We start from the raw sequence: 115,343 nt of genomic DNA on the forward strand, positions 1-115,343 counted from the left end.
GTCGGCCGGAACGGTGTCGGTCACGGTCACCACCGCCGGTGGAACGAGTAACGGTGTCTCCTACACCTACGTCGCGGTGCCCACGCTGACCACGGTGGTGCCCAATGCCGGTCCGGTAGCAGGCGGGACCACGGTTACCATCACCGGGACGAACCTGACCGGTGCGACCGCGGTGAGTTTCGGTGCCACCCCGGCGACGTCGTTCACGATCGACTCCGCCACCCAGATCACGGCCATCGCCCCCGCAGGGTCGGCCGGGACGATACTGGTCACCGTTACCACAGCCGGTGGCACCAGTAACGGTGTCTCCTACACCTACGTCGCGGTGCCCACGCTGACCACCATCGCCCCGAACGCCGGACCGGTGGCCGGCGGGACGACGGTTGTGTTGACCGGGACGAATCTGGCCGGTGCGACTGCGGTGAGTTTCGGTGCTACGCCGGCGACTTCGTTCGTCGTGAACTCGTCGACGCAGATCACGGCGGTCGCTCCCGCCGGTGCGGCCGGGACGATACTGGTCACCGTCACCACTGTGGGCGGCACCAGCAACGGGATCGCCTACACCTACGCGGCGGTGCCGACGCTGACCACGGTGGTGCCCAACGCCGGTCCGGTGACCGGCGGCACCACCGTCGTGCTGACCGGAACGAACCTGACCGGTGCGACCGCGGTGAGTTTCGGTGCCACCCCGGCGACCTCGTTCAGTGTCGACTCCGCTAGCCAGATCACGGCCATCGTGCCGGCCGGGTCGGCCGGGACGGTACTGGTCACCGTCACCACTTCGGGAGGAACCAGTAACGGGGTCTCCTTCACCTACGTGGTGGTGCCCACGCTGACCGCCATCGCCCCGAACGCCGGTCCGGTGGCAGGTGGGACGACGGTCGTGCTGACCGGAACAGGTCTGACCGGTGCGACCGCGGTGAATTTCGGTGCCACCCCGGCGACCTCGTTCGTCGTGGACTCCGACACCCAGATCACGGCGGTCACCCCGGCCGGGGCGGCCGGGACGGTACTGGTTACCGTCACCACCGCGGGAGGAACCGTCGACGGCGTCTCCTTCACCTACGCGGCGGCGCCCACCCTGAGCGCGGTCAGTCCGACTTCGGGTACGGCGGCCGGTGGGACCACGGTAACCATCACCGGGACGAATCTGACGGGTGCCACCACAGTGAGTTTCGGTGCCACACCGGCAACCTCGTTCGTCGTGGACTCCGACACCCAGATCACGGCGGTCACCCCGGCCGGGGCGGTCGGGACGGTACTGGTCACCGTCACCACCCCGGGAGGAACCAGCAACGGGGTCTCCTACAGCTACCTCTGACGGCTGATGTGGCTGGGCCGTCGGTGGGCAATTGCCTGCCGACGGCCCAACCGCGCGTCCTGGGCGGCGACGGAGCTTCCGCGGATCCCGTAGAATCCACACTGGGAATTGGGAAAGGTATTGTACCGGAACGGCTCTCCGCCCGGGGCTGGTCCGTTCGAACCCGTCGCGCGGGAAGTCGACCCACGACATCACCGGGTCACTAGACGGTTTCTGACATGTTCACAACTACAAATGTGAGGGAAAGAAAGATCACCCGATGCCTGATACCGGAGCATGGAACGACTGGAGCGATTCGGCTGGACTAGGAGGCTTCGCCGAGATCCCAATCGACGCGGCGGCTCAGGGCCGATGGCGGCAGACCGAAGGTGCGGCGGCAGGTGCGGGTGAGGTGGGAGCTATCGGCGAAACCGGCGGCGTGGGCGGCGGCGGTGAGATCGTCGCCGGAGCGGACGCGGGTGATCGCCACATGTAGTCGGAGCCAGAGAATGTAGGGCCGCAATGGAATTCCAACCTGTTCGGTGAACAGCTGGGTGAGTCGGGTCGCGGATATCCCGACCCGGCGCGCGATATCGGCGCCGCGGATCGGTCCGTCTCCGACGATGGACGGCAGCAGTTGCAGCACCTCGGTCACCGCTTCGTGGCGCTTGTCTTCGATGCTGTGCGAATTGTCGCGTTCGAGATCGTCGACGACCTCGGCGACCAGTTCGGCGAGTGGTTCCCGCGCCGGATCGATGGGCAGGGAATGTTCACAATCGGCCCATCCGTAGGTTTGGGCTCTGCGGTCGGCGGCCGCGCCCGCCACGGACTCCGGATCGAGATAGATCGCGGTGCCGCGCTCGGCCCCGGTGGCAATGCGATGCGGTGCGTCGGCGGGCACGATGACATGCGTACCGCGATGCCGAACGCCGCTCGCGTCCACCACGACCACCGGCGTACACGCGGTGACCACTCGAACGGCGTGATGAGCGTGCAATGCGGTGGGGCCGAGGCTGCCGCCGAAGGCGAGCACGCCGGCGCGCAGCAAAGCCGTACCCTCCCAAAGCAGTTCACCGGGAGACCCGGAGAGATAGTGCACGGATCGGGGCGAGGTGGATGCCCCGTCGGTAACCAGAGCCTTCATCATCGGATGCTCCCGGGTGACTGCGAGTCCCGAATCGGATCCCTCACGGAGACTATCCCGGCCGCCCGGCCGCTGTCAGGGTAACGGGGACGCGATCGAGGAACTCGGTGATCAAGGGACGGGCTGTCCGCGTAGTCGGCGAGGTGCGCGGCCTGCCGGCAGGTGTGGCCGAACACGGGCGCGCGGCACGCCCGGTTCGCGCATCCGGGTTTCCGGTTGACAGCGGTTCACGGGGCGAAGGCGGCGGATTCGAGGCGGCGAGCCAAGCGCGCCGCCGATAGCGTCGTGGCATCGGCGGGACGATGCGGGTCGAGGGTGCCGCACAGGCGGAATACCCGCCACGGTGTATTCGAACTCGCGTCCGTGCTTGCGCCGCTCGACACCCAGCCGAGACCGGTGATGGCGGCCGTACCGTCGTCGCCGGGTTCGACGAGCTCCCTGATGTCTTCCTCGACGGGTTCGGTGCCGAAGCGCAGATATTCGAAGAACAGGTCGACATTGAGTTTCGTGCCGCGCGCGAAATCGGCTTCGACCGGTGGCTGCGGTGTCCGCGCGGATACGGCGGCAGGCTCACGTGGAACCTGTCGACCAGTGATGCGGCTCTGCGGTGCAGGTCTTCGACGACCCGGTCCGCGTCGGCATCATTGAACCTCTCCGTCCCGGACTGCGAGTGCAAGCCCTCGATCGTATCGGTGTGGCGGGTGGCGATCGGGGTGCGTGGCGGCGATACCGCGATGAATTCCATCTGATCTTGATCAGGCGCGGGCTGGTGGATTCGAGTCCGTCATTGATGTCGAAGTCGTATCGTGAGATTCGGCGAGCAGGACCTGCCGTGATCCCATGGATGGGTCCGGGGCATCAGAGGATGGTCGCCTCGCCATCCACGGATAAACCTGCGCCGCGAAAGCGAGGAGCAAGCCGTGCTGGACGAGCGAGCAGCCTTGACTGCCACCACCGACGGAATTCTGGAATATATCCGCGCCGAGGAAGTCGAATACGTCGATATTCGATTCTGTGACGTACCCGGTGTGCAGCAACACTTTTCGATACCGGGCGCCGCATTCGGCGCGGACTTGGTCGATAACGGGATCGCCTTCGACGGCTCGTCGGTGCGTGGATTCCAGTCGATCCACGAATCGGATATGTTGCTGCTCCCGGATCTGCGCACCGCGCAATTGGACCCCTTCCGGGCCGCGAAGACGCTGAATTTGAACTGCTTCGTGCACGATCCGCATACGCACGAGGCCTATAGCCGCGATCCGCGCAATGTCGCGCGCAAGGCCGAGGATTATCTGAGGAGCACCGGTATCGCCGATGCCGCCTACTTCGGACCGGAGGCGGAGTTCTACATCTTCGACGCCGTGCGCTACGACACCACGATGAACGGCGCCTTCTACGAGGTGGACTCATCCTCGGCCGACTGGAACACCGGTGCCAAATACAATCCGGACGGCACGATCAACCGTGGGTACAAGGTGCGCGCGAAGGGCGGCTATTTCCCGGTCGCGCCCTACGACGCCGACGTCGATGTGCGCGATCGAATGTGTACGAATCTGCAGAACGCCGGCTTCGAATTGGAGAAGGGCCACCATGAGGTCGGTACGGCGGGGCAGGCCGAGATCAACTACAAATTCAATACGCTGCTGGCCGCCGCCGATGACCTGCAGTTGTACAAGTACATCGTCAAGAACACCGCCTGGGTCGAGGGCAAAACCGTCACCTTCATGCCCAAGCCACTCTTCGGTGATAACGGCTCCGGTATGCACGTGCATCAATCCCTATGGTTGGACGGCACGCCGCTGTTCTACGACGAGGCCGGATATGCGGGCCTGTCCGATCTGGCCAGGCATTACATCGGCGGACTGCTGCGGCACGCGTCATCGTTGCTGGCATTCACCAATCCGACGGTGAACTCGTACAAGCGCCTGGTGCCCGGCTTCGAGGCCCCGGTCAATCTGGTCTACAGTCAGCGCAATCGCTCAGCGGCCGTGCGCATTCCGGTCACCGGCGCGAATCCGAAGGCCAAACGTCTCGAATTCCGCTGCCCCGACTCCTCGGGCAATCCGTACCTGTCCTTCGCCGCCATGATGATGGCCGGTTTGGACGGCATCCGCCGCAAGATCGAACCCCCGGTCCCGATCGACAAGGACCTCTACGAACTCACCCCGGAAGAGTCCGCCGAGGTCACCCAAACCCCGCCCGATCTCGAAAGCGTGATCGACCGGCTGGAGGCCGATAACGAGTACCTGACCGAAGGCAATGTCTTCACCGAAGATCTGATCGAAACCTGGATCCGGCTCAAGCGCGATACCGAGATCTCCGAAATCAATGTCCGCCCGCACCCCTACGAATTCGAGCTCTATTTCGACGTATAGGTCAGTCGATATGGAGTTCGCCATTGATGGCGAGGAATGCGGATCTCCGCAGCGTCGGGGACCCGGACCCGGAACGCGCCGTCGAGTCCGACTCCCACGCTGGCAATCGCGGTGGAGTGCGCGCCGAGAGCCATTCCGGGCCCGATGTAGATCGCGTGACGTCCGCGGAGACGCGCGCGGCGAGGCCGAAACCCCACTATCGCGGTGCGGCGCAATATGTCCAGGGCAACCAACCGCGCGGGACGCCTCGGCTGGTCGACGGTGCTCGATTCATCCGCCGTGGGCTCATCCGACTTGCGGTGGCGTCCGGTGACTTCGGCGATCGAATCGGTCATGTGCCGAATATTCCGCCCGCTTCGGCCTGCCGGTATCCACCGGAAGTACCACCTTCGGTATGACATCGAGGTCACTCGATGCCGCCGGTCGCGACCGACGGCAGCCACGCGTCGCCTAGGCTCGACGGTATGCAGCGCATCATCGGTATCGAGGTCGAATACGGCATCTCCACACCCACCGAGCCGTCGGCCAACCCGATTCTCACCTCCACCCAAGCGGTTCTCGCCTACGCCGCCGCGGAGGGGGTACCGCGCGCGAAGCGCACGCGCTGGGACTACGAGGTGGAATCGCCGCTGCGCGACGCCCGCGGATTCGACCTGAGCCGGATGAACGGTCCGGCCCCCGTCATCGACGCCGATGAGGTCGGCGCGGCCAATATGATCCTCACCAACGGCGCCCGGCTCTACGTCGACCACGCCCATCCGGAGTACTCCGCACCCGAGGTCACCGATCCGCTGGACGCGGTCATCTGGGACAAAGCCGGTGAACGGGTCATGGAGGCCGCCGCGCGGCACGCGTCGAGTGTGCCCGGTGCGCCGCGGCTGCAGCTGTACAAGAACAATGTTGACGGTAAGGGCGCCTCTTACGGCACCCACGAGAACTACCTGATGAGCCGCGACACCCCGTTCAACCAGATCATTGTCGGGCTCACCCCGTTCTTCGTCTCGCGCCAGGTCATCTGCGGCTCCGGCCGGGTCGGCATCGGCCAGTCCGGTGATCACGCCGGATTCCAGCTGTCCCAGCGTGCCGACTACATCGAGGTCGAGGTCGGCCTGGAGACCACGCTCAAGCGCGGCATCATCAACACCCGCGACGAACCGCACGCCGATGCGGACAAATACCGCCGCCTGCATGTCATCATCGGCGATGCCAACCTCGCCGAAATGTCGACCTACCTCAAGGTCGGCACCACCGCGCTGGTGCTGGACCTGATCGAGGCGGGCGAAGATCTGTCGGATCTGCAGTTGGCCCGTCCGGTCACCGCGGTCCACCAGATCAGCCATGACCCGACCCTGCGCGCCACGGTCGCGCTCACCGACGGCCGCGAACTCACCGGTCTGGCGCTGCAGCGCATCTACCTGGACCGGGTGGAGAAGTTCGTGGCCCGCAGCGGCAACGACGACGAGCGCGTCAAGGACATCCTGGAGAACTGGGCCAACGTGCTGGATCTGCTGGAGCGCGATCCGATGGAATGCGCCGACCTGCTGGACTGGCCCGCCAAGCTGCGCCTGCTCGAGGGGATGCGTAAGCGCGAGGGCCTGAGCTGGGCCGCACCCAAACTGCATCTGATGGATCTGCAGTACTCCGACGTCCGCCTGGACAAGGGTCTGTACAACCGCCTGGTCGCGCGCGGTTCGATGAAACGCCTTGTCAATGAGCAGCAGGTGCTCGACGCGATGACCAAGCCGCCGACCGACACCCGCGCCTATTTCCGCGGCGAATGTCTGCGCCGTTTCGGCGCTGATATCGCGGCCGCCAGCTGGGATTCGGTGATCTTCGACCTGGGCGGCGATTCGCTTGTGCGGATTCCGACCCTGGAACCCCGCCGCGGCACCAGGGCCCATGTCGGCAAGCTGCTCGACGGCGTGAATACTGCTGCTGAACTGGTCGAACAGCTTACGACCTAGTTCTCCGGCAAGGGAATTCGGAGCTGCCGGACCGATCGCGTAGATGTCGACTCGGCACCATATCGGCGCCGAATACGACATGTTGTCAGGGTGGCTGGGTAGTGTTGATGTACGGGCACGGACATTGCTCATGGTCGGGGTCGTGCTCACAATGGAGCCCTGGTCATGATGAGGACAGAGGAGGTCGGCTGCCATGGCACAAGAGCAGACCAAGCGCGCCGGGGGCGGCGACGAGGACGAGGGCCCGGAGGGCGTTGACGCCGCCGGTCAGGAGCGCCGCGAAAAACTGGCGGAGGATACCGACGACCTGCTCGACGAGATCGATGACGTGCTCGAGGAGAACGCGGAAGACTTCGTTCGTGCGTATGTGCAGAAGGGCGGCCAGTGACAGCAGGTGACCCCTTGCGTCTCCACCCGGGGCACGCCCTCTCGTCATTCACCGAGCACCTGCGCATGCATGCACCGGAACTGTTGCCGGGCAACCGATTCGGCGCGATCGATGGTGCCACCGGAAATTCCGGTGGCACCGCCGCGAAGGAGCTGGCTCCACACGGAACCACCATCGTGGCGGTTTCGTTTCGCGGTGGTGTGCTGATCGCCGGTGACCGGCGGGCCACCCAGGGAAACCTGTTGGCGAGCAGGGATATCGAGAAGGTGTACATCACCGACACCTACTCGGCGGCCGGTATCGCGGGCACCGCGGGCATGGCCATCGAGATGGTGCGATTGTTCGCCGTCGAGCTGGAGTATTACGAGAAGATCGAGGGGGTCTCGCTGACCTTCGACGGCAAGGCCAACAAGCTGTCGAAGATGGTGCGCGACAACCTCCCTGCCGCACTGCAGGGGCTGGCGGTGGTTCCGGTGCTGGTCGGCTACGACCAGCACGCCACCGATCCGGACAAGGCCGGTCGGATCGTGTCCTACGACGTGGTCGGCGGACGCAGTGAGGAGCGGTTCGGTTACACCGCGGTCGGCTCGGGTTCGATGTTCGCGAAGTCGTCGTTGAAAAAGTTGTACGCCAAGGGAATCGATGAGGACCGCGCCTTGCGGATCGCCGTCGAATCACTCTTCGACGCGGCCGATGACGACACCGCCACCGGCGGACCGGATCTGGTGCGCGGGATCTACCCGACCGCGATCGTTATCAACGACGAGGGCGCCGATGAAGTGACCGAATCACGGTTGGAGGAGATCACGCGGGCGATCGTCGCCGATCGCGAGGCCGCGGAAGAGGGGAGTTCCTCATCATGACGCTGCCGTATTACGCTTCGGCCGAACAGATCATGCGCGACAAGACCGATCTCGCGCGCAAGGGCATCGCTCGCGGTCGCAGCGTGATCGTGCTGACCTACGACAAGGGTGTGCTGTTCGTCGCGGAGAATCCGTCCGCGACACTGCACAAGGTGAGCGAGCTCTACGACCGCGTCGGGTTCGCCGCGGTCGGCAAGTACAACGAGTTCGAGGCACTGCGCCGCGGCGGCATCCTGCAGGCCGATCTGAAGGGATACCAGTACGACCGGCGCGATGTCACCGGCCGCGGTCTGGCCAATGCCTACGCGCAGACCCTCGGCACGATCTTCACCGATCAGCTCAAGCCCTATGAGGTGGAGATCTGCGTGGCCGAGGTCGGCTACCCGGAACAGTCACCCGAATCGGTGCTGTACCGCATCACCTTCGACGGCTCGATAGTGGACGAGCGCGAATACGTTGTGATGGGCGGCACGACTGAGCCGATCATGACGGCATTGAAGAGCTCGTACCAGCCTGGACTTGATCTGGCCGGTGCGGTCGCGGTGGCGGTGAAGGCCCTGCAGGCCGGGGTGCCCGAGGGCGCCGCGGATAAGGACAAGCGGGTGCTCGGGGTCGGGTCGCTCGAGGTCGCCACCCTGGAACAGGCACGGCCGCGGCGGGCGTTTCGCCGGGTCGCGGTCCCGACCCTGGACCAGTTGCTGACCGGTGGCAAGCCGGGGAGCAAGGCAAAGGAGGCGGCCGCCGAGGCGGAGCCCAAGGATGCGCCGGATTCGGAATAGTCCACCACGATCTCCTCGGCGGCGAAGGCCCTCCCGATTTATCGGGAGGGCCTTCGTTTCGGCCGGTATTTTTACGCCGAACATCTCGTTCACGTGCGAAATCGTTGTGAAGACGTATGCACTTGGGTTGTCCGCAGCCCCACGCGAGCGCATGACATGGCTGTAATGTCGATAGTGTGCAGCGACGAATCATGGGGATCGAGACCGAATTCGGTGTGACGTGCACCTTCCACGGACACCGTCGGCTCAGCCCCGACGAGGTGGCCCGGTATCTATTCCGCCGGGTAGTTTCTTGGGGCCGTAGCTCTAACGTGTTCCTCCGCAACGGTGCTCGGCTCTACCTCGATGTCGGGTCGCATCCGGAGTACGCCACCGCAGAGTGCGACAACTTGGCGCAGCTGGTCACCCACGACCGGGCCGGTGAGCGCGTGCTGGAGGAGTTGCTGATCGACGCCGAACAGCGCCTCGCGGAGGAAGGCATCGGCGGCGACATCTACCTGTTCAAGAACAACACCGACTCCGCGGGCAACTCCTACGGTTGCCACGAGAACTTCCTCGTGGTGCGGGCCGGTGAGTTCTCCCGGATCTCGGACGTGCTGCTGCCATTCCTGGTCACCCGTCAGCTGATCTGCGGTGCGGGTAAGGTGCTGCAGACGCCGAAGGCGGCCACGTTCTGTCTGTCCCAGCGTGCCGAGCACATCTGGGAGGGCGTCTCCTCGGCGACCACCCGTTCGCGCCCGATCATCAACACACGCGACGAGCCGCACGCCGACGCGGAGAAATACCGCCGCCTGCACGTGATCGTCGGAGACTCGAATATGTCCGAGACCACCACCATGCTGAAAGTCGGCACGGCGGCGCTGGTGTTGGAGATGATCGAGGCGGGCGTATCGTTCCGCGATTTCGCCCTGGACAACCCGATCCGCGCCATCCGCGAGGTCAGCCATGACCTGACCGGCCGCCGTCCGGTCCGGCTCGCCGGCGGCCGCCAGGCCAGCGCACTCGATATCCAGCGCGAGTACCACGCCCGCGCGGTCGAGCACCTGCGCAATCGCGACCGCGACCCTAGTATCGACCAGGTCGTGGACCTGTGGGGCCGCACCCTGGACGCGGTCGAGGCGCAGGACTTCGCCAAGGTCGATACCGAGGTCGACTGGGTGATCAAGCGCAAGCTCTTCCAGCGCTACCAGGATCGCTACGGCATGGAGTTGTCCGATCCCAAGATCGCCCAACTCGATCTGGCCTACCACGACATCAAGCGCGGCCGCGGCGTCTTCGACCTGCTGCAGCGCAAGGGTCTGGCCAAGCGCGTCACCGAGGATGAGGCCGTCGACGCCGCGGTGGACACCCCGCCGCAGACCACCCGCGCCAAACTCCGCGGCGATTTCATCACCGCCGCGCAGGAAGCCGGGCGCGACTTCACCGTCGACTGGGTGCACCTCAAGCTCAACGACCAAGCCCAGCGCACGGTCTTGTGCAAGGACCCGTTCCGCTCCGTCGACGAGCGCGTGGATCGGCTGATCGCCTCGATGTAGGGGCGCTACTGCTCGGCGAGGTAGCGCTCGACGGTTTCGACTTTCGAGGTCATGGCATCGGTGACACCTGGCCGGATATCGGCCTCGAGCACGAGGCTGCAGCGCGGTGCGGTGGCGAGGATGGCGTCGGTCGCGGCCTTGACCACGGCCATGACCTCGTCCCATTCGCCTTCGATCGTGGTGAACATGGCGTCGGTGCGATTGGGGAGACCGCTGGCTCGCACGATGCGGACGGCTTCGGCGACGGCTCGGCCGACATCGACGCCCGGGCCGAGCGGGGTAACGGAGAACGCGATGATCATGGGTCCATGATGGCGGTGCGGGAACCGGATCGGGGTGAATCGCGCGCCGACGCGCGGTCATGGTGGGCGGCCGATTACCCTGTGTCGAGTGGCGATATCCAAGGTCGAGCGGCTGATGAATCTGGTCATCGCGCTGCTGTCGACCAGGCAATTCCTGACCGCGGAGCGGATTCGGGACAGCGTCGCGGGGTACGAGGATTCGGCCAGCGACGAGGCCTTCAGTCGAATGTTCGAGCGCGATAAGAGCGAGCTGCGTGACCTGGGGATTCCCTTGGAGGTCGGGCAGGTGAGCCGGTTTTCGACGGTGGAGGGCTACCGGATCAACCGCGACGCCTACGAGCTGCCCGAGATCGACCTGACCAGTGAGGAGGCGGCGGCGGTCGCTGTCGCGGTGCAGATGTGGGAGTCGCCGGAGCTGGCGGCCGCGGCCGAGGGCGCGCTACTGAAGCTGCGTGCGGCCGGAATCCATGTCGAGACCGATGCCGCGGTCGCGTCGGTGCCCGCGGTTCCGGCGCGCACCCGTGGCTCGGATGCGGTGCTCGGCAAGCTGCTTGCCGCGATCGATGCGGGTCAGGCGGTGCGGTTCGAACATCGGGGCGCTATCAACGAGCCGTATGTCATGCGCGATGTGGAGCCCTGGGGTGTGGTCACCCACAACGGCCGCTGGTATCTGGTCGGGCACGACCGGAGTCGGGAGGCGATCCGCAGCTTCCGGCTGTCGCGCATCGGCGAGGATGTGACCGCCTACGGCCCGCCCAATGCGGTCGGCAAGCCTGAGGGTATGGATCTGCGCGAGATCGTCGGCACCGTCACCGGCAGCGCCCCGGTATCCGGGACCGCGACGGTGTGGGTGGCCGAAGGCCACGGCCGCGAGATCCGCCGACTCGGATCCGTGGTGGAAGAGCGCACGATCGGTGAACGCCACGGCGTGGTCGTCGAATTGCCCATCCGATCCCGAGATTGGTTGGCGCGCTTGATCACCGGACTCGGCCCCGACGCCGTGATACTCGCACCGGAGGAACTGCGCGCGGATGTGGTGGCGCGATTGCGTTCGGTCTTCGACCACACCGAGGTCACCGCATGAGCGAGCGAACGATATATACAGCCGAGCATCGCTCGGTCATGACGGAGCCGAGCGCCAGCGAGGTGCAGTCGTGAGCGAGCGAACGATAGGCACGTCTGAGCGCAGTCGACTTTCGGTTCGGCTCTCGCGGCTGCTCAATATGATTCCCTACTTCATCGCGAATCCGGGTATCAGTGCCGCCGAGGCCGCCGCCGATCTCGGCGTGACGGCCAAACAACTGATGAGCGATCTGAACCAGCTGTGGATGTGTGGCCTACCCGGTTACGGGCCGGGTGATCTGATCGATCTGTCGTTCTCCGAGGAAAGCATCGAGGTCACCTTCTCGGCGGGTATCGACCGGCCGCTGCGGCTGACCTCCACCGAAGCGACCGCATTGCTGGTGGCGCTGCGCTCGATCGTGGATATGCCGGGCATGGTCGATCCGACCGCGGCACATGCGGCGATCGCCAAACTGGAATCGGCCATCGTCGGCGGCGAGACCGTCGACGAGGCGCGTGCACAGCTGCCGACCGAGGCACCGGCGGTCTCGACGGTACGGTCCGCGCTGGCCCGCCAGCGCGCGCTGCGACTGGTCTACTACTCGGCCAGTCGCGATGTCGTCTCCGAACGCGTCGTCGATCCCATTCGTATTGTCCTGGTGGACAACAATAGTTACCTGCAGGCCTGGTGCCGCGAGGCCGAAGGGGTGCGACTGTTCCGCTTCGATCGGATCGAGGCGGCGAACGAACTCGACGCGTCCGCCCGGCCGCCGAGCCATGCGACCGAGGTAGCCGCGGCGCTCGACCTTTTCCAGGACGATCCCGCGGTTCCATTGGCGCGCTTGCGCATTCGCGGCGATTACGGTTGGGTGCTCGATCAATACCCGATGCATCGGATGGCGGTGCACCCGGACGGCAGCATCGAGGCGACCATGCGTTTCGCCACCATGGACTGGATGGCGCGGCTGCTGCTCGGCTTCGGTTCCGCCGTCACGGTGCTCGGCCCACCCGAATTGATCACCGCGGTGCGCGAACGCTCGAAAGCCGCACTGGCCGCCTACGAAGCGGCCGGTTTTCTGGAAGCCAGATGACCGCACGGAGGCTGGGGCGGCGTGGATAAGGTGGTGGCACCCCCGCGGGTGCTGGTCCTGGGCGCCGGGAGCATCGGTTCCTTTGTCGGTGGGAAGCTGGCCGCGGCCGGCGCCGCTGTCACGTTCGTCGGGCGGCAGCGGGTACTGGACGAGATCAGCGCGTCGGGGCTGCGGCTTACCGATCTCGACGGTGGTGACGTCGCGGTGGCGGCGGATGCGGTGCGGGTCTCGACCACGCCGGAGGATGTCGGATCCGCCGATCTGGTGCTGGTCACGGTGAAGTCGGGGGCGACCGCCGCGGCCGTGCGTGATCTCGACGGTAAGATCCGCCCCGGCACCGTGGTGCTGAGCCTGCAGAACGGGATCGGCAACGATAAGGTGATCCGCGAGATCCTGCCGACCTGCGTGGTGCTGGCGGGGATGGTGATGTTCAATGTCGTCCATTGCCCCGACGGCCGATTCCATCGCGGCACCGAGGGCGGACTCGCGGTGCACGACGATCCGGCGCTCGCACCGTTCACCGAGGTATTCGCCCGAGCGGGTCTGGCACTGCGGCGGTATCCGGATCTGCTGCCGGTGCAATGGGCGAAGCTGCTACTGAACCTCAACAATCCGATCAATGCGCTGTCCGGTCGGCCGTTGCGCGAGGAATTGTCCGACCGCGACTTCCGGCGCTGTCTGGCCCTCACCCAGCGTGAGGCGCTCGCCGCGATGCACAGAGCGCGAATTCGCCCCGCACGGCTGACGCCGCTGCCGCCGGTATGGATGGCCCGGCTGCTGACCGTTCCGGACGGGACCTTCCGCCGAGTCGCCACAACGGTACTGGCCATCGATCCGGAGGCGCGCTCGTCCATGGCCGATGACCTCGAACTCGGTCGCAAGACCGAAATCTCCTGGTTGTGCGGGGAGATCGTGAGCCTGGGCACGATGGTGGGACTGCCGACGCCGGTCAATCAGCGGCTCATCGAACTGATTGTGGCCGCTGAACAGGGTGGCCGCCGCGACTGGACCGGGCCGGAACTGCTGGAGCAGTTGCGGTCGGCGGCCGGACGATCATGAACGCCGCGGACCGTGTACTTCGTGTCGTATAAGTGCGGTTGAACGCTCGGTGAGCGCACACCGATGCGGGCGTTCTCGCATGTCATAGTCCGGTAGCATCGGAGCTACCACATTCTTTGGAGGTTAATTATGGGCAGTCTGAGCATCTGGCACTGGCTGATCATCGCCGCGGTCTTCGTGATGTTCTTCGGCGCGAAGCGTATGCCCGATGCCGCCCGTAGCCTGGGCCGCTCGCTGCGGATCTTCAAGAGCGAAGTCAGCCAGATGCAGAACGAGAGCAGCGCACAGGCAAGTGCAGCACCGGCCCAGCAGCCGGCCGCCGAACTGCCGCCGGCCTCGGCCGTCCAGCCGAGAGTCGCACAGCCGCAGGCCGAGCCGCAGGCACAGCCGAAGTCGCTCTGAGTCCAGCCTTGCCGCCGGGGTGAGTAGCGAACTCGCTCCGGGGGTAGTGCTGCTGCCCGCCGACCGTTGTGGGCACCTTCGACCCCAAGGGCCAACACACCACCATGCGAATCCCGTTCGATCCCCGGCGCAGTAAGCGCAGGACGAATCCCGACGGCACGATGTCGTTGGTCGAGCATCTGCAGGAGCTGCGCCGTCGGCTGCTGGTCTCGATCGCCGCGGTCGTCCTCACCACGTTGTTCGGCTTCTTCTGGTACGCGCACACGATCTTCGGCATCGAAAGCCTGGGTTCGCTACTGACCGGACCCTATTGTTCGCTGCCCGCCTCGTCGCGGGCCGTGCTCACCGCCGACGGCGCCTGTCGGCTGTTGGCGACCGCGCCTTTCGAACAGTTCATGCTGCGGTTGAAGGTCGGTATGACGGCGGGTGTGGTGCTGGCCGCCCCGGTATGGCTACATCAGATCTGGGCCTTCATCACACCCGGGCTGTACGCGAAGGAACGCAAATACGCGGTCGGATTCGTCACCTGCGGTAGCGCGCTGTTCGTGACCGGCGCCGTACTCGCGTACTGGGTGGTCGCGCATGCGCTGAGCTTCCTACTGAATATCGGCAACAACGCGCAGATCACCGCGCTGAGCGGTTCGCAATACTTCAGCTTCATCATCCAACTGCTCGTCATCTTCGGTGTCAGCTTCGAAATCCCGCTGCTGGTAGTCGGATTGAATCTGGTCGGGGTGCTGCACTACGACAAGCTCGCCAAGTGGCGGCGCGGAATCATCTTCGGGCTCTTCGTCTTCGCCGCGATCGTGACTCCGCAGGATCCGTTCTCCATGCTCGCCTTGGCGTTCGCCCTGACGGTGCTTTTCGAGGTCGCCATCCAGTTCTCCCGGATCAACGACAAGCGGCGCGCACGTCGGGAGGCCGACGCATTGGCGGCACTCGCGGATGAGGAAGCCTCTACGATCTCCGGCCCCGAGCCGATCAACTCCGCCGATTCGATCATGGAACCGTCGGAGAAATCGGCGCGACCTGTGTCGGACTACTCCGATACCCTCTGACGGTGACATATCACCTGTCGCAGGCGGGCGAGCTGGCAAAGTTCTCCGCCGAGCTGACTTTCGGGTTGGACCGCTTCCAACGCAATGCCTGCGAAGCCCTCGAGGGTGGGCACAGTGTGCTGGTTTGTGCCCCGACCGGCGCGGGTAAGACCGTCGTCGGCGAATTCGCGGTGCACCTCGCGCTGGCGGCGGGCGGAAAGTGTTTCTACACCACACCGATCAAGGCATTGTCGAATCAGAAGTTCGCCGATTTGACCGAGCGGCACGGGCGCGACCGGGTCGGTCTGCTCACCGGTGACCAGTCGATCAATCCGGACGCGCCGGTGGTCGTGATGACCACCGAGGTACTGCGCAATATGCTCTACGCCTCCTCGGACGCGCTGCGCGGACTGTCCTATGTGGTGATGGACGAGGTGCACTACCTCGCCGACCGTTTCCGCGGCGCGGTCTGGGAGGAGGTCATCCTGCATCTGCCGCCGGATGTGCGGCTGGTCAGCCTGTCCGCGACGGTCAGCAATGCCGAGGAATTCGGCGCGTGGATGGAGACCGTGCGCGGCGATACCGCAGTGGTCGTCGACGAGACCCGCCCGGTGCCGCTGTGGCAGCACGTCATGGTCGGGCGGCGGATGTTCGATCTGTTCGATACCAACTCCAGCGAGCAGAAGGTGCTCGTCGACGAGGATCTGGTCCGCTATATCCGTCACCGCGAGGCGGCGGACCGGATGAACAGCTGGGGTGGACCACGCGGCCGCGGTGGGAACCGCAGCTTCCGGCCGCTGCCTCGGCCGGAGGTGCTGGCAAAGCTCGATGAGGAAGGGCTGCTGCCCGCGATCACCTTCATCTTCAGCCGGGCTGGATGTGACGGGGCGCTTGCGCAATGCCTGCGTTCGCGGCTCGATCTGAGTCGTGACGACGAGGCCGAACAGATCGACGCGATCATCGACAAGCACACCGGGGATCTACCCAAGGGCGATCTCGAGGTGCTCGGCTACTGGGAGTGGCGCGAGGCGCTGCACCGCGGTCTGGCCGCGCATCACGCCGGTATGCTGCCCGCCTTCCGGCACACCGTCGAGGAATTGTTCGTGCGCGGTCTGGTGCGGGCCGTATTCGCCACGGAGACACTGGCATTGGGTATCAATATGCCCGCGCGGACCGTGGTGCTCGAGCGGCTGGTCAAATACAACGGTGAGTCGCACGCCGAGCTGACGCCGGGGGAGTACACGCAGCTCACGGGTCGGGCCGGACGGCGCGGAATCGATGTCGAGGGCCATGCGGTGGTGCTCTGGCAGCCTGAGGTCGATACCAGTGCGGTCGCGGGCCTGGCATCCACCCGGACCTATCCGCTGCGCAGTTCTTTCCGGCCGGGCTACAACATGTCGATCAACCTGATCGATCGGATGGGCGCGGACGAGTCCCGGGCACTGCTGGAGCGATCCTTCGCGCAGTTCCAGGCCGACCGATCGGTGGTGGGGCTGGTGCGCGGGATCGAGCGCAACGAGGGGCAGTTGCGCAAATTGCGCGATCAGCTCGGCGGCGAGGACGGCGGCTTCCTCGAATACATTTCCCTGCGCGAGCGGATCAAGCAGCGTGAACGTCAGATCGAACAGCAGGGGCGGGCCGATCGGCGCGGGGCCGCGGTCGATGCGCTGGTGTCCTTGCGGCGCGGCGACGTGGTGGCCATTCCGTCCGGGCGGCGGGCCGGGCTCGCGGTAATCCTGGAGCCGGATGCCACCCCGGGGGATCCGCGTCCGCTGGTACTGACCGAGGACAAGTGGGCGGGGCGAGTATCGGTCGCCGATTTCCCGGTGCCCGCGAAAACCCTGGGACATATGCGGCTGCCACGCAAGATCGATCACCGGACGGCGCGGACTCGGCGGGATCTGGCGTCGGCGTTGCGTAGCACCGGGATCTCGGCGCCGGGCCGGTCGCGGCGTGGTGACCGTTCGAACGCGGGCGAGGATCGCGAGCTGGCGACACTGCGGCGCAGTCTGCGTTCACATCCGGCGCACACTCGGCCCGATCGCGAACAGATGAGCCGGGTCGGCGAACGCTACAACCGGCTGCTGCGCGAAACCGAGACGATGCGCCAGAAGGTTGCCGCGACCACCAATTCGCTGGCCCGCACCTTCGATCGGATTCTCGGACTGCTCGAGGAACGCGGGTTCGTGGACGCGGGTGAGGTGACCTCCGACGGTCGTCGGCTGGCCAGAATCTACGCCGAAAGCGACCTGTTGGTCGCCGAATGCCTGCGGCAGGGGCTGTGGCGCGGGCTCGGTCCGGCCGAATTGGCGGCGGTGGTGTCCATTCTGGTGTACGAATCCCGTCAGGAGGGCGGCTATCTCGGCGCCAGCGGGCCGACCGAACCGATTCGCCGGGCCGTCGGCGCGACCGTCGACGTGTGGAGCGAATTGCGTTCCGATGAGGCGCGGCACAAGCTGCCGCCCACGCGCGAACCCGATCTCGGTTTCGTGACCGGTGTTTACAAATGGGCGCGCGGCGACGGGTTGGCCGAGTCGTTGCTGGCCAGTGGTGATCAGAACGCGCCGCTGTCCGCGGGCGATTTCGTGCGGTGGTGCCGACAGGTGATCGATCTGCTCGATCAGATCCACGGAACCGCTGACGATGTGGAGGTCGCGGGGACCGCGGCCAAGGCCGTCCGCGCGATCCGACGGGGTGTCGTAGCCGTGGACGCCGCGTAGCCGATTCGATTGTGATTTGATTTCTTTCGCGTACCGACCGTGGCGGAGGAGTCGGACAGGATCGCACCTCGAACCGGATTGGTCCTGTTGTGCGACGAGTCTCACGCCGGGGGCTACCGTGTGTATAACGATGCGAGTGGAGGCAACCAGATGAGCGGCCCGTACGGACCGAACGACGCCCCTGGTCCCGGGGAGGGACGCAGCGATCCCACCCAGCAGTGGGGCGGACAGCAGGCACCCGGTCCAGCCGGGCCTACCCAGCAGTGGGGCAGTTCCCCGCAGGCGCAGCCGACTCAGCAGTGGGGCGATCCGAACGCGCAGCAGCAGTGGGGTCAGCCGAACCCGCAGAGCCAGCCCAGTCAGCCGCAGTGGGGTCAGCCGAACCCGCAGAGCCAGCCGAGCCAACCCCAGTGGGGCCAGCCGCAAAACGGTCAGCCGAGTCAGCCGCAGTGGGGCCAGCAGCCGACCCAGCAGGACTGGTCGGCGCAGCCGGGGCAGCAGCAGCCCTGGCAGCAAGGCCAGCAGCAGCCCTGGCAGCAGCAGACCCCGCAGCCGAGCAGCGGCGGCAAGAGCAAGGGTCTTTTCATCGGCCTCGGCGTGCTCGCGCTCGCCGTCATCGGCGCCATCGTGGTGCTCGTGCTCGTGTTGACCAGCAAGAACGAGCTCGACAAGGCCGCCGTTCAGGATGGCGTCAAGAAGGTGCTCTCGGATTCCTACGGCATCCAGGACGTCGCCGATGTCTCTTGCCCCTCCGGCCAGCAGGTCAAGGTCGACGCCACCTTCACCTGTGATTTGAAGGTCAGCGGCGAGCAGAAAAAGGTCACCGTCAAGATCACCAAGGACGACGGAACCTACGAGGTCGGCCGCCCGAGCTGACGGTTCGGGCCGGTGTCGACAGGTCGGCGAGCGGGTGCCGGTGGGGCGGCCCCGCTGCCCAACAAGTCCAGTGGACTGTGATGGCGTATTTGCGGTGAATGCCTCGCACAAGCTGCAACTTCTGTCCGAGTTGTCGTGTCACTTCGAACAAGCTGTAACCGCTGCGAGGCTGTTACCGGCGATGCGCGGCCCCATTCTTGTGCGTGACCAGGTGGTTACGCCGAATGCGCGGAAGTCAGTGCCGTGATCAGGCGGGTGATGGGGCTCTCGGCGTTGTAGGCGCCGGCCAGTTCGCTGAGACGGTTCGGGTCGGCGGGGGTCGTGGGGAGAGTATCCGGGCGGGACAGTTCCACATCGGCATCGCAGACGACCCGGGTCACCGGGGCGGCGGCCTTCAGGTAGGTTTCGGCGGCGCGGAGTTTGGCGCGAATGCCCTGGGCCAGGTCGGCGGCTGGGTCGTCGACGGCCGCAGTGAGCGCGTCAAGGGAACCGAAGCGGGAGATGAGCATCGCGGCGGATTTCTCGCCGACCCCGGCGACGCCGGGCAGGCCATCGGAGGAGTCACCCCGCAGGGTCGCCATATCCGCGTAGGCCGGGCCCGCATTCTCCAGTGGCACACCGTATTTCGCGGAGACCTCGGCGGGGCCGAACAGTTCTGCCTTGGCCAGGCCGCGTCCGGCGTAGAGCACGCGTATCGGCGGTGCGGGCTCGTCACGGACGAGTTGGAGCAGGTCCCGGTCGCCGCTGACGACCACTACCGGATCGGTGCGCTCACGGGTCGCCAGGGTCCCGAGCACGTCGTCGGCCTCGAGTCCGGCCGCCCCGCCGGTGGCGATGCCGGCCGCAGTGAGCACGTCGAGGATCATCTCGACCTGCGGGGTCAGGGTGTCCGGCACGTCCTCGGCGCCGGGTGCGGCATCGGCGGCGGTGTCGAGGCGGTGGGCCTTGTAGGTCGGCACCAGCGCCACCCTGAATGCGGGGCGCCAATCCATGTCGAGGCAGACAACCAACCGGCTCGGCCGGTGTTTGGTGATGAGCGAGGCGACCATATCGGTGAAGCCGCGCAACGCATTCACCGATCGGCCGTCGGGTGCGGTGATCTTCTCCGGAATCGCGTGGAACGCGCGGAACCACAGGCTCGCGCCATCGAGCAACAGCAGGGGCCCACCGGAAGTCGCAGTGTTCACGCCGCTGAGGCTACCTGTACGCAACGACAACCTCAGGTGATCGGTATTCGCATTCGGGTTGCTGTCGGTGGCGGGTAACGTCGGACGGTATGAGCTCGCACACGGAGTCCCGATTCGCGGCGGATGTCTACGGTGATCGACTCGAGCGGGCGGTGCAGTTGATGCGCGCCGCTCATCTGGATGCACTGCTGATCACGCCGGGGCCGGATCTGCGCTATCTCATCGGCTCGGCGGCGGAGTCTTTCGAGCGATTGACCTGTCTGGTGATCCCGGCCGATGGCGCCACCCCGTCGGTGGTCATTCCGAAGCTGGAGTTGGCGTCGCTGCAAGGTTCGGCCGCGGGTGAACTCGGTCTGCAGGTGCTGGATTGGGTCGACGGCGTCGATCCGTATCAGCTCGTGAAGTCGTCGCTGCACGTCGGCTCGCGGGTCGCGGTCACCGATGCCATGCCCGCACTGCATCTGCTGCCGCTGGCGGAATCGGTCAGTGGGCTGCCCACCTCCGCCACACCGGTGCTGCGGGAACTGCGAATGATCAAGGACCAGGCCGAAATCGAGGCACTGCGCCGCGCCGGTGCGGCCATCGACCGGGTGCATGCGCGGATGGGCGAATTCTTGCGCGTCGGGCGCACCGAGGCAGAGGTCGGCGCGGATATCGCGGCGGCCATCGTCGAGGAGGGGCATACCGAGGCTGCCTTCGTCATCGTCGGCAGCGGACCGCACGGCGCCGATCCACACCACAGCGTCTCCGGCCGTCGCATCGAAGCCGGGGATGTGGTGGTGATCGATATCGGCGGCCCGGTCGACCCCGGCTATTACTCGGATTCGACCCGGACCTACGTCCTCGGTGAGCCCGCACCGACCGTGGCCGCGCAATTCGGGGAACTGGAGCGCGCACAAGCCGCTGCGGTCGCCGCGGTCCGTCCCGGTGTCACCGCCGAGTCGGTCGACGCCGCAGCCCGAAACCTGTTGACCGAAGCCGGTTTCGGCCCTGCCTTCGTGCACCGCACCGGCCACGGCATCGGCCTCTCGGTCCACGAGGAACCCTATATCGTCGAAGGCAACAGCATGCCGCTGCAACCCGGCATGGCTTTCAGCATCGAACCCGGCATCTACTTCCGCGGTGAGTGGGGCGCACGGATCGAGGACATCGTTGTGGTCACCGAGGACGGCTACGAGTCGATGAATCAGCGGCCGCACGGGCTGACGGTGCTCTGAGCTGCCGGCGCTCCTGGGGTGCTGGCGAGGTCTGTTGTGAAGGTTCAGGCCGGGATGTGGGTCAGGGTGCTGCTGGAGAGTACGCGCTGGACTTTGATGGCGATCACGACGCGGGTCGGGTTCTCGCGGGGGACTCGGTAGCGGCCCGCGTATCGGTCGACCGCTTCGGCGACATTGTCCGGATCGTCGAGCACGGTGGCCGGGCCTTCCAAGGTGATCCAGCGGATTCCGTCGACCTGGCTCACCGCCGCGTAACCGGAACGCCGCACATTGCGCACCTTCACCGAGCCGTCATTGGTGATCACCCGCGCGATCCCGGCCTCCGGATCCCAAGTGAAACCCACCGCGACCACATGCGGCGTGCCATCGGCGCGCAGGGTGGTCAAGGTCGCGAGGTGTCGCTCGGCGACGAATTCGAGTGCGGCAGTGGACAGCGGTGCAGTGCTGGTCGGCATGCCCTGACGGTAGCGGTACGCGCAGCGTTCATCCCCGGCACCTACCGAGTCGATGCTGTTCGGTACCGACTGGTTCGTTCCAGTTCTGCTGCATGCTCGGATATTCTGACCGCCGAGATCGGCAATCGAGGGGTCGGGGATGCAGAGCACCGATGTCCAGTTGGCCGCTCGCCGGGCGGCCTCTGGGGCGAGGCGTCCTATCAGCTCGAGATCGTCTGACCTGGCGGATCGGTGTATCGGGATAGGGTGAAAGACTGGCGGCATGGGATCGCGTGGAATTGCCGAGGGGTCGGTGCTGGTACTCGGGGGCCGCAGTGAGATTGGGCTCGAGGTGGCGCGGCGGCTGGCGCCGGGACGGGTGGTGATACTCGCGGCGCGGCGCGGCGCGGAGTTGGCGTGGGAGAGTGCGGCGGTTGCGGCCGCCGGGGCCACGGCGGTGCATACCGTCGAGTTCGACGCAGACGATACCGCGAGTCATCCCGCGTTTCTGGAGAAGATGGCGGCCGAATACGGGCGCATCGGCGTCGCGGTGGTCGCATTCGGGGTGCTCGGGGATCAGGCGCGCGCCGAACGCGATCCGGCACATGCCATCGCGGTCGTGCACACCGATTACCTCGCGCAGATCAGCGTCCTCACCATCCTCGCGAATCTGCTGCGCGCACAGGGCAGCGGGCAGCTCGTCGTATTCAGCTCGTTCGCGGGCGCGCGGGTACGGCGAGCCAACTACGTCTACGGTTCGGCGAAGGCGGGACTCGACGGCTTCGCCAGCGGTCTCGCAGATGCCTTGTACGGCAGCGGCGTTCACCTGCTGCTGCTGCGTTGTGGGTTCGTCATCGGACGGATGACCGAGGGCATGGATCCGGCCCCGATGTCCAGTACCCCCGATCAGGTGGCGCAAGCGGTAGTGCGCGGTCTGCGTCGCCGTGCCGGTCGGGTCTGGGTCCCGGGCATCCTGCGTCTGGTCATCTTCGCGATCCGCTTACTGCCCCAACCTATCTGGCGTCGGATGCCGCGGTGAACGGGGGCGCGGTGACGATCGCTTGGGCTGGGCCGCCGATCGCTGTCGTCGGCATCGGCGCCGACGGGTGGGGTGGGCTCGGCGATGCCGCGCGCACAGCGGTCTCGGATGCCGAGGTGGTATTCGGGTCGGCGCGGCAACTCGAGCTGATTCCGCAGGACATCACGGTGGCGCGGCGGGAGTGGCCTTCGCCTCTGGTCCCCGCACTGCCAGGAATATTCGCCGACCAGACCGGGCGGCAGATATGCGTGCTGGCCAGCGGGGATCCGATGTTCTACGGCATCGGCGTGACATTGGCGCGCCTGTTCGGGGCGGGCCGCCTGCGGGTATTTCCGCAGGTGTCATCGGCATCGCTGGCCTGCGCGCGGCTGGGGTGGGCGTTGGCGGAAACTCCGGTGGTGAGCGCGGTGGGGCGGCCGGTGGAGACGGTGTTGCCCGAGCTGGCGGACCAGCGGCGGGTACTGGTGCTGAGCGCGGACCAGCACACACCGGGACGGCTCGCGGAACTGTTGCGGGACAATGGTTTCGGAGAGTCGACGTTGACCGTGCTCGAGCAGTTGGGCGGCCCGCGCGAACGGGTTGTGCGCGATCGCGCGACCGGGTGGGAGCTTGCGGCGGGTGATCGGCTCAATATCGTCGCGATCGACTGCGTCGCCGATCCGAAACACCCGCGGGCGACGCGGGTGCCCGGCCTGCCGGATGACCTCTTCGGCGGTGACGGTCAGCTCACCAAGTCCGAGGTCAGGGCATTGACATTGGCCGCGCTGGCACCCGCGCCCGGGCAACTGCTCTGGGACGTCGGCGGGGGTTCGGGCAGTATCGCGATCGAATGGTGCCGCACGCATCCGAGCTGTCGGGCGGTGAGCTTCGAGCGGCTCGAACACCGGCGGCGGCAGATCGCCGACAACGCCACCGCCCTTGGTGTTCCGCAGATCGATGTGCGTGGAGATATACGCACCGATACCGGAAAATCTACCGAATCAGCGACTCCGGACGCCATTTTCGTCGGTGGTGGGCTCACCCAGGATGGCGTACTCGAGACATGTTGGTCGCATTTGCGTCAAGGTGGTCGTTTGGTGGCAAATGCGGTGACCGCGGAATCCGAAGCGCTGCTGCTGGAGTGCGTCGCCGCGTACGGTGGGGAACTGCGGAAGTTCCAGATTTACCGGGCCGAAGCACTTGGCAACTTTACGACCTGGCGCCCGCAATTGCCGGTCACCCAGTGGACAGTTGTGAAATCGGTCTGAAGCCTCGCCCTGCCGCCGCCCAGGGGATCGTGCCCGGAATCAGTGGCAGGTTCAGTGCGGTTACCCGCCGGACGGCAGTTCTTTGACCGCGGGTGCAGCGTTGAGCGCGCGCACCTGTCCCAGGCAGCCCCCTCGGCTGGAACCGTCGGTGAACCGGAATCGGGTTTGCTGGGATATGGAGGGGAGCCGACGATATGGTCAGGGCTCACGATCGCAGCGCAAATCGGCTGTGTTGGGAGATCGATGAAGTACAAGAAGTTCGCCGCCACCGCGATAATGGCCGTTGCGGCCACCGGTAGTGCAGCGGGTCCGTCCGGCGCCCTCTGCGGTATCGATCTGCCGGTGGGTGCGCTGATCGGCCCGCTCATCGCGGGCCGTCCGAACCCGATCAACCCAGGCATCGCCTACTGCAGCGGGCAGCCGTGAAAACCCTGATTCTGGGCGGCACCCGGGAAGCCAGGGATATCGCCCACGTCGCCGCCGGCGAGCGAGGATTCGACATTGTCTCCTCGCTCGCCGGTCGTGTTCGCGACCCACTGCTGCCGGAGGGGAAGGTTCGGATCGGTGGTTTCGGTGGTGTCGAGGGCCTGCGGAAGTGGTTGGCGGATAACGAGATCGCTGTCGTCATCGATGCGACCCATCCGTTCGCGGGCACGATCAGTGTGAATGCGGCCGGTGCCGCGACGGATCTCGGCCTGCCGCTACTGCATGTGCGGCGGCCGGGCTGGTCCGAACAGCCTGGCGATCGGTGGGTCCGGGTGCCCGATCTCGACGCGGCCGCGCAGGCGGTTTCGGAGCTGGGGGGGCGCGTCTTCCTGACTATCGGCCGTCAGGGGGTTGCCGCCTTCGCGGGCCTGACCGAGCAGTGGTTCTTGATCCGCGCCATCGATCCGCCCACCGGCGCCATGCCGCCGCATCACGAATTACTACTCGCTCGTGGGCCCTTCACACCTGCGGATGAGCAGCGTCTGCTGACGCGACACCGGATCGAGGTGCTGGTCACCAAGGACAGCGGTGGCGACCAGACCGACGCCAAACTCGACGCCGCTCGCTCGGTAGGCCTTCCCGTGGTCGTCGTCGATCGTCCGGAGTTGCCGCCGGATGCGGTGGTCGTCGAAACCGCTGGCGAGGCATGGAAGTGGTTGCGGGATATCGCATCCGGTAGCTCGTAATCGACCAGGTTCAGGTTTGCGCCCGAGCCGTGTTCAGCGGCCGAGGAGTTCCGGCAGTCGGTCGAACCAGGCCAGCACGGTGCGCTCGTACCCGATACCGAATTCCAGCGTGGCCCGCTGATAAGGGGACATGTCGGTGTGGCTTCCGGCTTGGTAGCGGTCGAGGCGCTGCTTGTGAATTTCCTTGTTGGCGGCGATGATTCGATCGAGGTGATCGGGATCGACGTGCCCGCCGAAGGATAGCGTCAGTAGCAGCGGCACCCGAATGGTCTCCGCGCCGGGATCGCGGGTGATCCATTCGAGGAACGCTTCGCGACCGGCGTCGGTGATCTGATACGGCGTGCGCTCGCGCGCCCCGGTCACACCTTTCTCGACGAGTCCGGCCGCGTCCATGGCGGCCAGTTCCCGGTAGACCTGGCTTTGGGTAATGGTCCAGAAATCGCCGATCCGGTCCTGGGCCTGGGTGACCAGATCCCAGCCCGACATCGGACCGTCGTGCAGAAATCCGAGCAGCGACGCCGCCGTGGAATTCAGCGATTTGCGTTGTGTCGAGGTATTCGTCAACGTGCTGCTCCCTTCGCTCTAACGTTCCATAGTGGAATGTTATACGACTTGACCACGGGTCCTCGTCGCGCCGCCCGTGCCGGGGTAGTTTCGCTGGCGCTGGCGCTATCGTCACCGCTGTCGTACTCGGTGCCGGTCATGGATTGGGTTGGTCCCGGACTGCAGGAGATGGAACGCATCGCCCGTCCCGACGACTTCGCCGGACTGACCTCGGTGTGCTATTCGGTGAGCTACCTCGGTTTCGGTATTACCGTTCTCCTGGCATTTCTACACCAGTCTCGTGGTCTGGGGTATCCGATGATGTTCGCGGTCGCTGGTCCGGGGGCGATGGGATGCCTGGCGCTCGTGGCGCGCAACGATCGCGCCTGACAGGCGCTTTCGGCTTCGGTGAATGCAGCGGCGGAGAAGATGCCGATCAATTCGCTGATCGGCATCCTGGTCGCGGCTGCGGTCAGGCGTTCTTCGGCCGATAGTGCAGCTCGGTCACTCCGCACTCGAATCCGGTGGCGCAGACGAGGTCGAGTCGGGTGATACCACGGAAGACCGGCAGGCCCGCGCCGATCGCGTTCGGGTTGACGAACAGGTGCAGATCATGGTTGTCGCGGTCCGTCCGGCCCGCTGTTGTCGATGTCTTCAGCTTGGCCGAACCCGTTTCCGCAATGTTTTACGGTCTCCTGCGCAACCGGATCAGCGCTGGTAGCGGCGCGAAGTGTAGACCCTGGTGCCCTGGTCGGACTCGATGACGGCGGTGGTCGACGCACCGATGATCAGTAGTGTGCGCATATCGACCTCGACCGGATCCAACTCGGCGAGGGTGACCACACGGACCGATTCGGTGGGGCCGCCGACATCGCGACCGAGCACCACCGGGGTATGGGGCTTGCGATGCTCGAGCAGCACATCGCGCATCGCCGCGACCTGCCAGGTGCGCTGACTCGAGGCCGGGTTGTAGATCGCGATCGCCATATCGGCCGCGGCGACAGCCGAAAGCCGTTGCGCGACAACTTCCCAGGGCTTGAGTCGATCCGAGAGCGAAATCATCGCGTAATCGTGGCCGAGCGGCGCGCCGACCCGGCTGGCGACGGCATTGGCCGCGGTGAGCCCGGGCAGCACCCGCACCGGCACCCCGTGCCACTGTGGATCGGCGGATTCCTCGAGCACCGCCGCCGCCATCGCGAAAACCCCGGGATCACCCGAGGATACGACAACCACCTTCGCCCCGTGCTTCGCGAGGTCCAATGCCATGGCGGCGCGTTCGGATTCCACTCGGTTGTCACTGGCATGCCTGCGTTGACCGGGATGCGCGGGCACCCGATTGATGTAGGTCGTGTAGCCGACCAGGTCGGTGGCATCGGCGAGCGCGCGTGTGACCTCCGGCGTCGTCCAGTCGGGGGAGCCCGGGCCGAGCCCGACCACGACGACTTCGCCATGACTTCGCGCCGGATTCGGGCGGGACAGGGGAGCTGTCGGCTGCGGTCCGGCGACGAGGGCGCGGTCCGCCGCGGATCCGCCGCTCGCGTCGATGGTTGCGTTCGGGATCGGGGTGGTCGTCGGATCGACGGTGGGCTGCTGATTTTGCGTCGAATTCGCAAGGCGCAGTGAGGTTGTGGGCTGGGGGCCGGGGACGAGGGTGATCGAGAAGTACGGCACGTCCGCGTCGTCGACGTCGGCGGCGGCGAGCACCCGCTCGCGGGTACTGCTCGCGCGTTCGATGTAGTAGGCGTCGGTGAGGCGGCCGGAGTCCGAGAGGGCTTGTCGCACGCCGGGATAGGTGCGGCCGAGCTTCATGATGGCGGCCGCGTCGGTATCGCGGAGGCGACGGGTGAGTTCATCGGTGGGCATGGTGCCCGGTAGGACGGTCAGCACCTGCTCACCCTCGACGAGCGGGGTGCCGAGGGCGGCCGAGGCCGCGCTCACCGAGGTGATGCCGGGGATGATCTCGGCCTCGAACCGGTCGGCCAGCCGACGGTGCATATGCATATACGAGCTGTAGAACAGCGGATCGCCCGCAGCGAGCAACGCCACGGACCGGCCCGCCGCCAGATGGGTGGCCAGGCGTTCGGCGGCCTGTTCATAGAACTCGTCGATGGCGCCCTGATAGCCACCGGGGTGGTCGGTCGTCTCGGTGGTCACCGGGTAGATCAGGTGTTCTTCGAGTTGGCCCGCGCGCATATACGGTGCGGCGATGCCCCGTGAGATGCTGCGGCCGTGGCGGGCGCTGTGGAAGGCGATGACCTCGGCCTCGGCGATCACCCGCGCCGCCTTCACCGTCACCAGCTCCGGATCACCGGGGCCGAGTCCGACCCCCCACAATTTCCCGTTGCTCATTCCTGTTCGCTCGCAATCGCATTCAGTGCCGACGCGGTAATCGCGCTGCCACCACGTCGCCCACGTACCGTCAGATATTCGACCCCGCCGAATTCGGTCAGCGCATCCTTGGATTCGGCGGCGCCCACGAAGCCGACCGGAATACCCAGGATGGCGGCCGGTCGCGGCGCACCCGCATCGAGCATGTCGAGCAGATGGAACAGTGCCGTCGGTGCGTTCCCGATGGCGACCACCGCGCCCTCGAGGCGGTCACGCCACAACTCCAGCGCGGCGGCCGAGCGCGTATTGCCCATTGCCGCAGCCAGTTCCGGTACCCGCGGATCGGCGAGGGTGCAGATCACGTCGTTGTTTGCGGGCAGCCGCTTGCGCGTCACGCCGGACGCGACCATCTGCGCATCACACAGAATCGGAGCCCCCGCCCGCAGCGCTCCCCGCGCCGCCGCCACCACGCCCTCCGAAAACGCCACATCTTCGGCCAGATCCACCTGCCCACAACCGTGGATCATCCGCACCACCACCTGGGCCACATCCTGCGGAAACCTACCCAGATCCGCCTCCGCCCGAATCATCGCGAACGATCGCCGGTAAATCTCGGCCCCATCAGTGACATAAACGGACATGCGCACCACCATATGAGCCCTGCTTCCCCTTCCTCGGCGCGGGTCGAGAATGCGATGGTGGCGGTGAACCCCGACCGAGAGGCCACCTGCATCTATGCGTCTCCGGCGGATCAGGTTCGGGGGCGCTCGAGGATTCGGGACATGACGATGGAGCTGCGGGTGCGGCCTACTCGGGTGTTTTCGCGGATGCGTTCGACGGTGGATTCGATTTCGGCCATGTCGGTTGCCATGACGTGGACCAGGGCGTCGGCTTCGCCTGCGATGGTCCAGACGCCGACAACCTGGGGGATCGGTTCGAGGCTGCGGCGGAGTTCGGCGGGGGTGATGTTGTCGCGGTAGTAGACCTCGACGTAGGCCTCGGTGGTCCAGCCGAGGGCGGCGGGGTTGACCAGAGCGGTGAATCCGGTGATCTGGCGGCTGACGACCATCTTGTCGACGCGGCGCTTCACCGCGGGCGCGGACAGTCCGACGTTCGCACCGATCTCCTGAAACGAGGCACGCGCCGATCTGAGCAGATACCCAAGGATCTGCCGGTCGATGTCGTCCACGCCGCACCCGCCCTCGATCAACGCAATGATTCGCCGAATTCAGTCGATCATGCGCAATGAATCGTTATTTCTGACGCAATACTAGGCGAATTACCTTCGTGTCAGGGGAACGATCCGCGCCTACCTCCGGGAGACACGTTGAACTTTGTGACCACCCTCCGAATCGCGCCCGCGCGGCAGCCATCACCACGCCGGTTCGTGATGTGTCGTCCCGACCACTTCGATGTCTGCTACTCGATCAATCCGTGGATGAATCCGCGGGAGCCTGTCGATCGCGCGCTGGCGCTGGCGCAGTGGGAGACGTTGCGCGCGACTTTCGAGCACTACGGCCATCGCGTCGACGTGGTGCCGGGGGAGCCCGGTCTGCCCGATATGGTTTTCGCCGCGAACAGCGGCCTGATCGTGGGTGATCGGGCGATGTCGGCGCGGTTCACCCACGCCGAGCGGGCTGCGGAAGGTCCGGCGTATCACCGCTGGTTCGCGCAGCAGGGTCTGGTGGAGTTGGTCGGAGCGCAGGAAACCAATGAGGGCGAAGGCGATTTCCTCCTCGTCGGTGAGCGGATGCTGGCCGCGACCGGATTCCGGAGTTCGATTGCCGCGCACCGCGAAGTCGAGCGGTACTTCGAGCTGCCGGTGGTTTCGCTCGAACTGGTCGATCCGCGCTTCTATCACTTGGATACGGCGCTGATGGTCCTCGATGACACCAACGTCGCGTACTTCGCGCCGGCCTTCAGCGCGGCGAGTCAGGCAATTCTGGCCGAGTTCTATCCAGACGCGATCCTCGCCACCGATGCCGACGCGGTGGTTCTCGGGCTGAATGGTGTTTCCGATGGGCTGAATGTCTTCATCAGTAGTAGGGCCGACAACCTCGCTTCGGAGTTGCGTGCGCAGGGATACAACCCGGTGGGCGTCGATCTGTCGGAGTTGTTGAAGGCCGGTGGTGGGGTGAAGTGCTGCACGTTGGAGTTGCATGAGGATCCGCGGAGGGCACCGACGGCGGTGGCTTCCTGAGTTCGTGCGCGCTGCAGGAGGATTCGGTCGGAATGGGAGTTCGGTGCGCCAGCCGCAGCGACCCGGCTCGGCCGAATCGCCTCGATCTCCTCAGCGCGCGAGCTGCCCGGCCGTCATCGGAACGCTTCTCCTGAGTCGGGCGCTGTCCTCGCCGTGCCACGTGCCGCACAAAGGCGCCAGATCAGTGGCGATTTGGGCAGTGCTTGCCGGGGATGTCAGCTGATGCGGTAGCCGTTCTCGGTGGCGACGATGTCGGTCACCCGGCCGCGAGGACGTCCGCAGCGGCGGTCACAGCCAGACCAGTGTTGGCGGCCGGCGACTACGACATCGTCGGCGCTGCGGAGTTCGATGGTCGCGCCCGGGGCCGCTACCGCGCTGGGGGCCGATACCCGAGCGGACTCTACGGCCGCGGTGACGTCGGCGCGCACATCGGTGAGCGCCTTCGCGCAGCCTGGTTGGCCTGCGCAGGCGCTGACCAGGAGCCAGGGGGAGCTGGCGTCGAAGATCAGGCCCATCGGGGCGAGGACACGGACGACCTGTTCGGCGGGCCATTCCTCGAGATCGGTGATCACCAGGCTGCGCCAAGGGGTGATGAAGATAGCGCGTTCGATGGCGGCGATGAATTCGGCGATGCGGGCGGGCAAGGAGCCGAGGCGAACGGCCGCGCCGAGGCTCACCAGGCCATTGTCCTGGCCGAGCCAGCCGATCGGAATGTCATGGGCGGCATCGAATTCCAGGCGTTCGGGGCCGGGGGACAGGCCGAGGATGTCGATCACGCGTCGCGCACCTTCGTCGACTTCGTACAGTCGCCATCGACCCGAGCCCACATCGAGGAAGGCGTGTGCGGCGGCCAACATCACCTGCACCGCGTCGGACCGGGACACTCGGATGCCCGAATCACTACCCGCCAGCACGAGCGCGAATTCGCCAGAGTCCGTGGCATGCACACCGATATCGCCACCGAGTCGGCTGATATCGCCGCGGCCGTCGTCGAGGGTGAACAGCACGCGGCCGGGCAGTTCGGCCAACCGCGGTGCGGCGCGCAAACCCGTGTCGAGCGCCGCAACGAGCTCGTGCACGTCGGCCCAACCACCGATCCGACCCGAGAGCGGTGAGGCGACAATATTGCGCACCCGCTCATGCGTATCGCTCGGCAACAGCCCGGCGTCCGCCAACCGCTCACTCAGCGCGGCCGCATCACGCACCTGTCGCAACTGCACATTGCCCCGCGAGGTGAGCTCGATATTCCCGTCGCCGAGTTCGACGGCAGCCTCGGCCAAAATCAGCAACTGCCCCGGCTCCAACCGCCCACCGGGCAGCCGAATCCGGGCCAACGGCCCATCGGCGGCCTGATGCAGCCGCCGCACACCGGGACAGGAATCAGGATTCGAACGCGTCATGACCCACCCAGCCTACGACCCCGAGGCAATGCACCGGGCACGGCCGCGAGGTCCGAGCCGCCGAGTCACGGTCCAGTCCGAGCACGTCGCGGGCACCATGCCCCTCCGCGCCGATCGCTCCCCGCCCGAGCGGCGCGGCTGCGGCTTGGTTGGGTGCGGGGAAGACGTCCCGGACGATGCGGAAACCCATACCCGAGAAGGGGGATGTCACCGAATCATCGGATTGGAGGTCACGCGGTAGCATCTGGGTTGCTCGGCGGGCGATGAGGAAACCGGTGGAACTCCGGTGCGGTCGCGCCACTGTCGAAAGCCAGACCCTCTCCGGCGAGCACTGTAACCGATGGGCGCGTCACCCGAGGAAGGGCTGCCACCTGTGATTTTGCTGCTGTCGACATCTGACACCGACCTGTTGAGCGCGCGTGCGAGCGGTGCGGAATATCGGTGGGGGAATCCGGCTCGGCTATTGGTCGACGACCTGCCCGCGCTGCTCGACGGCGTCGATCTGGTGATCGTGCGGATCCTCGGCGGCAAGCGTGCCTGGGAGGACGGGCTCGCGGCGGTGCGCGACAGCGGGGTGCCGATGGTGGCGCTCGGCGGTGAGATCGCACCTGACGCCGAGCTGATGGAATGTTCGACGGTGCCCGGTGGTGTCGCCGCCGACGCGCACAACTACCTCGCCGCGGGTGGTGCGGAAAACCTCCGTCAACTGCACAACTTCCTCTCGGATACGGTGCTGCTCACCGGTCACGGCTTCGCACCGCCGGCGCAACTGCCGAGCTGGGGCCGGTTGGAGCGCACACCAAGCGTGCATCCAGCCGCCGAGCATCCGCCGACGGTCGCCGTAATCTATTACCGCGCACAGCATCTCGCCGGAAACACCGCCTACATCGAAGCCCTCTGCGCGGCAATCGAAAACGCGGGCGCTAAGGCCCTGCCGCTGTACTGTGCATCCCTGCGCACCGCCGAGCCGGAACTCCTCGCTACGTTGCGCACCGCGGACGCACTGGTGGTAACCGTGCTCGCGGCGGGCGGCACCAAGCCCGCCAACGCATCGGCCGGTGGCGATGACGAGGCCTGGGATGTCGCGGCTCTGGCCGAGCTGGATGTACCGATTCTGCAGGGTCTGTGCCTCACCAGCGGCCGCGCCCAATGGGCGGCCAACGATGACGGGCTCTCTCCACTGGACGTCGCCACCCAGGTGGCGGTCCCGGAATTCGACGGCCGCATCATCACGGTTCCGTTCTCCTTCAAGGAGTTCGACGCCGACGGACTGTCCACCTATGTGCCCGATCCCGAGCGCGCGGCCCGGGTTGCCGGTATCGCTGTTCGGCACGCCCGGCTGCGCCACATCCCGGCCGAACGGCGCCGCATCGCCATCATGATGTCGGCTTACCCGACCAAGCATGCGCGCATCGGCAACGCCGTCGGCCTGGACACCCCGGCCAGCGCGATCCGGCTCCTCACCGAGATGCGCATGGCCGGTTACGATCTCGGCGACGAGAGCGAGGTTCCTGGACTCGCGGAACGCGATGGCGACGCACTGATTCACGCGTTGATCGCCGCGGGCGGTCAAGATCGCGACTGGCTCACCGCCGAACAGCTCGAAGGCAACCCGATCCGCATCGGCGCCGACCGGTACGCCAGCTGGTTCGACACCCTGCCCGAGGATCTGCGGGCGGCCGTCATCGAAGCGTGGGGCCCGCCGCCCGGCGAACTCTACGTCGATCGCTGCGCCGATCCCGAGGGCGAAATCGTCATCGCCGCACTGCGTTTCGGCAATATCGTGCTGATGGTGCAGCCGCCGCGCGGCTTCGGTGAGAACCCGGTCGCCATTTACCACGACCCGGATCTGCCCCCCAGCCACCACTACCTCGCCGCCTATCGGTGGATCGCCGCGCCGGACGGTTTCGCCGCCGACGCCATGGTGCACCTCGGCAAACACGGCAACCTGGAATGGCTGCCCGGTAAGACCCTCGGCATGTCCGCCTCCTGCGGCACCGACGCCGCCCTCGGTGAGCTGCCGCTGATCTATCCGTTCCTGGTCAACGACCCGGGCGAGGGCACCCAGGCCAAGCGCCGCGCCCACGCCACCCTCGTCGACCACCTCATCCCGCCCATGGCCCGTGCCGAAAGCTACGGCGATATCTCGCGTTTGGAGCAGCTGCTCGACGAACACGCCAATATCTCCACCCTCGATCCGGCCAAACTGCCTGCCATCCGCCAGCAGATCTGGACGCTCATGCGCGCGGCCAAAATGGACCACGACCTCGGCTTGGCCGAACGCCCCGACGAGGATGTCTTCGACGACATGCTGCTGCACGTCGACGGCTGGCTGTGCGAGATCAAGGATGTGCAGATCCGCGACGGACTGCACGTCCTCGGACAGGCGCCGGCGGGGCAGACCGAACTCGACCTGGTCCTCGCGATGCTGCGCGCGCGCCAACTGTGGGGCGGTGAACGGAATGTGCCCGGTCTGCGGGAAGCCTTGGGACTGAACGAGTCCGGTGTCGAGGTGCGCGAGCGGGTCGACGCGGTGGAGACCCAGGCCCGTGAGCTGCTCGCCGCATTGCAAGCCGCCGACTGGTCGGCGGACGCCGTCGACGGCATTGTCGACACATTGAGGCCGTCCGCGACCGACCCGACGTTCGCCGCGGTGCGAACCGTACTACGCTTCGCCGCGACCGAAGTCGTGCCCCGCCTGCGTCAGACCGGCATCGAGATCGAGCGAATCCTGCACGCGCTCAACGGCGGTTTCATCCCGGCCGGGCCGAGTGGGTCCCCGCTGCGCGGCCTGATCAATGTGCTGCCGACCGGTCGGAACTTCTATTCGGTCGACCCGAAGGCGGTCCCGTCCCGACTGGCTTGGGAAACCGGGCAGGCCATGGCGGATTCTCTACTCGATCGATACCGGGCCGATCACGGTGAATACCCGCGCTCGGTCGGGTTGTCGGTGTGGGGCACCTCCGCGATGCGCACCTCCGGCGACGACATCGCGGAAGTCCTTGCGCTGCTGGGCGTCCGCCCGGTCTGGGATGAGGCGAGCCGGCGCATCACCACTGTGGAGGTGATATCGCTCGCGGAGCTGGGCCGTCCGCGCATCGACGTCACGGTCCGTATCAGCGGCTTCTTCCGCGATGCGTTTCCGCATGTGCTCGCGCTGCTCGATGACGCGGTCCGCCTGGTCGCCGACCTCGACGAGCCCGCCGAGTCGAATTACGTTCGCGCACACGCTCAGCGCGATCTCGCCGAACACGGCGACAAGCGCCGCGCCACCACCCGCATCTTCGGCTCCCAGCCCGGCACCTACGGCGCGGGCCTTTTGCAATTGATCGACTCCAAGAGCTGGCGCACCGATGACGACCTCGCGCAGGTCTACACCGCGTGGGGCGGCTTCGCCTACGGTCGCGACCTCGACGGCGTACCCGCCGCCGACGATATGCGCACTGCATACCGCCGGATCACGGTGGCCGCCAAGAATACCGACACCCGCGAACACGACATCGCCGACTCCGACGACTACTTCCAATACCACGGTGGCATGGTCGCCACCGTGCGCGCGCTGACCGGCAAGAATCCGGAGGCCTACATCGGCGACAGCACCCGTCCCGACGCCGTGCGCACCCGCACGCTCTCGGAGGAGACCTCCCGCGTCTTCCGTGCCCGAGTGGTGAATCCGCGCTGGCTCGAGGCGATGCGCCGCCACGGCTATAAGGGCGCTTTCGAAATGGCGGCCACCGTCGACTACCTGTTCGGCTACGACGCCACCACCAATGTCGTGGCCGACTGGATGTACGAACAGCTCGCGGAGAGTTATGTTTTCGACGACGTGAACCGCAAGTTCATGGAGCAGTCCAACCCGTGGGCGCTGCACGGCATTGCCGAGCGGCTGCTGGAGGCAGCGCAACGGGAGTTGTGGGAGCATCCGGAGCAGGTAACACTGGACCGATTGCGGCAGATCTACCTGGAGACCGAGGGCGAACTGGAATAGCCGGAAAGCAATACCGCAGTTCCTTGGTATTTCGAATTATTTGATCTTGCAACGTACCCCGGCTATCGGTTGGCCTCTGTCCAGGTGTGGGTCTGCTGGTGGGCAATGTCGATGAGCCGGTCGTATCCGTAGTTGATGTCGAGCAGGTGGGTGTTCAGCAGCGGGAGTTCGTTGATCGCTTCGGGGACGGTCATGGTGATGCGGTATCGGCGGAATCCGTTGGTGTCGACGCAGCGCCCGGTGCCGCGGCCCTTGCCGATGGTCCAGGTCGATGATGAGGTGGGCATCGGTTGGGGGAAGGTGCTGTATCCCAGCAGCACGGAGACGATGCCGAAGGAGAACGGCTCGCTGGGTACGGTGATGCCGACCGGGCGGTCGTCACCGGCAAGGACAGCCGGATCAGTGCAGGCTACTTCGTAGTCCGGGCCGTGCGGCAGCCCGGTCGCTGCCGAGACCAGATCCACCGAGCTGTTGCCGAACAACGACGGTACTCCGAGCAATTCCGTGGAATAGGCGGTGACGCAGCCATCTTCACCCTGTTGGGTGCACACGGGGATATGGGCGAAGTCGCCGCCGGTGGCCGAGCCGCGGGCAGTGGTGACGTTTCCGCCCATCATGAACGCGCCCACCATTCGATCTCGCAGTTGCGGGTTCGGGTCGATCTGTTCGCGCAACAGTTTGCGCAGCATCGCGGTGCCTTGGGAGTGGCCGATGAAGATCACGCCACGGCCGTTGTTGTCATGAGCCAGGTAGTCGTCCCATGCGGCAAGCACGTCGCCGTAGCCGGTGTCGAAAAGATTGTGTTCCAGCATCGCCGGCACCAGGCCCAGCAACGACACCTGCCGATATAACGGCGCGAACACCCGGCACACGCTGGAGAATCGGGCTGCCTGGAACCGGGCGATCGACCGCACCTCGGGCGAGGCGACCGGGTCGGCGTTGAGCGCGATCTGGTTGCTGACGGTGGGATAGACGTAGAAGCAGTCCACCGGCTGGTCGGCCTCGGTTACCGGCGTGGCAGGCGTGGTTTGCCCGGTCGCGAGATCAGTGGTGTCGGACGCAAGATCACACGGATCGGCGCTCATGTCCGGGTGGCACAGCCATACCGGGCTGGGGGGCTGCGCATGGGCGGGAATGCCGACCGCAACCACGGCGATCGACGCTGCGATGACGAGCAGGCTACGAGCCAGGGGCTGTACATACGGCAGGTGTCGGCTCGCAATCTGGCGCACCGTCGACATCTTCACCACAAACCTCCGATTCGAAATGCTTCTTGATTCCCGCATGTTGGGGGCTGCGATCCGTTTGACCTGGTGAACAGTGGGTTTCGAGTGAACCAGAAATCCGCGGGTTGCACGGTACCAGGGCGCGTGACGAGTCAGTGTGGTTCAAGTCGTGTCGGTCGAGGGAAGTGTCGGAACAAGGACCGGCGAACCTGGTTGCCCCGAGCATTGAGCCGACGCATCTGCACCGACTGGGATGCTGTCCGTGCTGGTGCCCGCATTCTGTCGGGTCGAGGCGCAGGTTGAATCGGGGGCTGTCGAGCACCGGGAGCGTTGCCAACCATCCACACGCGGTGGCCGTGTTCCGAAGACGCGGTCGTATGATCGAATTCGTAGCCAGCTCTACCCATCGACAGCAGCACATTTGCCACGCCGGCAAGAGGGCTCCCGCTTCCTCGCTCGAGCGCAATCCCGGACTCCGACTTATCGGCCACGGCAATCAGGACACTTCGAGGGGACAGCGATTATGCGTACTGAAGGCGATAGCTGGGACATTGTGAGCAGCGTCGGCATGACCGCACTCGGCGTCGCGGCCGCACGCGCTATCGAGACGAAACGGCCCGATGCCCTCGTCCATGACGAGTACGCCGCCCAGTTCGTGGTGGCATCAGGCGATTCGGATATGCAGCGACTGATCGCCGATCCGACGCTGTGGGCGCAGATCCCGTTCACTTCCGGGTTCATCGGATATCGAAGCAGGTTCTTCGACGAATTCTTCCTGTGCGCGGCGGCGGCCGGGGTGACCCAGGCGGTGATCCTGGCTGCCGGGCTCGATGCCAGGGCCCACCGGCTGGATTGGCCGGCGGGCGAGGTCGTGTTCGAGATCGACCAGCCCAAAGTGCTGGAGTTCAAACGTCAGGTGCTCACCGAATCCGGCACCGCGCCGAGGTCGGACCGACGCGAGGTGGCCGTCGATCTGCGCTACGACTGGCCCGCGGCACTTGTCGAGGCAGGCTTCGATCCGACCTCGCCCACCGCGTGGTCGGCGGAAGGGCTGCTGCCATACCTACCAGGCGCCGCGCAGGATGCCTTGTTCGAGCGGATCGGTCAGCTTTCGGCACCAGGTAGCCGGCTGGCGGCAGAGACCATCGGCGCGGGCGTCGATATCGTCGGCATCGCCGACCAGGAGGCGGAGATCCTGAAAGACACCCCGTTCGGCAAGGTCGACCTCGCGTCACTGTTCTACACCGACCAACGCACCGATCCGGCTGAGTTGCTCACCGCCCTCGGCTGGACCACCTCCTCCCTGGGCATGCAGGAACTGGCCACACGCTACGACCGTCCTATGGCACCGGTCGCGGAGCCGCTGGCGAAAATGTTCGACGGCACGCGATATCTGACAGCCGTCAAGCCGATCTGATCCGGATGGGCGTGCCTGCGGCGCGCCCCCGTTTCGGTTCGGTACATCACCAGGCGTGGGAGCGAGTCTGTCGGCATACGGATGTCGCCGACATCGCCCCGACCTACCGTTTTCGGTATGACTTGGAACGAAGTGAGCACCAGCAGTTTCGTCCTGCTGACCACCTACAAGAAGGATGGCACCCGGTCGGCACCCCGGTATGGGTGCCTCCGGACGGCGAACAGATCGTCGTGTGGACCAACTCGAAGATCTGGAAGGTCAAGCGGATTCGCCGCAATCCGGCGGTGACCCTGCAGATATCCGACGGCCGTGGCCGCCCGAAGAGCGAGGAGAAGTTCGCGGGCAAGACCGAGGTGTTGGATGCGGCGCGGACGCAGCGGGTGCGTGACCTCGTCTCGCGCAAGTACGGGATCATCGGCACCGTGCTGATTCGCCTGCACACGCTGTTCAAGGGCGCGGACGGATCGGTCGGGTTGGCGATTACTCGCGTGTAGGTCAGGCGGATTCCGCGAGGCCTGCCGAGCGCCAGGTATCGGCGAGTTCCTGGAGCGGAATCTCCAGGGCCGCCGCGAGCGACACGATCGTCCCGAAGGCGGGCGTTGGCAGCCGTCCGGTCTCGATCTTGCGCAGCGTCTCCGGTGAAATTCCGGCGGCCCGGGCGATCCGGGCTGGGTCGCGATCGGCGCGCGCGGCCCGTAGTCGGGCTCCGAGGCGGCGACCGGCCTCGACCTGGGCGGGAGTCAGCGGAAGTCGGACCATTCGACCAGACTATGGGCGGTATTTAAATACCGCAAGCTCATCCGTAGTACTTCACCCGGAAGGGGCCGCCGACGCTGTTGAACAGCAGATCCCCATTCGGGAGGAATTGGACCATCGCGTAGGCGCCATTGCCCAGATTGCTCTGGCCGAAGATGGTGCGGTGCACCTGCCTTCCCGATTTCCAGTCCAGGCCGGTCACCTCCCAGCCGTCGGCCTTGGTGTAGCCGTTGACGAAAACCACGCCGGACTTGCTGCTCTCGCTGGGCACCATGCTGGTCGAAACCACATCGGGCCGTGACCATACCGATGACCAACTGTGGTTGGCCGGATCCCATTGGAATCGCTCGATACCCGACGGCGGTGCGAATACCGGACCGCCCGCCAGTACATCGACGAGCCGGTCCGGCGCACCTTGCGGCCGGGCATTGTTGACCACGAATGCGCCGTAGCCGTCCACCACGACCGACTGTTCGCTCTGGATGAACTCGGGCGGCGGATTCAGACCGGCCGTCACCGGGATCTGGTCGGCGATCCGATGGGATTTCGTACCCGGCTTCGGTTGGAACCCGTCGGGAATGGCGTCGCGCCAGAATGCGACCAGTTTCATCCGGTCGGCACCGTCGGTGATCACCACGAGGCGGTCGTCCTTGCCGTAACCCATGAGTGTGGGTGTCGAGCCGGTGCCGATGCCGAACTTCACCGCGGGCGGCTGCTGTCCGAAATCATAGGGTGCGGCCCATGCGCCATCGGTGGCGTCGGTCGAGAGTTCGGATCCCGTCCACACGAGTTTGCGCATGATCTTGTCGGACGCGGCGTAGATCCCGCCATTCTCATCCACGGCCATCGCATTGGAGACCACCTCGTCGGCGCCGAAGTGAACCTGGTGCGGTTCGCCCTGCAGGCTGCGGTCGATGATCGATAACCCGCGCGTGCTGAGTACGGCCAATTTGCCGTCATAGGTCATATTCAGGCCGACAATGGACTCGGGTTGGCCGCCGAGACCGGGACCGGTGCCGAGCCAGGGTTTGAAATCGAGAGTGCGCAGAATCCGCACGCCCGCCTCGGGGTTATTCGAATTCGTCAAACCGAACACGACGATCTGCGCATTCTGTGTGACGTAGTAGACCCGGTTGTCCTTGTCTACCAGGCTGTAGACGCCATTGGTGATGCGCGTCCAATCGAGGCCCCAGTCGTTATGTACGGCGGCCTCGACCTGGCCGACGTCGGTGAAGTTCTGGTCGAGCACCTCGTTCAACGCCTGCGGCGCCAGCGGTGTCACCCCCGGTGCGTCCGCGCGTGCGATTTCGTGGAACATGCCATTGCCGATCTGCACATAGACCACGCCCTGAGTGGAGGAGATCCACATGTGGTCCGGATCGGTGGCGGCGAGCGTCATGATGTTGACCGGCCCCGCGGCGATGCGCTGCTGCTGCTTCGGATCGATATGGAATTCGCCCGATGGCGTTTGGTAGGGGAAGGTGTCGGACTGGCCCGGATCGCTATGGGTGAGCCCGTAGGTCGCGGCGGCGAGATAGGGGTTGCGCGCGGGGCCCGCAGCGGTGCCCGACTGGTTCGCGTTCTTGGTCGACTCATTGCCGCAGGCGGGGATGGCCAGGGCCACGGCCAGGGCGACGGCGGCGACGAGTGCTTTGTGGCGCAGGCTCATCGCTTGCTCCTCTACGTTCGCTATCGGGCAGTCGATCGGGCGGAACGCATGCCGCTCGGGGCGGCGAACAACGAATCAAACCAGGGCTCTCTCGCGTTCGCGAACATAACACATCGCCTGGTCAGCGGGGTAGCTGGTATTTTAATACCGATCACGGTTATGCTCGGTATTAAAATACCGACATGGAGGTTGGGCATGGTGGAGTTGAAATCGCCGGGGGAGATCGAACGCATGCGGGTGGCGGGCCGCTTCGTCGCCGAGATACTGGCGCAACTGCGTGTACTTGCTCGAGTCGGAGTGAATCTGCTGGAACTGGAAGAGTATGTGCGGCAGCGGATTCGGGAGCGCGGCGCGGAGTCGTGCTACTGGGACTACGCGCCCTCGTTCGGTCGCGGTCCGTTCCGGAATACGGTCTGCCTGTCGGTGAATGATGCTGTCCTGCACGGACTTCCGTTCGATTACGAGCTGCGCGACGGTGACGTGCTGAGCATGGATCTGGCGCTGAGCATCGATGGGTGGGTCGCCGATTCGGCCACCAGCATGATCGTCGGCACCGCCGATGCGGAGGATCTGCGGCTGATCAAGGCCACCGAGGACGCGCTGGCGGCCGCGATCGCGGTCGCGTTGCCCGGCAATCGGATCGGCGATATCTCCGCCGCCATCGCGGAGGTCGCGCGGGCGAACGGCTATCCGGTGAATACCGAATTCGGCGGGCACGGGCTCGGGCGGACGATGCACGAGGATCCGCACGTACCGAATACGGGCCGTGCCGGTCGCGGATATCTGCTGCGGCCCGGTTTGACCATTGCGATCGAGCCATGGTTCGCGCGCACGACCGACCGCATCTATACGGATCCGGATGGTTGGACGATCCGCGCAGCGGATGGTTCGCGGACCGCGCACTCCGAACATACGGTCGCGATCACAGCGGAGGGGCCGCAGGTTTTGACCGCCGTCGCATAACCTGCCGCAATCGGTTTCGGAGGGCTGATCCGCGAGGATCAGTGGCGGCGCGCAACTCGGCTGCGAGGCTCGCGCGTTCGGCTACCGAGAGCGACATGGTCCGGCGCTCGGCGAGTAAGGTCTCGGCCCGCTCCCGCAAACTCATGGATGCGGCGCTGGTCAGCGTCGATATGGAGGACCTCGGTGCGGTTTCGTGTTCATGGACGTGTCGCCTCGCGCGTACGTCATCGAGCAGTTGCGCGAACAACGCCGCAATGCCGCGACGATCTGCACGCCATGATCCCGACCTTCCCCGGCCGGAACCAGCCGCCACATGCGACCGATCTGCTCGAGCTGTGGAGCGGCGTATTCGACAACTTGTCGCTATGGACCGGTGGCGTACTCGAGCGCCTCGAGGCGGGTGAATACCGGATGTCGCACTGATGCGGGCCGCGCGGGGGGGTCCGATGGCGGATAGGCTGGCCGCATGACGAACACACTGGGTGCGGTCGCCAAGGCCGACTACGTGCTGCTGACGACCTTTCGCAAGGACGGCACACCGGTCGGCACCGCGGTCTGGGCCGCTGAGGACAACGGCAAGCTGTATGTGTGGACCGAGACCAACAGTTGGAAGGTCAAGCGGCTGCGCAACAATCCCGCCGTCACCCTCCAGCCGTGCAACCCGTCGGGTAAGCCGCGTGGTGACGTCATCGAAGGCACCGGCCGGGTGCTCGATGCCGCAGAAACCGAACGGGTGCGCAAGCTGATCAAGAAGAAGTACTGGCTTCTCGGCCCGATTCTGGTGACCGCGAGCAGTATTCGCCGCGGTAAGTCCGGCAGCATCGGCCTCGAGATCACCCCGGCCGCGTAGTCTGCGGGCTCCCGCGACGGGAGCCCGCCACCGGTCAGGTCGCCTGGCTTACCGAGGACATGTGGAAGTCCGGGATTCGCAAGGGCGGCATTGCGGTTCGGGTGAACCAGTCCTTCCATTCGCGGGGGAGAGTGTTTTCGGTGGCACCGGCTTCGGTGGTGCGACGCAGCAGATCGATGGGGCTTTCGTTGAAGCGGAAATTATTGACTGCGGCGGTGACTTCGCCGTCTTCGACGAGGTAGACGCCGTCGCGGGTCAGTCCGGTGAGCAGCAGCGTGGCGGGATCGACCTCGCGGAGGTACCAGAGCGTGGTGAGTAGTAGGCCGCGCTCGGTCTCGGCGATCATCGCATCGATGCTCGCGTCCGAGCCGCCGGTGAGCAGCAGATTGTCACCAGGAACCGTTGGGGAAGTGTCGAATTCGGCGGCGGTGGCACGCGGGTAGATCAGCGATGCGATGACGCCGTCGCGTAGCCAGTCCACGCGCCGGACCGGTAAGCCGTTGTCGAAGACCGACAGCGATTCCGAGGACGACGACGTCGCGACGAACGGACGGTATTCGAGGCCGCCCGCACTCGGATCGCTGTAGAGCGTCAAGGGAATATCGCTGAGCCGCTCACCGATTCGGGTGCCGCCCGCCTTCGTGAAGGCACTGTGCCCCTCATGTGCGCCACGGCCCTCCATGGACCAGGCCAGGTAGATCATCAGGTCGGCGACCGCCGAGGGCGGCAGCAGGGTTTCATAACGACCCGCCGGCAGCTCGACCCGGCGCTTGGACCAATCCAACCGCCGCGACAATTCGGTGAGCAGCCCGGGTACGTCGACATCGGTGAAGTCGGCGGTGCCGACCCCGACCCACGCACTCGCGAGACCCGTGCCCTCGCCGCGCTTTCCATTGATCTCCACCGAACCGGTGGGCTGTACGAAGCGGCGGCGAATACCTGTGGAGGTACCCAGCCACGTCGTCTGCATCTGGTGGTGCGCGAAACCGTAGAGCCGATCGGCGCCGTCGAATCCGCCCGCCAGATCGCGGGCGAAATCGGTGAAGACCTCGATCCCGGTGCTGCCCGGTGCGGACGCCCATTCGCTCCCGGCGTCCGGCAGACCATCCGATTCCGGCGTGAGCAGCGGCATCGCATCCTTCGCTGATTCGGCGGTGCGGGCCGCCGTCTCGCTGGCGCGGACCACCGCCTCGATCTCGGCCGGGTCTACGCTGGTGGAGCCCACACTGCCGACGCGCGCGGAGTTCGGACCGTCGCGGAAGATGGAAACGACCACCCAGTCCCGGGAAATCGAGGAGCCATTGGTGGTCATAGAGTTGCCCGCCCAGCGCAGTGACGCCTCGTGCGCATCGGTGACGATGACCATCGCCTCATCCGCATGCGACAACGCGAGCGCCTGCTCTACGACCGCACCAGCGGGTATCACCACCTCGGTCACTGGCCCGCCTCCGTCCGAGTATTCAGAATGTTGATGCCGCGCACCAGGATCGACGGGCAGCCGTGACTGACCGCGGCGACCTGGCCGGGTTGCGCCTTACCGCAGTTGAACGCGCCACCGAGGCGCCAGGTGGACGGTCCGCCGACTGCTTCCATGGCACCCCAGAAGTCTGTGGTAGTGGCCTGGTACGCGACATCACGCAGCTGGCCGTCGAGCTTGCCGTCGCGGATGCGGAAGAACCGCTGGCCGGTGAACTGGAAGTTGTAGCGCTGCATATCGATCGACCACGACTTATCACCGACGATATAGATGCCGTTGTCCACCCGGGAGATGAGTTCGGCAGTGGTGGTGTCGTTTTCCGGATCCGGTTGCAGCGACACATTGGCCATGCGCTGGATCGGCACATGGTGCGCCGAGTCCGCGTAGGAGCACCCGTTGGAGCGTTCCAGGCCCAGACGCGGGGCGAAAACGCGGTCGAGTTGATACCCGACCAGAATGCCGTCGCGCACCAGATCCCAGCGTTGTCCGGCGACGCCCTCGTCGTCATAGCCGACCGAGGCCAGACCGTGCACCTCGGTGCGGTCACCGGTGACGTGCATGATCGGCGTGCCATACTTCAGGGAACCGAGCTTGTCCGGGGTCGCGAACGAGGTACCCGCGTAGGCCGATTCATAGCCGATGGCGCGATCGTATTCGGTGGCGTGGCCGATGGATTCGTGGATGGTCAGCCACAGGTTGGTCGGGTCGATCACCAGGTCGGTCGGACCCGCCTCGACACTCGGCGCCTTCACCTTCTCGGCCAGCCAACCCGGGATGCGCGCGAGTTCATCGCTCCAGTCCCAGACTCCGTCCGCACCGGTGACGTACTCCCACCCGCGTCCGGCCGGGGCGGCGAGGGTGCGCATGGTCTCGAAGACACCCGCCGCCGCGTCCACGGTGATCGCCTCGAGTTGCGGGTGCAGGCGCACCCGCTGCTGCGTGATCGCGGAGCCCGCGGTGTCGGCGTAGAAAGTCTGCTCCTTGACCTGCAGCACCGAGGCGGTGACGTGATCGACGCCATCGGCGGCGGACAGGCGGCCCGAATAGTCCTGCAGCACAGCGACCTTGTCGGAGGTCGGCACCGTGAACGGGTCCACCTCGTAGGCCGAAACCCAGTGCGCCTCGTCGTATCGCGGCTCGTCGGCGAGTTCGACGCGCTCACGATTGAGGGCGCGCAGGGTCGTCGCCACCGTGACCGCGCGCCGTGCCACCTCGACCGCGGTTTCCGGGGTGAGCGCGGCGTGCGAGGCGAAACCCCAGGTGCCGTCGACGATCACGCGCACGGCGAAGCCGAGGTCGGTGGCATTGCTGATCGCCTCGACCCGGCCGTCGCGCAGGCGGATCGACTGGGTGACCAGCCGATGCACCCGCAGATCGGCGTGCTGCGCGCCCGCCGCGCGCGCCGCGGACAGCGCGGCGTCGGCGAGCGCGTGCAGTGGTAACGCGAGGAACTCGGCGTCCACATCTTTGGAAGTCGCGATGCTCACTCGATCAAACCTAGTCGGTCGGGTCAGTACGCGCCGCTTCCGCCGCGCTGTCGCAGACCTTGCGGACATGCATCGACTGCAATGTCGCGCGAAATGTCCATCGGTGCGGGGTTGGACCAGGCCCGCCGGGATCAGTCGGGCACCACCCGAATTCGATCACGGTTCGCCAGCACGGCACGCGCGAAACTCGTGGTTACCGTACCCAAGTCGGCTTATGCCGTACTGTGCCCGCGTGCCGCCATCCGCCCTCCGCGATCGCAAACGAGAACGTACCCGCCGTGCCCTCCTCGAAGCAGCCGCCGAACTTTTCGAGAGCAGAGGCTATGAGGAAACCACGGTGGCCGATATCGCCGCCGCGGCCGAGGTCGGCACCCGAACGTTCTTCAACTACTTCGCAAGCAAGGAAGAGTTGCTGTTCCCGGAACAGGACGAACGGGTACGCGCCGCGGTGGCGGCGATTGCGAGTCGCCGGCCTGGTGAACGGCCGGTGGAGGTGCTGCTGCGCGCGTTGCGGGCGGCTGGTGACAATCCGGGCGAACACCTCGTCGATGATCTGAGTGCGCGCATTGCCGCACTGCGCGCACAGGTTTCGCGCACGGTGCCCGCAGTGAGCGGGCGGGCCGCGCACGCACAGCTGGTCGCGCAGCGCGAAATCGCGCGGCAGTTGCACGTGGCATTTCCCGCCGAATTGGACGAGGTCGGCGCCGCCGCACTGGTCGGCGCCGTGGTCGGCGCCGTCTCCGGTGCGCTGACGGTACTGTTCCAGAGTCCGGTGGCCGGAGTCGATGGCGAGCGGCTGCACCGCGAGATCCACGAAGCGACCTCACGCGTACTGCAGCCCTGGCTCGCATCGAATACCAAGATGCATGCCGGGCCCGTGCACTGATCGGTCAGCCGAATTGCTGCCAGCCCAGACGGATCACCATGCCGATAACCACCACCAGCAGGACGACGCGTACGAATTTCGCGCCGTTGCGTAATGCCATATGCGAGCCGATGACCGCGCCCGCGATATTGCCGACCGCCATGGCCGCGCCCAGTGCGAACATGATGTGGCCGGTGACGCCGAAGTAAATCAGCGCACCGAAATTGGATCCGCAGTTGATCACCTTCGCCATCGCGGCCGCGCGCACGAATTCGGTGCCGAGCAGGGTGGCGAAGGTGATGATCAGGAAGGTGCCGGTGCCGGGGCCGAGCAGTCCGTCGTAGAACCCGATTACCCCGGCAGCCAGCGCGAGCACGAGCACGAACTTGCGCCGACTCGGTGCGTGTGTGGCCAGGGTAACGCCGATCGACGGGCGCAGCGTAACGAAGACAGCGACGCCGACCAGCACGACCAGCACGACCGGGATGAACAGATCACGATCGATGAGCGACACCGCTGCCGCACCGGTCGCGGCGGTGATCGCCGCGATCGCCGCCGCGGGCAGCAACGTGCGCCACCGCAGGGGGACTTTGCGCGCGAACGTCACGACCGATGCGCTGGTACCCGCGACCGCGGCGAGTTTATTGGTGCCGAGTGCGGTCTGGGGGGCAATGCCCGGTGCGACCAGGAACAGCGTCGGGAGGATGATCAATCCGCCACCGCCGACCACCGCATCCACCCAGCCCCCGGCGGTCGCGGCTGTCAGTAAGGCCGCCCAATCTGCAAAATCCACCGGGTCAGCCAACCAGACGGTTGGATCACGCTCGTCCGTACCTAGGCTGACGTTCGTGCGCCGGTTCAGTCTGTGGCTTCGTGGCAAGCCCCTCATCTCGGATTCGATACTGGCCGCAACGCTGCTGCTGCTCGAAATTCTCGGCGCGAGCAATTCTGATAGCACGCTGGCCTACCTGGGAATCGGTGTGCTGCTACCGGGACCTGTGGCGCTTCGGCGGCTGTACCCGCGGGCGATGGCGGCCGCGATGCTCGGACTCTCGATCGCCTCGACGCTGGTGAGCTACGGGACCCAGGACCAGGCCGACCATATCGCGCTGCTCGGGCTCGGCGTCATGCTGTACACGCTGGTCGCGTATGTCGGTCGCAAGCAAGGACTCTGGTACGCGCTCGGACTGATCGCCGATTGCAGCAGCTCATTTCTCTTGCTGCACAAGCCGGCCGGTTCGGATCTGATCTTCACCGCGATGTTCTACGCGCTGTGCTGGACGCTGGCGGAGTTCATCGGTGCGCGCCACGCTTACGACCGAGAGGTGGCGGCGCGGCTCGCGGTCGCCGACTACGACCGGGAACGCCGCGCGCACGATGCCGTCGCCGCCGAACGTACCCGCATCGCGCGCGAACTGCATGATGTGGTCGCCCATGCGGTGAGCGTGATCATTGTGCAGGCCGACGGTGCGAAGTACGCGCTGCGCCGCGATCCGGATGCGGCCGAACGGGCGTTGACCACGATCGCGGGTACCGGTCGCGAGGCCCTGCGGGAATTGCGCCGAACCGTCGCGCTGCTGCGCATCGAACACGCACCGGATCAGTTGCCGCAGCACGGAACGGCGGGGCTTGCGAAGGTCGTCGAGATAATGCGCGATACCGGCCTCGCGGTGGAACTCGAAATGACCGGGGAACTCGACGATATCGCCCCCGAGGTGAGTCTCGGTATCCACCGCATCGTGCAGGAATCGCTGACCAATACGCTCCGGCACGCGGGCTCGCACCCGAAGGCATGGGTGCGGGCGCAACGCCGCGCTGCGGATGTGGTTGTCGAAGTCACCGATTCCGGCGGGGTTTCGGTGCGGGAGCAGGCCGCGAGCCCGATCGTCGGCGGCGGTATGGGATTGGTCGGCATGCGCGAACGCATTGCCGTACTCGGCGGCACCTTGGACGCGGGCCGCACATCCGATGGCTCGTGGCGGGTATACGCGACCATCCCACTGGCGCGCGGCAACGAAAACGGTTAGCCCCGGGCTGGTTTCGAGGACGCGCTGTTCGAAACTGGGTGGACGGGGCCGATAGATTGGGGATGTGCCGATCACCGTTCTCGTTGTCGACGATCAGGAACTCATGCGCATGGGATTGAAGATGGTGCTCGGTGCGCACCCGGACATCGAGGTAATCGGAGAGGCCGAGAACGGGGCCGCCGCGATATCGCGGGCCGGCGAGTTGCGCCCGGATGTGGTGCTGATGGATGTGCGGATGCCGATCGTCGACGGGGTATCGGCCACGCAGCGCATCGTCGAGTCGGGTGACGGCTGCAAGGTGCTGGTGATGACGACCTTCGATCTCGACGAACACGTACTGGGTGCGTTGCGCGCGGGCGCGAGCGGATTCCTGTTGAAGGACACGCCACCGGAGGATCTGGCATCGGCGATCCGGAGTGTCGCGGGTGGCGACGCGGTGGTGTCGCCGAAGGTGACCAAGCGGCTGCTGGACCGGATGATCGCCGATGACCCGGGCGGTATGCGGGATCCGGCGGTACTCGACGTACTGACCGCCCGTGAGCGTGAGGTGCTGGAGCATATCGCGGTCGGGCGTTCGAACGCCGAGATCGCCGAGCAGTTGTACCTGTCCGAGGCCACCGTCAAGACGCACGTCGGGCGGGTGCTGACGAAGCTCGGTCTGCGCGACCGGGTTCAAGCGGTAGTGCTGGCCTACGAGACCGGGTTGGTGCGACCGGGCGGCTGAGATCTCAGCCCACTATCAGCGGCGATCGGGAGAAAAATCGGACTCTGCCACGTTGAACCCGGTAGATCGTCCGAAAGGATTGCCATGCCCGCCGTATTGTTCGTGCTCTATGTCATCGTCGAGATCGCCGCGCTGATCGGCGTCGGCCACCTCATCGGGGTGATGCCGACCATCCTGCTGCTCATCGCCGGGTCCGCTGCGGGCATGCTGCTCATCGGCTCCCAGGGCCGTCGCGTCTTCGAACAGTTCCGGCGGGCCGGACGAGGGGAGATCAATCCGGGTACCGCGGTCGCGGACGGCGCGCTCGTCGCAGCGGGCGGGTTCCTGATGTTCATCCCGGGCCTGGTCACCTCGTTGTTCGGGCTGCTCCTGCTGCTGCCGCCGACCAGGTTCCTGGTTCGTCCGCTGGTCGCCGCGTTCGCGGCGCGGCGGTTCAGCCGTCTGGCCGCGGCGATGCCGTATCGCGGCGTGATCATCGACGGTGACGATGTGGTCGACGGCGTGGTTGTCACCGAGTGGTACGACGACCCGCGCCCCTCGACTCGCCCCGTGCTTCCGTAGCGACTGCCTACGGGTCGAGACGCGGCCGATCGGCCTTACACCGGACTGCTTCCATAAACCGTGCCGACAATCACCCTCGCGCCCATTTCGTGCGACGGCGCAAAGGACTAAGGTGGCCGGATGGCGACCGAAGAGCTCACCGTCACGGTGAGTGAGGAGCTGGCAGCGGCGGTTCGGCAGGCTGCGGCGGCTGTGGGACAGTCGATTTCCGGATTCACGGCTGCGGCATTGCGGCTGGAACTGATCGCGGCGGAGGCTGGTATGCGGGCCGCACCCGGTACCGCCCCGCCGAAATACCCGGAGGTCATGGCAGTGCTCGCACAACCCGCGGACGCTTCGCCGCGGGGCAGGCTGTCCGACTCGACGGACTGAATCAGCCATACGGCAGACTGGTGTCTCGTGAGTACCCAGTTGCTGATCGGCGGTCGTTTCTACAGTTCGAGTTCACCCGACGCGACGGCAATGGCGGTGACCGATGGCACCGTGGTGTGGCTGGGTGCGGAACAACCGGGACGCGCGCTACATCCGAATGCGGAGATCATCGACCTGGATGGCGCTTTCGTGGCACCGGCGTTCGTCGACCCGCACGTGCACGTGACGGCGCTGGGCTTGAAGCTGACCGGACTCGATCTGTCGACGGCACGCTCACTCGAGCACTGCCTGGAACTGTTGCGCGCGTTCGCGGCGTCGCATCCCGACGGCGCCATCCTCGGTGACGGCTGGGACGAGACCGGTTGGCCGGGAGGTCGCCCGCCGACAGTCGAAGAGATCGACGCTGCCGTGCAGCCGGGGCGACCGGTGTATCTGTCACGGGTGGACGCGCATTCGGCGGTGGTGTCGTCGGCGCTGTTGACGGCAGCAGTCACCGCCGCGGCGGGTTTCACCCGTGGTGCGCCCCTGCGCGCCGACGCGCATCATCTGGTGCGCACCGCGGTCCTGTCGGGATTGGATCGCGCACAACGAGATCGGGCGCGCAAAGCGGCGCTGGACGCGGCGGCCGCACGCGGTGTCGTGGCCGTACACGAATGCGGGGGACCGGATATCGCCGGGCGCACCGATATTCGTGAGTTGCTCGAATTCGACCATGGTGTGGCGGTCCGCGCCTATTGGGGTGAGGCGGTGCGCACCGTTGACGAGGCGCGGGCGCTGGTTGCCGAACTCGGGGTGGACGCGCTCGGCGGCGATCTGTTCGTGGACGGTTCGATCGGCTCGCGCACCGCCCGATTGCGTGCGCCGTACGCCGATGACGCCGGAACCGGCCTCGGCTACCTCGACGCCGACACGATCGCCGCGCATGTGCGCGCCTGCACGGAGGCGGGCATCCAAGCCGGATTCCACGTCATCGGTGATGCTGCGATGGATGCTGTGGTCGCCGGATTCGAACAGGTGGTCGCCGAACTCGGCGGCCCCGCCGTCGCGTCCCGCGCGCACCGCGTCGAACATGCGGAGATGATCGATGCCGAGCAGATCGCGAAACTGGCCGCGTGGGGCGTAATCGCCAGTGTCCAACCGGGTTTCGACGCGACCTGGGGTGGTCCAGATGGTATGTACGCCACCCGTCTGGGCGCCGAACGGGCCGCCACCCTGAATCCCTTCGCGGCCATGGCCGCGGCGGGCATCACCCTCGCTATCGGCTCGGACGCACCGGTTACCGCACTCGACCCCTGGTCGGCGGTCCGCGCCGCGGTCAACCACCGCACCCCCGGCCACGGCCTCTCACCCCGTGCCGCCTTCGCCGCCGCCACCCGCGGTGCCTGGCGTGCGGGCGGGGTCGGTGACGGTGTCGCGGGTACGTTGGTACCGGGAGCCCCCGCCTCCTACGCGATCTGGGACGCCGGCGACACCGTCGTGGCCGCGCCCGCCGATACCGTCCAACGGTGGTCCACCGATCCGCGTTCGCGCGTCCCCGGCCTACCGCCACTCGACGCCGACGCGTCCCTGCCCATCTGCCTGCGTACCGTCCACCGCGGAGTCACCATCCATGAGGCCTGAAGCACCCGGTGTGGGTCGCGTGAGCGCCGTGCTCGGGCGGTACCCGGTGCTGGTTCGTTCGGTGGCGGCGCTGGTTTCGGGGCTGCTCATCTTCGGGAGCTTTCCGCCACGGCCGTTCTGGTTCCTTGCTCCGATCGGGATCGTGGTGCTCACCCTGAGCGTGCGCGGCGCCACGCGGTTGCCTGGGGGGTTCGGTTACGGGTTCCTGGCGGGGCTGGGTTTCTTCGTGCCGCTGTTGCCGTGGACCGGGATTTACGTGGGGCCGGTGCCGTGGCTCGCGTTGTCGGCAGTGTGTTCCCTGTATATAGGACTATTCGGGCTCTCGACGCGGTTGTTGTTCTCGCTGCCGGGGTGGCCGGTGTGGGTGGCGTTGACATGGACAGCCACCGAGTGGCTGCGATCGAGTTTTCCGTTCGGCGGATTTCCCTGGGGGCGTTTGGCGTTCGGGCAGGCCGACGGGTGGTATCTCTCGCTGGCCATGGTCGGTGGCGCACCGCTCGTCGGATTCGCGGTGGCGCTCACTGGAACCACCGCGGCGGCACTGCTGGTGCATTTGTGGACCCGCATCACGGTCGCGCCGACGGATGGTTCGTCGACCGCCGAGCCGGGCCGCGCCGGTACCACGACCCGCCTCGGGATTATCGCCGCGGCGGCGGGTCTGGTTATCATCCCGGCTACCGGAGCGATTCTGCGGACCGCGCTGCCCGGCCCGCAAGAGGGTGACCGGACGATCACGGTCGCCGCCATCCAGGGCAGCGTGCCGCGGCTCGGCCTGGACTTCAATGCCCAGCGGCGTGCGGTGCTGGACAACCATGTCCGGCGCACCGAGGAATTGGCTCGGGCGGTCGCGGCGGGCACCGCGCGCAGGCCGGACGTGGTGATCTGGCCGGAGAACTCATCCGATATCGACCCGCTGCGCAATGCCGACGCGGCCGCCGAGATCACCGAGGCGTCCGAGCGGATCGGAGCGCCGATCCTGGTCGGCGCGGTGCTGGTGAACGGCGATCGCACGACAACGAATTCGGTCATCGTCTGGAACGGTGCGGCCGGTCCGGGGGAGCGCCACGATAAGAAGATCATCCAGCCGTTCGGCGAATACCTGCCCATGCGCGGCTTCTTCCGCCTGTTCTCCGACTACGCCGACCGTGCCGGATACTTCGTTCCGGGGAATGGCACCGGCACCGTACACGCCGAACCTTTCGAGCGACCGGCAAGCAGTCGCTACGGCGGTGGCATCGATATCGGCGTCGCGACCTGCTACGAGGTCGCCTTCGACCGCGCCTTCCGCGATTCCATGCACGCGGGCGCGCAACTACTGACCGTGCCCACCAACAACGCCACCTTCGGCGACAGCGAAATGACCTATCAGCAGCTGGCCATGTCCCGGATCCGCGCCGTCGAACACGGCCGCGCCCTCGTGGTCGCCGCCACCTCCGGTGTCAGCGCCATCATCACCGCGGACGGCACGGTCCAGCAGCAGACACCGAAGTTCCTACCCGCCGCCCTGGTTGCCGAGCTGCCGCTGCGGAGCAGCACGACACTGGCGACCCGGTTCGGCCCGCAACCGGAACTTCTCTCGGTTATTCTGTCCGCTACCACCGTCGTGGTAGCGGCTATCCGGCGGCGAAAATTTCGCGGCACGTACGTGAAAGACCAGGCCACCATGGACCAGCCGGTTGGCTGAGCCGGCGAGATCTGCCGAGCGCGTCGTGTAGGGCTTCCCCTAACCGAGCAGTTGGATTGTTTCGGGCCGACAAAACCGTCCACCGGTCCGTCCCGATCGTTCGCTTGTAGTTAGCTATGTCGCAATAGATCGCTTATGGCTTGTTAATTTCTCGGTATTTCTGCTGTTGACTACCAAATCTGGCTAGTTTGCGGAAAAATAGCTGATGAAAGTGCCTTGCTGCCAACGTCGTTCGAAGTGAAACAAATCCGCAACGCTGGCCATCCGCTGCATTCGATGCTCCGAATCTATGGGCGTGGATCACGTCCTACGGCTGGCGCGTGCGCGCCTGCGGTGACGGTGCTCGGGAGTTGTGCATCAACAGCGGCAGAAGGAGTGATTGATGAAGTCATTGGCCACCGATCGCGTCGACCAATGCTCTTCCGGTGAATCCTCGGCACAACCATTCGCCCTGTCGCCTGCGCAAACCGCCCTCTGGTACGCCCAACGAATCCGCCCGGATGTCCCGCTGACCATCGCGCAATATGTCGAGATCCACGGAGACCTGGATGTCGGACGCCTGCTGTACTCGATCGAACGCTTCGGTTTCGAAACGCAGGTCGGACATGTGCGTCTGGCCGAGATCGACGGTGTCCCGCATCAGGTGATCGACCACACGCGCCGCCCGGGCTGGGCCCGCATCGATCTGCGCGACGAGCCCGATCCACAAGCTGCCGCGCTGCGCTGGATGAACGAGCACGCCAGCTCCCCGATCGATTTCGAGCACGATCCGCTGACCACGAACATCGTGCTGCGGACCGGCGATTTCGACTACATCTGGTATGCGCGCGGCCATCACATCGTGATCGACGGCTACGGCGCGATGAACGCACTGACCCGCACCGCGGAGATCTATACTGCGCTGGAGAACCGCACCGAACCCGCGGTATCCCGAGCCACACCGCTGGCCACCATCTATGCGGACGAATCCACTTACCGTGACTCCAGCCGGTTCCGCAACGACCGCGACTATTGGCTCGAGCAATTGGCGGGCGCGGGCGGACCGATGACTCTGTCCAGCGTGAACGGCCTCACCGCCGCCCCCGACGCGGGGCGGCGGCGTGCTTGCGCGGTCCTGGACGCACGCGCCGAGGCTGCTATGACCGCGGCCACCGCCGAATTCGAGACCCACAGCTCGACCATGTTCGTTGCCGCACTGGCCGCCTATGTGCGGTCGGTGACCGGCAATCCCGACGTGGTGCTGAGCCTGCCGGTGTCGGCGCGGACCACGGTCGCGCTGCGCCGCTCGGCAGGCGTGGTCTCGAACGTGGTGCCGATCCGGGTGCGCTTCGATCCCGATAGCACCGTGCGCGATGTGGTGCGCGCCGCCGAATTGCAGATCACCGGTGCGCTGCGCCACCAGCTTTACCGGCACGACGACATCCGCCGCGATTGCGGTTACTCCCGCGATGCGCGCGGGTTCTTCGGCCCGATGGTCAACATCATGCTGTTCCACGACGAGCTGAAGTTCGGCAGTCTGCTCGGCTCGCTGCATGTGCTGGCCACCGGCCCGGTCGAGGACCTGTCCATCAATTTGTACAACGGCGAGGGCGATCGCATCCATCTCGACTTCGAGGCCAATCCACACCTCTACTCGGAGTCCGAGGTCACCGCACACCACAGCCGGTTCCTCGACTTCCTGACCCGATTCCTCACCGCCGACCCCGATGTGCGCGCCGAGAGTCTCATCGCGATTACCGATGACGAACACGAGCGCGTGGTGCGCACCTGGAACGCCACCGAGACCGCGCCGCAGCGGGGGACACTGTCCGGTCTGTTCGCCGAGCGCGCGATCATCTGCGCGGATGTGGTCGCGCTCGAATTCGGTAACGAGACAATGACTTACCGCGAACTCGATGAGCGTGCCAATCAGCTGGCTCGACTGCTCATCGCGCGCGGCGCCGGCCCGGAGACGGTGGTTGGCCTGTACCTGAGACGCAGCCTCGAACTGGTCGTCGGCATGTACGCGATCATTAAGGCGGGCGCGGCGTACCTGCCGTTGGATACCGATCACCCGGTCGAGCGAATCGAGCAGATCCTCGAACAAGCCGACCCGGTCTGCGTGTTGACCACGGCCCGAGACGAGCTCGCGCTGCCGGCGGACGCCGACGTGATCGCGATCGACACGGTCGACCTCGCGGATTTCGATGCCCATCCGATCACCGACACCGACCGTCTCGCGCCGCTGCTTGCCGATCATCTCGCGTACATCATCTTCACCTCCGGCTCGACCGGAAAACCCAAGGGCGTCGGCGTAACCCACGCCGCGATCGTGAACCGGTTGCGCTGGATGCAGCACGAATATCGCCTCGATGCCACCGATGCGGTGCTGCAGAAGACCCCGGCCACCTTCGACGTCTCGGTCTGGGAATTCTTCTGGCCCTTGCAGATCGGTGCGCGACTGGTCATCGCGACGCCCGACGGCCATCGCGATCCCGCCTACCTGGCCCGGACAATCGCCGAAAAGTCCATTACCGTAGCCCATTTCGTGCCGTCCATGCTTTCGGTATTCGTCACCGATACCGATGTGCGCGGCTGCACCACATTGCGCCGGGTGTTCTGCAGCGGTGAAGGATTGCCTGCGGCCACCGTTCGTGATTTCCACAAAGCTCTGCACGGGCCGGAACTGCACAATCTGTACGGGCCGACCGAGGCCGCCGTGGATGTCACCTACTGGCCCTGCCCGGCCGATCCGGATACCGTGCCGATCGGCTCGCCGGTGTGGAACACCCAGACCTACGTCCTGGACACCCGCCTGCAGCCGGTGCCGCCGGGGGTCACCGGCGAGCTGTACCTTGCGGGTGTCCAGCTGGCGCGCGGTTACCTCGGCCAATCCCGGTTGACCGCTGATCGTTTCGTGGCCAACCCGTTCACACCGGGCGCCCGGATGTACCGCACCGGCGATCTGGCGCGCTGGCAGGGCGATCCGGATCTCGGTGGTCACCAAGGGAATTCGGGGCGCGGTGTGCTCGAATACCTGGGCCGCAGCGACTTCCAGGTCAAGATCCGCGGGCTGCGCATCGAACTCGGCGAGATCGAGGCCGCACTGCTGGCCGACGAGCGGGTCGCGCGCGCGGTCTGCGTGGCCCATCGCGGCCGCACCGGCGACGAACTCGTCGCCTATATTGTTGCTGCCCAAGGCTTTTCGGAAGAACTGGACCGGAATGCGCTGCTGAACGCATTGCGTCGGACGCTGCCCAGCTACCTGGTGCCCTCGGTACTGATGGTGCTGGACGAACTACCGCTGAGCCCGAACGGAAAGATCGATCGCAAGGCGCTGCCGGAACCCACCGCCGCTCGTCCGTCCGGCCAGCTCACCGTCGAACCCCGCACCGAGGTAGAGCGGGCGCTCGCCGGGATCTTCGCCGAAGTTCTCGGCCTCGACGGAATCGGTATCGAGGACGGCTTTTTCGATCTCGGCGGAAATTCGCTGATCGCCGCTCGCGCGGTCGCGCGGATCAATGCCGCCCTCGGTACCGGACTGACCATCCGCGACCTGTTCGAGGCCTCGACCATCGCCGCGTTGATCGAGCGCTTCGCAACGCACAATCCGGACGCGTCTTCCCCGAAGCTGGTGCCGGCCGCACGGCCGCAGCGGATTCCGCTGTCGCTGGCTCAGCAGCGGCTGTGGATCCTCAACCGCTTCGCCGAGCATGCCGCCGCCTACAATATGCCGCTGGCAGTGGAGATCGATGGACCGCTCGATCGCATTGCGCTGCGTGCCGGACTCGTCGACGTGATCGAACGGCACGAATCCCTGCGCACCACCTTCCCGGATACGCCTGAAGGTCCGTATCAGCTCGTGCATCCGGCCACCGATATCCCACTCACCTTGGATCCGATCGACGCCACCGGCGCCGACGCGCGCGCACTCGCCGAAGAGTTCGCCGGGTACGGCTTCGATCTGCGCAGCCAGGCACCGATCCGGGTAGCCCTGTGGAGCACCGGACCGGATCGGCACGTATTCCTCATCGTCCTGCACCACATCTGCGGTGACGGCTGGTCGATCGCACCACTGGCCAGAGATCTGATGTCGGCGGTGGCCGCGCGTGCGAAGGGCACGGCACCGCAGTGGATCCCGCTGCCGGTGCAGTACGCCGATTTCGCCCTGTGGCAGCGTGAACTGCTCGGCGAGGAAGCCGATCCGGCGAGTGCGCTGAGCCGCCAGCTCGCCTACTGGCGCGCGGCCCTCATCGATCTGCCGGACCAGCTCGATCTGCCGCTGGATCGGCCGCGCCCGCTGCGCCGCTCGACCGACGGTGCCCGGGTCGCATTCACCATCGCACCCGAGATCCGCCGTGCCGCAGGCGAACTCGCGGCCAGTCGAGGTGTCAGCATGTTCATGGTGCTACATGCCACATTGGCCACCCTGCTCGCGCGGCTCTGCGCGAGCACCGATATCGCCATCGGCACCCCGATCGCGGGCCGCTCGGATCCGGCACTCGACGATCTCGTCGGCATGTTCGTCAACACACTCGTGCTGCGGACCGAGGTCGACCCGGCCGCAGGATTCGACCAGATGCTCGATGTGGTCCGCGAAACCGATCTCAATGCCTTCGCCAATGCGGATGTGCCGTTCGAACGGCTGGTCGAACTCGTCAACCCGGGGCGCTCCGCCGCCAGGCACCCACTGTTCCAAGTGATGCTGTCCTATGACCGCGCACCGGACCTGAGCATCGATTTGCCCGGTGTGCGGGCGCAGGTGCTGCCGATCGCCGCGGACATCGCCAAATTCGATCTGCAGTTGGAGCTGCACGACGGTGTCGCCGACGGTCCGATGCACGCCGAATTCGGCTATGCCACAGATATTTTCGACAAGCGTACGGTCGAATCGTTCGCCCGGCGCTTCATCGCCGTGCTCGGTGCTGTCGTCGTCGAGCCGGATCGCCCGATCGGCGACCTGAACATCCTGGACCGGCGCGAGGCCGCGAAGCTGGCACCGATTGCCGGTTCTCCCGGCGAGCCCTCGATCACCTTGGCGCGGCTGTTCACCGAGATCGCGGAGCGGCTACCGGATGCGACCGCCGTGCGCTACGAGGGTGGCGACACCAGCTACCGTGAACTCGACGAGATGTCGAACCGCCTGGCGCGCACGCTGATCGAACACGGTGCCGGACCCGAGGTCGTCGTGGCGATCGCCTTGCCGCGCAGCCTCGATTCCATCGCGGCCATCTGGGCCGTGGCGAAAACCGGTGCGGCGTATGTGCCGATCGATCCGAGCTACCCGGCTGAGCGGATCGAGCATATGATCGCCGATTCCGGTGCCATGCTCGGGTTGACCGTGCCGGAATCCCTGGCCACCATGCCTGCCTGGCCCGCCGCGGGCGGTAAGCACCGCAAGAACTATGTCGACTGGCTGGTGCTGGGCTCGGATGAACTGGCCACCGAATCCGCCTGCTACTCGACCGCCCCCGTCACCGATGCGGACCGCCACTACCCGCTGCGCTCTGGACATCCCGCCTACCTGATCTACACCTCGGGTTCCACCGGAAAGCCCAAGGCCGTGATCGTCACCCATGCCGGTATCGCATCGCTGGCACACGAGCAGATGCATCTGTTCGGTGTCACGGATTCGGCGCGAACGCTGCACTTCTCCTCGCCCAGTTTCGACGCGTCGGTGCTCGAGATGCTGCTCGGGTTCGCCGCTGGGGCCACCATCGTGGTCGCACCCGCAGGCATGTACGGCGGTAGGGAACTCGCCGATCTGCTGCGCACGGAGCGGGTTACCCACGCCTTCATCACCCCGGCCGCGCTGGCAACCGTGCCGGAGGCGGGGCTCGACGAACTCGAGGCTGTCATCGTCGGTGGTGAGGCGTGCTCGGAGGAACTGGTCGAACGCTGGTCGGCCCGGCACCGCATCCACAATATGTACGGACCTTCCGAGGCGACCGTCGCCGCGACCGCCAGCGGCCCGATGCAGGCGGGGCGCCCGGTGCCGCTCGGGATGCCGGTGCGCGGTATGCGGCTTTTCGTGCTGGATGGTCGGCTGCATCCCGTGCCACCGGGCACCCCGGGCGAGCTGTACCTGTCCGGCCCGGGTCTGGCCCGCGGCTACCTGGACCGATACGGCCTTACCGCACAGCGCTTCCCGGCCAACCCGCTCGGTCGGCGCGGTGAAAGGATGTACCGCACCGGTGATCTCGTGGTCTCGGATCCGATCGGACAGCTGCGCTTCCTCGGCCGCGCCGACGATCAGATCAAGATCCGCGGCTTCCGCATCGAACTGCGCGAAATCGACAGTGTATTGCGCGCCCATCCGGGCGTGAGCGCCGCGCTCACCGTCGTGCACACCGATGAACACGGCCAGCCCCGCCTGGTCTCCTACGTGACCGCCGACGAACCAGTCGACGCCGTCGATATCGCCGAGACCGCGCGTCAGCGGCTGCCCGGTTACATGGTGCCCGCCTCGATCGCGGTCCTCGACGAGATGCCCGTTACCCAGGCGGGCAAACTGGACCGAAAGGCCCTGCCCACACCGGTTTTCTCGGCGGTAGGTACCTCGCGTGCGCCGAGTACGGAACTGGAGCAGCGCGTCGCGGCCGCATTCGGCGAGATCCTCGGTCGCCCGATGACCGGAGCGGAGGACAGTTTCTTCGAGGTCGGTGGCAACTCGCTGCTGGCCACCCGCCTCGCCGCCGCACTGTACGCGGAATTCGGCGTCGACCTGCCGGTGCGGCTGATCTTCGAGGCGCCGACGGTGGCCGGTATCGCGGAACGGATAACGGAAGCGCCCCGGACGCAACGGTTGGCGCTGGCTGTGCACTCCCCGCGTCCGGGACGCATTCCATTGTCGCTGCCGCAGCAGCGACTGTGGTTCCTGAATCGATTCTCACCCGAATCGAGCGCCTACAACATCGCATTCGTCATTCGGATCGACGGCGATCTGGATGCGGCGGCGCTGCGCGCGGCGCTGACCGATGTGGTCGAGCGGCACGAGGTGCTGCGCACCGTGTTCCCGCAGGACAATCTCGGCGCCCAGCAGTCGGTGCTGCCGACCGCCAAGGCCATGCCGGTGGTCGAGCCCGTCGTGGCCGACGAGAGCGCCGCCGAGCAGGCACTGCGGGCCATGGCTCGCACCGGATTCGATCTCACCAAGGACACCCCACTGCGGATCACTTTGCTGCGCACCGACTCTCGGCGGCATCTGCTCGGTATCGTGGTACATCACATCGCCGCCGACGGCTGGTCACTCGGCCCGCTGACCAGGGATCTGGCCACGGCGTATCTGGCGCGGCGCGAGGGTTTCGCACCGACTTGGACACCACTTCCGGTGCAGTACGCCGATTTCGGGCTGTGGCAGCGCGCCCACCTCGGTGACGAGGCCGAGCCCGACAGCCTCGCGGGCGAGCAACTCGCGTACTGGCGCACCGCACTGGTGGATCTGCCCGACGAACTGCCGTTGCCCTACGACCGGCCGCGGCCGGCCGAGCCGACGCAGCAGGCGGGCTCGGTGTGCTTCACCGTGCCTGAGCCGATGCAGCGGGCGCTGGCCGAACTCGCCCGCGAACAGGGTGTCAGCATGTTCATGGTGCTGCGCTCGGCTCTCGCGGTCACGCTGCGGTTCATTACCGGCGGTCGGGATATCGTGATCGGCACGCCGGTCGCGGGGCGCACCGATACGCAGCTCGACGAGCTGGTCGGCATGTTCGTCAACACGCTGATACTGCGTTCGGATGTCGACCCCGATATCTCGTTCGCGGCGCTGCTGCGCGCCGATCGGGATAACGAGCTGGCCGCCATGGCGCATGCCGACATTCCATTCGAACGCATCGTCGAGGAGTTGGGGCGCGATGCGCGCGGCAGCACTCGCCATCAGCTGTTCCAGGTGGCGCTGACGGTGCAGGATGGCCCGGTCCCGTTGCTCGAACTGCCCGACCTCGCGTTGCGTGCCGAGGAATTGGATATCGCGCTGGCCAAATTCGATCTGGAGTTGCGGGTCGCTGCCCGCGTCGCCGAACCGGACGCGCCGGAGCGTGCCTTCGAATTCGTTTATGCTGCGGAGCTTTTCGACGAAGTGACCGTCAAGGCCTTGGCCGATCGCTTCCTGGCGGTGTTGGCGGCCATTACCGCTGGGCCGAAGGTGCTGGTCCGGGATATCGATGTGCGCACCGAATTCGAGCGTCGACAGCTCACCCCCGCCATCGGCGGCCCGACCACGCCGCAGTGCACGCTGGCGGCGTACTTCACGGCCACCGCGCATATGCATCCGCAGCGCACCGCGATTCGCGCGAACGGCACCTCGCTGACCTACGCCGAGGTCGACGCGCGCTCGAATCGATTGGCACGGGCGCTGATCGAGCGCGAGCTCGGACCGGGGGACCGGGTGGCACTCGGCCTGACCCGCTCGGTCGACTCGGTCGTCACGATGCTCGCGGTCGCCAAGTCCGGTGCCGCCTTCGTACCGGTGGATCCGAACTATCCGGCCGAGCGGGTGCGGCATATGCTGGTCGATTCCGGGTGCCGGGTGGGTGTCACACTGGCCGAGCACGCCGATCGGCTGCCCGCGACCGCGGGCACCGACTGGCTGCTGCTGGACGCTCCCGAATTCGTCGAAGAACTGGATGAACTCGAAGACTGCCTGGTCGACGACTATGAACGCTTGCGGCCCGTCGAAATCGCCGATCTCGCCTACGTGATCTACACCTCGGGCTCGACCGGCAAACCCAAAGGGGTGGCCGTCACGCACAGTGGCCTGTCGAACCTCGGCGACGAGCTCCGCGAGCGTATGCGGGTCGACAAGGATTCGCGCACGCTGCATTTCTCGTCCCCGAGCTTCGACGCGGCCATCTTTGATCTGCTGGTCGCGATCGGATCCGGTGCGACGATGGTGATCGTCCCGACCGATGTCTACGGCGGTGACGAACTGGCCGAGGTGATGGAGCGCGAGCGTGTCACTCACACATTCATCACACCGGCCGCGCTGGCCACCATCGATCGGGAACGGTGGTCATTGCCGCATCTGCGTGCGCTGATGGTGGGCGGCGAGGCCTTGGGGGCCGAGCTGGTGCTCCGCTGGGCGCCGGGACGGCAGATGCACAACGTATACGGCCCGACCGAAACCACCGTCATCATCACGATCTCCGAGCCGATGACGATCGGCGGACCGATCACCATCGGCACCCCGCTACGCGGTGCGCGGGCGCTGGTGCTCGACGAGCGGCTGCGCCCCGTGCCGGTCGGCGTGCCCGGCGATCTGTACCTCGGCGGATTCGGTGTCACGCGTGGGTATCTCGACCGGTTCGAGCTCACCGCGACGCGATTCGTCGCCGACCCCTTCGGATCGCCCGGGTCGCGGATGTATCGCAGCGGTGACGTGGTGCGCTGGAATGCGGCGGGTGAGATCGTCTACCTCGGGCGCAGCGACCATCAGGTCAAGGTGCGCGGCTTCCGCATCGAACTCGGCGAGATCACCGATGCGCTCGTCGCACACGAGCAGGTACGGTTCGCGCACACCGAGGTGCGCCACATCGCGGGTGCGGATCGGATCGTTTCGTTCATCCAGCCCACCGACGGGATAACCCCGGATATCGACGCGGTGCGCGCCCGGGTCGCCGGACAGCTTCCCGCACATATGGTTCCGGCGAGTATTACGGTGCTGGACGGGATTCCGCTGACCCCGACCGGTAAGTTGGACGTCGCCGCACTGCCGGAACCGCAGCTGACGGCGCGCACGGCACAGCGCGCACCCGCGACCGACACCGAGCGGCTGGTCGCCGAGGTGATGGGCGAGTTGGTCGGCGTCGACGCCGTGAGCGCCGATGACAGCTTCTTCGATATCGGCGGAAACTCGCTGCTGGCAACGCAACTGGTGGCCAGGCTGACCGCGGCGACCAATACCCGGCTGGAGGTGCGCACCGTCTTCACCACGCCGACGGTCGCCGAGCTCGCGGCGCTGCTCGATGCCGGATCCGATGCGGACGCCCGGCCGGAGCTGGTGCGCCGCGATCGGCCGCAGCGGATCCCATTGTCGGCGGCGCAGCATCGACTGTGGTTCTTGAACCGGTTCAACCAGGTCGGGGACAGTGCGGGTAACGCCGACGGGGCCTACAACATCCCCGTGGTGCTGCGGTTGCGCGGCGAGCTCGATGTCGATGCGCTCGAGCGGGCCTTGCGCGCGGTGCAGCAGCGGCACGAGACGCTGCGGACGGTGTTCCCGGAAGTCGATGGGGAACCCGCGCAGCGGATTCTCGACCCGGCCGATGCCGCGGTTACGCTGTCCGTCGCGGCGCTGCCGAGGTCCGAAATATCCGGCGCGGTACAGAGTTTCGCGGCTCCGGGATTCGATCTGGCGTCGACGGTGCCGTTGCGCGCGGCACTCATCGCCGTCGATGATGCGGACCGATCCACCGACCGGGGCGCGGGGGAGTCGACCGAGCACGTGCTGGTGCTCGTCGTGCACCACATCGCGATGGACGGCTGGTCGCTGGCACCGTTGGCCGCCGATGTGGCCGCAGCCTATGCGGCCGCGTGCGACGGGACGACGCCGGACTGGCCGGAATCGGAGATCCAGTACGCGGATTACACGCTCTGGCAACAGGACACGCTCGGCGCCGAGGACGATCCCGATTCGGTGGTGTGCCGCCAGCTCGACTACTGGCGGGGCACCCTGGACGGAATTCCGGAGCTGCTGAACTTGCCCGCGGACCGGCCGCGCCCGCCCGTGCCGACCTATCGTGGCGGCGATGTCGAGTGCGCGATCGACGCCTTGACCCACCGGGAACTGCGCACGATTGCCACCGCCAACAACGTCAGCATGTTCATGTTGCTGCACGCCGCGCTCGCGGTACTGCTGCACCGGATGACCGCGACCGACGATATCACCGTCGGCACACCGATCGCGGGCCGCGGTGGCCACCCCGAGCTGGACCGGATGGTCGGCATGTTCGTCAACACCCTGGTGCTGCGCACCCGGATCGATCCGGATGCCAGGTTCACCGACCTGCTACACGCCGTGCGCGATGGCGATCTGGACGCGTTCGCGCACGCGGATCTGCCGTTCGAGCGCCTCGTAGAGGTGCTCAATCCGGTCCGCTCACAGGCCCATCACCCGATGTTCCAGGTGATGCTCTCGGTGCAGAACCATCCGCTGCGGGTGCTCGAGCTGCTCGGACTGCGCATCGAGGCGCAGGATATCGACACCGGTATCGCGAAGTTCGATCTGCAGTTCACGCTGACCGAATCCCAGACCGACACAAAGGAACCCGGCGGTATCACCCTGTCGGTCAACTACGCGAGCGATCTGTTCGACGAGGAGACCGCACAGCGGCTCGGCAAGCGACTGATCCGGCTCCTCACCGGCGTCGCCGCGAATCCGACCACCGCTGTAGGTGATCTCGAGCTCCTCGATCCCGCCGAATGGTCCGGGCTGGCCCCGGTGCGCGGTGCCGAAGCGGACCGGCCGGTCACCTTCCCGGAGGTGTTCGAGACCGCGGTGAATATCGACCGCAAGGCCATCGCACTGCGCTCGGGCGATACCGAGGTGAGCTACGAGGCGCTCGACCGCTGGACCAACCGGCTGGCACGGGTGCTCGTCGAACGCGGAGTCGGCCCGGAAAGGCTGGTGGCACTGGGGATTCCGCGTTCGATCGAATCGGTGGCGACAATGCTCGCGGTGGCCAAGGCGGGTGCGGCATTCGTGCCGGTCGATCCGCTGTATCCGGCGCAACGGATCTCCCATATGCTCACCGATTCCGGCGCGGCACTGGGCATCACGCTGGCCGAGCACCGCGATCAGATGCCCGGTGATGCCGAGTGGATCGTGCTCGACGATCCCGAAATCCGCACGCGAGTGTTGGATACCTCCGATGCGCCGATCAGTGTGGGCGAGCGGACCAGTGTGCTGCGGGTGGATAATCCGGCCTACGTCATCTACACCTCCGGCTCGACCGGCACACCAAAAGGCGTCGTAGTCACCCATGGTGGCCTGTCGAACTTCGCCGCCGAGACCGCGCAGCGCTTCGAGGTGCATCCGGGTTGCCGGGTCCTGCATTTCGCGACGCCGAGCTTCGACGCCGCCATGCTCGATCTGCTGTTCGCACTGGGCGGTGCGGCGACGCTGGTGATCACGCCACCGGGTGTGGTCGGCGGGGCAGAACTGGGCCGGGTGTTCATCGAGGAGGCGATCACGCACGCCTTCATCACCACATCGGCACTCGGCACGGTAGATCCGACCGGGGTCACCGAATTGGCGCATGTACTGGTGGGTGGTGAGGCGTTGCCGCCGGAGCTGGTGACCCGCTGGGCGCCCGGACGCAATCTGTACAACGTGTACGGGCCGACCGAGACCACCATTGTCACGGTGATCTCCCAGCCCCTGACACCGGATGGGCCGATCACGATCGGCGGGCCGATCCGCGGCGTCAACGCGACCATCCTCGATGGCCGGCTGCATCCGGCACCGGTCGGGGTGACCGGTGAACTGCACCTGGCGGGCAGTGCGCTGGCACGGGGCTATCTGAACCGTCCGGGTCTGACCGCGCAGCGGTTCATCGCCAATCCCTACGGCAAGCCGGGTGAAAGGATGTATCGCACCGGCGATCTGGTGCGCTGGTTCGGACACAGCCGTGACTCGGCCCGGGAAATCGAATACCTCGGCCGCACCGACCATCAGGTGAAGATCCGCGGCTTCCGCATCGAACTCGGCGAGATCGATACCGCGCTCGCGCGGCACGCGGCGGTGGAGTTCTCGACGACCATCGGTTATCGGACCCCCGCCGGTGCGACGGCATTGGTGTCGTATGTGAAGCCGTACCATGGAATGGCGCCGAGTGCGGCCGAGCTCACCGAACATCTCGCCGAGCGGGTGCCGAATTATATGGTGCCGCAATCGATCATGCTGATCGAGGAGGTTCCGCTCAGCCCGGTCGGTAAGCTCGACCGAAACGCGTTGCCGGAACCGGTCTTCAGCGCGAGTGAGGGCTATCGGGCGCCGACCACCCCGATCGAGGAGCAGCTGTGTGCCGCCTTCGCGACGGTGCTCGGTGTCGAAACGGTGGGTGTCGACGATGGATTCTTCGAACTCGGCGGCAACTCGCTGCTGGCCACCAAGGTCGTAGCGCAGCTGCGCGCCAACGGGATCGATCTCCCGGTGCAGCTGATGTTCGGCGATTCGACTCCGGCCGCCATCGCGGCGCGGCTGGACGGAACCGGTAACACCGGCGCGGCCGTCGCCACGTCGCTGGATCCGGTGCTGCCGATCCGCGCCCGCACTGCCGCGAGCCGGGCCCCACTGTTCTGCATCCATCCCGCGATCGGGCTTTCCTGGTGCTACTCGGGCCTGCTCGCACATCTGCCCGCCGACCGTCCGGTGTACGGATTGCAGGCACCGCATGTCGCGGGCGAGGACGGGTTCGATTCGATCGGTGCGGCTGCGGAAAGCTATGTGGCGCATATCAAGTCGATCCAGCCCGAAGGGCCATACCACCTGCTCGGCTGGTCGCTGGGCGGTCTGATCGCGCATGAGATGGCGGTCCAGCTGCAGGAGGCGGGCGAGCAGGTCGCGCTGCTGTCGATGATGGACAGCTACCAGCTCACCGACGAATGGCTCGAGCATGCGATCCCCACGGTGGCCGAGATCATCGGTGAATTCGGCAGCGCCGCCGATGCCGCCGATCTCGACCCGCATATGACCCTGCGCGATGCCGCCGAACTGCTACGCTCGCGTCCCGGACCGTTCGCCGCCCTGACGGTCGAACACCTGGAGCACCTCTACGCGGGCTACACCAATGGCACTGTCTTGGCCCACGGCTTCCGCCCCCGGCCCTTCGACGGTGACTTGCTCTTCTTCACTGCGGCCGATGACGAGATCAACCACACCGACCCGACCCGCTGCGCCGCGGCGTGGGCACCATTCGTCACCGGCACCATTCACAACCACGACGTGCCGTGCCGGCACTCGGCCATGACGACACCGGAATCATTGGCCGTCATCGGTCCGGTGCTCAACGAGCATCTGGACGGCGCACCGGGGCCGGAGGCGCGGTCGTGAGCGAGCGTTTCGAACAGCCCATAAGCCAGCACCCCTGTGCATCGACGAAACCTGGTGTCACCGAGTCGGATCCAGGCGAGATATCGCCGACGACCACGCGGGCCGGGACGCCGGTGCCGAGAGCGGAGGAGGAGCGAATCTTGAGCGAATGCGGAGAATTGACAGGCCGTACACAGTCCGTGGCAGGCCCGGCGAGAATGCGGGCACCGGGGGCGATGGCGTGGCGGGTGGCGTCGTGAGTCTCGCGGTGGAGGTGCTCGGCCTGGTCAAGAATTACGGCCGAGTCCGCGTGCTGGATGAGGTGGACCTGCAGATTCCGGCGGGCACGGTGATGGCGCTGCTCGGGCCGAACGGCGCGGGTAAGACGACGACGGTGCGCATCGTGACCACCCTGCTGCGGCCCTGTGCCGGATCGGTGCGAGTGGCGGGTATCGACGTCTTGCGCGATCCGGCGGCCGCGCGACGGCGCATCGGGCTGTCCGGTCAGTACGCGGCCGTCGATGCCAACCTGACCGGATACGAGAACCTGCGCATGGTGGCGCGGCTGTACGGAATGTCACAGCGGCAGGCCACCTCTCGCGCCGCGGAGTTGCTGAGCTCTTTCGGCTTGGACCACGCCGCGCACCGGCGGGCGGGTACCTATTCCGGCGGTATGGCGCGGCGGCTCGATCTGGCCGGGGCCTTGGTGGCGCGGCCCGCGGTGGTGGTGCTAGACGAGCCGACCACCGGGCTGGATCCGCGTGGCCGTCTCGATATGTGGGGCGTCATCGGCGATCTCGTCGACGACGGCACCACGGTGCTGCTCACCACCCAGTATCTGGAAGAAGCCGACCAACTCGCCGACCGCATCACGGTCATCGATCGCGGGCGGGTCATCGCCAAAGGTTCGGCCGACGAGCTCAAGACCTCCATCGGCGGCGACCGGCTTACCGTCACACTGGCCCCGGGCCAGGACATCCTCCCGGCGCTGACGATCCTCGCGCAGGTCGGTATCGGTGAGCCGGCCCACGATCGCGGCGCGGACGAAGTCTCCATCGTGGTGGCCGACGGCTCCCGCACCATGGTCGAAGCGCTGCGCAGGCTCGACGATGCCGGAGTGTGCGTGGTCGACGCCGGCGTGCACCGGCCCACTCTGGACGACGTTTTCCTGTCGCTCACCGGCACCGCTGCGCACGAACCCGAGCTGGAAACCGACGATGTACAAGAGGAGATCTTGTCTTGATGAGTACCGCAGTCGCGCGCGCAGAAGCGGAACCGACCGCGAAAACCGAATCACCGCAGGAGATTCCGCAGCCACGCGCCCGGATCATCCGGGATAGCGCCATAGTTGCCTACCGGAATCTGCTGACCATCCTGCGGGTTCCGACCTTCTTGGTGACCGCGACGATCCAGCCGCTGATGTTCGTCTTCCTGTTCGCCTACATCTTTGGTGCCTCACTCGGCGGCGGCCAATATCGCGAGTTCCTGCTCGCTGGAATCTTCACCCAGACAGTCGCTTTCAATGCCGCCTTCACCACTGTCGGCCTCGCGGGTGATCTGGAGAAGGGCATCATCGACCGCATGCGCACGCTGCCGATGTCGCGGCTGGCGGTGCTGATGGGGCGCACACTGTCGGATCTGGTGGTGAATATCCTGAGCGTGGCCGTCATGGTCGTCTGCGGTTATATCGTCGGCTGGCGCATCAATGGCGGGATCGCCGATGCCGTACTGGCTTTCGCGATAATCCTGCTGTTCGCTTTCGCTATGTCCTGGGTCGGGGCGATCACCGGTCTGTTCTCACCCACCGTCGAAGTCGCGCAAAGCGCGGGCCTGATCTGGCTGTTTCCGCTGACCTTCATCTCCTCTGCCTTCATTTCCGCGGAATCGCTGCCCGGCCCGCTGCGCACCGTCGCGGAATGGAATCCCATCACGGCGGTTTCCGCCGCCGGTCGCAAGCTCTTCGACAACAGCGCACCTCCCACCTTCGGCACGCCAACCGGCTGGCCCGCCGACCACTGCATCGAATACGCGGTGACGTGTTCTCTCGCCATTCTGGTGGTTGTCGTGCCGTTGGCTCTGCTGCGCTACCGCAAGGTCGCCAGCAAGTAGCAGACACGAACGCGGGTACGACAAAGGCCGCTGGCACCAGTTTGGTGCGAGCGGCCTTACACCGTCTTCGAAGGTCTTTCCGGTGGCGTTCTGTCCTCGACCGCCGCCTGGGAGGCCTCGGGACCTAGACCCGACGCCGAGTCTTCAGCAGATCCAGCCGCTCTTTCAGCAGCTCCTCGAGCTCCTCCTTGCTGCGGCGCTCCAGCAGCATGTCCCAGTGCGTGCGCGGCGGCTTGGCCTTCTTGGTCTCCTGGGTGCTGCCCTCCATGAGGGCGCCCTCCTGGCCGTTGCGGCAGAGCCAGGTCGGCGGGATCTCGGCGTCATCGGCGAATGGCACGTCGAACTCTTCGCCGTTATCGGTCCGGTACCGAGCAATCCGCCGCGGGGCCAGGTCGTGGTCGCGATCGGTTTCGTAGCTCACCGCTCCGAGCCGACTGCCCCGGAGTACGCGATCTGCCATGGTGTGCCTCTCCCTGTGCTCGAGTCTTGTTGCGCTGCGGCCGCGGCCTTCATCGGACTGCCGGACGAACGCGTGCCGCTCGCTGGACCTTAGATGTAACGATCGTGCCTGCGCCAATAGTTCCCCATCGGCACTGACCCTTTCGAGCGACCCGCAAGCAGTCGCCAGCGCCGGGCCAACCGTTCCATTGTAGTCGGTGCCCGGGCTGGACTCCGCCACGCCCGCGCCGCGCCGATAAACCAGGGTCGGGAGCCCCATGCGGTCGGTAACCATTAGGGTTCTGCCTCATGTCGCGCCGCTTGCTGTCCTGCTGCCTGTGGTGTGGGCGGGAGATCGTCGAATCGGAAGCCGGGCGTCGTCGCCGGTACTGCCGTCAGTCCTGTCGCCAACGCGCCTACGAACACCGCAACAGCCTGAAGGGAACCGGAATTCCGGGGGATTCGGTGGTACTGAGCGCCCAGGAAGCGGCCGATCTGGCCGACCGCTGGTTCGCCGCCCGCTGTGCCGCCGAGGACGTCGCCACCGCTATCGGTGAGGGCGCCGACAACGAGGAGTTGACAGCCCTCAGCGCCACGCTGTTGACCCTCACCCGCGAGGCCGAGCGGCTGCGTTGACCGTCGACCGCTAGGCGAGCCTGCGCTCGTCGACCGATGTGCGCATGCCCATGCCATTGAGATCCAGGTACAGCAGACGTTCGGTAATAGATAGCGACATGGTGTTGCGGCGTTCGATCACCGCCACCGCGGCATCGATGAATTCACGATCGAAGCTGTACAGCGGGATCGTTTCGGCGCGGTGGATCCGCTTCCCGGTGAGCTGCGCGAGCACCTTGGCCGGGTCGCGATGGGTGTAGATTGCAACGCGCTCAGCCGATTTGCTGCCGCGGTGTACGCGATCTGCGTCGGGTGCGCCGACCTCGATCCAAGCGGTGAGCTGTCCGGTGAGATCGCGCACCAACACCGCGGGCTCGTCGGTCGACGAAACACCGCCGTCGCTGAAGGCAATGCCCTGCTCGTATTCGAGGCAATAGGCGAGCACTCGCGTCAGCATGAATTCGGCGGTTTCGGACGGGTGGCGCGCAACCCGCAGCTCCAACTCCTGGTAGACCGCACGGTCGACGTCGGCGAGTTGGACGGTGAAGTTGTGCAGTGTCGCGCTGAGGGCCATAGGAGCAGAAGCTTAATGGTGGGTCTACGGCGCGGGCTGGATGCGGCCCACGAACCCCTCGATGGCGCTCCACATCTGAGGGTTGAGTTCGGTGTGCTTGCCGGTGCCCAGAACGGTGTCGAAGTCGACGCCGGCGGCGGCGAACTGGGCGACGAGGGCGCCGTGCAGTGGGGAGGGAACCGTGGTATCGGTGACGTTGATACACAACAGGATCGGTGCGTCGTAGCCACTGGTGGGAACGGTCATATAAGTGTCTACGGCGGCGGGCATGGGCGCGACGGACAGGGGCTTCGCCAGCACGTCGCCGATGCTGAGGCCACGGACGCGATCCAGGATCTGGGGCGTGCACATCGTGCCGACGCTGTCGAGCACGGAGCGGCCCTCGGCGGTCAGGTATTGATCGACGTCCACCTCCGGTCGGGAGGCGCGGAGTCCGGCCAATACGCTGACGAACAGATCCATGAAATCGTCCGCGATCGCGGGTGGGGTGGGCGTGCCGGGGCCGAACAGTCGCGTGAGCTTCTCCACGTCGGACTCGGGGTCGATCGCGATGGTGCCGCGGAAGTCCAGGTCGGGGGTATCGCTGACCTGCAGGCGGGCGGTGCCGAGCGCGGCCTGCCCACCCTGTGACGTACCCATGACCGCCCATGTGCGCGATAGTTCCGGGTGCGCGGACCGAACGGCGCGCACGATGTCGATCGTGGCAGTCGCCTCGGTTTCGATCCCCAGGTATGGGTGTATTCCGGTGTCGAAGACGCCCAGACCGAGGTAGTCGGGCGCGACCACGGCGAATCCCCGCGACGTCAGATACCGCAGCAGCGCATCTTCATCTCCCGCAATCGTCTGGGCGGGATACGCGAGCGGATCGGACTGGCCGCCACAGCCCCGTCCGAGCCCGCTGGTGCCGTGGTCGAAGGCGATGATCGGCCAGCCGGACGACGGCGGGGTACCGGCAGGGATGTACAGCGCTCCGCTGGCCGGTTGTGTCGTCCTGCCCGAACCGCGCATCCAATACTCGATCACCGAGCCGGCGGCAGCGGATATCCCGCGCGTGCCTTCGGGGAGTGGGTACTCCGTGATCAGGGTTCCCGGGGTCGCCGCGTGCGCCGGAGCGGCATGTATCGAGAGCGCGACGCCGACCGACAACGTGACCGCCGCCACCGCTTGCCGATATGTACGGACAACTCGCATCGAACACCTCATATCCGATCCGACACCGTCACAACCGTGCATGAGCGTATAGATCGGGACGTGACAGCCCGCTTCAACACGCTGTTCAGCCGAAATCGCGCCGCGGGAAAGGGGCGCAAGTCGGCGGCGTGGCATTCGCGAGGAGATTCGTGGCCGCTCAGAAATGTGGTGTCAGACCATTGCGCGCGATCACGTCGCGGTACCAGAATGCGCTCTGCTTCGGTGTCACCTGTTGACTGACGAAGTCGGTCCAGGCGAGGCCGAACTTGATCGAGTAGCCGTTGGTAGAGGCGAAGTTGTCCTGGAAGCACCAGACGATCAGCCCGCGTAGGTCCACGCCGTCGGCGATCGCATCGTGGGCGGCGCGTAGGTACGCATCGAGGAACGCGACACGGGCGCCGTCGCGGATATCGCCGGCGGGCCCGACATAGTCGTGGTAGGCGACGCCGATCTCGGTGAGGTAGAGCGGGATCTTGGTGTACTCGTCGCGGACCCGGCGTAGCACCGAGGTCAATCCCTGCGGAGCGACTTTCCACCCCATCGCGGTGATGTCGGGTCCGTTCGACCCGAAGCCGTTCTGCGACTGCGAGGAGACCGGCGGGACGATTCGATAACCGGGCGGTTCGGGGTCCGCGGCGACAGCGCTACTGGTGTAGTAGTTGACGCCGAGGAAATCCAATGGACTGCTGATCGTCGCGAGGTCGTTTGCCTCGATCACCTTGGTGGTGTCGCCGATCCTGCCGTAGTAGTCCAGTACGTCGGAGGGGTAGGCGCCCTGGAACATCGGCGCGAGATATGTTCGGTTCCAGATGCCGTCGAACAGTTTCGCGGCCGCGGTGTCGGCAGAGCTGCCGCTCGCCGCAAAGATATCGACGATGTTGAGCGTGGTCCCGATCGAGGCGTTCGGGTGGTTGACCGCCCGCATGGCCTGCACCGCCAGTCCCTGGCCCAGCAGCTGGTGATGAGCCGCGGGAAAGATCGCGCGCGGGTCGGCGATTCCCGGTGCGATCTGCCCGGTGCCGTAGCCGAGCAGCGCCTGCGAGTTCGGTTCGTTGAGACAGAGGAAATGCGGCACCCGATCGCCGAGCGCATCGTAGACCGCGGCCGCGAAATCGGCGTAGCGCTGGGCGGTGTCGCGCACCGTCCAGCCGCCGGCGTCCTGCAGTGCCTGCGGCAGATCCCAGTGATAGATCGTGATGAACGGCGATACACCGCGCACCAGCAAGGCATCGACAACGCGCTGGTAGTGATCGAGCCCAGCGGGGTTGATGGGCCCTGTGCCGGTCGGCATGATGCGCGACCAGGAGATCGAGAAACGATAGGCGCCCAAGCCCAGGGCGGCCATGAGATCGAAATGCTGCTCGAACCTGGCGTATTCGTCGCAGGCGATGTCGCCGGTGTCGCCGTTGACGGTCTTACCGGGGGTGTGGCTGAAGGTGTCCCAGATCGATGGTCCGCGCCCGTCCTCGGTGATCGCTCCCTCGACCGATTCGGCCGATGAGGAGGTTCCCCAGAGGAAGCCATCGGGAAACCGAACCGACCCCGCAGGGCCGCCGGGTACGCCCGATGGTGCGGCGACGGGCTCAGCGGCGATCGGTCCGCCGAAACCGAGCGCCGCGGCCAATGCGCCTGCCGCCACACCCAATCCGCGCCGCGACAAGTGGGGCATCGCATCGTCGGCCGCGGGCGAAGCGCCATCCTCACTCATCGCCCGCGCCTTGGTCTCGGTTCAGCGTTTCCACCACATCCCAACCCTTCCGGGACGGTTCGGGCAGGCGATTGCCGCGATGACCATCCCGTTTGGTGCCGTTGTGTGAGTCAGCGGACGCGGGGCGCGCCGGTCGAGCGCCTGGAGGTCTGGGGGCCTTGTTGATCAGCACGCCTCCCAGGGGCAGGTTAGCGCGAGTGCGTCTCGGTGACTGCCGGTTCGCCCGAAATGCGGTTCCGAACGGCAGCTCTCGAACGGCGGATGCGATTATCGGCCTGGCTGGCGCTAATCGTGCCAGCGGGGTGTGCGCTTCTCGAGGAAGGCCGCCATGCCTTCGCGGGCGCCGGGAAGTTGGGCAGCGGCGGCCATGACCTCCAGGGCGAGAGCGTAGGCATCCGCTTCGGGTCGGTCGAGTTGGCGGTAGAGAGTGCGTTTGCCGAGTGCCTTGCTGGCCCGGCTGCCTCGGGTAGCGCGGGCGAGCAACTCGGCTACGGCGATGTCGAGCTCGGCGTCTGGCACGGCGCGGTTGATCAGGCCCCACTGTTCGGCGGTGCGGGCATCGATCGGGTCGCCGGTGAGGGCCAGTTCCATCAGCCGTTTACGTCCGACGGCGCGGGCCACCGGCACCGCGGGGGTGTGGCAGAACCAGCCACCCTTACCTCCGGGGAGCGCGAAGCCGGCCGATTCGGCGGCGACGGCCAGATCACACGAGGCCACCAGCTGGCAGCCCGCGGCCGTGGCCAGACCGTGCACGCGGGCAACCACCACCTGCGGCACCGACTGGATCGTCGACATGAGCTCGGTGCACAGTGTGAGCATTTCCCGCACGCCCAGCAGGTCGCGCGCGGATACGTCGGCGAAATCATGTCCGGCGCAGAACACCGGCCCGTGCGCCCCGAGCACGATCCCGGTGGCGTCGGTCTCGCCCGCGGCCCGGAACGAGGCAAGCAGTTCAGCCAGATGCTCGCCCGACAGCGCATTACGCCGGTCCGGCCGGTTCATGGTGATACGCACGGTATCGCCATCCTGTGTGACCCGTACATGCCGATACTCCAAGGCGGTCATACCTCCACCGTAGGTCTACCGGTGACGACACGACACCACTGCGCGCTTGTCGACATGGAATCACCAATCTCGGGCGGACGAGCTCAACACCCTGCCGTGGCTCAGGCTCTACCGGTGCTCGGTGGTCCGACCGAACCATCGTCTTCGACCGGGAAGTAGACGCCCTGCTCGGCCGAATCATCGAAAATGTGCGTGGTCGACCGTGTGCACCGGAAGGTCCGGCGTTGGCCGATCAACGTCCTTGTGGCTTTGTGAACGTCGCTGCTACCTTCGGGTGTGCGCCCGCAGCGACCAGACGCGCCGCGCTCGGGGCGTTGCGGCTGCCGATTGTCGCAGTGCGCGCCCGCCAGTAGACGGCCAGGGTCAGTAGCGCAACCACCCACATCAACGCGCCGACGGCGAACAGCGTTGGACCGTCCGGATGCATGAGTGACTGGGCTCGCATCGCTTGCCAGAACATGATCGCGAGCAGTCCGGCATAGCCCGATGCGAGCACACCGATCAGTGCGGCGCGCGTGCGTTCGGCTCGCAGCCACGGGTAGCGCGGGGCCAACCAGGCCAACGCGACAACCGCGAACAGCAATAGCTGAATGGCGTGTAGCCCGAGGAAATGTGGGATGCGCAGATCGCCGCCGATGGTGCTCCAGTGCGTGATCGGCATACCGCCCACACCGTCGCGCGCGTCCAGCGACGGGGTGTCCAGCACGGTATGTCCGGCCATCAGCTCGACCACATTGCCGTCGGCGTCGCGCACCAGCTGTTTTCCGGTGAACCCCATGAGGTACCCGAGTGCCATTCCGACGACAGCGAGACCGAGTCCGGCGTGAATGGCCCGCGCGGTCGGCCGGTCGACCAGCCGCTGCCATGAAAGCGTGAGCACGATAACGAGATTCGCGAAGAACAAGCCCGGCACGCCGGACGCGAATACCAGCTGGCCGATCGAATTCACCGCATCGGACTCGTTGTTGAAATGGCTGTAGGTACCGCGCGCGGCCTGCACCACGATGAATCCGACATCCACGAATCCGGTGACCGCGAACATCGTTCCCATCCACCAGGTGACGCGGCTTCCCTTGTGCGGCAACGACAGTAGCCACGCCAGCGTGATGCCGTAGAGCACGAATGCGAGCCCGAACTTCAACGGCTTGAGCCACACGGATTCGTCGAGCAGCATTCGGTCGTCGAACACCATGCCACCGGCGCAGAACAGGACCAGCCCAGCCATGGTGGCCACCATCCACAGCAGTGGGCGATGGAGGCGACCGCCGCGCGGCAGGTCGGGTACGACGGCGGGGAGGCGGTGGCGCGCGGAATCGCCGTGGGTGGAAAGAGTATCGATCGTCGGCATGATCCGACGGTAGGAATCGACGACACTCGGCCACGTCCCACCGCGGCGCCATTCGCGGCTGATACCGAGGTACTACGAATCGACCACCGGATGCATTCTCGATCCCCTCATCGAATCACGAATGCGCCGGTGGGCGAGATGGTTACGTCAGCGGTGGGCGAGGCGCCTATTCCGCCGCGATGCCGACGGCGATACCGCGCGCGCCGAGCCAGGGCATCGGATCGATCGGCGAGCCGTCGTCCGCGTGGACTTCGTAGTGCAGGTGCGGGCCGGTGGAGAAGCCGCGATTGCCGACGGTGGCGATGATATCGCCCGCGCGCACCTGCTGACCGACGGAGGCGAGAATGTCGTTCACGTGGCCGTAGATGCCGATGGTGCCGTCATCCTGACGCACCCGCACCCACAGACCGAAACCGGAGGCCGGACCCGCGTCGATAACGGTGCCGTCGGTGACCGCCGCGATCGGGGTCCCGATAGGGTCGGCGAAATCGAGACCCGCGTGCAGTGCACCCCAGCGCATACCGAAGTTGGATGTCAGCACGCCATCGATGGGACGAACGGTGCGCGGCCGGGCCGCCTCGGCGGCCGAGCGGTGCTGCTCCCATGCCACGGCCTCGGGAACGATCTGCGGCATCTGGGCCTCGCGCGGGGTGACAGCGGTGAAGGCATCGGTGCCACTGGTCCGGTCGGCCTGCTCGGTCTTTCCGGCCGCCGCGTCGGGCTTCACGGCGGCCATGACGCCGAGTGAGGCGGTGACAACTGCGGCTGCGGCAACCACCCGGGTTACGGCTCCGCTGCGGCGTGCGCGGGTCGGGCCGAGACGATTAGATAACGGTACGGTCACGGGCATTGCTCGAAAGTACGGGACCGTCTTGGGAGTTCCGCAATTGTGTGGCAACGGTCACTGGCCGAAAAACCCCAGTTGGTTTAGCACAGCCGAATAACGGCACGAGGTGGATGTGTGGTCGACCTGGTGGAACGTCGTAGCGCGTGCAATTGACCAGCAATACGTCGGCGGCTCACACTATTTTAGTGGCGACTAATGGAGTACGTGCCCTCGGTGCGCTCGCCGACCCGACCCGCCGGGCTATTTTCGAGGCGTTGCCGACCGCTCCGCTGTCTGTCGGCGACCTCGCGAAGCTCGTCGGCGTGAGCAGCTCGGCGGCCTCCCAGCATCTGCGCGTACTGCGCGAGGCGCGGCTGGTGATGATGCGCCCGGAAGGTAATCGGCGGTTGTACTTCCTGGATCCCCGCGGACTCGGCGATGCGCGCGACTATCTCGATCAGTTCTGGCCCAGCGCACTGGCGGCCTATGCCGCTGCCCTGAGCGATGCCCGCGCCGCGGAAACGGGCAGCTGAGCGCGCAGATCAGCGAGTACAGAGAACGGTCAACCCACGCGGCGATACGCCGTTCGTCCGCGATTGTTGTTTGCGTTCCACGCTCGCTTGGCCAGCTGCTTGTCGACCGCGCTGATCACCTCGGTGACGCCGATCCGCAGCAATCCCGGATCGGGCGCGTCGGCCATCGGATCGCCGAGCTGACCGGCCCACAGCACCGCATGCCTGCCGAGGAGATGTGGAGGCGGCCCACCCCAGCGCGGCGGTGTCGGACCGAACAGCAATACGGTGCGGGTTCCGAAGGCGGTGGCCAGATGCGCGACCCCGGTATCGCCACAGATGACGAGTGCGGCCTCGGCCACCGTGGCGGCGAGTTCGATGAGGTTCTGCTCGCCCGCGAGCACCCGGCCCACGGGCAGACCCGCGCGGGCCGCGATATTCAGCGCGATATCGCGCTCGGACTCGTCACCGGTGAGCACCACCTCGCGATCGAGCACGAGCAGATGCCGCACGACCGCGGCAAACCGATCCGGTGGCCACCGGCGGGCCGGTGCGCCCGCACCGACGTGCACCACGACGCAATCGCGGCGGCTGGTGGTCGCGACCGGCGGAACGAGTCCCAGATTGCGGCGATCGGCGACAATGCCGTCGGATTCGAGCAGATGGCACCAGCGTTCGACGTAATGCGTATCCGCAGGCCATTCCGGGCCCTCGAGCTCCGGAAAGGCCGGATTGCGGTAGGAGAGGATGCGCCCGGGATCGGTCTTGGTGAGCGCGACGATGCTCTCGGCGCTCGGTCCGTGCAGATTCACCGCGAGTGCGGGTTGAGGAGCGTCCCAGCGCAGGTTGGTGAGATCCGCGGTGGGGATCATGGAGTCGACGGAGGCGACCAGGTCGACGATCGGCTTGAGACGGTGCGGCGCGGCCAGGACGATCTGATCGTGCGGTCTCGCCCGTCGCAGCGCGCGCAACGCAGGAACCGCGGTGAGCAGATCACCGAGGCCACGTGCCTGCAGCACGAGAACAACCGCCACCCTCTTCTCCTAGCCACCCGAGACTCGCGAACCCGACCCCTCGCTTCACCTCGAGGGTGCACAACGACGAGAGTCACTTACGGATGACTACCCGAGCCCTCTCGGCGATAAACGTGAGCGAGTAGCTCGTTATCGAGCCCACTGTCCGCATCGGAAGACTAGCCTCGGCGGATGGCGGCCCACTACCACCAAGGAGCGTTCCTATGACCTCCCGACTCAACCCGTACATCAGTTTTTCGGACTCGGCGCGGACCGCGTTGGAGTTCTATCGAGACGTGTTCGACGGTACGCTGAACATGCAAACTTTCCGGGATATGGGGGATAAGGACGCGCCCGGCGCGGAGCTGATCATGCACGGCATGCTGGAGACGCCGCGCGGGTTCACGCTGATGGCTTCGGATACCCCGCCAGGTATGGAATACACACCGGGAAGCAGCATTTCGATCAGTCTCAGCGGTGACGACGCCGAGGAACTGCGCGGCTACTGGGACAAGCTGTCCGATGGTGGCACTGTGACCGTGCCGTTGGAGAAGCAGGTGTGGGGCGACGAATTCGGCATGTGCCTGGACCGCTTCGGTGTCGCGTGGATGGTCAATATCTCAACGCCTGCCTAGGCCGGGCCGCCGCTCAGCGCGTTTGTCTAGCAAATACTCAGAAAACCGCTGTTATAGGGCCTAACATCACGTCATGACGACAAACAGCGTGCTAGAGGGTCCTCTGCAGTCGCTTGCACGCATGGCGTGGCAATCGATTCTGGTCACCGGCATCCTGTCGGTGGTCCTCGGTGTGATGATCCTGGTCTGGCCCGGTGTGACACTGGTGGCCGCCGGGATCATCTTCGGTATCTATCTGGTGGTGAGCGGCTTCCTGCAGCTGCTGGCCGCGTTCGGCACGCACACCAGCACTGGAATCCGGGTGCTGGCGTTCGTCAGTGGTGTGTTGTCGATCATCATCGGTGTCTTCTGCTTCCGTAACGAGCTGGAGTCGATTCTGTTGCTCGGCCTGTGGATCGGCATCGGCTGGCTGTTCCGCGGTGTTGCGCTGCTGATGGCGGCGATCTCGGAACCCGCGCTGCCGGGCCGGGGCTGGGAGGCCTTCTTCGGAATCATCACCGCGATCGCTGGTGTGGTGTTGATCGTGTGGCCGGTCGCATCGGTGGCGACACTGGCGTTGGTCGCCGGGTGGTGGCTGATCATCCTCGGCATCATGGAGATCGTCACCTCATTCGGCGTCCGCAAGGATGCGAAGAAGCTCGCCGAGGTTTGAGACCTTCGATGTGCCGGGGCCGTCGCTGCCCGCGGCGGCCACCGGCGTACTTCCGGTGGGGGACTGGTCTTTTCGCCGTCGCGGCGCTGCCGCTGGCGAGAATGGCCGCAGTGGTTGGCCTGCCGCGACGCCGATACCGCCACTGTGCCGCCGCAGTCCCCGGGATCCGGGCTCACGCCGTGGTGCTGAAGCTGACGATATGAATGGAAGCTTGTTCCGACCGGCTCCGATATATAGCGGATCTTCCCGTTGACGGGCTGCTCACGTTTGGTCGCGCGGGCGTGAACGGCCGTGCTGTACGGGCATTACCTTTGCCGTCCGGTACGGTCGGCCAGCAGGACCGCGGCGGTGATCAGCACGATGATGATCAGCTGGATCGCGGTGCCGATGGTGACCGCGGTGGTGCTGTAGGTGGGCAGGTCCACCGATTGGGTGGCCCAAACTTCGGGTCGAGTGATGACGTTCACGCCAGCCCCTCGGTAGTAGTGTTCGGGCATGTGGCCTGGCCATATGCCTTCCTGTCCTTCCAGCGTAGATCGCAGGTTATCCCGGGTCGCAGTCAAGATTTCGTGAAGAAACTGCTTGTTTCGTCGGGCTCGCCGACTGGTTTTCATTTCCGGAAAACGTAACTGTCGTCGCGCCGCATGTGTACTTCGGCGATCCGGGTGATCACTCCCCATGATCCGTACGAACGAGATCGACTTGTGAAGCGGCCCAGGGGCATTGTTGCTTTCGATCCGCACCCGCGCCCATGACTCCGGGCGCGGGTGGCCGAGATCGATGGCTTACTTGTGGCAGGCCTGACGGTAGTCGTGGATGGCCGCGCGCGCGGTCCTGAAGTCCTGTACGTCCTGCGGGTGCGCCTGGCGGTAGGACGTCCACTCCGCCTTGCGCTGATCCTTGGGCAGGCTCTTCACCTTCGCTACTTCCGCGGCGAAGTCCGGGTGACCGGCCAGGAATGCCGCGACCTTCGCAGCGCTGTCCGCCCTTGCCTGGGCCGCGGCCGCGGGGTTGCATTGCGGTCCGGGGTCGGCGGAGGCGGTCGCGGGCAGGGCGATGGCCAGACCGGTGAGGGTGGCGGCGACGAGACTGCGCTTCATTCTTACTCCAGTGGTGGGAGGGATATGTCCCCATCGAATCTGCCGACCCGACCTGCCGAGCGCACTTGTCGTGCCACGATCTTCAGGCGATCTTCAGCCGCAGCACGAAGACGGCACCGTGCTGTTCGGGCGCAGGGACGACGCAGATCAGGTCGCCGCCATGGGCTCTGGCGATGCCGCGGGCGATGGCAAGTCCCAGGCCGGAACCGTCCGCACGGCGATCGCGTGCCTGGTCGAGACGCACCAGCCGGTCGAAGATCCGTTCGCGTTCGCCGGGCGGCACCCCCGGGCCAGTGTCGCTGATCATCACCTCGGCCAGGGTGCTGCTGGTGGCGCCGACCCGCACGGTGACCGCGCCGCTACCCGGCATGGCTTGGCACGCGTTCTCGAGCAGATTCAACAGCACCTGGTTGACACGTTCGGGGTCGATGGCCGCGACCACGTGATCGCCCGCGAGTTCGAACTCGATATCGCTGTGCAGCAGCCGCATCCGATCCAACTGGGCGGCGGCGAGGTCGTAGAGATCGGTCGGTGTGTGCCGCAGCCGCAGACCAGCGTCGATACGCGCCAGATCGACGAGATCGTCGACCAGCCGGCCCGCGCGCTGGGCCTCACGGACCAACAGCAACTGCATCTGCAGGCTGGCGTCGGGATCGGCGTCGGGTGGCTGCTGCAGGACCGCTTCGGCGATCGCGCGAATTCCGGTGATCGGGGTGCGCAACTCGTGCGCGGCGTCGGCGACGAAGGTACGGAGCTGTTCCTCCGAGGCCTGCGCTCGGGCCTCGGCGCCCTCCAATGCGTCCAGCATTTCATCGAAAGCCGTTGCGGTGCGGCCCAGTTCGGTGTCAGGCCGCGATGGCGACAACCGCCGCCCGCGCCGGCCGTGGGCGATCTCGCGAGCCAGCACGGTCATCGAATCCAATGGTGCCAGGGCGCGCCGAATACCGAACGGCAACCCGATGACGATCACGAGCAGCGCGGCGGCGGTGGTGCCCGCGAGGACGCCCACCAGCTTCGACTGCGCTCCCGCCACCAGTTTGGTATCGAGCTGCAGGGTCATTCGCGCGTGGGCCAACTCGCCTTGGCCGTTGAGCAGCACGTGTCTGGTCTTCACCGTGGACTGGTCCTCGTGCTGGGCGTTCAGGCTGCCGAAGGTGCGGCCGTCGGCGAGGACGAGCCGCGCCCGTACCGAGCGCGCATCGATCCGGGTGAGCAGATCGGTGGGCGAGATGCCTTGGCCGGCAAGTTGCTGTGCTAGTTGAACGCGGTCGGCGAGCACCGCGTTCTGACCGCGATTCAGCGCCAGCGAGAACAACCCGTGCACCACCAGCGAAACGATGATCAGTACCGCACCGAGCACCGTAGCGGTGGTGAGCGTGACCCGCCTGCGTAGCGACACCGTCTTCATCGCACCCCGACCCGGTATGAGCGGTGGTGGTCACCCGGGCGGCGCTGCCAGCTCACTGGTCGCCGACTCGCAAGGTGTAGCCGAGGCCGCGCACGGTGTGCAGCAGCCGTGGTCCGTGTGCTTCCAACTTGCGTCGGACCGCGCTGACATATACCTCGACCAGGTTGGGGTCGTAATCGTCGTATCCCCATACGGCGGTCAGGATTTGGGCCTTGGTGACCACCCGGTCGCGGTGCGCGGCGAGATAGCCGAGGAGCTTGAACTCGGTGAGGGTCAGCACGATGTTCTCGCCGCCACGGTGTACCGCACCGGATTCGACGTCGATGACGAGATCGCCGATCGTGGTCTTGGTCTGGAGTCTGCCCATCCGCCGCAACAGCGCATCGACCCGGGCCACCAGCTCGGCCAGGTCGAACGGTTTGACCACATAATCATCCGAGCCGGCCCGCAGCCCGCGCAGCCGGTCCTCGATGCCGTCGCGGGCGGTGAGGATGACGACACCGGCCCCTGATCTGGCACGCACGGTTTCCAGCAGAGTGAATCCGTCGCGTCCGGGCAGCATGATGTCGAGCACGACCACATCTGGCCGGAACTGCGCGAGATCGCGCTCCAACTGCTGGCCGTGCTCACGGCTGAGCACCTCGTGTCCGGCCGTGGTCAGCCCCGATCCCACCGCGACCCGGATGGCCTCGGCGTCTTCGATGACAAGTATTCGTCCCGCCTGCACAGGTGTCATTGTTGCGCCTCGGAGCTGAAGATTGCCTGAAAGGCCGCGACGAACGAGCCGACGGACGCGGGGGCCGACGCGATACTCGAATCATGGGCAGCCAATCAGCGCAGTGGATGCGCACCGCGCGCGTGCTTCGCCGCGCCGGCTTCGGCGCGACCGGGGTCGAGATCGATGCCGCGCGTGCGCAGCAGCCCGCCGACTATCTGCGATCGGCATTGACCACCGGTCCCGATGCCGATCCCGGCGCGCGGGCGACGCCGCTGCCGGTGTTCGCCGAGACCGCCGCACCGGGCAAAAACGCGACGGCCGAGGTCCGCCGACGGTACAACGCCGAACGCAACAACGAAATCGCAATGCTGGGCGCGTGGTGGCTACGGCGCATGGCCGCCGTACATCAGCCGATCCATGAGAAGCTGACCCTCTTGTGGCACAACCATTTCGCGACATCGGCGGCCAAAGTTCGCAACGCCGCCGCCCTGGCCGCGCAGAACCAGAAGCTGCGCACTCTGGGCACCGGCGACTTCAGCGCGCTGGCCTACGCGATGCTCACCGACGCGGCCATGCTCGAATGGCTCGACGGCACCAGTAATTCGGCGAAGGCGCCCAACGAGAATCTATCGCGCGAGTTCCTGGAACTATTCGCGCTCGGGCACGGCAACGGCTACACCGAGACCGATGTGCGCGAAGGCGCGCGTGCGTTGACCGGGTGGACGATCGACGGCAGCGTCGCCACGTTGAATTCCCAGCGGCACGATCCCGGCACCAAAACCGTGCTCGGTGTGACAGGTTCGCTCGGCGCCCGCGAATTCTGCGATATCGTGCTCGGCCGGCCCGAGTCGGCGCGCTATCTGGCCGGGCGGATGTGGCAGCAGCTCGGCTCCGATACACCGCCGTCGCAACTGGCGATCGATCGTGCCGTGGCGGCCTACGGACCCAACCGCGACGCCGCCGGGATGGTGGTCGCGATCCTCACCGACGACGAATTCGCCGCCGTGCATGACTCTGTCGTGCACGGCCCGGTCGAATGGCTGATCGGCATGGTGCGGGCGCTGGCGGTGCCGATGGACAACGACGCCGACGTCAAGAAGCTGTCGGGTGTGCTACGCAATCTCGGACAGCTGCCGTTCTACCCGCCGTCGGTCGGTGGCTGGTCGCACGGCCAGGCGTGGATGTCGACAGCCGCGGCGCAGATTCGACTCACCGCGGCATCTGAGCTCGTCAAAAAGGCGGATCTGAGCGGGATTTCGTCCGCCGCGCCGGGCGATCGCCTCGATGCGGTCGGCTACCAGCTCGGCATCGGCTCCTGGTCGAACCGCAGCGCCGCCGTGCTCGCGGCGGTTCGAAACGATCCTGCCCGACTCACCGCGATCGCGGTGAACACTCCCGAGTACCTGACCAGCTGACCGGAAAGTCATCGAACCATGACTCGATTCAATCGCAGACAGTTCCTTGTCGGCAGTAGCGTATTGGGTGCGCTCGGGCTGGCCGGTGGCTCCGTGATCACCTGGGAGCAGGTGCACCGGCACGCAGCCACCGCACCCCTGGCGCCGGGCGACGGAATCCTGGTCCTGGTGACGATGTACGGCGGCAACGATGGCGTCAACACCGTGATTCCCTACGCGGACAACGCCTATCACGATGCGCGACCGGAGTTGTCGTATCAGCCGCAGGAGGTCCTGCACCTGGACGGGCAGCTCGGACTCAATCCGGCGATGAAGGGTTTCGCGGACCTGTGGGGCAACCACAATCTCGCGATCGTGCGCGGAGTCGGCTATCCGCATCCGGATCACAGCCATTTCCGCTCGATGGACATCTGGCAGACAGCCGCTCCGGACCGCCCGGTCGATACCGGATGGATCGGGCGCTGGCTGGACGCGACCGGCGACGACCCCATGCGTGCGGTCAATATCGGCCCGGTGCTGCCGCAGTTGGCGATAGGGGATAAGCGCACGGCAGCGGCGCTGGATCCCGCCTCGGCCCCGCTATCGCCGGAACTATCCGCCGCCTTGGCCGCACTCGCTGCCACCGACCCCCGCGACAGTCCCGCCCAGGCGCTTGTTTGTGCAGGCTATGACGCCGAACAGGCTGTGACGCAGACATTTTCCTCGCTCGGCGCGAAACCCGCCAGCGCTGGTGGCAATCCGCTCGCCGCCCAGCTCGCGCTCGTCGGACAGTGCATCAAAGCGGGCGTACCGACCCAGGTGTATTCGGTGAGCCTGGGCGGCTTCGATACCCATGCCGATGAACGCCGCACCCAGCAGCAACTGCTCGGACGGCTCGACGAGGCGGTGTCGGCGTTCTTGACGGATATGGCGGGGCATCCCCGTGGTCGCGACGTAGTTCTCATGGCCTACAGCGAATTCGGCCGCCGCGTCGCCGCCAACGCTTCCCAGGGCACCGACCACGGCACCGCCGGGCCGGTGTTCGTCGCGGGAGCGCGGGTCAAGGGCGGCTTCTACGGCGACGAGCCCAGCCTCACCGACCTCGACAACGGTGATCTGAAAACCACCGTCGACTTCCGTGACATCTACTCGGAATTGCTGCACCGCGTCATCGCGACCGACCCTGGTCCCGCTGTCGGTACCGCTCGGCACGACCTGGGTTTGATCGCCTGAGGGAACATCTTGTCGCTCAGGGCCTCGCGCCGCTGATTACCCTGCGACGTTCAACGTCCCATCGGCGGCGCTCGTGCTGGACATGCTGTGTCGATGGCCACCACACTCCGGCGGATGGCCGTGCCGGCGCGGGCAGCGGTCCGGGCGGTTTCCGGGGGTGGTCTCGTTCAGGACCAACGCCTACTGGCTGCATGTCGTGGATTCCGCCATCGCATCCGGGCGCGCGTGCCCGCGTGCGCTGAGTGGCGCCGAAATAGGTTTCGGGGCTCAGGCGAGGGCGAGCCGAACAGCATCGGCGGGGTTGTTGGCACGTTGCGCTGCGGGGATAAGGTTTCCGCTGGCGTCGCGAAGTTGCCAGCCGCCGAGGGAGATGACGGGAATGGTGCCGCGGTGGCGAGCGAAAGCGAGTTCGGACAGGGTCCCCCAGGAACCGCCGATCACAATTACCGCGTCGGCCGAGTGAATGAGAATAGCGTTTCGCGCCTCACCCATATTGGTGTAGAGAACGGCGGACAGACCGCGACAGGCGGCCGACCGGTCCGTATCAGGCCGCAATCCGATGACAAGACCGCCCGCGCGGGAAGCCCCCGCGGCGACCGCGGCCATGACGCCGGTCCCGCCGCCGCACAAAACGGTGGCACCGGCAGCCGCGAGCAGTCGCCCCACCTCCGCAGCCCATTCGGCCTCGGTGTTCGTGCAATCACGCGGTCCACACACCGCGACCTGCAGGGGTATGTCCCGAGCCATGGAGTCGACGATATCTGCCGAGCGAGATGGCTGGTTCGAGCATCGCATCGCGCCGGGGCGATCTCTACGCGCGTTTAGCGAGCAACGTATCGAGTTGAGCGGCGAATTCCTCGGTGGCGCTTCGGTATCCGACGTGGTCGCCGGCGAATTGGAACCGGTATCGCGCGTGTTGGGGCGTGACGGCCGAACCAGCGCGGTGGTCCGGCGACTACGCGGACTTGCGCAGCGTCGAAAGACGCCCTACACCCCACGCGACCACGACCGCCGCCAGGAACGACAGCAGCGACGCGCTCATCCACGCCTGCTTGGTGAAGTGCAGCTTTTCCTGCACGTCCACCCAGAATTCGGTCCACACTCCGGCGGCGCCCGGGTTGATCAGCTGGTAGACCGAAAGTCCTCCCAGCCAGGCGAAAACCATGCCCCACCGTGATGGCGCGGCCGCCGCGGTATCCCAGTGGTCGCGCACCCGCAGGAAGAAGTCCGCGACGAGTACGCCGAGCAGCGGCACGAAAACCGAACCGATCAGGCCGAGGAAGCCGAAGTAGTTCGCCATATTCAGCCGCAGTGCGAGCAAAGTGATCAGTACGCCGAGACCGATCGAGAGCACCCGGCGGTCGACCCGAGGTGTGAGATTCTGAATCGACACAGCCGTCGAATACACATTCGCGAATGACTGATCGGCCTCACGGAAGACGAAGACGAAGAAGAACACCGCGCCGAGGGTGACCTTGAGGAACGGCGAATAGACCCCGCCGTCGCCGGACGCGAGCGCCAACGCGAACAACCCGAGCACATAGGCGATGATCTGGGTGAACGCATAGGCTGCACTGGCCGCGCCGAATGCCGCGCCAGTGCTGCGGGAGTGCCGGGTATAGTCGGCCGCCACCGGCACCCAGGAGATCGAAACCGCAAGTGCCGCATCGGTGGCGATCCAGAAGAGATTCCAATCCACGCCGAACGGGCCGCCGCCCTTCGGCCCCGGACTGGCGGTGAGATCCGGCAGACCCGCGCGGACGAACTGGACGTAGAACCAGATCAACGCGATCACCACGCCGACGGTCACGAACCGCCGCAGCATCCGCACCGAACCGAGTGGCCAGATCGTCAATACCGTCGTCAGCACACCCGCGGCGACCACATAAACCCAGTGCGGCCCACCGTCGAACAACTCCTCGGCCGCATCGCCGATCACGATGAGTTCGAAGGTGCCCCAACCGATCAGCTGCGCGATGTTGAGCACTGTCGGCAGGTAGCTGAGCTTCGCGCCGAACAGTCCACGCAGCAGCATCATCGCGGGCTTACCGGTCTCGGCACCCGGCACCGCGGCCAGTCCGAGCATGAGTCCGCCGACTATCGTTCCGATGATCATGGCGAGGATGCCTGCGGCGATGGAGATCTGCGCGACACCGTCGGTATTCGGCGCCAGTACGGTGTATGCGCCGGAGAATGCCAGCAGGCTGACCCCGAGGTTCGCCCAGAACGCGCTCTGATCCCAGAACGACAGGACCTTCGGCGCGGGTTGATCCAGGGTCAGCGGTGCTTCGCGCCGCTCGGATGGATCGAGGGTGGGTGCAGACATCCCGGTACCGCTCTCCCTACGCCGGCATTACCCGGACAGGTTCATGCGGTCGGCGAAACGTGGGGTCCGCCCTCTCAGCCCGGCCGTGCCCGAGCTCCCGCGCTGGGGTTGTTCGGGCGAAATGCTACACCCGCGCACCGGCGCGTCGGGCCGCGCTTCGGACATTCCAGACAGGTTCCGCCGAGACCGCCCCGAAAAGCGCGCCCAGCGACCATACTTGTGCGGTACCAACTTGGTTATTGCTCGGTTATCTGCCGCTCATCGCCCGCCTCAACCTGGAATGAGTACGCGCCCATGATGCTGATTACCTTGCACGAGACTGTCCTTGCTCAAATCGGGGATCCGACGCCCGAGGCGCCGCCCAATTCGGAGAAGATCCTGCAGATGGTCCGTTACCTGACTTGGTTTGTCATGCTGTCGGGTGTCTGCGGAATCACTTACGCCGGAGGCAGGTTCGCCTGGGAGAAGTGGAGCGGCGGCACCCTGGACTCGCCGAAGATGCTCGCCGGCGCCATGCTCGGTGGCGTCATCGCGTCCAGCGCCGGCACCATAATGAACGCTATCGTCGGCTGAAATCCGTTGCGGGAGTTCGGCTGACGGTGGCTCCGGCCGCGGCGGCGATGCGCGCGAAGACGATCGCGTCGCGGACCGCCGCACCGCCGGGATCATTGTTGAAATAGACGAACACCTCCGCATGATCCGGCCAGGTGTCGGCCAGCCGTCGCGCCCAACTGGTCAGTGCCGTGCGTCCATAGCGCGGTGCCGGTGTCGCACGTCCGGAATGCAGTCGCAGATAACCCCAATCCGTCGTCCGCCATAGCGGGGCGACCGGGCGGGACCGGACATCGGCCCAACACAGCGCCGCACCGCATTCGGTCAGCACAGCACGAACTTCGGGAACCCACCAGGAATCGTGCCGGGGTTCGACCGCGATCCGGACCTCTTGCGGAAAACAGCGTAGGCAGGCGTCGAGCAGTGCCGGATCCGCCCGCAGAGTCGGCGGAAGTTGCAGGAGCACCGGTCCCAGCTTGTCGCCCAGTGCGCAGGCGTGCGCCATCAACCGCGCGACTGGCTCTTCGGGTTCGCGCAGCCGCTTGATGTGGGTAAGGAATCGGCTTGCCTTGACCGCGAAACAGAAGTCCGGCGGTGTTCGATCCCGCCATGCCGCGAAGGTCTCGACGCTGGGCAGTCGATAGAAGGCATTGTTGCTCTCGACCGTCGAGAAGCCCGCTGCGTAGGTTTCGAGCCACGCGCGCTGCGCAACGTTTCCCGGATACAACACATCGCGCCAGTCCCGGTACTGCCAACCCGACGTGCCGACGAGCAGGGCCATACCACCATGGAACCAGGTTCCTGTCACAGCCGTATCAACTATGCTGCGTAGTAGAATGAACAAGCTCTCGTCGCCGCACAGGCCGTGCTTGTCCGGTCAATAGCACCCTTCGAGGGTCGCGGCGGCGACAACATCGATGACATCGTTGACATCGTTGTGCGCGGACAACGCGGTGCGTTGGCGCCGAGCGCCGTTGCCACGTGCGAGCACCGCATCGACGGTTTCGGCGACGAACTGCTGGTCACCCAGCTGCTCGAGCGCGGGAGTGAGGTGGTCGACCAGCCTGCCGAGCAGGGTGTGGGCCGGAAACGCGCGGCCGCTGAGCGTGTCGAGCCCATCGCCGTCCAACCCGGATCGGGCGGCCTTCCAATACGCGGCCCGCAAAACCTCCGCGGGCACCGGCGGCGGTGGCAGCCCATTCTGCAGCGCGGCGTTCGCCATGACGACAGCGGCGCGAATCAGTGTGGCCAGCAACGCCGTTTCCTCGACCGTCGCCGGTACATCACTGACGCGCACCTCGACAGTCGGATACGAGGCCGAGGGCCGCACATCCCAATACACCATCGCCTTATCGAGAATGCTGCCGCTGGCGAGCATCATCCGCACCATATCGTCGTAATCGGCTTCGGAATCGAAGAACGGTGGCGGTCCGGCACTCGGCCACCGCCGCCACTGAATACTGCGCCAACTGGCGTATCCGGTATCGGTGGCGCGGTAGACCGCGGAATTTGCGGTCAACGCCAACAGTACCGGTAGCCAGGGCCGCAGATAATTCCCCACCCGCACCGCGGTTTCCCGTGACGGCACCCCGACATGGACATGGCAGCCACACAAACCCTGCTCATGGGCGAGCATCCCGAAATTGCGTTCGATGCGCTGATAGCGCGGGGTATCGGTGACCGGAAACGTCTTCGGTACCGCGGGCGGAACAGCCACCGCAAGCAGCCGTGCGCCGTGCTTCTCCGCGCAATTGGCCACACTGCGTCGCAATCGACGCAGGTCATCGAGTAAATCGGGGGTCCGGGTGTGCACGCCGGTATTTATCTCGACCTGACAGCGCGTCAACTCCAACTGCAGATCGATGCCGACATCGGCCGCCGCCGCCGCGACTTCGACATTCCGCGGACTCGGCGCACCTGTGATCGGATCCGCCAGAAGGAACTCCTCTTCCACGCCGACGGTGGGCAGGGCCACGGCCATTACTGGATTTTACTGCGCAAATCGCTGGTCCGGACCGATGCCGGAATCGTTTGAGTCGCCCGCGCGCGGGTAGGTCGACCTTGGTGAAAGATCGGCGAGAAAGGGGTCCCGGTCATGTCCGAGGAATTGCGCGGTGTGCGCGCATTGGTCATCACCGCGAATACCGGCGTCGAACACGACGAGTTGCTGATGCCGTTGGACTGGTTGCGCGAACACGGCGCCGTCGCGGTGCACGCGACCCCCGAACGCGGCGAGGTCCAGACTTTTCGACACGATGTCGACAAGGATGAGGTCGTGCAGCCGGATGCGGCACTCAACGATCTCGAGGTCGACGATTTCGACCTGCTCGTCGTGCCGGGTGGCACGGTGAACGCGGACAAACTGCGTGTCTGCGAGCGCGCCGTGGAAGTCGCACAGCAGTTCGTGCGCGCGGGTAAGCCCGTCGCGGCGATCTGTCACGGTCCCTGGCTGCTCGTGGAGGCCGGCGTCCTCGCGGGCAAGACGTTGACGTCCTACCACTCGCTGCGCACCGATATCGTCAACGCGCAGGGGCGCTGGATCGATCGTGCGGTGGTGCGCTCCGATGAGAACGGCTGGCCGCTGATCACCTCCCGCAGTCCCGGCGATCTCACCGAATTCACCGACGCGATCGCCGCCGAGCTCACCGCGGCTCAGTCGGCCCAGGCCTTCGTCGGCGATGAAATCTTCTGACACCGGCGAGTTCCGCCGACCCGAATCGTCAGGCCGATATGGACACCATCAACCTCGCCGACCGCTACGAGCGGCCGCCCATCGATCGGGACAGCATTCGCAAACGGCTCGACGCGGGCATCGAAGAAGATTCCGGCACCGGCGGCCTCGACCGGAACACCCGTGGCTGACCACCATCAATCCGGACAGCAGCCCGCACGTCACCGCCGTCGGCGCACTGTGGGTGGATAGCGCCTCCGCGTTCACCGCCACGCTCTCGACCGTGGAACCCGCTGGTCGGACCCGCTGGCGGTTCTGAGTCGCACATCGATTACCTGTCAGGTAATCGTGTCGGAGCCGTGCGCTTCGTAGGATCGGCACAGTGAGTACGCAGACAGCCGGTGACCTGCTGCGCCATTGGCGGCTCGAGCGCAGGCTCAGCCAGCTGGAATTGGCTGGGCGCGCCGAAACTTCCGCGCGGCATCTGAGCTTCATCGAAACGGGTCGCGCGAATCCGAGCCGCACCATGGTCGTACATCTGTGCGAGCAGTTGGAGATTCCGTTGCGGGAGCGCAATCGGCTGCTACTCGCGGCCGGATTCGCACCCGCCTACGCCGAACCGTCGCTCGATACACCCGCGATGGATGCGGTGCGCGGTGCGATGCGCCAGATCCTCGCGGGGCACGACCCCTACCCCGCGCTGGCTATCGACCAGAGCTGGAACATGATCGACGCCAATTCCGGTGTGGCACTGCTGTTGACGGGCATCAATCCGAAACTGCTGACCGCACCGGTGAATGCGTTGCGACTGAGCCTGCACCCCGACGGTATGGCGAGCCGCATCGTCAATCTGGCCGAATGGCGTGGCCATATCTTCGAGCGCCTGTCGCGCCAGATCGACGTCACCGGCTCGTCCGAACTACTCGAGCTCCGCGAAGAACTACGCGAATATCCCGGTGGCACAGTCGATCTCACCCTCCCAGAACCCGACCAGGCGATCGTTCCGCTACGCCTGCGCCGTGACGACCACGAACTGTCGTTCATCAGCGTCACCACGGTGTTCGGTACACCGATGAACGTGACCGTCGCCGAACTCGCCATCGAATCGTTCTTCCCGGCCGATGCGGAGACGAAGAGGCGCCTCAATGGTGTGTCGTGATCAGTGGCATCATGGCCCGCACCCCATCTCACCGCAGGCCTGGCAGCGGTTCAGCTCGTCTTCGCGATGACCTTCTCCGCGAACCGGGACAGGTGCGCGATCTTGGTGTCCAGCGATTCGGTATCGGGTTCGGTGGTGTACGGGTAGCGGAAGCCGACGATCACATCGGTGACGCCCTTGTCCTCCAACCGCTTCACACCGTCGACAGTGAACCCGTCGAGCGAGATGACGTGGATCTCGAAATCCTCGCGGGAACCGTATTCGGCGCGCAGGACATCGAGTTTCGCGAGCAGGCGGTCCAATTCGGCCGGATCGCCACCGGCGTGCATCCAGCCGTCGCCACGCTGAGCCGCGCGCCGTAATGCCGGTCCGCTGTGTCCGCCGATGAGGATCGGAATCGACTCGGTCGGCACCGGGCTGATCTTGATGGGCGACAGATCGTAGAACTCGCCGTGGAATTCGAAATAGCCTCCCGCGGTGAGCCCGCGCACGATATCGATGCACTCGTCCATCCGGGCGCCGCGACGTTCGAACGGCACACCCATGATGTCGAAATCATCCGGCCACGGACTGATCCCGACACCGAATCCGAACCGATTCCCGCTCAACGCCGCGACCGAGGCGGCCTGCTTGGCCACCAATACCGGTGGGCGGATGGGCAGCTTCACCACGAAGGGTGTCAGCCGGAGCGTAGTCGTGGCCGCCGCGATGGCCGCTGAGAGCACGAAGGCCTCGATGAACGGCTTGTCCTCCAGGAACTCCCGCTTGCCGTCGGGGGTGTATGGGTAGGTGGCGTCGGATTCCTTCGGATAGGCCACACTGTCGGCGATCGTGATCGAGGTGTACCCGGCTGCCTCCGCGGCCTGCGCCAGCGGCAGATAGAAGCTCGGATCCGTCATCGTTTCGGCATAGGTGAATCGCATCTCGATCGCCCTTCATATTTCGGTCCTGTGCGCGTGTTCGGCTGCCGCCCGCCCGCATATCCCGATGCCACGGTGACCATGTAATTCGCGGGCGCGCCACGCGATTCGCACAACCGCGGCCCGAACTGCATGTCGGGGATGGTGAACCACTTCGTGACGCCGTATCGCTGAGTGAACTCGCGCGCGGTCTCGATATCGCGTACCACCCAGCACAGCTGGTAGATCGGGCCCCGCGCGATGGTCATCGGATCACCTCGAGTCTGCTGCACGAAGGCCGCTCGCGGCACGGCCGAGCATCCGTTCCGTCCGGCCCCAATTAAGCACCTATGCCTAATATCGTCAATACTCGGATTCAGTACAGTGCTGGTATGGCCGCCGAGGATCCGCGTGCCGCACTGCTCGATGCGGGTGAACGACTCATCGCCGAGCGCGGCGTGGATGTCCCGCTGCGCGATATCGCCGCGGCCGCGGGCCAGCGCAACAACTCAGCAGTGCACTACTACTTCGACTCCCGCGCTGGTCTGCTCGAGGCCATCGTCGACCGCCGCATGAACTGGCTCGAAGATCGCCGAATGGGCCTGCTCGCCCGATGAGTCCGACGGCACCGCATATGAGATCCGCGCACTGGTCGCGATGCTCGCCGCTCCCATCCTCGAACTCATCTCCACCGCACAGGTCACCCATTACGGCCGCTTCCTCGAGGTGGTGCGCGCCCACCCGGTAATCGCCGACGCGCGCCGCCTCGCCGGCGCCGACCGCGCCGCCGTCCGCATCATCGCCACCCGCCTGGACGCGGCCCTCCCGCAACTCCCCTCCCGCCGACGCCGCCAGCGACTGGAAACCATGGCGACCATTATGTTCGCCCTGATCGCCGACTACGAACGTGCCCTGGAAGCGGGGGTACGCATCGCGGATCCCGACAGCGATACCGGCGAGATCGTCGACATGATCGTCGCCATGCTGACCGTTCCGGTGCGCGAGGCGACTTCGGGTGGTGGGTAGGGATGTTCGTTTCTGTAGGTCAAGGGGTAGCCGTTCGATACCGCCCCTGGCCTGACGCCGTCTCCCCCAAACCGTGGGAACATCAACGGGCTCGGGGGCAGGGTCCACGTGAGTGGTTATTGCGTGAGTTCGGCGAGCGCGTCTTGTAAGTATGTGGCGATGTTCCAGACGTCGGGGATGGTGTCGGTATCGGCGAGGATGCCGAAGTCGAGGTGGCCGTTGTAGGACATGACGGTGATGTTGAGTGGGCCTGATAGGTCGGTGAGTACAGAGATGGGATAGCAGCCGGCTACCTGGACTCCTGCGGTGTACAAGGGTATCTGCGGACCGGGGACATTGGAGACGATCATGTTGGCCAGTGGGAGTGCGGGGGCGGCGACGCGCAGCAGTAGGCGGGTGGCCAGTCCGTGCAGGATCTGGGGGAGTGCCGCGGTGGCATAGTGCAGCAGGGCCGGTGGGGTGGTGTGGAAGCGGTCTTTGGCGGCGAGCATTGCGGCGTGGGTGAGTTTCATGCGGTGCTGTGGGTCGGTTTCGCCGATGGGTAGTTCGGACAGCATGATGGAGAACTGGTTGCCCGCGGTGCCGAGTTGCTCGGGGGTGCGCACCGATACCGGGATCGCGGCCACGGCCGGCTCGTCGGCCAGTGCGTCGTGGTCCTGTAGCCAACGGCGGAGTGCGCTGGTGCACAATGTCATCACCACGTCGTTGACGGTGCCGCCGAAGCTGTTCTTGACCTGTTTGACGGTGTCGAGCGATAGCGAGACGAAGGCGAAGGACCGGCCGGTGCCATTGGGGCCGTTGCCCGGCAGCGTGGGGTTGGCTTTGGGCAGGTCGGTGAGTGCGTTCGGCAGCATCGGTCCCAGGCGTAGCGGCAGGCGTACTCGTTCGGCTTGGCGGGCCATGGTGTGTGCGATGCCGCGGCCGAGTATTTCGGCGGGGTTGGGTGTTCGTGCCAGTCGGAGGCCGTCGGGGGGTAGCGGCACGGGCCGGGATTCGGGCGCGATGTCGAACACCGCGGCCATGACTTCGGCTCCGGACACACCATCGATGAGTGCGTGGTGCACTTTGGTGTAGATGGCTTGGCGGCCTTCGGCCAGCCCCGAGATGAGGTGGCATTCCCACAGTGGTCGAGTTCGGTCGAGTGGTTGGGCGTGCAGGCGGGCGGCGAGTTCGGCGAGCGCCTCGTCGGTGGAACCTTCGGGCAGGCGTGTATCGCGCACGTGATATCCGAGGTCGATGGTGTCGCTGTCTTCCCAGTAGGGGAGGTCGAGACCCAATGGGACGGTGTGTAATCGCCACCTCAGGGGTGCGATCAGATGTAGTCGGCTCGCGATCAAGCGGCGCAGGACCGTGACGTCCAGCGCGCCGCCACTGGTGGGTGGCTCCAGCAGTGTGACCGATCCGACGTGGAGCAGCATGGTCGGTGATTCGGCGTCGAGTAGCAGGACATCGAGTGAGCTGAGTTGCCGGGATGGCCCGTTGTCGGGCGAGAGCGGAATGTTGTGCGAGGGTGTCGCGCGGGCAGCCGATGTGCAGGTGGCGAGCTGACCAGGGGTAACGATGCGGGCGTTCAGGTGGCGGGCGGTTTTCACGTCGGCGTGGGGCATGGGGTCTCCGCGTTGTCGCTGGGTTCGGGACAGACTGCCGATTCAGTTCAGCCGGCATCTGTGGGCGCTGGGAACCGTTCGAGCCGCTCCGCTCTTGCGGTGATACCGATGTGCGTGTCGAAGACGCGCCATTGAGGTTAGTTGTCGGCGAGGTGCTGTCGGCTGCGGTCATGTGCCCGCGACGTTAATTCTGCGCAAACGCGAGACCTACGCCTTATTACTCGCGGGTGTGCCGGTATTACGTTGGTTCGGCGAACTCCCAGGTATAGCCGGGGTCTCGGGTTCCCGAAAGATCTGCGACTGCTACGGAATTCGGAATCGGACGTTGATGGCAGACTCGGCACTGGTTTCGGCGACACTCGAGTGGGTAATTACGTCGGCCATGAATTGGGTGAGGCGGCCGAGAGGGCCGCTCCGACGGCGGGCAAGCGACAGTACTGTGTGCAGTAATTCAGTACTGCTATCCGTAGTCGAGGAGTCTCGTGGCCGTCGAACGCCTGCTGCCCACCGAAGAGGCCCGCGATCTCATCCAGCTCACCCGCGAGATCGCCGATAGGGTCCTCGCCCCCATTGTCGACGAGCACGAGCGAGCCGAGACCTATCCCGAGGGCGTCTTCGCCACGTTGGGTGCGGCGGGGCTGCTGAGTCTGCCGTACCCGGTCGAGTGGGGCGGTGGCGGGCAGCCGTACGAGGTGTATCTGCAGGTGCTCGAGGAAATCGCCGCTCGATGGGTCGCGGTCGCGGTCGCGGTGAGCGTGCACAGCCTGGCCTGCCACCCGCTGCTGGCGTTCGGCACCGCGGAGCAGAAGCAGCGTTGGCTACCGGATATGTTGGGCGGCAACCTCATCGGCGCCTACAGTCTGTCCGAACCGCAGGCTGGCTCCGACGCCGCGGCCGTCGCATGTAAGGCGAACCCGGCCGACGGCGGCTACCGGATCAACGGTACGAAGGCATGGATCACCCACGGCGGAATCGCCGATTTCTACAACCTCTTCGCGCGCACCGGGGACGGATCGCGCGGCATCTCTTGTTTCCTCGTACCGCGCGAGACCGCCGGGCTCACCTTCGGCAAACCCGAAGCGAAGATGGGCCTGCACGCCGTACCGACCACGACCGCCCATTACGACAACGCATTCCTCCCCGCGGAGCGCCGGATCGGCGCAGAGGGGCAAGGACTGCAAATCGCCTTGAGCGCACTGGATTCCGGTCGACTCGGGATCGCCGCGGTCGCGACCGGCCTCGCCCAGGCCGCGCTCGATGAGGCCGTCGCCTACGCGAAGGAGCGTACCGCCTTCGGTAAACCCATCATCGACCATCAGGGTCTGGGTTTCCTGCTCGCGGATATGGCCGCCGCCGTGGACTCCGCCCGCGCCACCTACCTCGACGCGGCGCGGCGCCGCGATGCCGGACTGTCGTACGCGCGGCAGGCGAGTGTGGCGAAGCTGATCGCCACCGATGCCGCCATGAAGGTCACCACCGACGCCGTACAGGTCTACGGCGGCTACGGCTACACCCGCGATTTCCGCGTCGAACGCTACATGCGCGAAGCCAAGATCACCCAGATCTTCGAGGGCACCAACCAGATCCAGCGCCTGGTCATCAGCCGCGCGCTCGCACACTGAACCCCACTCCCAGCGAGATTCCGATTCGACCACGCAGGCGCCGAGAGGGCGGACCCGTCTGCTACACCTGCCGGGAGCGCCGCGTCAATTCGACTGTCGCGGCGCGCACCTCGGCCGCCGAATCGATCGGCATCGCATAGCACACCCGGGTGCGTGCCACCCCGCGCGGCGTCACGACCCGCAGGTCAAGGCCATAGCGGTCCGCGCGTTCACAACTGGCCTCGGTCGCATCCAGGTATCCGCCCAATACCTGCGCCATCGACAACAGCGCGTCCGCATGATCGTCATTGAGATGTGTGATCGCCGGCCCCGCCACCGGAACCACCGGATCCGGCGCGGCCGCCAGATACTGTTCGGCGGTTGCGGAATCCATCCGCCCGTATCCACCGACCCATCGAACTCGCCGCACGCGCAATACCCACAGCGAGAAGTCGCTGTAATCCACGTAGTACTTCGCCGCGGGCACCGCCGCCAGATGTGCCGCCCGCGCCGCCGCGGCCTCAGCACCGACCGGGCGCTCCACCACACCGGCCAGCGTGATCCGGGTACCGGCCAGCGGATCGGCGGGCACATCGGGCGATAGCACCGACAGGCTGGCCCGCGGATCCGCAGCGAGGTTGCGCCCGTGCTCGGCCATCCGCGACACGCACAGCACCGGTTGACCATCCAGCAGCCCGTAGGTGACGAACGACGCCCACGGGCCACCGTCCTCGCTCAAACTCGCCAAGGTCGCGATATTCGTCGCCGCCGCAACGGTTCTGGCCTCCTCGGCCGCCGAGGGACGAGCGGCATTCGCTACCGGCGCGGTCGGCTGTGGAGTCGAGGGGGCGTCGCCGGGATCACCGTGATCGAGAGTCATACCGTCCATCCTCGCAGGTATCCACCGCCATTCAGCACGGCGTCCCACCCGGCGCACGAACCAAGGGACGGACGCCGATGAGCTGACATCGGACACTCGAAACGCCGACGACCGGATAGCGAAGCGATCGATCGCGCGCACAACGGCCGCTGATCGGCAAGACTGGCGTGCGTGACCAGATACGCATTCGACGCCGACCGCAACGCCCTCGTCGCCATCTGGGCGACCGGACGCGGCGATCTCGCAACCACGGTGGCCGAGCTGCCGCCGATAAACCATGATCAAGCAACGAGTTTGGCGTCTAATCTGACCACCCTGTCCCGTTTCCAGTGGCGCACATATACGCATCCGGCAAGTGCCGCGGGCGATCCCGACGTCCCCAACAGCGAGGCCTGGCGGCGCGCCGAGGAACGCCGCAACTTCAAGGAAGTCGAGGCCGGAATACGCACCCCGAACCTGCCGACCGACCACGGACTCGTCGTTTCCTACAGCGGCGTGGTCGAATCCGCGCACCGCGTCGGGCGCACCCTGCACGCCATCAACGACTCCGCCCTGCGCGACACGATCGCTGCCGAGGTCCGCACCGAACAGGCCGCCATCGAATCCGCCGAGCTCGGCGCTCTGTCCGGCCGCGCCCGCCAAGCTGTCGAACTCTCCCGCCCGGACGTCTCACCGGCCCAGGTGCAGGCCGCCGACCAACTGCTGCGCGCCGACCCCCTCGGCACCCTGGAGCTGTTCACCGAACTCGATCCCGCGTCCGCATCCGTCGCCGCCGCACACTGGCTCTACGCCGCCGCCGAGATCGCGGGCGAACTCGCGGGCGTGCCGACCGCCGATGTGGTCGTCGAGGCCGACGATATCGAAGCACTGCAAGTCGAAACCCCGACCCTGGTGCTGGAGCGCCTGATCGCTGGTGAGACCCCGACCGAGATCGTCGTCGACCTCATCGCCGAGGCCGTCGCCGTCTCCGAAGGGCACGTGCCGGCACCGTGGGCAGTGGTGGCCCGCGTCGCCGAAATCGAAGAGCAGGCGCGCAAATTCGATCTCGACAGCGCCTCGCGCGCCGCACTGCTCGACGAGTTCCGGATCAGCCGCCTCGACCCCACCCGCCCCGCCCTCGACCTGCTCGAAGACCTCCTCGACGGCATCCGCGGCTGCTTACTGCTCTACTCGGCCCACACCGAGGGCGCCGACACGGAAGTCGAAGCCCAGTTCGCCGCTGACGTCACAGGGGAAGCCGACTGCCACTCCGACCAACTATTCTGATCCGGGTGCTGACCGATCAACCGCAGCGCACCGTCTCGCGGTGTGCATCGACGGCCAGCCAGCGAAGCAGCGCCTGGTAAACGGCGTCGTGGTTGAGCAAAGTGAAATGGTTGGCTCCAGGGATATGCAGGCCGTTGGCATCGTCGAAACCGATGCGGCGGGCCCGATTTCGACCGGAGCCACTCGCCGGCAAGACCAAGCCGTCACCGATGATCAGGCCGAACGGATGGCGGGAGCTGCGGGTGACCGCGGCGGTGACGAAGTAGTGATCTGCGCAGTCGAGCAGCGGCACCTCGCGAATGACCCTGCGACGCAAGGCATCCGCGTCCAGACCTAGCCAATCCTCATCGACGAGTGTTCCCTGGCGCAGGTCACGAATGCCCGCACTGCGACGCCGCAGCAAACGGCCGAGCGGCCTGGTCTCGGGCATTTTCACCAACGCCGCGGACGCGTAATGGACCAACTGCTCCAGTGGCGCGCCCAGATGCGGTGTTCCGAGACAAACAATGTGCCGCACCCGGCGCACCCACGGCAGGTCGGCCTGATCGGCGTCATAGCAGGCACCGCGCGCGATCAGGCCGCCCATGGAATGGCCGACCAATGCGATCTGCTCGACCGCCACGGGCCAGTTCTCGACCAGGCCCTGCATCATGCCGTTCAGCAGACGGGCGTTCTCCGAGATGTGCAGACCGCTGTTGTATCGAACCATCAGGGGCGTGCAGTCGAGATCCTCTTCGAGTCGCTCGGCATAGCTGGGTCGCCCGCCGAGTCGCCAAGCATGTTCGGTTTCCACCAGACCGTGCAGGAAAACCACGATGCGCGGGCGCGGATTCGACACCACATCACCGACCCAGCCCGGTGCGATCGGTTCGCCATTGATCCGGAATGCCATCGGCCCGGTCAGAATCGGTCGCTGATCTTCGAGACTGTCCCCGATCAAGCCCTGCAGCGCCGCTAGGAATCCGGATCCGAAGACAGTGCGTGACGGCACCGCAGCGCCGGGTACATCCACGGCGCGCTCGGCCAGCACTCCCGCAGCCACTGCGGTACCGCTCACCAGTCGATACACGCCGTCGGTAATCGCATCGTGCACCACTTTGACCGGCTGCACGGCCAGCCCCACTGCCGAGAACGCCCGGTCCGAAATGGCTCGATGGACCGCGGCGACGCCGTCGATCGCACCACCCAGCTCATCGCCCGCCAACCGCGCGAGCGCCTGAATCTCCGCCTGTCGTTGCCGCTCGGGCTCGCCCATGGATTCAGTGTACAACTGTGCACTGATATTTGCGGGTCGAAGCGGTGGGTCGACCGCACATCCCGGACGGTATCCGGCTTGACGCCGACAGCGGTCTCGGTGAGACTGCCGAGATAGACGCTGTCGTCGTATTCGACGACGCCCGTGACCATCGCATAGTCCCGCAGGTCGCGCACGATCGTGCCATCGAAGTCGACGGCAGGCATCCGGGCGCTGCGTGGTGGTTTGGGCTGTACCCATTGCGGTAGCGCCCAGACGGTCCGGAGCAGTATGCCGGGCAGGGGGAGTGGTCGGTCCAGGAAAATCGCAGTCCAGAAGCGAACCATCGACTCTCGCAATGATCCGCTCCTCGGCGGTGCGCACCATGTCCTCGGATGCGGTACCGGCAGTTCCAAACGCTCGACCTGGGGAAGTGGTGTGGCACTGCGTGTTTCGGGGCCCGGGGGGTGGGTTGGGCGGTGGTGTTCAGCGGTGGGCTGCATCGTCGATCCGGCGACGATCAGCTTGTCCCGGCGCCGACAACCTATCCGCGCCGAACCGATCTGTGGCATTTGCATACGTAGATATGCGCATTTACGAATGTATTTCTCAGGTATGACCAACAGAACGGAACGTACGGCAAGCCGCACACAGCAAAGGATGGGGGACAGGGGTGTGACAGCGGTGCAGGGCGGTCGCGCGTTACCACCGCGACAGTTTCGCGGGATTGTGCACGGAGTAGAGCTTGGTGATGACGCCGTCGTCGATGCACGCTGCGATGACGACGGTGATCTTGCCGGCGAGTCGCAGGTGCAGCGCTGGGCAGCCGTTGACGAGGGCAGGTTCTACCGACCTTGTGGTGGGGTTGCCGAGTGCGGCGGAAACGGCGCGAGCTGATCGATCCGCGGACCCGGCTCAGGATATTCGGGTCGGAGGTCGCCTGCCGTTTATCCGGCGACGTGCGGGGCAACCGGGAAACGACACGTTCGTCTACCCTGGGAGGACTCGCCATGGTCGATTTGTCCGCCACAGTTGTGCGAAGCGCGTTCGCGGCCGGTGCCAGGCTCCGGCATGCGCGTGTCTTCCATCCCGACGGACTGCACCTATCCGGCCGCCTGCACGCCGAAGACGAGTTCGAGAATTTGTTCGGCAGTGGCGGACGGGCCGTCATCGCTCGCCTCTCGAAGGGCACCGGGTGGCCGGGGGCTGTACCGGATGTGCTCGGCTTCGCCTTCCGCGTGCTGGATCGCGACGACAAACCATGGGACTTCGCCCTGGCGACCACGGGCCGCGGCACGGTTGGTCGGTTCGTGTTCACTGTCGCGACGGGCTGGGCACGCGCCAGGTATGGCAGCTTGATGCCATACCGTTTCAACAATTCGACGCCTACCTGGATTTTTGCCGAACCCGTTGCGGAACAACCGAAATCGGCCTCAATCGAAGCCCTCGAAGAATATCTGCGCGAGCACGAGGTGTGTTTCGATCTGATCGGCAGCCCCCTCGGCGGCCCGTCTCGCAAACTTGCCGAAATCAGCCTGCGCCTGGCCGAGGGAGAGCAGCGGACCGACTACTTCGACCCGATACTCAATCATCCCGCCGAGGTCGAGATACTCCCCAAAGCCATCAGGCGACTGCGCGAGATCGCGTACGCGGGTAGCCGCCAGGGGCGCGGCGAGGCGCCGTGACAGGTATTGTATTGGAATATTGAGATATGCGTATTCAAATATATTACGAGAAATCCCAAAGTCACCGAACTCTGTACGGTCCAAAAAAGCACAGAGGCCCAGGCCCCGCGCCGCCGACGTATCGGACGGCGCAGCGGCGAGACCCTAGGGATTGACGGTCAAGACGTGCCAGAGCACGGCAAGCGTTGCCACCGTGAAAAGCGGTGACAGAATCCAGGTTTCGACCTTATTCCCGGTCCGTTCGATCACCGGCACGCGGGTACGCAGCGAGAACGGCCAGAACAATCGGCATCCCTTATCGGTGAGGCAATCACCGGCGAGGTGGGCCAGCGCCCCGAGTCCGACGGAGAACGGCAACCATGATGGTTTGTCAGTGATCCAGTGATCCATCGCGAACGTTCCTGCCGCCGCGAGGACTATGACCGTGCCCCATGCCTGGATGCTCTCGCCGGAGGGGCACAGATGTAGGGCCCGCACAGCCAGCGCGAGTAGGAAAAACACCAATGCCAGGGTGAAATACCTGCCGAGCCAATGCTCGCCCGCCCAAGTCCCGAAGGCGGCGGCGATCACGAAAGCGAACGAGTGCGTGGCATGCCGGTGTCCGCCGGAGATCCAGGAGATCAACCGGCACAGATGATAGGAGATCGGACCGAGCACATGCGCGATGGTGCCGTTCGGATGGTCCGCATCGGGTAGCAGCGCTGCCCCTGCTGTCAGAAAGGTACCGAGTAATATCTCGACGGCACCGAGATGGGCGTCGTCACTTGGTAATACCGGATAGACCAAGGCCGAGATGGGCAGCGTGGCCGCTGCCACCGACCAGGCGAAAGCGCCACTGGTCGCATGTGAATGTCCTAGCACCGCATGAAGGTTAGTTGACCACAACCCGTTTCAAACAAACGCGATTAACCGGTCGGCGAAATTGGGTCTGGGGGAGGGGAGTACACCGACAGCGGCCAGAGGCGGTCGGCGTACCCAGTGTGTATGGCACAGCCCGCGAACGGTCCATTGGGATCGAACAGCACATCCATATGACTGTCGGCGTGGTCGAGAAACCGACATATGCACGACGGCGCCCCCGCGAACCATCCGAGTTCGCGGGGGCGCCGCATGAGGTGGACCGGCCGGGGGCGGCCGGTCATCGCTCCTTGATCACACCAGGTCGAACCTGTCCAGGTTCGACACCTTGACCCACGCGGCGATGAAGTCGTTGACGAACTTCTCCTTCGCGTCGTCGGTCGCGTAGACCTCCGCGAGCGCGCGCAGCTGCGAGTTCGACCCGAAGACCAGATCGACGCGGCTGCCGGTCCACTTGACCGCACCGGTGGCGCGATCCTTGCCCTCGTACGTTCCGTCATCGGCGGCCGACGGCTCCCACTTCGTGCCCATATCGAGCAGGTTCACGAAGAAGTCGTTCGTCAACGATCCCGGATTCGTGGTGAAGACACCGAGCTGCGACTGCTTGTGGTTCGCGCCGAGTACGCGCAGACCACCGATGAGGACGGTCAGCTCGGGAGCGCTGAGGGTCAGCAGATTCGCCCGGTCGATCAGCGGGTACTCGGCGGGGAGCCGGTTGCCCTTGCCGAGGTAGTTGCGGAAACCATCCGCGCTGGGTTCGAGCGCGGAGAAGGACTCCACATCGGTCTGCTCCTGGCTGGCGTCCGTGCGGCCCGGGGTGAACGGCACCTCGACGTCGTAGCCGGCGTTCTTGGCGGCCTGCTCGACCGCCGCGGCGCCACCGAGCACGACGAGATCGGCGAAGGACACCCGGGTGTTGCCCGTCTGGGCGGAGTTGAAGGACTCCTGGATGCCCTCCAGGACCCGTACCACCTGGGCGAGTTCGTCGGGCTCGTTGACCTCCCAGCCGGCCTGCGGCTGCAGGCGGATCCGTCCGCCGTTGGCACCGCCGCGCTTGTCGCTGCCGCGGAACGACGCCGCGGCCGCCCATGTGGTCGAAACCAGCTGTGCGACAGTCAGATCCGAGGCGAGGATCTGGCTCTTGAGGGTGGCGATATCGGCTGCGCCGATGAGTTCGTAGTCAGCGGCCGGAACAGGGTCCTGCCACAGCAGCGTCTCTTCCGGCACCTCCGGTCCGAGGTAGCGCGTGACCGGGCCCATATCGCGGTGGGTGAGCTTGTACCAGGCCTTGGCGAACTCCTCGGTCAGCTCCTCGGGATGCTCGAGCCAGCGACGGGTGATCTGCTCGTAGATCGGGTCGATGCGGAGCGAGAGGTCCGTCGTCAGCATGACCGGGGTGTGGGTCTTCGACGGGTCGTGGGCGTCGGCCACGGTGCCCGCGCCAGCGCCATCCTTCGGGATGTACTGCCAGGCTCCCGCGGGGCTCTTGGTCTTCTCCCACTCGTACCCGTACAGGGTCTCGAGGAAGCTGTTGTCCCACTTGGTCGGGGTGGGCGTCCAGGTGCCCTCGAGCCCACTGGTGATCGCGTCCTTGCCGACACCGGTGCCGAAGGCACTCTTCCAGCCGAGGCCCTGCTCTTCGAGCGGCGCGGCCTCGGGCTCGGGACCGACAAGTGCGGCATCGCCCGCGCCGTGGGTCTTACCGAAGGTGTGGCCGCCGACGATCAGCGCAGCGGTCTCGACATCGTTCATAGCCATGCGGCGGAACGTCTCACGGATATCGACGGCTGCGGCGAGTGGATCCGGATTGCCGTTGGGGCCTTCCGGATTCACGTAGATCAGACCCATTTGGACCGCGGCCAAGGGGTTTTCGAGATCGCGGGTGCCGCTGTAGCGTTCGTCGCCGAGCCAGGTCTGCTCCGGACCCCAGTACACATCCTCCTCGGGCTCCCACTGATCGACGCGGCCGCCACCGAAGCCGAAGGTCGGGAATCCCATGTCCTCCAGCGCGACGTTGCCGGCGTAGACGATCAGGTCGGCCCACGACAGCTTGCGGCCGTATTTCTGTTTGACCGGCCACAGCAGACGCCGCGCCTTGTCCAGGCTGGCGTTGTCGGGCCAGCTGTTGAGCGGGGCGAAGCGCTGCATACCCGCACCGGCTCCGCCGCGGCCGTCATTGATCCGGTAAGTGCCCGCGGCATGCCAGGCCATGCGGATGAACAACGGGCCGTAGTGGCCGTAGTCGGCGGGCCACCATTCCTGCGAGGTGGTCATGACCTCGACGATGTCCTGCTTCACGGCAGCCAGATCGAGGGTTTTGAATTCCGCGGCGTAGTCGAATTCCGCGCCCATGGGGTTGGCTACAGCCGGGTTCTTCTGCAGGATCTTGAGATTGAGCTGGTTCGGCCACCATTCACGGTTGCTGCTTCCGCCCTCGGCTGGGGACTTGAGGCGACCGGACGTAACGGGGCAACCACCGGCGGCGGGTTCCGTATTGGCCTCTCCGATGGGCGGATGTTCCTCAGGCACGGCATTTCCTTTCGGGGGAGTGTGTGATTCGGGCTGTGATCACGGGTGTGATCCCGATATTTGTGCTGCCGAGCAATCGGGGCACAAACCCCAATAGATGACCTCGGCCTCATCGAGTACGAATCCGTTGTCGTGTGATGCGGTCAGGCACGGCGCCTCGCCGACGGCGCAGTCGACATCGGCGATGACGCCGCACGTCCGGCACACGACGTGATGATGGTTATCGCCGACCCGCGTCTCGTAGCGCGCCACCGATCCCATCGGCTGGATGCGCCGCAGCAGACCGGCGGCTGTCAGTGCGCGCAGTACGTCGTATACCGCCTGATGAGATACCGCGCCGAGCGTTTCGCGCACTTGACCGAGGATCGAGTCCGTATCGGCGTGCGGATGCTCGTGCACGGCAGTCAGCACGGCAACCCGAGGCGCGGTCACGCGCAGTGACACCCCGCGCAACATACGCTCGAATTCCGAAGTGGTGGACACATTCAAGAGTATGACTCATTCAAGTCTCTATGGGGAGGGTTTCGGAAAACTTTCGAGACAATCCGGAACCGACAGCACTCGCCGGGCCTGCCGCATCTGGCGAACCCACGATCCGCCGCCGGTCCGAGCTGGTGGTTATTCGAAGGGGAGCGGCGGATGAACTATGAGCGACGGTCGGGGACGGCCATTACTTAACATAATGTCGATTATCGGCGTTGCAACCGGGGTGCCGGAGCGGGCGGCGCTCGCCGTGTGAGGTTGGCGGATGTGGGGTTTTCGGGATTTGGGTTGCCGAGCGGGCTGGCTGGGGCTCACGGCGTTCTGTGTGTGGGAATGTGTGTTGCGGTTGCGTGGCCTACGCTCAACCCCTAGCCCTGCCTGTGTAAATTTTCCGTCTATTTGTCCATTTTAATGGATAAATGTCGGATGACGCTGGGCTCTTGGGATTAGGCCGCTCGGGCGCTACTTCCCTTGCGCCCGATGTCTACCACCCCTAAATCGTCACTGTGACGTTTTAGGGGTGGTAGCGGAAGAAAGGGTGGAATCTGGATTCGTTTCTGGCTGTGCGGCCACTGATTGGTGATTGGCTCTGTTTTGGGGGTCCAGTTGGCGGCAGGCTGTGGTGATGTTGGTTCGGCGGCTGGTGGCGCTTTATGTCGGGTTGTGGTTGTACGGGTTTTCGATGGCGGTGATGATTCGCGCCGGCCTCGGGTTGGATCCGTGGGATGTGTTTCATCAAGGGGTGGCCGCGCATGTGCCGATCAGTTTCGGCGCGGTGACGGCTCTTACCGGAGCCGCGGTATTGCTGGCGTGGATTCCGTTGCGGCAGTGGCCAGGTCTCGGCACGGTGAGCAATGTCGTGGTGATCGGTGTATCGGTCGATATCGGGTTGTGGATGTTGCCGGACTGGGATGTGCTGCCGGTGCGGGTCGGCGCGATGGGTGCCGCGGTGGCCTTGAATGCGGTGGCCACGGTGCTGTACATCGGGGCTGGTATGGGTCCGGGGCCGCGCGATGGGCTGATGACTGGACTGGTCCGCCGGACGGGATGGTCAGTGCGGTTGGTGCGGACCGGGATCGAAGTGTCGGTATTGACGACCGGCTGGCTGTTGGGTGGCAGTGTCGGTATCGGGACGGTCGTGTATGCCTTCGGAATCGGCCCGCTGATTCAGGTGTTGATTCCGTTCGCGAACCGGTGTCTACCGGGATTCCATGCGGACCGCAAGGGTGAGCCCGATATCGTGCCGGTGACGCCGTGACCGCAGCCGGTCGAACCGCGGTGGGGCACGGCCCAGTCCGATTCCTGCGGCGAATTGTCTTGGGCTACAAGAAGGTACTGTTGGACCCCTCCCCTGGTTTCGGTGTCGCCATCAGGTGGCATTCGCCGATGCCAGGGCTTGCATGAACGCGTACATGCCCGCCAGTGTGTGCGCGGGCATCATGATGTCGCAGTACGGCAGGGCCGCCGCCATCGCCCCGGTGGTCGGCTGGAATCGGGAGTTGCCCGCACGGGGATTGAGCCAGATGACGCGCCAAGCCCGGCGTCGGATCCGGGCCATGGCATGGGCGAGAACATCGGGAGTGTCGCTGTCCCAGCCGTCGGATGCGATGACGACGACGGCGCCGCGTACCGCGTTGCCGGACGCAGTTGCGAGCAGCCTACCGAGACACCGTCCGATATGCGTGCCGCTGTAGCGGTCGACCACCTTGTCGTTGGCCCGGGCCACCGCGACATCCGGGGAACGGTGCGCCAGCACCGAGGTCAGCCTGGTCAGCGCGGTGGAGAAGGCGAACACCTCGGGGCGATCGGGCGAACGGCGCTGCATCGCGGCCCGCATCAGGTGCAGGTAGATCGCCGAATACGGCTGCATGGAGCGGCTGACATCGCAGATCATCACGATGCGGCGCGGGCGGCCACGTGGACGGGTGCGGACCAGCACCGCTGACTCCCAGCCAGTGCGGCGGGAGTTGCGCATCGTCGCCCGGAAGTCGATCCGCTTGCCGTGCGGATGGTTTTCGTAGCGTCGGCTGCTGCGCTGCGGCCAGTGTGCCGACGCCTGCTCCAGCCATGCGCCGACCGTTCGCAGATCGTCCGGATCGAAGCGGGCGAACGGTTCCTGTTCCCGTGCCGCGAACCGGCTCGGCAGCACGTCCGGCAGCACGACATCCTGCTCGGTCGAGCGATCGGCCCCCGTCGCTGATGGCAGTGTCGCCCACGGGACTTCACCGCCTTGCCGAGGCTGTCCCCGACAACCGGTGATGCCTGGTGCCGATGCGTGTTCGGCCGGCGGTCCGTGCGTTCGGCTCGGCGGGTCCACACCCAGCACCGCGTCGGCGAACACCGCCGCGAAGACCGCGTCGAAGGCGGTGAGATCCTGCATGCGGTCGACGAGGGTGAGTCGCGTAGCCCAGTAGAGTTCGGTGCGCGAGCGTGGTGCCATGCGACGCAAGGCTTGCACGTACAGCGCGGGCCCGCTCGGCGCCACCGCGACGCCACCACGGCGCAGCCGCGCGACTACCGCGACAGCGAATGCCGCCAGATCGACGCCGCGCAGCAGCGCTGCCCGCGTCATCGCTGCCCGCACATCCGCCTGCGCACCAGGATGATTCCCAGGACGAACGCGAGGATGAACACGATCGCGGGCGCATACTTCTTGATCATCGTGGGGCCGACGAGCTCGACGAGATCGAGCGGCGCGGGCTCGGTTTGCGCGACCGGTTGCGCCTGCGTCGCTCGGCTGTCCGATCCGGCTGCTGCTGCGGCCGAATCGCCCGCTGCGAGTTTCTCTTCCAGAGACGCGACGAACTGACCGATCATCTTCTCGGATACCTGCTGCAACATCCCGCTGCCGAACTGGGCGAGTTTGCCGACGATCTTGAGGTCGGTGTCCACGGTGACCCGGGTCTGGTCGCCGTCTTCGCGCAGTTGTGTGGTGATGGTCGCCGCCGCGTTTCCGGATCCGCGTGAATCTCGGCCGCTGCCGTTGATGACGGCGCGATGGTCGTGTTCGTCGCGCTCGACGAAATTCGCCTTCCCGGTGAATTCGCTGGTCACCGGGCCGACCTTGACCTTCAGTTTGCCGAGGAAGTCTTCGCCTTCCCAGCCGACCATCTGTGCGCCGGGCATGAGCGGGACCACCTGTTCGATATCGGTCAGCACCGCCCATGCCCGCTCGACGGGTGCGTGGACGGTGAACTCATTGGCGATCTTCATCGGAGTATCCCTCTCATCCGGTAGCCATGCCTTGGGTGTATTCGGTGAATGCCTCGTGGACGGTGGCGCGGTCGTCGGGGGTCTTCGCCAGTGCGCTGAGTGCGGCGATGGCTTCCGGCGCCGTGAGATCGGCGACGCCGAGTGTCACCAGCGCGGCGATCCAGTCGATGGTCTCGGCGACGCCGGGCGGCTTGTCGAGATCGAGATCGCGGGCGTGGCCGACGAATCGGGTGGCGTGTTCGATCAGCACGTCGGTGGCTCCGGGCACGGTGCGCCGCACAATCGCCACCGCGCGCGCCGGTTCCGGGTAGTCGATCCAGTGGTAGAGGCAGCGCCGCCGCAGCGCGTCGTGCAGGTCGCGGCTGCGGTTCGAGGTCAGCACCGTGAGCGGTGGGCGCTCGGCGACGAAGGTCCCGAGTTCGGGTACCGTCACCGCGGCCTCTCCGAGGAATTCGAGCAGCAGTGCTTCGAATTCGTCATCGGCACGGTCGATTTCGTCGACCAACAGCACCGGCGGTGTGGGACCGCGGTAGCGCACACAGCGCAGGATCGGGCGGTCGACCAGGAATGTCTCGGTGAACAGGTCGGCTTCGGTGAGGTCGGCGCCGCGCGCCTCGGCGAGCCGGATGCTCAGCAGCTGACGTTGGTAGTTCCAGTCGTAGAGTGCTTCGCTCACGGTGAGGCCCTCGTAGCATTGCAGGCGGATCAGTGGTGCGCCGAGCACGGTGGCCAGGGTCTTGGCCGCTGTCGTCTTGCCCACTCCCGGTTCGCCTTCCAATAGCAGCGGCCGACCCAATGTGGTGGCCAGATAGAAGGCGGCGGCGGTCCCGGTGTCGAGTAGGTAGTCGTCGGCGTCGAATCGCCGGACCACGTCCTCGATATCGTCGAACGGCGACATCATCGTGCGGCCGCGGCGCGCAGGCGCGCGTAGTCGTCCCAGGTGTCCACATCCAAGGGCGTCGGCGCGTCGATGTCGAGTCCGGACACCGGAACCCGGCCGGCCTCGATGATCTTCCACACGGCTTTGTCGCCGTGCAGTTGTGCCAATTCGCCGAATACGCTGCGACTGAGCCAGAACGGATGCCCGACACCGTCGCGGTAGCGACAGATCGTGATCGCCGTGGAGGTTGCCTCGGCGATCAGCCGGTCGACAGTCGCCGCCGACAGACCCGGTTGATCACCGAGCATCAGCACGATTCCGGCGGCGCGGGGGTTCACCGCGCGCAGGGCCGAACGCAACGACGACGAACAGCCCGAACCGAAGTCCTCGGCCACGGCCACGTCGAGCCCGGCGAGGTCGACGTGCTGGCGGACCGCTGCCGCCGCGCCGCCGAGGGTGACGATGATCTGGTCGAAAGCGCAGGAGCGCACCACCTCGAGTGTGGCGCCCAGAACCGTCGTATTCCGGTACGGCAGTAGCTGTTTCGCAGTGCCGAGACGTCGTGAGGCGCCCGCGGCGAGCACGACTCCGGTGACGAACCCGATTGTCATGAGCCCGTCTTCGCGTCGGCGAAGGTGTTGCGGCAGCCGGAGCCGCAGAACCAGTGGTCGACATCGTCGATGGTGAGATGCGGTGTGTCGGGTCCGACCGTCACGGTCATGCCGCACACCGGATCGAGTGCCTCGACCGCGACATCCACTGGGCGGGGCGTCACCAAGCCGTCTTTGCGGATCGCCTGGATCATTTGCGCGACAATGGAGACGGCGATCTCCGCAGAGGTTTTGGCACCGATCGGCAAACCGACCGGAGTGCGTACGCGTGCGCGCTCGGCGTCGGTCAACCCGAGTCCGTCGAGAATCGAGGCCCCCCGGATCCTGCTGGCCACCAACCCGATATATCCCAGACCCGCGTCGAGCGCGGCGCGGATCAGCTCGGCTTCCGGGCCACCGTGGCTGGCGATCACCATCGCCGTCGTGTCGGCCAGCGCATCCGGTGCGTCGGCTTGGGTAACATCGCGCTGCACCCCGAATCCGACTAGTTCGCACAGTGCGGCGAGGGCGTCCGCGATGGGTGTCGCGCCGCAGATGCGCACCAGTGGCGCCGGAATCTGTGGCTCGAGGAATATCTCCAACGCTCCGCCGGACAGACAGGGATTCACCACGACCGCCGCGCCGGGCGCTTCGGGAAACTGCAGATCGCCGTCGGGTAGTACGCGCAGCAGCACACTCTCGTGCGACTGCAGGGCACCCAGCGCGGCCTTGCGGACCGAGTTCTGGGCGCATTGGCCGCCGACGAATCCCTCGATCGTCCCGTCCGGCAACAGGATCGCCTCGTCCCCGGCGTGCGCGGAGGTCGGCTGCTGCGCGCGCACGACGGTCGCGTGCACGAACGGCGTGCGCGTGCGAACCAGCTGCTGTGCACGCTCGCTCATCTTCATCGGTGATCGCATCACTGGCACCTACTCAGATGGGTGGTGTGGCCCGCCCCTGCATCGCTTCCCACACCCGTGACGGGGTCAACGGCATATCGGCGTGCCGAACTCCGAACGGCGCCAATGCATCCACCACCGCGTTGACCACCGCTGGCGGTGATCCGACGGTGGCCGATTCGCCGATGCCTTTGGCGCCGATCGGGTGGTGTGGTGACGGGGTGACCGTGTATCCGGTCTCGAAATGCGGAACCTCGAGCGCGGTCGGGATGAGGTAGTCCATCAGGGATCCGCCGAGGCAGTTGCCGTCCTCGTCGAAGGCCATGATCTCCATCAGCGCCATGCCGATACCGTCGGTGAGACCGCCGTGCACCTGGCCCTCGATGATCATCGGATTGATCCGGGTGCCGCAGTCGTCGACAGCGAGGAAGCGCCGGACCTTGACCACGGCGGTCCCCGGGTCGATATCGACGACGCAGAAGTACGCGCCATACGGGAAGGTGAGATTTTCCGGGTTGTAGCAGATCTGCGCGTCGAGTCCGCCCTCGATGCCCTCGGGCAGATCACCGGCGCCGTGTGCGCGCATCGCGATCTGCTGGATTGTCACGGCAGCGGACGGATCGCCTGTGACGTGGAAGGAGCCTTTCTCCCATTCGAGGTCGGCGACGGAGACTTCGAGCATGCCCGATGCGATGATCCGCGCCTTGTCGCGCACCTTCCGCGCCACTAGTGCGGCCGCGGCGCCCGAGACCGGTGTCGACCGGGTGCCGTAGGTGCCGAGGCCGAAGGGAGTCTGATCGGTGTCGCCGTGCACGACGTCGATGTCGTCTGGTGGTATGCCGAGTTCTTCGGCGACGATCTGGGCGAACGTCGTCTCGTGCCCTTGCCCCTGGGTCTGAACCGATAGGCGCACAACGGCCTTGCCGGTTGGATGGACACGCAGCTCGCATCCGTCGGCCATCCCGAGTCCGAGAATGTCCATGTCTTTGCGCGGGCCCGCGCCGACGGCCTCGGTGAAGAAGGACATCCCGATGCCCATCAACTCGCCGCGGGCGCGCTTGTCCTGTTGTTCTTTTCGTAAGGCGTCGTAGCCGATCATGTCCATCGCCAGGCGCATGGTCTTCTCGTAGTCGCCGGAGTCGTAGACCCAGCCGGTCTTGCTCCGGTAGGGGAACTGTTCGGGGCGAAGGAGATTGCGCAGCCGGAGCTCGGCGGGATCCATCTTCAGTTCGTAGGCGAGGCAATCGACCAACCGCTCGACGAAGTACACGGCCTCGGTGATCCGGAACGAGCACGCGTAGGCGACGCCGCCGGGGGCCTTGTTCGTGTAGACCGCGGTCATCGTGCAGTAGGCGGCCTCGATGTCGTAGCTGCCGGTGAAGACGCCGAAGAAGCCGGCCGGATACTTCGACGGCGCGGCTGTGCCGTTGAAGGCGCCGTGGTCGGCGAGCACGGTCGACCGGATGGCCAGGATCTTGCCCTCGGCGGTAGCGGCGATTTCGCCGACCATGATGTAGTCGCGGGCGAATCCGGTGCTGGTGAGGTTTTCGCTGCGATCCTCCATCCACTTCACCGGTTTGCCCAGCAGCAGCGACCCGACGATGGCGCAGACGTAGCCCGGATAGATGGGCACCTTGTTGCCGAACCCGCCGCCGATATCGGGTGAGATCACCCGGATCTTGTGTTCGGGCAGTCCAGCCACCAATGCGTAGAGCGTGCGGTGGGCATGCGGCGCCTGGCTTGTCGACCACAGCGTGAGCTTTCCCGTCACAGGATCGAGATCCGCGACGGCGCCACAGGTCTCCATCGGCGCGGGATGTACTCGCGGATAGACCATCTCCTGCTTGACGACGACATCGGCGCGTGCGAACACCGCCTCGGTCGCGGCGGCGTCGCCGGTCTCCCAGTCGAAGCAGTGGTTGTCCCGCTTGCCTTCGAGATCATCGCGGATCACCGGCGTATCGGGTGCCAGTGCGGTTCGGGCATCGATGACCGGATCGAGCATTTCGTACTCGACGTTGATCAGCTCTAACGCGTCACGTGCGGAGTAGCGGTCCTCGGCGACGACGAAGGCCACTTCCTGGCCCTGGAACCGGACCTTGTCGGTGGCCAGCACCGCCTGGACATCGTTGGACAGTGTCGGCATCCAGGCCAGTCCCTTCGCCGCCAGATCCGCCCCCGTAACAACTGCCTTGACCTTCGGATGTGCCTGGGCTGCGGAGACATCGACGCTCATGATCCGCGCGTGCGCGAACGGGGAACGCAGGATCGCCATATGCAGCATGCCGGGCAACTGCACGTCGTCGACGTAGTTGCCGTGGCCGCGAATGAACCGCGGATCCTCCTTGCGCAGCATCCTGCCGTGACCGCATGGCTTGTGGTCGTTGTCGACGCGGTCTTCGGGTCGTGACTCGACGGTGGTCATGACGTGCTCCCTACCGGGGTGGGCGCGGCGGCGGGTTCGGGCTCCACCGCTTCGCCTCGTTGCTTGGCCGCGGCCCACTGGATCGACCGCACGATGGTGGTGTATCCGGTGCAGCGGCAGATCTGGCCCGAGATCGCCTCCCGGATGGTCTGTTCGTCGGGATTCGGGTTGCGGTCGAGCAGGGCGCGGGCGGTGATCATCATTGCGGGCGTGCAGAATCCGCATTGCAGTCCGTGACACTGCATGAAGCCCTCCTGCACGGGATCGAGTTGGCCGTCCACCTCGAGTCCTTCGACGGTGCGCACGGCGCGACCGGCGGCCATGACGGCCAGCATCGTGCACGACTTCACCGGTTCGCCGTCGACCTCCACCACACAGGTGCCGCAGTTGCTGGTGTCACAGCCCCAGTGGGTTCCGGTGAGCCGCAACTGATCTCGCAGGAAATGCACGAGCAGGGTACGTGGTTCGACCTGCGCGGTCACCGGTTCGCCGTTGACGGTCATGGTTACCTGCATGACTAATTCCCTTCCAGCGCAGGGTGATTCAGTACGCGCCCGACCGCGGTGCGCAGCACGCGAATGGTCAGTTCGGATGCGAGATGGCGTTTGTAGTCCGCGCTGCCGCGCGCGTCGGAGACAGGTGCGCACGCCGCGCTCGCCCGGTGGC

Annotated in this window: 102 protein-coding genes and 1 riboswitch (1 of these 103 running past the window's edge); of the genes, 54 read left to right on the top strand and 48 right to left on the bottom strand. The window is 66.0% G+C overall.

The window, feature by feature from the left end; genetic code table 11:
• On the top strand, positions 1-1,321 hold a 1,321-nt coding region (locus tag ACW2Q0_RS16310), incomplete at its 5' end, for a beta strand repeat-containing protein (RefSeq protein ID WP_457190910.1).
• Positions 1,322-1,625: 304 nt separating this feature from the next.
• Here ACW2Q0_RS16310 and ACW2Q0_RS16315 read toward each other — a convergent pair.
• Entirely contained in the window at positions 1,626-2,444 is an 819-nt protein-coding gene (locus tag ACW2Q0_RS16315) for a helix-turn-helix domain-containing protein (protein ID WP_457190912.1), read from the bottom strand.
• 941 nt (positions 2,445-3,385) lie between these two features.
• Here ACW2Q0_RS16315 and glnA point away from each other — a divergent pair.
• Positions 3,386-4,819: a type I glutamate--ammonia ligase gene (gene glnA, locus ACW2Q0_RS16320; RefSeq protein ID WP_457191197.1), complete on the top strand. Its 1,434-nt coding sequence runs from the start codon at positions 3,386-3,388 to the stop codon at positions 4,817-4,819.
• Here the strand turns inward: glnA and ACW2Q0_RS16325 are convergent.
• Positions 4,804-5,154: a hypothetical protein gene (locus ACW2Q0_RS16325; protein ID WP_457190914.1), complete on the bottom strand. Its 351-nt coding sequence runs from the start codon at positions 5,152-5,154 to the stop codon at positions 4,804-4,806. The genes glnA and ACW2Q0_RS16325 overlap by 16 nt on opposite strands.
• A 129-nt stretch (positions 5,155-5,283) precedes the next feature.
• On the opposite strand from ACW2Q0_RS16325, the gene dop reads away from it, so the two are divergent.
• The 5 genes from dop to pafA all read left to right on the top strand — a co-directional run bounded on the left by dop (position 5,284) and on the right by pafA (position 10,348).
• Complete coding sequence (gene dop / locus ACW2Q0_RS16330; protein WP_457190916.1) at positions 5,284-6,783, top strand: depupylase/deamidase Dop; 1,500 nt, start codon at positions 5,284-5,286, stop codon at positions 6,781-6,783.
• A gap of 193 nt (positions 6,784-6,976) precedes the next feature.
• Positions 6,977-7,171, top strand: coding sequence for a ubiquitin-like protein Pup (locus ACW2Q0_RS16335; protein WP_014351559.1), 195 nt, complete (start codon positions 6,977-6,979; stop codon positions 7,169-7,171).
• Positions 7,168-8,034, top strand: coding sequence for a proteasome subunit beta (prcB, locus tag ACW2Q0_RS16340; RefSeq protein WP_457190919.1), 867 nt, complete (start codon positions 7,168-7,170; stop codon positions 8,032-8,034). Before ACW2Q0_RS16335 ends, prcB begins: the two co-directional genes overlap by 4 nt.
• A complete protein-coding gene (gene prcA / locus ACW2Q0_RS16345; RefSeq protein ID WP_457190921.1) occupies positions 8,031-8,813 on the top strand; it encodes a proteasome subunit alpha in 783 nt (260 codons plus the stop codon). The genes prcB and prcA overlap by 4 nt, the downstream gene beginning before the upstream one ends.
• Positions 8,814-8,989: 176 nt before the next feature.
• Positions 8,990-10,348 (top strand): Pup--protein ligase, encoded by a 1,359-nt coding sequence (gene pafA / locus ACW2Q0_RS16350; protein ID WP_457190923.1) that lies wholly within the window; start codon positions 8,990-8,992, stop codon positions 10,346-10,348.
• 5 nt (positions 10,349-10,353) lie between these two features.
• Here the strand turns inward: pafA and ACW2Q0_RS16355 are convergent, their stop codons facing one another.
• The gene (locus ACW2Q0_RS16355; protein ID WP_457190925.1) at positions 10,354-10,650 is read right to left on the bottom strand and encodes an MTH1187 family thiamine-binding protein; all 297 of its coding nucleotides are present in this window, start codon (positions 10,648-10,650) and stop codon (positions 10,354-10,356) included.
• A gap of 88 nt (positions 10,651-10,738) precedes the next feature.
• Between ACW2Q0_RS16355 and ACW2Q0_RS16360 the strand changes: the two genes are divergently transcribed.
• The 7 genes from ACW2Q0_RS16360 (at position 10,739) to ACW2Q0_RS16390 (ending at position 18,897) form a co-directional block, all read left to right on the top strand.
• Positions 10,739-11,734: a helix-turn-helix transcriptional regulator gene (locus ACW2Q0_RS16360; protein ID WP_457190927.1), complete on the top strand. Its 996-nt coding sequence runs from the start codon at positions 10,739-10,741 to the stop codon at positions 11,732-11,734.
• Between the two features lie 70 nt (positions 11,735-11,804).
• Entirely contained in the window at positions 11,805-12,803 is a 999-nt protein-coding gene (locus tag ACW2Q0_RS16365; RefSeq protein WP_457190930.1) for a helix-turn-helix transcriptional regulator, read from the top strand.
• A 21-nt stretch (positions 12,804-12,824) separates the two neighbouring features.
• Complete coding sequence (locus ACW2Q0_RS16370; protein ID WP_457190932.1) at positions 12,825-13,862, top strand: 2-dehydropantoate 2-reductase; 1,038 nt, start codon at positions 12,825-12,827, stop codon at positions 13,860-13,862.
• Between the two features lie 129 nt (positions 13,863-13,991).
• Entirely contained in the window at positions 13,992-14,264 is a 273-nt protein-coding gene (gene tatA / locus ACW2Q0_RS16375; RefSeq protein WP_457190934.1) for a Sec-independent protein translocase subunit TatA, read from the top strand.
• Positions 14,265-14,368: 104 nt separating this feature from the next.
• Positions 14,369-15,322, top strand: coding sequence for a twin-arginine translocase subunit TatC (gene tatC, locus ACW2Q0_RS16380; protein ID WP_457191199.1), 954 nt, complete (start codon positions 14,369-14,371; stop codon positions 15,320-15,322).
• Positions 15,323-15,324: 2 nt separating this feature from the next.
• Positions 15,325-18,021 (top strand): DEAD/DEAH box helicase, encoded by a 2,697-nt coding sequence (locus tag ACW2Q0_RS16385; protein ID WP_457190936.1) that lies wholly within the window; start codon positions 15,325-15,327, stop codon positions 18,019-18,021.
• A 150-nt stretch (positions 18,022-18,171) separates the two neighbouring features.
• Complete coding sequence (locus ACW2Q0_RS16390; RefSeq protein ID WP_457190938.1) at positions 18,172-18,897, top strand: DUF4333 domain-containing protein; 726 nt, start codon at positions 18,172-18,174, stop codon at positions 18,895-18,897.
• A 215-nt stretch (positions 18,898-19,112) separates the two neighbouring features.
• Here the strand turns inward: ACW2Q0_RS16390 and ACW2Q0_RS16395 are convergent, their stop codons facing one another.
• Entirely contained in the window at positions 19,113-20,084 is a 972-nt protein-coding gene (locus ACW2Q0_RS16395) for a 5'-3' exonuclease (protein WP_457190940.1), read from the bottom strand.
• Between the two features lie 89 nt (positions 20,085-20,173).
• On the opposite strand from ACW2Q0_RS16395, the gene ACW2Q0_RS16400 reads away from it, so the two are divergent.
• Positions 20,174-21,301 carry a M24 family metallopeptidase gene (locus ACW2Q0_RS16400; RefSeq protein WP_457190942.1) on the top strand — a complete coding sequence of 376 codons (1,128 nt, stop codon included), beginning with the start codon at positions 20,174-20,176 and terminating at the stop codon, positions 21,299-21,301.
• 44 nt (positions 21,302-21,345) lie between these two features.
• On the opposite strand, the gene ACW2Q0_RS16405 is transcribed toward ACW2Q0_RS16400, so the two are convergent.
• Positions 21,346-21,756 carry a PPOX class F420-dependent oxidoreductase gene (locus tag ACW2Q0_RS16405; RefSeq protein ID WP_457190944.1) on the bottom strand — a complete coding sequence of 137 codons (411 nt, stop codon included), beginning with the start codon at positions 21,754-21,756 and terminating at the stop codon, positions 21,346-21,348.
• 262 nt (positions 21,757-22,018) lie between these two features.
• On the opposite strand from ACW2Q0_RS16405, the gene ACW2Q0_RS16410 reads away from it, so the two are divergent.
• The 4 genes from ACW2Q0_RS16410 to ACW2Q0_RS16425 all read left to right on the top strand — a co-directional run bounded on the left by ACW2Q0_RS16410 (position 22,019) and on the right by ACW2Q0_RS16425 (position 25,193).
• A complete protein-coding gene (locus tag ACW2Q0_RS16410; RefSeq protein ID WP_457190946.1) occupies positions 22,019-22,774 on the top strand; it encodes an SDR family NAD(P)-dependent oxidoreductase in 756 nt (251 codons plus the stop codon).
• A gap of 17 nt (positions 22,775-22,791) precedes the next feature.
• Positions 22,792-24,021, top strand: a complete 1,230-nt coding sequence (cbiE, locus tag ACW2Q0_RS16415; protein ID WP_457191201.1) for a precorrin-6y C5,15-methyltransferase (decarboxylating) subunit CbiE — start codon at positions 22,792-22,794, stop codon at positions 24,019-24,021.
• 243 nt (positions 24,022-24,264) lie between these two features.
• Complete coding sequence (locus ACW2Q0_RS16420; protein ID WP_457190948.1) at positions 24,265-24,447, top strand: hypothetical protein; 183 nt, start codon at positions 24,265-24,267, stop codon at positions 24,445-24,447.
• Positions 24,444-25,193: a cobalt-precorrin-6A reductase gene (locus ACW2Q0_RS16425; RefSeq protein WP_457190950.1), complete on the top strand. Its 750-nt coding sequence runs from the start codon at positions 24,444-24,446 to the stop codon at positions 25,191-25,193. Before ACW2Q0_RS16420 ends, ACW2Q0_RS16425 begins: the two co-directional genes overlap by 4 nt.
• A 33-nt stretch (positions 25,194-25,226) precedes the next feature.
• Here ACW2Q0_RS16425 and ACW2Q0_RS16430 read toward each other — a convergent pair whose 3' ends face one another.
• Complete coding sequence (locus tag ACW2Q0_RS16430) at positions 25,227-25,757, bottom strand: PadR family transcriptional regulator (protein WP_457190952.1); 531 nt, start codon at positions 25,755-25,757, stop codon at positions 25,227-25,229.
• Between the two features lie 48 nt (positions 25,758-25,805).
• Here ACW2Q0_RS16430 and ACW2Q0_RS16435 point away from each other — a divergent pair, with 48 nt between their 5' ends.
• Entirely contained in the window at positions 25,806-26,126 is a 321-nt protein-coding gene (locus ACW2Q0_RS16435) for a hypothetical protein (RefSeq protein ID WP_457190954.1), read from the top strand.
• A gap of 318 nt (positions 26,127-26,444) precedes the next feature.
• Here ACW2Q0_RS16435 and ACW2Q0_RS16440 read toward each other — a convergent pair whose 3' ends face one another.
• From ACW2Q0_RS16440 to ACW2Q0_RS16450, 3 genes are all read right to left on the bottom strand, one after another.
• A complete protein-coding gene (locus ACW2Q0_RS16440) occupies positions 26,445-28,085 on the bottom strand; it encodes a precorrin-2 C(20)-methyltransferase (RefSeq protein ID WP_457190956.1) in 1,641 nt (546 codons plus the stop codon).
• Positions 28,082-28,705 carry a precorrin-8X methylmutase gene (locus tag ACW2Q0_RS16445; protein ID WP_457190958.1) on the bottom strand — a complete coding sequence of 208 codons (624 nt, stop codon included), beginning with the start codon at positions 28,703-28,705 and terminating at the stop codon, positions 28,082-28,084. The genes ACW2Q0_RS16440 and ACW2Q0_RS16445 overlap by 4 nt, the downstream gene beginning before the upstream one ends.
• Before the next feature lie 110 nt (positions 28,706-28,815).
• Positions 28,816-29,253 (bottom strand): Lrp/AsnC family transcriptional regulator, encoded by a 438-nt coding sequence (locus tag ACW2Q0_RS16450; protein WP_457190960.1) that lies wholly within the window; start codon positions 29,251-29,253, stop codon positions 28,816-28,818.
• A gap of 147 nt (positions 29,254-29,400) precedes the next feature.
• Here ACW2Q0_RS16450 and ddaH point away from each other — a divergent pair, with 147 nt between their 5' ends.
• On the top strand, positions 29,401-30,264 hold the full coding sequence (ddaH, locus tag ACW2Q0_RS16455; protein ID WP_457190962.1) for a dimethylargininase: 864 nt from the start codon (positions 29,401-29,403) through the stop codon (positions 30,262-30,264).
• Between the two features lie 215 nt (positions 30,265-30,479).
• Here the strand turns inward: ddaH and cobG are convergent, their stop codons facing one another.
• Together cobG and ACW2Q0_RS16465 are read right to left on the bottom strand one after the other, a co-directional pair.
• Positions 30,480-31,664, bottom strand: a complete 1,185-nt coding sequence (cobG, locus tag ACW2Q0_RS16460) for a precorrin-3B synthase (RefSeq protein ID WP_457190964.1) — start codon at positions 31,662-31,664, stop codon at positions 30,480-30,482.
• A complete protein-coding gene (locus ACW2Q0_RS16465) occupies positions 31,645-31,875 on the bottom strand; it encodes a hypothetical protein (RefSeq protein ID WP_457190966.1) in 231 nt (76 codons plus the stop codon). The genes cobG and ACW2Q0_RS16465 overlap by 20 nt, the downstream gene beginning before the upstream one ends.
• Before the next feature lie 162 nt (positions 31,876-32,037).
• Here ACW2Q0_RS16465 and cobN point away from each other — a divergent pair, with 162 nt between their 5' ends.
• The gene (gene cobN, locus ACW2Q0_RS16470; protein ID WP_457191203.1) at positions 32,038-35,652 is read left to right on the top strand and encodes a cobaltochelatase subunit CobN; all 3,615 of its coding nucleotides are present in this window, start codon (positions 32,038-32,040) and stop codon (positions 35,650-35,652) included.
• Between the two features lie 62 nt (positions 35,653-35,714).
• Here the strand turns inward: cobN and ACW2Q0_RS16475 are convergent, their stop codons facing one another.
• A complete protein-coding gene (locus ACW2Q0_RS16475; RefSeq protein ID WP_457190968.1) occupies positions 35,715-36,884 on the bottom strand; it encodes a DUF3089 domain-containing protein in 1,170 nt (389 codons plus the stop codon).
• A 517-nt stretch (positions 36,885-37,401) separates the two neighbouring features.
• Between ACW2Q0_RS16475 and ACW2Q0_RS16480 the strand changes: the two genes are divergently transcribed.
• Together ACW2Q0_RS16480 and ACW2Q0_RS16485 are read left to right on the top strand one after the other, a co-directional pair.
• Positions 37,402-38,295, top strand: coding sequence for a class I SAM-dependent methyltransferase (locus tag ACW2Q0_RS16480; RefSeq protein WP_457190970.1), 894 nt, complete (start codon positions 37,402-37,404; stop codon positions 38,293-38,295).
• A gap of 230 nt (positions 38,296-38,525) precedes the next feature.
• On the top strand, positions 38,526-38,789 hold the full coding sequence (locus tag ACW2Q0_RS16485; protein WP_457190972.1) for a hypothetical protein: 264 nt from the start codon (positions 38,526-38,528) through the stop codon (positions 38,787-38,789).
• A 1-nt stretch (position 38,790) separates the two neighbouring features.
• Here ACW2Q0_RS16485 and ACW2Q0_RS16490 read toward each other — a convergent pair whose 3' ends face one another.
• Together ACW2Q0_RS16490 and ACW2Q0_RS16495 are read right to left on the bottom strand one after the other, a co-directional pair.
• Complete coding sequence (locus ACW2Q0_RS16490; RefSeq protein ID WP_062990925.1) at positions 38,791-39,054, bottom strand: helix-turn-helix domain-containing protein; 264 nt, start codon at positions 39,052-39,054, stop codon at positions 38,791-38,793.
• Positions 39,055-39,091: 37 nt separating this feature from the next.
• Positions 39,092-40,720 (bottom strand): hypothetical protein, encoded by a 1,629-nt coding sequence (locus tag ACW2Q0_RS16495; protein WP_457190974.1) that lies wholly within the window; start codon positions 40,718-40,720, stop codon positions 39,092-39,094.
• A 195-nt stretch (positions 40,721-40,915) separates the two neighbouring features.
• Here ACW2Q0_RS16495 and map point away from each other — a divergent pair, with 195 nt between their 5' ends.
• The 3 genes from map to ACW2Q0_RS16510 all read left to right on the top strand — a co-directional run bounded on the left by map (position 40,916) and on the right by ACW2Q0_RS16510 (position 42,533).
• Complete coding sequence (gene map / locus ACW2Q0_RS16500) at positions 40,916-41,683, top strand: type I methionyl aminopeptidase (RefSeq protein WP_457190976.1); 768 nt, start codon at positions 40,916-40,918, stop codon at positions 41,681-41,683.
• Positions 41,684-41,959: 276 nt separating this feature from the next.
• Positions 41,960-42,106 (top strand): hypothetical protein, encoded by a 147-nt coding sequence (locus tag ACW2Q0_RS16505; RefSeq protein WP_457190978.1) that lies wholly within the window; start codon positions 41,960-41,962, stop codon positions 42,104-42,106.
• A gap of 43 nt (positions 42,107-42,149) precedes the next feature.
• The gene (locus tag ACW2Q0_RS16510) at positions 42,150-42,533 is read left to right on the top strand and encodes a PPOX class F420-dependent oxidoreductase (RefSeq protein ID WP_457190980.1); all 384 of its coding nucleotides are present in this window, start codon (positions 42,150-42,152) and stop codon (positions 42,531-42,533) included.
• Positions 42,534-42,567: 34 nt separating this feature from the next.
• Here ACW2Q0_RS16510 and ACW2Q0_RS16515 read toward each other — a convergent pair whose 3' ends face one another.
• Together ACW2Q0_RS16515 and ACW2Q0_RS16520 are read right to left on the bottom strand one after the other, a co-directional pair.
• A complete protein-coding gene (locus ACW2Q0_RS16515) occupies positions 42,568-43,899 on the bottom strand; it encodes a metallopeptidase TldD-related protein (RefSeq protein ID WP_457191205.1) in 1,332 nt (443 codons plus the stop codon).
• A 68-nt stretch (positions 43,900-43,967) separates the two neighbouring features.
• Complete coding sequence (locus ACW2Q0_RS16520) at positions 43,968-45,497, bottom strand: TldD/PmbA family protein (RefSeq protein ID WP_457190982.1); 1,530 nt, start codon at positions 45,495-45,497, stop codon at positions 43,968-43,970.
• Between the two features lie 232 nt (positions 45,498-45,729).
• On the opposite strand from ACW2Q0_RS16520, the gene ACW2Q0_RS16525 reads away from it, so the two are divergent.
• Entirely contained in the window at positions 45,730-46,383 is a 654-nt protein-coding gene (locus ACW2Q0_RS16525; RefSeq protein ID WP_457190984.1) for a TetR/AcrR family transcriptional regulator, read from the top strand.
• A 4-nt stretch (positions 46,384-46,387) separates the two neighbouring features.
• Here ACW2Q0_RS16525 and ACW2Q0_RS16530 read toward each other — a convergent pair whose 3' ends face one another.
• Positions 46,388-47,155: a TSUP family transporter gene (locus ACW2Q0_RS16530; protein ID WP_457190986.1), complete on the bottom strand. Its 768-nt coding sequence runs from the start codon at positions 47,153-47,155 to the stop codon at positions 46,388-46,390.
• 55 nt (positions 47,156-47,210) lie between these two features.
• On the opposite strand from ACW2Q0_RS16530, the gene ACW2Q0_RS16535 reads away from it, so the two are divergent.
• The 9 genes from ACW2Q0_RS16535 to ACW2Q0_RS16575 all read left to right on the top strand — a co-directional run bounded on the left by ACW2Q0_RS16535 (position 47,211) and on the right by ACW2Q0_RS16575 (position 69,464).
• A complete protein-coding gene (locus tag ACW2Q0_RS16535) occupies positions 47,211-48,389 on the top strand; it encodes a sensor histidine kinase (RefSeq protein ID WP_457190988.1) in 1,179 nt (392 codons plus the stop codon).
• 64 nt (positions 48,390-48,453) lie between these two features.
• The gene (locus ACW2Q0_RS16540; RefSeq protein ID WP_457190990.1) at positions 48,454-49,113 is read left to right on the top strand and encodes a response regulator; all 660 of its coding nucleotides are present in this window, start codon (positions 48,454-48,456) and stop codon (positions 49,111-49,113) included.
• An 84-nt stretch (positions 49,114-49,197) separates the two neighbouring features.
• Positions 49,198-49,674 carry an FxsA family protein gene (locus ACW2Q0_RS16545; RefSeq protein ID WP_457190992.1) on the top strand — a complete coding sequence of 159 codons (477 nt, stop codon included), beginning with the start codon at positions 49,198-49,200 and terminating at the stop codon, positions 49,672-49,674.
• 120 nt (positions 49,675-49,794) lie between these two features.
• On the top strand, positions 49,795-50,046 hold the full coding sequence (locus ACW2Q0_RS16550) for a hypothetical protein (protein ID WP_457190994.1): 252 nt from the start codon (positions 49,795-49,797) through the stop codon (positions 50,044-50,046).
• Between the two features lie 27 nt (positions 50,047-50,073).
• Positions 50,074-51,666, top strand: a complete 1,593-nt coding sequence (locus tag ACW2Q0_RS16555) for an amidohydrolase (protein ID WP_457190996.1) — start codon at positions 50,074-50,076, stop codon at positions 51,664-51,666.
• A complete protein-coding gene (lnt, locus tag ACW2Q0_RS16560; protein ID WP_457190998.1) occupies positions 51,656-53,350 on the top strand; it encodes an apolipoprotein N-acyltransferase in 1,695 nt (564 codons plus the stop codon). The genes ACW2Q0_RS16555 and lnt overlap by 11 nt, the downstream gene beginning before the upstream one ends.
• 382 nt (positions 53,351-53,732) lie before the next feature.
• The gene (locus ACW2Q0_RS16565) at positions 53,733-67,376 is read left to right on the top strand and encodes an amino acid adenylation domain-containing protein (RefSeq protein ID WP_457191000.1); all 13,644 of its coding nucleotides are present in this window, start codon (positions 53,733-53,735) and stop codon (positions 67,374-67,376) included.
• 235 nt (positions 67,377-67,611) lie between these two features.
• Positions 67,612-68,598 carry an ATP-binding cassette domain-containing protein gene (locus ACW2Q0_RS16570; protein WP_457191002.1) on the top strand — a complete coding sequence of 329 codons (987 nt, stop codon included), beginning with the start codon at positions 67,612-67,614 and terminating at the stop codon, positions 68,596-68,598.
• A gap of 83 nt (positions 68,599-68,681) precedes the next feature.
• Positions 68,682-69,464, top strand: a complete 783-nt coding sequence (locus ACW2Q0_RS16575; protein ID WP_457191207.1) for an ABC transporter permease — start codon at positions 68,682-68,684, stop codon at positions 69,462-69,464.
• Between the two features lie 124 nt (positions 69,465-69,588).
• Here the strand turns inward: ACW2Q0_RS16575 and ACW2Q0_RS16580 are convergent, their stop codons facing one another.
• Positions 69,589-69,924 (bottom strand): RNA polymerase-binding protein RbpA, encoded by a 336-nt coding sequence (locus ACW2Q0_RS16580; protein WP_457191004.1) that lies wholly within the window; start codon positions 69,922-69,924, stop codon positions 69,589-69,591.
• A gap of 287 nt (positions 69,925-70,211) precedes the next feature.
• On the opposite strand from ACW2Q0_RS16580, the gene ACW2Q0_RS16585 reads away from it, so the two are divergent.
• Entirely contained in the window at positions 70,212-70,538 is a 327-nt protein-coding gene (locus ACW2Q0_RS16585; RefSeq protein WP_457191006.1) for a hypothetical protein, read from the top strand.
• A gap of 10 nt (positions 70,539-70,548) precedes the next feature.
• Here ACW2Q0_RS16585 and ACW2Q0_RS16590 read toward each other — a convergent pair whose 3' ends face one another.
• The 6 genes from ACW2Q0_RS16590 to ACW2Q0_RS16615 all read right to left on the bottom strand — a co-directional run bounded on the left by ACW2Q0_RS16590 (position 70,549) and on the right by ACW2Q0_RS16615 (position 77,253).
• Positions 70,549-71,091 (bottom strand): YaeQ family protein, encoded by a 543-nt coding sequence (locus ACW2Q0_RS16590; RefSeq protein WP_457191007.1) that lies wholly within the window; start codon positions 71,089-71,091, stop codon positions 70,549-70,551.
• A gap of 24 nt (positions 71,092-71,115) precedes the next feature.
• Complete coding sequence (locus tag ACW2Q0_RS16595) at positions 71,116-72,282, bottom strand: lipase family protein (protein ID WP_457191009.1); 1,167 nt, start codon at positions 72,280-72,282, stop codon at positions 71,116-71,118.
• Positions 72,283-72,439: 157 nt separating this feature from the next.
• Positions 72,440-73,990, bottom strand: a complete 1,551-nt coding sequence (locus ACW2Q0_RS16600) for a GH1 family beta-glucosidase (protein ID WP_457191011.1) — start codon at positions 73,988-73,990, stop codon at positions 72,440-72,442.
• A 285-nt stretch (positions 73,991-74,275) separates the two neighbouring features.
• A complete protein-coding gene (locus ACW2Q0_RS16605; protein ID WP_457191013.1) occupies positions 74,276-75,055 on the bottom strand; it encodes an enoyl-CoA hydratase-related protein in 780 nt (259 codons plus the stop codon).
• A gap of 232 nt (positions 75,056-75,287) precedes the next feature.
• Positions 75,288-76,403: a hypothetical protein gene (locus ACW2Q0_RS16610; RefSeq protein ID WP_457191015.1), complete on the bottom strand. Its 1,116-nt coding sequence runs from the start codon at positions 76,401-76,403 to the stop codon at positions 75,288-75,290.
• 166 nt (positions 76,404-76,569) lie between these two features.
• Positions 76,570-77,253, bottom strand: a complete 684-nt coding sequence (locus ACW2Q0_RS16615; protein WP_457191016.1) for a M23 family metallopeptidase — start codon at positions 77,251-77,253, stop codon at positions 76,570-76,572.
• Between the two features lie 182 nt (positions 77,254-77,435).
• On the opposite strand from ACW2Q0_RS16615, the gene ACW2Q0_RS16620 reads away from it, so the two are divergent.
• The gene (locus tag ACW2Q0_RS16620) at positions 77,436-77,762 is read left to right on the top strand and encodes an ArsR/SmtB family transcription factor (protein WP_457191018.1); all 327 of its coding nucleotides are present in this window, start codon (positions 77,436-77,438) and stop codon (positions 77,760-77,762) included.
• A gap of 29 nt (positions 77,763-77,791) precedes the next feature.
• Here the strand turns inward: ACW2Q0_RS16620 and ACW2Q0_RS16625 are convergent, their stop codons facing one another.
• Positions 77,792-78,775 (bottom strand): glycosyltransferase family 9 protein, encoded by a 984-nt coding sequence (locus ACW2Q0_RS16625; protein WP_457191019.1) that lies wholly within the window; start codon positions 78,773-78,775, stop codon positions 77,792-77,794.
• A gap of 203 nt (positions 78,776-78,978) precedes the next feature.
• Here ACW2Q0_RS16625 and ACW2Q0_RS16630 point away from each other — a divergent pair, with 203 nt between their 5' ends.
• Both ACW2Q0_RS16630 and ACW2Q0_RS16635 read left to right on the top strand, forming a co-directional pair.
• Positions 78,979-79,389, top strand: coding sequence for a VOC family protein (locus tag ACW2Q0_RS16630; RefSeq protein WP_457191021.1), 411 nt, complete (start codon positions 78,979-78,981; stop codon positions 79,387-79,389).
• A gap of 73 nt (positions 79,390-79,462) precedes the next feature.
• Entirely contained in the window at positions 79,463-80,041 is a 579-nt protein-coding gene (locus ACW2Q0_RS16635; protein ID WP_457191023.1) for an HdeD family acid-resistance protein, read from the top strand.
• Between the two features lie 305 nt (positions 80,042-80,346).
• On the opposite strand, the gene ACW2Q0_RS16640 is transcribed toward ACW2Q0_RS16635, so the two are convergent.
• The 4 genes from ACW2Q0_RS16640 to ACW2Q0_RS16655 form a co-directional block, all read right to left on the bottom strand.
• A complete protein-coding gene (locus ACW2Q0_RS16640) occupies positions 80,347-80,508 on the bottom strand; it encodes a hypothetical protein (RefSeq protein ID WP_457191025.1) in 162 nt (53 codons plus the stop codon).
• Between the two features lie 318 nt (positions 80,509-80,826).
• On the bottom strand, positions 80,827-81,141 hold the full coding sequence (locus ACW2Q0_RS16645) for a hemophore-related protein (protein WP_457191027.1): 315 nt from the start codon (positions 81,139-81,141) through the stop codon (positions 80,827-80,829).
• Positions 81,142-81,223: 82 nt separating this feature from the next.
• Complete coding sequence (locus ACW2Q0_RS16650) at positions 81,224-82,549, bottom strand: ATP-binding protein (protein ID WP_457191029.1); 1,326 nt, start codon at positions 82,547-82,549, stop codon at positions 81,224-81,226.
• 52 nt (positions 82,550-82,601) lie between these two features.
• A complete protein-coding gene (locus ACW2Q0_RS16655; RefSeq protein WP_457191031.1) occupies positions 82,602-83,285 on the bottom strand; it encodes a response regulator transcription factor in 684 nt (227 codons plus the stop codon).
• Positions 83,286-83,368: 83 nt separating this feature from the next.
• Between ACW2Q0_RS16655 and ACW2Q0_RS16660 the strand changes: the two genes are divergently transcribed.
• The gene (locus tag ACW2Q0_RS16660; protein WP_457191033.1) at positions 83,369-84,682 is read left to right on the top strand and encodes a DUF1800 domain-containing protein; all 1,314 of its coding nucleotides are present in this window, start codon (positions 83,369-83,371) and stop codon (positions 84,680-84,682) included.
• Between the two features lie 18 nt (positions 84,683-84,700).
• Positions 84,701-85,894, top strand: coding sequence for a DUF1501 domain-containing protein (locus tag ACW2Q0_RS16665; protein WP_457191035.1), 1,194 nt, complete (start codon positions 84,701-84,703; stop codon positions 85,892-85,894).
• 267 nt (positions 85,895-86,161) lie between these two features.
• Here the strand turns inward: ACW2Q0_RS16665 and ACW2Q0_RS16670 are convergent, their stop codons facing one another.
• Positions 86,162-86,641 (bottom strand): SLOG cluster 4 domain-containing protein, encoded by a 480-nt coding sequence (locus tag ACW2Q0_RS16670; protein ID WP_457191037.1) that lies wholly within the window; start codon positions 86,639-86,641, stop codon positions 86,162-86,164.
• Positions 86,642-86,849: 208 nt separating this feature from the next.
• Positions 86,850-88,220: a purine-cytosine permease family protein gene (locus tag ACW2Q0_RS16675; RefSeq protein WP_457191039.1), complete on the bottom strand. Its 1,371-nt coding sequence runs from the start codon at positions 88,218-88,220 to the stop codon at positions 86,850-86,852.
• Positions 88,215-88,331, bottom strand: a riboswitch (TPP riboswitch). It overlaps the preceding gene by 6 nt.
• A gap of 183 nt (positions 88,332-88,514) precedes the next feature.
• On the opposite strand from ACW2Q0_RS16675, the gene ACW2Q0_RS16680 reads away from it, so the two are divergent.
• Positions 88,515-88,793 carry a hypothetical protein gene (locus ACW2Q0_RS16680; protein ID WP_457191041.1) on the top strand — a complete coding sequence of 93 codons (279 nt, stop codon included), beginning with the start codon at positions 88,515-88,517 and terminating at the stop codon, positions 88,791-88,793.
• Here the strand turns inward: ACW2Q0_RS16680 and ACW2Q0_RS16685 are convergent.
• Both ACW2Q0_RS16685 and ACW2Q0_RS16690 read right to left on the bottom strand, forming a co-directional pair.
• Complete coding sequence (locus ACW2Q0_RS16685) at positions 88,780-89,553, bottom strand: DUF72 domain-containing protein (protein WP_457191209.1); 774 nt, start codon at positions 89,551-89,553, stop codon at positions 88,780-88,782. The genes ACW2Q0_RS16680 and ACW2Q0_RS16685 overlap by 14 nt on opposite strands.
• A 96-nt stretch (positions 89,554-89,649) precedes the next feature.
• Complete coding sequence (locus ACW2Q0_RS16690; protein ID WP_457191044.1) at positions 89,650-90,753, bottom strand: glutamate--cysteine ligase 2; 1,104 nt, start codon at positions 90,751-90,753, stop codon at positions 89,650-89,652.
• A gap of 114 nt (positions 90,754-90,867) precedes the next feature.
• On the opposite strand from ACW2Q0_RS16690, the gene ACW2Q0_RS16695 reads away from it, so the two are divergent.
• The 3 genes from ACW2Q0_RS16695 (at position 90,868) to ACW2Q0_RS16705 (ending at position 92,602) form a co-directional block, all read left to right on the top strand.
• Positions 90,868-91,464: a type 1 glutamine amidotransferase domain-containing protein gene (locus tag ACW2Q0_RS16695; RefSeq protein WP_457191045.1), complete on the top strand. Its 597-nt coding sequence runs from the start codon at positions 90,868-90,870 to the stop codon at positions 91,462-91,464.
• 38 nt (positions 91,465-91,502) lie between these two features.
• Positions 91,503-91,634, top strand: a complete 132-nt coding sequence (locus ACW2Q0_RS16700; protein ID WP_457191047.1) for a hypothetical protein — start codon at positions 91,503-91,505, stop codon at positions 91,632-91,634.
• 182 nt (positions 91,635-91,816) lie between these two features.
• A complete protein-coding gene (locus ACW2Q0_RS16705) occupies positions 91,817-92,602 on the top strand; it encodes an MmyB family transcriptional regulator (RefSeq protein WP_457191210.1) in 786 nt (261 codons plus the stop codon).
• A 50-nt stretch (positions 92,603-92,652) separates the two neighbouring features.
• Here ACW2Q0_RS16705 and ACW2Q0_RS16710 read toward each other — a convergent pair whose 3' ends face one another.
• Positions 92,653-93,525: a TIGR03619 family F420-dependent LLM class oxidoreductase gene (locus ACW2Q0_RS16710; RefSeq protein ID WP_457191049.1), complete on the bottom strand. Its 873-nt coding sequence runs from the start codon at positions 93,523-93,525 to the stop codon at positions 92,653-92,655.
• A 368-nt stretch (positions 93,526-93,893) separates the two neighbouring features.
• On the opposite strand from ACW2Q0_RS16710, the gene ACW2Q0_RS16715 reads away from it, so the two are divergent.
• Together ACW2Q0_RS16715 and ACW2Q0_RS16720 are read left to right on the top strand one after the other, a co-directional pair.
• Positions 93,894-94,118, top strand: coding sequence for a TetR family transcriptional regulator (locus ACW2Q0_RS16715; protein ID WP_457191051.1), 225 nt, complete (start codon positions 93,894-93,896; stop codon positions 94,116-94,118).
• A 40-nt stretch (positions 94,119-94,158) separates the two neighbouring features.
• Entirely contained in the window at positions 94,159-94,527 is a 369-nt protein-coding gene (locus ACW2Q0_RS16720; protein ID WP_457191053.1) for a hypothetical protein, read from the top strand.
• A 116-nt stretch (positions 94,528-94,643) separates the two neighbouring features.
• Here ACW2Q0_RS16720 and ACW2Q0_RS16725 read toward each other — a convergent pair whose 3' ends face one another.
• Positions 94,644-96,134 carry a WS/DGAT/MGAT family O-acyltransferase gene (locus ACW2Q0_RS16725; RefSeq protein WP_457191055.1) on the bottom strand — a complete coding sequence of 497 codons (1,491 nt, stop codon included), beginning with the start codon at positions 96,132-96,134 and terminating at the stop codon, positions 94,644-94,646.
• Positions 96,135-96,616: 482 nt separating this feature from the next.
• Here ACW2Q0_RS16725 and ACW2Q0_RS16730 point away from each other — a divergent pair, with 482 nt between their 5' ends.
• Positions 96,617-97,756 carry an acyl-CoA dehydrogenase family protein gene (locus ACW2Q0_RS16730; RefSeq protein WP_457191057.1) on the top strand — a complete coding sequence of 380 codons (1,140 nt, stop codon included), beginning with the start codon at positions 96,617-96,619 and terminating at the stop codon, positions 97,754-97,756.
• Between the two features lie 61 nt (positions 97,757-97,817).
• Here the strand turns inward: ACW2Q0_RS16730 and ACW2Q0_RS16735 are convergent, their stop codons facing one another.
• Positions 97,818-98,615, bottom strand: a complete 798-nt coding sequence (locus tag ACW2Q0_RS16735) for a HugZ family pyridoxamine 5'-phosphate oxidase (RefSeq protein WP_457191059.1) — start codon at positions 98,613-98,615, stop codon at positions 97,818-97,820.
• 171 nt (positions 98,616-98,786) lie between these two features.
• Between ACW2Q0_RS16735 and ACW2Q0_RS16740 the strand changes: the two genes are divergently transcribed.
• The gene (locus ACW2Q0_RS16740; protein ID WP_457191061.1) at positions 98,787-99,881 is read left to right on the top strand and encodes a hypothetical protein; all 1,095 of its coding nucleotides are present in this window, start codon (positions 98,787-98,789) and stop codon (positions 99,879-99,881) included.
• Positions 99,882-99,897: 16 nt separating this feature from the next.
• Here the strand turns inward: ACW2Q0_RS16740 and ACW2Q0_RS16745 are convergent, their stop codons facing one another.
• A complete protein-coding gene (locus tag ACW2Q0_RS16745; protein ID WP_457191063.1) occupies positions 99,898-101,136 on the bottom strand; it encodes a lipase family alpha/beta hydrolase in 1,239 nt (412 codons plus the stop codon).
• Positions 101,137-101,180: 44 nt separating this feature from the next.
• On the opposite strand from ACW2Q0_RS16745, the gene ACW2Q0_RS16750 reads away from it, so the two are divergent.
• On the top strand, positions 101,181-101,384 hold the full coding sequence (locus tag ACW2Q0_RS16750; RefSeq protein ID WP_457191065.1) for a hypothetical protein: 204 nt from the start codon (positions 101,181-101,183) through the stop codon (positions 101,382-101,384).
• A gap of 948 nt (positions 101,385-102,332) precedes the next feature.
• A complete protein-coding gene (locus ACW2Q0_RS16755) occupies positions 102,333-102,800 on the top strand; it encodes a phosphodiesterase (protein WP_457191067.1) in 468 nt (155 codons plus the stop codon).
• 144 nt (positions 102,801-102,944) lie between these two features.
• On the opposite strand, the gene ACW2Q0_RS16760 is transcribed toward ACW2Q0_RS16755, so the two are convergent.
• From ACW2Q0_RS16760 to ACW2Q0_RS16770, 3 genes are all read right to left on the bottom strand, one after another.
• On the bottom strand, positions 102,945-103,661 hold the full coding sequence (locus ACW2Q0_RS16760) for a metal-dependent hydrolase (protein WP_457191069.1): 717 nt from the start codon (positions 103,659-103,661) through the stop codon (positions 102,945-102,947).
• A 291-nt stretch (positions 103,662-103,952) separates the two neighbouring features.
• Complete coding sequence (katG, locus tag ACW2Q0_RS16765) at positions 103,953-106,187, bottom strand: catalase/peroxidase HPI (protein WP_457191071.1); 2,235 nt, start codon at positions 106,185-106,187, stop codon at positions 103,953-103,955.
• A 39-nt stretch (positions 106,188-106,226) separates the two neighbouring features.
• A complete protein-coding gene (locus ACW2Q0_RS16770) occupies positions 106,227-106,643 on the bottom strand; it encodes a Fur family transcriptional regulator (protein ID WP_457191212.1) in 417 nt (138 codons plus the stop codon).
• A gap of 652 nt (positions 106,644-107,295) precedes the next feature.
• On the opposite strand from ACW2Q0_RS16770, the gene yczE reads away from it, so the two are divergent.
• Positions 107,296-107,928 (top strand): membrane protein YczE, encoded by a 633-nt coding sequence (yczE, locus tag ACW2Q0_RS16775; RefSeq protein ID WP_457191073.1) that lies wholly within the window; start codon positions 107,296-107,298, stop codon positions 107,926-107,928.
• 111 nt (positions 107,929-108,039) lie between these two features.
• Here the strand turns inward: yczE and ACW2Q0_RS16780 are convergent, their stop codons facing one another.
• The 8 genes in view from ACW2Q0_RS16780 to ACW2Q0_RS16815 are tightly spaced (at most 25 nt apart) and all read right to left on the bottom strand, a layout consistent with a single transcriptional unit that may run on beyond the window.
• Positions 108,040-109,242 (bottom strand): vWA domain-containing protein, encoded by a 1,203-nt coding sequence (locus ACW2Q0_RS16780; protein ID WP_457191075.1) that lies wholly within the window; start codon positions 109,240-109,242, stop codon positions 108,040-108,042.
• The gene (locus ACW2Q0_RS16785; protein WP_457191077.1) at positions 109,239-109,883 is read right to left on the bottom strand and encodes an SRPBCC family protein; all 645 of its coding nucleotides are present in this window, start codon (positions 109,881-109,883) and stop codon (positions 109,239-109,241) included. Before ACW2Q0_RS16785 ends, ACW2Q0_RS16780 begins: the two co-directional genes overlap by 4 nt.
• A gap of 13 nt (positions 109,884-109,896) precedes the next feature.
• Positions 109,897-110,784 (bottom strand): AAA family ATPase, encoded by an 888-nt coding sequence (locus tag ACW2Q0_RS16790; RefSeq protein ID WP_457191079.1) that lies wholly within the window; start codon positions 110,782-110,784, stop codon positions 109,897-109,899.
• Positions 110,781-111,374 (bottom strand): nucleotidyltransferase family protein, encoded by a 594-nt coding sequence (locus ACW2Q0_RS16795; RefSeq protein ID WP_457191081.1) that lies wholly within the window; start codon positions 111,372-111,374, stop codon positions 110,781-110,783. The genes ACW2Q0_RS16790 and ACW2Q0_RS16795 overlap by 4 nt, the downstream gene beginning before the upstream one ends.
• On the bottom strand, positions 111,371-112,261 hold the full coding sequence (locus tag ACW2Q0_RS16800; protein WP_457191214.1) for an XdhC family protein: 891 nt from the start codon (positions 112,259-112,261) through the stop codon (positions 111,371-111,373). Before ACW2Q0_RS16800 ends, ACW2Q0_RS16795 begins: the two co-directional genes overlap by 4 nt.
• Positions 112,262-112,286: 25 nt before the next feature.
• Positions 112,287-114,677, bottom strand: a complete 2,391-nt coding sequence (locus tag ACW2Q0_RS16805) for an aerobic carbon-monoxide dehydrogenase large subunit (RefSeq protein ID WP_457191083.1) — start codon at positions 114,675-114,677, stop codon at positions 112,287-112,289.
• Positions 114,674-115,192: a (2Fe-2S)-binding protein gene (locus ACW2Q0_RS16810; protein WP_457191085.1), complete on the bottom strand. Its 519-nt coding sequence runs from the start codon at positions 115,190-115,192 to the stop codon at positions 114,674-114,676. The genes ACW2Q0_RS16805 and ACW2Q0_RS16810 overlap by 4 nt, the downstream gene beginning before the upstream one ends.
• 2 nt (positions 115,193-115,194) lie before the next feature.
• Positions 115,195-115,343: the end of an FAD binding domain-containing protein gene (locus tag ACW2Q0_RS16815; RefSeq protein ID WP_457191087.1), read on the bottom strand. It continues 742 nt past the right edge of the window; the window shows 149 of its 891 coding nt (coding positions 743-891); the start codon falls outside the window, past its right edge; it ends in the stop codon at positions 115,195-115,197.

The organism is Nocardia citri (genome assembly GCF_054065835.1).

Coding starts and splice junctions, on each gene's coding strand:
- ACW2Q0_RS16510 (WP_457190980.1), top strand. CDS start 42,150: ATGACGAACACACTGGGTGCGGTCGCCAAGGCCGACTACGTGCTGCTG.
- ACW2Q0_RS16780 (WP_457191075.1), bottom strand. CDS start 109,242: ATGACGCGGGCAGCGCTGCTGCGCGGCGTCGATCTGGCGGCATTCGCT.
- ACW2Q0_RS16795 (WP_457191081.1), bottom strand. CDS start 111,374: ATGACAATCGGGTTCGTCACCGGAGTCGTGCTCGCCGCGGGCGCCTCA.
- ACW2Q0_RS16630 (WP_457191021.1), top strand. CDS start 78,979: ATGACCTCCCGACTCAACCCGTACATCAGTTTTTCGGACTCGGCGCGG.
- ACW2Q0_RS16355 (WP_457190925.1), bottom strand. CDS start 10,650: ATGATCATCGCGTTCTCCGTTACCCCGCTCGGCCCGGGCGTCGATGTC.
- ACW2Q0_RS16315 (WP_457190912.1), bottom strand. CDS start 2,444: ATGAAGGCTCTGGTTACCGACGGGGCATCCACCTCGCCCCGATCCGTG.
- ACW2Q0_RS16650 (WP_457191029.1), bottom strand. CDS start 82,549: ATGAAGACGGTGTCGCTACGCAGGCGGGTCACGCTCACCACCGCTACG.
- map (WP_457190976.1), top strand. CDS start 40,916: ATGGTGGAGTTGAAATCGCCGGGGGAGATCGAACGCATGCGGGTGGCG.
- ACW2Q0_RS16710 (WP_457191049.1), bottom strand. CDS start 93,525: ATGCGATTCACCTATGCCGAAACGATGACGGATCCGAGCTTCTATCTG.
- yczE (WP_457191073.1), top strand. CDS start 107,296: ATGTTGGTTCGGCGGCTGGTGGCGCTTTATGTCGGGTTGTGGTTGTAC.
- ACW2Q0_RS16810 (WP_457191085.1), bottom strand. CDS start 115,192: ATGCAGGTAACCATGACCGTCAACGGCGAACCGGTGACCGCGCAGGTC.
- ACW2Q0_RS16595 (WP_457191009.1), bottom strand. CDS start 72,282: ATGCGAGTTGTCCGTACATATCGGCAAGCGGTGGCGGCGGTCACGTTG.
- ACW2Q0_RS16480 (WP_457190970.1), top strand. CDS start 37,402: ATGCGTACTGAAGGCGATAGCTGGGACATTGTGAGCAGCGTCGGCATG.
- ACW2Q0_RS16655 (WP_457191031.1), bottom strand. CDS start 83,285: ATGACACCTGTGCAGGCGGGACGAATACTTGTCATCGAAGACGCCGAG.
- ACW2Q0_RS16725 (WP_457191055.1), bottom strand. CDS start 96,134: ATGCCCCACGCCGACGTGAAAACCGCCCGCCACCTGAACGCCCGCATC.
- prcA (WP_457190921.1), top strand. CDS start 8,031: ATGACGCTGCCGTATTACGCTTCGGCCGAACAGATCATGCGCGACAAG.
- ACW2Q0_RS16405 (WP_457190944.1), bottom strand. CDS start 21,756: ATGCCGACCAGCACTGCACCGCTGTCCACTGCCGCACTCGAATTCGTC.
- ACW2Q0_RS16785 (WP_457191077.1), bottom strand. CDS start 109,883: ATGAAGATCGCCAATGAGTTCACCGTCCACGCACCCGTCGAGCGGGCA.
- ACW2Q0_RS16790 (WP_457191079.1), bottom strand. CDS start 110,784: ATGATGTCGCCGTTCGACGATATCGAGGACGTGGTCCGGCGATTCGAC.
- ACW2Q0_RS16660 (WP_457191033.1), top strand. CDS start 83,369: ATGGGCAGCCAATCAGCGCAGTGGATGCGCACCGCGCGCGTGCTTCGC.
- ACW2Q0_RS16695 (WP_457191045.1), top strand. CDS start 90,868: ATGTCCGAGGAATTGCGCGGTGTGCGCGCATTGGTCATCACCGCGAAT.
- ACW2Q0_RS16675 (WP_457191039.1), bottom strand. CDS start 88,220: ATGTCTGCACCCACCCTCGATCCATCCGAGCGGCGCGAAGCACCGCTG.
- ACW2Q0_RS16550 (WP_457190994.1), top strand. CDS start 49,795: ATGGCGACCGAAGAGCTCACCGTCACGGTGAGTGAGGAGCTGGCAGCG.
- ACW2Q0_RS16805 (WP_457191083.1), bottom strand. CDS start 114,677: ATGACCACCGTCGAGTCACGACCCGAAGACCGCGTCGACAACGACCAC.
- ACW2Q0_RS16770 (WP_457191212.1), bottom strand. CDS start 106,643: ATGTTGCGCGGGGTGTCACTGCGCGTGACCGCGCCTCGGGTTGCCGTG.
- ACW2Q0_RS16645 (WP_457191027.1), bottom strand. CDS start 81,141: ATGAAGCGCAGTCTCGTCGCCGCCACCCTCACCGGTCTGGCCATCGCC.
- ACW2Q0_RS16545 (WP_457190992.1), top strand. CDS start 49,198: ATGCCCGCCGTATTGTTCGTGCTCTATGTCATCGTCGAGATCGCCGCG.
- ACW2Q0_RS16495 (WP_457190974.1), bottom strand. CDS start 40,720: ATGAGCCTGCGCCACAAAGCACTCGTCGCCGCCGTCGCCCTGGCCGTG.
- ACW2Q0_RS16670 (WP_457191037.1), bottom strand. CDS start 86,641: ATGGCTCGGGACATACCCCTGCAGGTCGCGGTGTGTGGACCGCGTGAT.
- ACW2Q0_RS16565 (WP_457191000.1), top strand. CDS start 53,733: ATGAAGTCATTGGCCACCGATCGCGTCGACCAATGCTCTTCCGGTGAA.
- ACW2Q0_RS16515 (WP_457191205.1), bottom strand. CDS start 43,899: ATGGTCATCGTCACCGATGCGCACGAGGCGTCACTGCGCTGGGCGGGC.
- ACW2Q0_RS16400 (WP_457190942.1), top strand. CDS start 20,174: ATGAGCTCGCACACGGAGTCCCGATTCGCGGCGGATGTCTACGGTGAT.
- ACW2Q0_RS16735 (WP_457191059.1), bottom strand. CDS start 98,615: ATGACTCTCGATCACGGTGATCCCGGCGACGCCCCCTCGACTCCACAG.
- ACW2Q0_RS16615 (WP_457191016.1), bottom strand. CDS start 77,253: ATGCCCGTGACCGTACCGTTATCTAATCGTCTCGGCCCGACCCGCGCA.
- ACW2Q0_RS16585 (WP_457191006.1), top strand. CDS start 70,212: ATGTCGCGCCGCTTGCTGTCCTGCTGCCTGTGGTGTGGGCGGGAGATC.
- dop (WP_457190916.1), top strand. CDS start 5,284: ATGCAGCGCATCATCGGTATCGAGGTCGAATACGGCATCTCCACACCC.
- ACW2Q0_RS16715 (WP_457191051.1), top strand. CDS start 93,894: ATGGCCGCCGAGGATCCGCGTGCCGCACTGCTCGATGCGGGTGAACGA.
- ACW2Q0_RS16680 (WP_457191041.1), top strand. CDS start 88,515: ATGATGCTGATTACCTTGCACGAGACTGTCCTTGCTCAAATCGGGGAT.
- cobG (WP_457190964.1), bottom strand. CDS start 31,664: ATGACGCGTTCGAATCCTGATTCCTGTCCCGGTGTGCGGCGGCTGCAT.
- ACW2Q0_RS16390 (WP_457190938.1), top strand. CDS start 18,172: ATGAGCGGCCCGTACGGACCGAACGACGCCCCTGGTCCCGGGGAGGGA.
- ACW2Q0_RS16665 (WP_457191035.1), top strand. CDS start 84,701: ATGACTCGATTCAATCGCAGACAGTTCCTTGTCGGCAGTAGCGTATTG.
- ACW2Q0_RS16420 (WP_457190948.1), top strand. CDS start 24,265: ATGAAGTACAAGAAGTTCGCCGCCACCGCGATAATGGCCGTTGCGGCC.
- ACW2Q0_RS16720 (WP_457191053.1), top strand. CDS start 94,159: ATGCTCGCCGCTCCCATCCTCGAACTCATCTCCACCGCACAGGTCACC.
- ACW2Q0_RS16685 (WP_457191209.1), bottom strand. CDS start 89,553: ATGGCCCTGCTCGTCGGCACGTCGGGTTGGCAGTACCGGGACTGGCGC.
- tatA (WP_457190934.1), top strand. CDS start 13,992: ATGGGCAGTCTGAGCATCTGGCACTGGCTGATCATCGCCGCGGTCTTC.
- ACW2Q0_RS16635 (WP_457191023.1), top strand. CDS start 79,463: ATGACGACAAACAGCGTGCTAGAGGGTCCTCTGCAGTCGCTTGCACGC.
- ACW2Q0_RS16690 (WP_457191044.1), bottom strand. CDS start 90,753: ATGGCCGTGGCCCTGCCCACCGTCGGCGTGGAAGAGGAGTTCCTTCTG.
- ACW2Q0_RS16490 (WP_062990925.1), bottom strand. CDS start 39,054: ATGGTCCGACTTCCGCTGACTCCCGCCCAGGTCGAGGCCGGTCGCCGC.
- ACW2Q0_RS16700 (WP_457191047.1), top strand. CDS start 91,503: ATGGACACCATCAACCTCGCCGACCGCTACGAGCGGCCGCCCATCGAT.
- ACW2Q0_RS16505 (WP_457190978.1), top strand. CDS start 41,960: ATGATCCCGACCTTCCCCGGCCGGAACCAGCCGCCACATGCGACCGAT.
- ACW2Q0_RS16335 (WP_014351559.1), top strand. CDS start 6,977: ATGGCACAAGAGCAGACCAAGCGCGCCGGGGGCGGCGACGAGGACGAG.
- lnt (WP_457190998.1), top strand. CDS start 51,656: ATGAGGCCTGAAGCACCCGGTGTGGGTCGCGTGAGCGCCGTGCTCGGG.
- ACW2Q0_RS16745 (WP_457191063.1), bottom strand. CDS start 101,136: ATGGGCGAGCCCGAGCGGCAACGACAGGCGGAGATTCAGGCGCTCGCG.
- ACW2Q0_RS16440 (WP_457190956.1), bottom strand. CDS start 28,085: ATGAGCAACGGGAAATTGTGGGGGGTCGGACTCGGCCCCGGTGATCCG.
- ACW2Q0_RS16325 (WP_457190914.1), bottom strand. CDS start 5,154: ATGACCGATTCGATCGCCGAAGTCACCGGACGCCACCGCAAGTCGGAT.
- ACW2Q0_RS16445 (WP_457190958.1), bottom strand. CDS start 28,705: ATGTCCGTTTATGTCACTGATGGGGCCGAGATTTACCGGCGATCGTTC.
- ACW2Q0_RS16580 (WP_457191004.1), bottom strand. CDS start 69,924: ATGGCAGATCGCGTACTCCGGGGCAGTCGGCTCGGAGCGGTGAGCTAC.
- ACW2Q0_RS16410 (WP_457190946.1), top strand. CDS start 22,019: ATGGGATCGCGTGGAATTGCCGAGGGGTCGGTGCTGGTACTCGGGGGC.
- ACW2Q0_RS16800 (WP_457191214.1), bottom strand. CDS start 112,261: ATGAAGATGAGCGAGCGTGCACAGCAGCTGGTTCGCACGCGCACGCCG.
- ACW2Q0_RS16610 (WP_457191015.1), bottom strand. CDS start 76,403: ATGCCGACGATCGATACTCTTTCCACCCACGGCGATTCCGCGCGCCAC.
- ACW2Q0_RS16600 (WP_457191011.1), bottom strand. CDS start 73,990: ATGAGTGAGGATGGCGCTTCGCCCGCGGCCGACGATGCGATGCCCCAC.
- ACW2Q0_RS16590 (WP_457191007.1), bottom strand. CDS start 71,091: ATGGCCCTCAGCGCGACACTGCACAACTTCACCGTCCAACTCGCCGAC.
- tatC (WP_457191199.1), top strand. CDS start 14,369: ATGCGAATCCCGTTCGATCCCCGGCGCAGTAAGCGCAGGACGAATCCC.
- ACW2Q0_RS16605 (WP_457191013.1), bottom strand. CDS start 75,055: ATGACCGCCTTGGAGTATCGGCATGTACGGGTCACACAGGATGGCGAT.